The sequence below is a fragment of the Micromonospora sp. NPDC051925 genome (assembly GCF_044548625.1).
Taxonomy (GTDB): domain Bacteria; phylum Actinomycetota; class Actinomycetes; order Mycobacteriales; family Micromonosporaceae; genus Micromonospora.
This window is the reverse complement of the sequence record NZ_JBIUCH010000010.1, coordinates 115344-230686: the sequence shown is the minus strand read 5'-3', so window position 1 is coordinate 230686 and position 115343 is coordinate 115344. Positions and strand designations below refer to the sequence as shown.

At 72.5% G+C, this 115343-nt stretch carries 103 protein-coding genes and 1 pseudogene (2 of these 104 cut by a window edge); 66 read left to right on the top strand and 38 right to left on the bottom strand.

What is annotated here, in order from left to right; all coding sequences use genetic code 11:
• Window positions 1–672 carry the 3' portion of a jacalin-like lectin gene (locus ACIG87_RS16160; protein ID WP_396851282.1) on the top strand. It extends 660 nt beyond the left edge of the window, so only the last 672 of its 1332 coding nucleotides appear in the window; the start codon falls outside the window, past its left edge; its stop codon occupies window positions 670–672.
• A 10-nt stretch (window positions 673–682) separates the two neighbouring features.
• Entirely contained in the window at window positions 683–2629 is a 1947-nt protein-coding gene (gene uvrC / locus ACIG87_RS16155) for an excinuclease ABC subunit UvrC (RefSeq protein WP_396851281.1), read from the top strand.
• A 254-nt stretch (window positions 2630–2883) separates the two neighbouring features.
• Here uvrC and recQ read toward each other — a convergent pair whose 3' ends face one another.
• Together recQ and ACIG87_RS16145 are read right to left on the bottom strand one after the other, a co-directional pair.
• On the bottom strand, window positions 2884–4728 hold the full coding sequence (gene recQ / locus ACIG87_RS16150) for a DNA helicase RecQ (RefSeq protein ID WP_396851280.1): 1845 nt from the start codon (window positions 4726–4728) through the stop codon (window positions 2884–2886).
• Between the two features lie 222 nt (window positions 4729–4950).
• Entirely contained in the window at window positions 4951–5475 is a 525-nt protein-coding gene (locus tag ACIG87_RS16145) for a hypothetical protein (protein WP_396851279.1), read from the bottom strand.
• Window positions 5476–5622: 147 nt separating this feature from the next.
• On the opposite strand from ACIG87_RS16145, the gene ACIG87_RS16140 reads away from it, so the two are divergent.
• The 11 genes from ACIG87_RS16140 (at window position 5623) to ACIG87_RS16090 (ending at window position 15024) form a co-directional block, all read left to right on the top strand.
• Window positions 5623–6471 (top strand): helix-turn-helix domain-containing protein, encoded by an 849-nt coding sequence (locus tag ACIG87_RS16140; RefSeq protein WP_396851328.1) that lies wholly within the window; start codon window positions 5623–5625, stop codon window positions 6469–6471.
• Window positions 6472–6493: 22 nt separating this feature from the next.
• Complete coding sequence (locus ACIG87_RS16135; RefSeq protein WP_396851278.1) at window positions 6494–6697, top strand: DUF397 domain-containing protein; 204 nt, start codon at window positions 6494–6496, stop codon at window positions 6695–6697.
• 64 nt (window positions 6698–6761) lie between these two features.
• Window positions 6762–7661: a hypothetical protein gene (locus ACIG87_RS16130; protein WP_396851277.1), complete on the top strand. Its 900-nt coding sequence runs from the start codon at window positions 6762–6764 to the stop codon at window positions 7659–7661.
• Between the two features lie 298 nt (window positions 7662–7959).
• The gene (gene rapZ, locus ACIG87_RS16125; protein WP_396851276.1) at window positions 7960–8871 is read left to right on the top strand and encodes an RNase adapter RapZ; all 912 of its coding nucleotides are present in this window, start codon (window positions 7960–7962) and stop codon (window positions 8869–8871) included.
• Window positions 8868–9830 carry a uridine diphosphate-N-acetylglucosamine-binding protein YvcK gene (gene yvcK, locus ACIG87_RS16120; protein WP_396851275.1) on the top strand — a complete coding sequence of 321 codons (963 nt, stop codon included), beginning with the start codon at window positions 8868–8870 and terminating at the stop codon, window positions 9828–9830. Before rapZ ends, yvcK begins: the two co-directional genes overlap by 4 nt.
• Before the next feature lie 54 nt (window positions 9831–9884).
• On the top strand, window positions 9885–10865 hold the full coding sequence (whiA, locus tag ACIG87_RS16115) for a DNA-binding protein WhiA (protein WP_088999356.1): 981 nt from the start codon (window positions 9885–9887) through the stop codon (window positions 10863–10865).
• A gap of 339 nt (window positions 10866–11204) precedes the next feature.
• Window positions 11205–12209, top strand: a complete 1005-nt coding sequence (gene gap, locus ACIG87_RS16110; RefSeq protein ID WP_396851274.1) for a type I glyceraldehyde-3-phosphate dehydrogenase — start codon at window positions 11205–11207, stop codon at window positions 12207–12209.
• Window positions 12206–13405, top strand: a complete 1200-nt coding sequence (locus tag ACIG87_RS16105; protein ID WP_396851273.1) for a phosphoglycerate kinase — start codon at window positions 12206–12208, stop codon at window positions 13403–13405. Before gap ends, ACIG87_RS16105 begins: the two co-directional genes overlap by 4 nt.
• On the top strand, window positions 13405–14196 hold the full coding sequence (gene tpiA, locus ACIG87_RS16100) for a triose-phosphate isomerase (RefSeq protein ID WP_396851272.1): 792 nt from the start codon (window positions 13405–13407) through the stop codon (window positions 14194–14196). The genes ACIG87_RS16105 and tpiA overlap by 1 nt, the downstream gene beginning before the upstream one ends.
• Before the next feature lie 95 nt (window positions 14197–14291).
• On the top strand, window positions 14292–14552 hold the full coding sequence (secG, locus tag ACIG87_RS16095; protein WP_067304373.1) for a preprotein translocase subunit SecG: 261 nt from the start codon (window positions 14292–14294) through the stop codon (window positions 14550–14552).
• Window positions 14553–14679: 127 nt separating this feature from the next.
• Entirely contained in the window at window positions 14680–15024 is a 345-nt protein-coding gene (locus ACIG87_RS16090) for an RNA polymerase-binding protein RbpA (RefSeq protein ID WP_396851271.1), read from the top strand.
• 52 nt (window positions 15025–15076) lie between these two features.
• Here ACIG87_RS16090 and pgl read toward each other — a convergent pair whose 3' ends face one another.
• The 6 genes from pgl to tkt form a co-directional block, all read right to left on the bottom strand.
• Window positions 15077–15847, bottom strand: a complete 771-nt coding sequence (gene pgl, locus ACIG87_RS16085) for a 6-phosphogluconolactonase (RefSeq protein ID WP_396851270.1) — start codon at window positions 15845–15847, stop codon at window positions 15077–15079.
• 250 nt (window positions 15848–16097) lie between these two features.
• Complete coding sequence (locus tag ACIG87_RS16080; protein WP_396851269.1) at window positions 16098–17114, bottom strand: glucose-6-phosphate dehydrogenase assembly protein OpcA; 1017 nt, start codon at window positions 17112–17114, stop codon at window positions 16098–16100.
• Window positions 17115–17160: 46 nt separating this feature from the next.
• Complete coding sequence (gene zwf, locus ACIG87_RS16075) at window positions 17161–18702, bottom strand: glucose-6-phosphate dehydrogenase (RefSeq protein WP_396851327.1); 1542 nt, start codon at window positions 18700–18702, stop codon at window positions 17161–17163.
• Window positions 18703–18713: 11 nt separating this feature from the next.
• The gene (locus ACIG87_RS16070) at window positions 18714–18941 is read right to left on the bottom strand and encodes a hypothetical protein (protein ID WP_396851268.1); all 228 of its coding nucleotides are present in this window, start codon (window positions 18939–18941) and stop codon (window positions 18714–18716) included.
• A gap of 75 nt (window positions 18942–19016) precedes the next feature.
• Window positions 19017–20195, bottom strand: coding sequence for a transaldolase (gene tal, locus ACIG87_RS16065; RefSeq protein WP_396851267.1), 1179 nt, complete (start codon window positions 20193–20195; stop codon window positions 19017–19019).
• Window positions 20196–20210: 15 nt separating this feature from the next.
• Window positions 20211–22340 (bottom strand): transketolase, encoded by a 2130-nt coding sequence (tkt, locus tag ACIG87_RS16060; protein ID WP_396851266.1) that lies wholly within the window; start codon window positions 22338–22340, stop codon window positions 20211–20213.
• 263 nt (window positions 22341–22603) lie between these two features.
• Here tkt and ACIG87_RS16055 point away from each other — a divergent pair, with 263 nt between their 5' ends.
• The 3 genes from ACIG87_RS16055 (at window position 22604) to ACIG87_RS16045 (ending at window position 25109) form a co-directional block, all read left to right on the top strand.
• Window positions 22604–23563, top strand: a complete 960-nt coding sequence (locus tag ACIG87_RS16055; protein WP_396851265.1) for a heme o synthase — start codon at window positions 22604–22606, stop codon at window positions 23561–23563.
• Between the two features lie 290 nt (window positions 23564–23853).
• Entirely contained in the window at window positions 23854–24186 is a 333-nt protein-coding gene (locus tag ACIG87_RS16050) for a hypothetical protein (protein WP_396851264.1), read from the top strand.
• Window positions 24183–25109: a RimK family alpha-L-glutamate ligase gene (locus ACIG87_RS16045; protein ID WP_396851263.1), complete on the top strand. Its 927-nt coding sequence runs from the start codon at window positions 24183–24185 to the stop codon at window positions 25107–25109. Before ACIG87_RS16050 ends, ACIG87_RS16045 begins: the two co-directional genes overlap by 4 nt.
• Before the next feature lie 138 nt (window positions 25110–25247).
• Here the strand turns inward: ACIG87_RS16045 and ACIG87_RS16040 are convergent, their stop codons facing one another.
• Window positions 25248–26231, bottom strand: a complete 984-nt coding sequence (locus ACIG87_RS16040) for a heme A synthase (protein WP_396851262.1) — start codon at window positions 26229–26231, stop codon at window positions 25248–25250.
• 259 nt (window positions 26232–26490) lie between these two features.
• Here ACIG87_RS16040 and ACIG87_RS16035 point away from each other — a divergent pair, with 259 nt between their 5' ends.
• From ACIG87_RS16035 to ACIG87_RS15990, 10 genes are all read left to right on the top strand, one after another.
• Window positions 26491–27150, top strand: a complete 660-nt coding sequence (locus tag ACIG87_RS16035) for a helix-turn-helix transcriptional regulator (protein ID WP_396851326.1) — start codon at window positions 26491–26493, stop codon at window positions 27148–27150.
• A complete protein-coding gene (gene sufB, locus ACIG87_RS16030; RefSeq protein ID WP_396851261.1) occupies window positions 27147–28577 on the top strand; it encodes a Fe-S cluster assembly protein SufB in 1431 nt (476 codons plus the stop codon). The genes ACIG87_RS16035 and sufB overlap by 4 nt, the downstream gene beginning before the upstream one ends.
• Before the next feature lie 179 nt (window positions 28578–28756).
• Entirely contained in the window at window positions 28757–29917 is a 1161-nt protein-coding gene (gene sufD / locus ACIG87_RS16025) for a Fe-S cluster assembly protein SufD (protein WP_396851260.1), read from the top strand.
• 1 nt (window position 29918) lies between these two features.
• On the top strand, window positions 29919–30263 hold the full coding sequence (locus ACIG87_RS16020; protein WP_396851325.1) for a non-heme iron oxygenase ferredoxin subunit: 345 nt from the start codon (window positions 29919–29921) through the stop codon (window positions 30261–30263).
• A complete protein-coding gene (gene sufC, locus ACIG87_RS16015) occupies window positions 30263–31036 on the top strand; it encodes a Fe-S cluster assembly ATPase SufC (protein WP_396851259.1) in 774 nt (257 codons plus the stop codon). The genes ACIG87_RS16020 and sufC overlap by 1 nt, the downstream gene beginning before the upstream one ends.
• Before the next feature lie 87 nt (window positions 31037–31123).
• Window positions 31124–32428 (top strand): cysteine desulfurase, encoded by a 1305-nt coding sequence (locus tag ACIG87_RS16010; RefSeq protein ID WP_396851258.1) that lies wholly within the window; start codon window positions 31124–31126, stop codon window positions 32426–32428.
• Window positions 32428–32904, top strand: coding sequence for a Fe-S cluster assembly sulfur transfer protein SufU (gene sufU / locus ACIG87_RS16005; RefSeq protein ID WP_396851257.1), 477 nt, complete (start codon window positions 32428–32430; stop codon window positions 32902–32904). Before ACIG87_RS16010 ends, sufU begins: the two co-directional genes overlap by 1 nt.
• A gap of 104 nt (window positions 32905–33008) precedes the next feature.
• On the top strand, window positions 33009–33470 hold the full coding sequence (locus ACIG87_RS16000) for a metal-sulfur cluster assembly factor (protein ID WP_396851324.1): 462 nt from the start codon (window positions 33009–33011) through the stop codon (window positions 33468–33470).
• Between the two features lie 233 nt (window positions 33471–33703).
• Window positions 33704–34405 (top strand): acVLRF1 family peptidyl-tRNA hydrolase, encoded by a 702-nt coding sequence (locus ACIG87_RS15995; protein WP_396851256.1) that lies wholly within the window; start codon window positions 33704–33706, stop codon window positions 34403–34405.
• Between the two features lie 98 nt (window positions 34406–34503).
• The gene (locus tag ACIG87_RS15990) at window positions 34504–34872 is read left to right on the top strand and encodes a hypothetical protein (protein WP_396851255.1); all 369 of its coding nucleotides are present in this window, start codon (window positions 34504–34506) and stop codon (window positions 34870–34872) included.
• 84 nt (window positions 34873–34956) lie between these two features.
• On the opposite strand, the gene ACIG87_RS15985 is transcribed toward ACIG87_RS15990, so the two are convergent.
• Window positions 34957–35859, bottom strand: a complete 903-nt coding sequence (locus tag ACIG87_RS15985) for a neutral zinc metallopeptidase (protein WP_396851254.1) — start codon at window positions 35857–35859, stop codon at window positions 34957–34959.
• 245 nt (window positions 35860–36104) lie between these two features.
• Here ACIG87_RS15985 and ACIG87_RS15980 point away from each other — a divergent pair, with 245 nt between their 5' ends.
• Window positions 36105–37709, top strand: coding sequence for an ABC-F family ATP-binding cassette domain-containing protein (locus tag ACIG87_RS15980; protein WP_396851253.1), 1605 nt, complete (start codon window positions 36105–36107; stop codon window positions 37707–37709).
• A 45-nt stretch (window positions 37710–37754) separates the two neighbouring features.
• Here ACIG87_RS15980 and ACIG87_RS15975 read toward each other — a convergent pair whose 3' ends face one another.
• Window positions 37755–38357: a cadmium resistance transporter gene (locus tag ACIG87_RS15975; RefSeq protein WP_396851252.1), complete on the bottom strand. Its 603-nt coding sequence runs from the start codon at window positions 38355–38357 to the stop codon at window positions 37755–37757.
• 201 nt (window positions 38358–38558) lie between these two features.
• On the opposite strand from ACIG87_RS15975, the gene ACIG87_RS15970 reads away from it, so the two are divergent.
• The 3 genes from ACIG87_RS15970 (at window position 38559) to ACIG87_RS15960 (ending at window position 41692) form a co-directional block, all read left to right on the top strand.
• A complete protein-coding gene (locus ACIG87_RS15970) occupies window positions 38559–38786 on the top strand; it encodes a helix-turn-helix domain-containing protein (RefSeq protein WP_007072022.1) in 228 nt (75 codons plus the stop codon).
• A gap of 43 nt (window positions 38787–38829) precedes the next feature.
• The gene (locus ACIG87_RS15965; protein WP_396851251.1) at window positions 38830–39597 is read left to right on the top strand and encodes an enoyl-CoA hydratase/isomerase family protein; all 768 of its coding nucleotides are present in this window, start codon (window positions 38830–38832) and stop codon (window positions 39595–39597) included.
• A 112-nt stretch (window positions 39598–39709) separates the two neighbouring features.
• Entirely contained in the window at window positions 39710–41692 is a 1983-nt protein-coding gene (locus ACIG87_RS15960) for an ABC transporter ATP-binding protein (protein ID WP_396851323.1), read from the top strand.
• Here the strand turns inward: ACIG87_RS15960 and mug are convergent.
• From mug to ACIG87_RS15930, 6 genes are all read right to left on the bottom strand, one after another.
• Entirely contained in the window at window positions 41689–42312 is a 624-nt protein-coding gene (gene mug, locus ACIG87_RS15955; protein ID WP_396851250.1) for a G/U mismatch-specific DNA glycosylase, read from the bottom strand. The genes ACIG87_RS15960 and mug overlap by 4 nt on opposite strands.
• A complete protein-coding gene (locus ACIG87_RS15950; protein ID WP_396851249.1) occupies window positions 42309–43061 on the bottom strand; it encodes an SDR family oxidoreductase in 753 nt (250 codons plus the stop codon). Before ACIG87_RS15950 ends, mug begins: the two co-directional genes overlap by 4 nt.
• A 158-nt stretch (window positions 43062–43219) precedes the next feature.
• Complete coding sequence (locus ACIG87_RS15945; RefSeq protein WP_396851248.1) at window positions 43220–43741, bottom strand: hypothetical protein; 522 nt, start codon at window positions 43739–43741, stop codon at window positions 43220–43222.
• Window positions 43738–44556 carry a DUF692 domain-containing protein gene (locus ACIG87_RS15940; protein ID WP_396851247.1) on the bottom strand — a complete coding sequence of 273 codons (819 nt, stop codon included), beginning with the start codon at window positions 44554–44556 and terminating at the stop codon, window positions 43738–43740. The genes ACIG87_RS15945 and ACIG87_RS15940 overlap by 4 nt, the downstream gene beginning before the upstream one ends.
• Window positions 44553–45485 (bottom strand): TIGR04222 domain-containing membrane protein, encoded by a 933-nt coding sequence (locus ACIG87_RS15935; protein ID WP_396851246.1) that lies wholly within the window; start codon window positions 45483–45485, stop codon window positions 44553–44555. The genes ACIG87_RS15940 and ACIG87_RS15935 overlap by 4 nt, the downstream gene beginning before the upstream one ends.
• A 243-nt stretch (window positions 45486–45728) precedes the next feature.
• Window positions 45729–46301: a TetR/AcrR family transcriptional regulator gene (locus ACIG87_RS15930; RefSeq protein WP_396851245.1), complete on the bottom strand. Its 573-nt coding sequence runs from the start codon at window positions 46299–46301 to the stop codon at window positions 45729–45731.
• A gap of 229 nt (window positions 46302–46530) precedes the next feature.
• Between ACIG87_RS15930 and ACIG87_RS15925 the strand changes: the two genes are divergently transcribed.
• Both ACIG87_RS15925 and ACIG87_RS15920 read left to right on the top strand, forming a co-directional pair.
• Window positions 46531–47178 (top strand): HAD family hydrolase, encoded by a 648-nt coding sequence (locus ACIG87_RS15925; RefSeq protein ID WP_396851244.1) that lies wholly within the window; start codon window positions 46531–46533, stop codon window positions 47176–47178.
• A gap of 235 nt (window positions 47179–47413) precedes the next feature.
• Entirely contained in the window at window positions 47414–48265 is an 852-nt protein-coding gene (locus ACIG87_RS15920) for a serine protein kinase RIO (protein ID WP_396851322.1), read from the top strand.
• Window positions 48266–48312: 47 nt separating this feature from the next.
• Here ACIG87_RS15920 and ACIG87_RS15915 read toward each other — a convergent pair whose 3' ends face one another.
• Window positions 48313–48567: a DUF2630 family protein gene (locus ACIG87_RS15915; protein WP_396851321.1), complete on the bottom strand. Its 255-nt coding sequence runs from the start codon at window positions 48565–48567 to the stop codon at window positions 48313–48315.
• Between the two features lie 305 nt (window positions 48568–48872).
• On the opposite strand from ACIG87_RS15915, the gene ACIG87_RS15910 reads away from it, so the two are divergent.
• The 4 genes from ACIG87_RS15910 (at window position 48873) to ACIG87_RS15895 (ending at window position 52953) form a co-directional block, all read left to right on the top strand.
• Window positions 48873–51467, top strand: a complete 2595-nt coding sequence (locus ACIG87_RS15910) for a nitrate- and nitrite sensing domain-containing protein (protein ID WP_396851243.1) — start codon at window positions 48873–48875, stop codon at window positions 51465–51467.
• 79 nt (window positions 51468–51546) lie between these two features.
• Window positions 51547–51969, top strand: coding sequence for a roadblock/LC7 domain-containing protein (locus tag ACIG87_RS15905; RefSeq protein WP_396851242.1), 423 nt, complete (start codon window positions 51547–51549; stop codon window positions 51967–51969).
• A gap of 5 nt (window positions 51970–51974) precedes the next feature.
• Window positions 51975–52361: a DUF742 domain-containing protein gene (locus ACIG87_RS15900; protein ID WP_396851241.1), complete on the top strand. Its 387-nt coding sequence runs from the start codon at window positions 51975–51977 to the stop codon at window positions 52359–52361.
• Entirely contained in the window at window positions 52342–52953 is a 612-nt protein-coding gene (locus tag ACIG87_RS15895; protein WP_396851240.1) for a GTP-binding protein, read from the top strand. The genes ACIG87_RS15900 and ACIG87_RS15895 overlap by 20 nt, the downstream gene beginning before the upstream one ends.
• Window positions 52954–53046: 93 nt before the next feature.
• Here the strand turns inward: ACIG87_RS15895 and ACIG87_RS15890 are convergent, their stop codons facing one another.
• Window positions 53047–55926, bottom strand: coding sequence for an aconitate hydratase (locus ACIG87_RS15890; protein ID WP_396851239.1), 2880 nt, complete (start codon window positions 55924–55926; stop codon window positions 53047–53049).
• Between the two features lie 161 nt (window positions 55927–56087).
• On the opposite strand from ACIG87_RS15890, the gene ACIG87_RS15885 reads away from it, so the two are divergent.
• The 4 genes from ACIG87_RS15885 to ACIG87_RS15870 all read left to right on the top strand — a co-directional run bounded on the left by ACIG87_RS15885 (window position 56088) and on the right by ACIG87_RS15870 (window position 58320).
• The gene (locus ACIG87_RS15885) at window positions 56088–56465 is read left to right on the top strand and encodes a VOC family protein (RefSeq protein WP_396851238.1); all 378 of its coding nucleotides are present in this window, start codon (window positions 56088–56090) and stop codon (window positions 56463–56465) included.
• Between the two features lie 44 nt (window positions 56466–56509).
• Window positions 56510–56944 (top strand): VOC family protein, encoded by a 435-nt coding sequence (locus ACIG87_RS15880; RefSeq protein ID WP_396851237.1) that lies wholly within the window; start codon window positions 56510–56512, stop codon window positions 56942–56944.
• A 33-nt stretch (window positions 56945–56977) separates the two neighbouring features.
• A complete protein-coding gene (locus ACIG87_RS15875; protein WP_396851236.1) occupies window positions 56978–57475 on the top strand; it encodes a YcxB family protein in 498 nt (165 codons plus the stop codon).
• A gap of 188 nt (window positions 57476–57663) precedes the next feature.
• Complete coding sequence (locus ACIG87_RS15870) at window positions 57664–58320, top strand: DedA family protein (RefSeq protein ID WP_396851235.1); 657 nt, start codon at window positions 57664–57666, stop codon at window positions 58318–58320.
• Window positions 58321–58428: 108 nt separating this feature from the next.
• Here ACIG87_RS15870 and ACIG87_RS15865 read toward each other — a convergent pair whose 3' ends face one another.
• The 3 genes from ACIG87_RS15865 to ACIG87_RS15855 form a co-directional block, all read right to left on the bottom strand.
• Window positions 58429–59088: a C39 family peptidase gene (locus ACIG87_RS15865; protein ID WP_396851234.1), complete on the bottom strand. Its 660-nt coding sequence runs from the start codon at window positions 59086–59088 to the stop codon at window positions 58429–58431.
• A gap of 375 nt (window positions 59089–59463) precedes the next feature.
• The gene (locus tag ACIG87_RS15860; protein WP_396851233.1) at window positions 59464–60189 is read right to left on the bottom strand and encodes a dienelactone hydrolase family protein; all 726 of its coding nucleotides are present in this window, start codon (window positions 60187–60189) and stop codon (window positions 59464–59466) included.
• A gap of 171 nt (window positions 60190–60360) precedes the next feature.
• Window positions 60361–60543 (bottom strand): hypothetical protein, encoded by a 183-nt coding sequence (locus tag ACIG87_RS15855; RefSeq protein ID WP_396851330.1) that lies wholly within the window; start codon window positions 60541–60543, stop codon window positions 60361–60363.
• A 19-nt stretch (window positions 60544–60562) separates the two neighbouring features.
• On the opposite strand from ACIG87_RS15855, the gene ACIG87_RS15850 reads away from it, so the two are divergent.
• The 4 genes from ACIG87_RS15850 (at window position 60563) to pulA (ending at window position 68634) form a co-directional block, all read left to right on the top strand.
• A complete protein-coding gene (locus ACIG87_RS15850; RefSeq protein WP_396851232.1) occupies window positions 60563–61249 on the top strand; it encodes a hypothetical protein in 687 nt (228 codons plus the stop codon).
• Between the two features lie 173 nt (window positions 61250–61422).
• Window positions 61423–62145: a hypothetical protein gene (locus tag ACIG87_RS15845; protein ID WP_396851231.1), complete on the top strand. Its 723-nt coding sequence runs from the start codon at window positions 61423–61425 to the stop codon at window positions 62143–62145.
• 105 nt (window positions 62146–62250) lie between these two features.
• Window positions 62251–63009: a cellulose binding domain-containing protein gene (locus tag ACIG87_RS15840; protein WP_396851230.1), complete on the top strand. Its 759-nt coding sequence runs from the start codon at window positions 62251–62253 to the stop codon at window positions 63007–63009.
• A gap of 126 nt (window positions 63010–63135) precedes the next feature.
• Window positions 63136–68634 carry a pullulanase-type alpha-1,6-glucosidase gene (pulA, locus tag ACIG87_RS15835; RefSeq protein WP_396851229.1) on the top strand — a complete coding sequence of 1833 codons (5499 nt, stop codon included), beginning with the start codon at window positions 63136–63138 and terminating at the stop codon, window positions 68632–68634.
• 54 nt (window positions 68635–68688) lie between these two features.
• On the opposite strand, the gene ACIG87_RS15830 is transcribed toward pulA, so the two are convergent.
• The 3 genes from ACIG87_RS15830 to ACIG87_RS15820 form a co-directional block, all read right to left on the bottom strand.
• Entirely contained in the window at window positions 68689–70050 is a 1362-nt protein-coding gene (locus tag ACIG87_RS15830) for a right-handed parallel beta-helix repeat-containing protein (protein WP_396851228.1), read from the bottom strand.
• A gap of 266 nt (window positions 70051–70316) precedes the next feature.
• On the bottom strand, window positions 70317–71744 hold the full coding sequence (locus ACIG87_RS15825) for a right-handed parallel beta-helix repeat-containing protein (RefSeq protein WP_396851227.1): 1428 nt from the start codon (window positions 71742–71744) through the stop codon (window positions 70317–70319).
• Window positions 71745–72086: 342 nt separating this feature from the next.
• A complete protein-coding gene (locus ACIG87_RS15820) occupies window positions 72087–73568 on the bottom strand; it encodes an aminopeptidase P family protein (protein ID WP_396851226.1) in 1482 nt (493 codons plus the stop codon).
• Between the two features lie 163 nt (window positions 73569–73731).
• On the opposite strand from ACIG87_RS15820, the gene asnB reads away from it, so the two are divergent.
• Window positions 73732–75693 carry an asparagine synthase (glutamine-hydrolyzing) gene (asnB, locus tag ACIG87_RS15815; protein WP_396851225.1) on the top strand — a complete coding sequence of 654 codons (1962 nt, stop codon included), beginning with the start codon at window positions 73732–73734 and terminating at the stop codon, window positions 75691–75693.
• A gap of 106 nt (window positions 75694–75799) precedes the next feature.
• Here the strand turns inward: asnB and ACIG87_RS15810 are convergent, their stop codons facing one another.
• On the bottom strand, window positions 75800–76927 hold the full coding sequence (locus ACIG87_RS15810) for a lytic polysaccharide monooxygenase (RefSeq protein ID WP_396851224.1): 1128 nt from the start codon (window positions 76925–76927) through the stop codon (window positions 75800–75802).
• A 337-nt stretch (window positions 76928–77264) separates the two neighbouring features.
• Here ACIG87_RS15810 and ACIG87_RS15805 point away from each other — a divergent pair, with 337 nt between their 5' ends.
• Window positions 77265–78197, top strand: coding sequence for a PfkB family carbohydrate kinase (locus ACIG87_RS15805; RefSeq protein ID WP_396851223.1), 933 nt, complete (start codon window positions 77265–77267; stop codon window positions 78195–78197).
• A gap of 22 nt (window positions 78198–78219) precedes the next feature.
• Here ACIG87_RS15805 and ACIG87_RS15800 read toward each other — a convergent pair whose 3' ends face one another.
• Together ACIG87_RS15800 and ACIG87_RS15795 are read right to left on the bottom strand one after the other, a co-directional pair.
• Entirely contained in the window at window positions 78220–79050 is an 831-nt protein-coding gene (locus ACIG87_RS15800) for an MBL fold metallo-hydrolase (protein ID WP_396851222.1), read from the bottom strand.
• A complete protein-coding gene (locus ACIG87_RS15795) occupies window positions 79047–79451 on the bottom strand; it encodes a thioesterase family protein (protein ID WP_396851221.1) in 405 nt (134 codons plus the stop codon). Before ACIG87_RS15795 ends, ACIG87_RS15800 begins: the two co-directional genes overlap by 4 nt.
• A 155-nt stretch (window positions 79452–79606) precedes the next feature.
• Here ACIG87_RS15795 and ACIG87_RS15790 point away from each other — a divergent pair, with 155 nt between their 5' ends.
• On the top strand, window positions 79607–80647 hold the full coding sequence (locus ACIG87_RS15790) for a phosphatase PAP2 family protein (protein ID WP_396851220.1): 1041 nt from the start codon (window positions 79607–79609) through the stop codon (window positions 80645–80647).
• Window positions 80648–80715: 68 nt separating this feature from the next.
• Here ACIG87_RS15790 and ACIG87_RS15785 read toward each other — a convergent pair whose 3' ends face one another.
• Genes ACIG87_RS15785 through ACIG87_RS15775 form a run of 3 tightly spaced genes read right to left on the bottom strand, consistent with a single transcriptional unit; the run spans window position 80716 to window position 82828 of the window.
• Entirely contained in the window at window positions 80716–82086 is a 1371-nt protein-coding gene (locus tag ACIG87_RS15785; protein WP_396851219.1) for a PH domain-containing protein, read from the bottom strand.
• The gene (locus ACIG87_RS15780) at window positions 82083–82601 is read right to left on the bottom strand and encodes a PH domain-containing protein (RefSeq protein ID WP_396851218.1); all 519 of its coding nucleotides are present in this window, start codon (window positions 82599–82601) and stop codon (window positions 82083–82085) included. Before ACIG87_RS15780 ends, ACIG87_RS15785 begins: the two co-directional genes overlap by 4 nt.
• Window positions 82598–82828, bottom strand: coding sequence for a hypothetical protein (locus ACIG87_RS15775; protein ID WP_396851217.1), 231 nt, complete (start codon window positions 82826–82828; stop codon window positions 82598–82600). Before ACIG87_RS15775 ends, ACIG87_RS15780 begins: the two co-directional genes overlap by 4 nt.
• 242 nt (window positions 82829–83070) lie before the next feature.
• Here ACIG87_RS15775 and ACIG87_RS15770 point away from each other — a divergent pair, with 242 nt between their 5' ends.
• The 7 genes from ACIG87_RS15770 to ACIG87_RS15740 all read left to right on the top strand — a co-directional run bounded on the left by ACIG87_RS15770 (window position 83071) and on the right by ACIG87_RS15740 (window position 90304).
• Window positions 83071–84180, top strand: a complete 1110-nt coding sequence (locus tag ACIG87_RS15770) for an AAA family ATPase (RefSeq protein ID WP_396851216.1) — start codon at window positions 83071–83073, stop codon at window positions 84178–84180.
• The gene (locus tag ACIG87_RS15765) at window positions 84159–85166 is read left to right on the top strand and encodes a DUF58 domain-containing protein (protein WP_396851320.1); all 1008 of its coding nucleotides are present in this window, start codon (window positions 84159–84161) and stop codon (window positions 85164–85166) included. Before ACIG87_RS15770 ends, ACIG87_RS15765 begins: the two co-directional genes overlap by 22 nt.
• On the top strand, window positions 85163–86113 hold the full coding sequence (locus tag ACIG87_RS15760; RefSeq protein ID WP_396851215.1) for a VWA domain-containing protein: 951 nt from the start codon (window positions 85163–85165) through the stop codon (window positions 86111–86113). The genes ACIG87_RS15765 and ACIG87_RS15760 overlap by 4 nt, the downstream gene beginning before the upstream one ends.
• 749 nt (window positions 86114–86862) lie before the next feature.
• A complete protein-coding gene (gene fabG / locus ACIG87_RS15755) occupies window positions 86863–87567 on the top strand; it encodes a 3-oxoacyl-ACP reductase FabG (RefSeq protein ID WP_396851214.1) in 705 nt (234 codons plus the stop codon).
• A gap of 23 nt (window positions 87568–87590) precedes the next feature.
• On the top strand, window positions 87591–88358 hold the full coding sequence (fabI, locus tag ACIG87_RS15750; protein ID WP_396851213.1) for an enoyl-ACP reductase FabI: 768 nt from the start codon (window positions 87591–87593) through the stop codon (window positions 88356–88358).
• A 95-nt stretch (window positions 88359–88453) separates the two neighbouring features.
• Window positions 88454–89485: a ferrochelatase gene (locus ACIG87_RS15745; RefSeq protein WP_396851212.1), complete on the top strand. Its 1032-nt coding sequence runs from the start codon at window positions 88454–88456 to the stop codon at window positions 89483–89485.
• Window positions 89486–89524: 39 nt separating this feature from the next.
• The gene (locus ACIG87_RS15740; RefSeq protein ID WP_396851211.1) at window positions 89525–90304 is read left to right on the top strand and encodes an HAD-IIA family hydrolase; all 780 of its coding nucleotides are present in this window, start codon (window positions 89525–89527) and stop codon (window positions 90302–90304) included.
• Between the two features lie 23 nt (window positions 90305–90327).
• Here the strand turns inward: ACIG87_RS15740 and ACIG87_RS15735 are convergent, their stop codons facing one another.
• Entirely contained in the window at window positions 90328–91122 is a 795-nt protein-coding gene (locus tag ACIG87_RS15735; RefSeq protein ID WP_396851210.1) for a hypothetical protein, read from the bottom strand.
• A 301-nt stretch (window positions 91123–91423) separates the two neighbouring features.
• Here ACIG87_RS15735 and ACIG87_RS15730 point away from each other — a divergent pair, with 301 nt between their 5' ends.
• Window positions 91424–92236: a DUF3097 domain-containing protein gene (locus tag ACIG87_RS15730; RefSeq protein WP_396851209.1), complete on the top strand. Its 813-nt coding sequence runs from the start codon at window positions 91424–91426 to the stop codon at window positions 92234–92236.
• A gap of 202 nt (window positions 92237–92438) precedes the next feature.
• On the opposite strand, the gene ACIG87_RS15725 is transcribed toward ACIG87_RS15730, so the two are convergent.
• Complete coding sequence (locus ACIG87_RS15725) at window positions 92439–93752, bottom strand: serine hydrolase domain-containing protein (RefSeq protein WP_396851208.1); 1314 nt, start codon at window positions 93750–93752, stop codon at window positions 92439–92441.
• Between the two features lie 94 nt (window positions 93753–93846).
• On the opposite strand from ACIG87_RS15725, the gene ACIG87_RS15720 reads away from it, so the two are divergent.
• From ACIG87_RS15720 to ACIG87_RS15705, 4 genes are all read left to right on the top strand, one after another.
• Window positions 93847–94320 carry an NfeD family protein gene (locus ACIG87_RS15720; RefSeq protein WP_396851207.1) on the top strand — a complete coding sequence of 158 codons (474 nt, stop codon included), beginning with the start codon at window positions 93847–93849 and terminating at the stop codon, window positions 94318–94320.
• A 4-nt stretch (window positions 94321–94324) separates the two neighbouring features.
• On the top strand, window positions 94325–95431 hold the full coding sequence (locus ACIG87_RS15715) for an SPFH domain-containing protein (protein WP_396851206.1): 1107 nt from the start codon (window positions 94325–94327) through the stop codon (window positions 95429–95431).
• Window positions 95432–95583: 152 nt separating this feature from the next.
• Window positions 95584–96408, top strand: coding sequence for a hypothetical protein (locus ACIG87_RS15710; RefSeq protein ID WP_396851205.1), 825 nt, complete (start codon window positions 95584–95586; stop codon window positions 96406–96408).
• A gap of 530 nt (window positions 96409–96938) precedes the next feature.
• The gene (locus ACIG87_RS15705) at window positions 96939–99101 is read left to right on the top strand and encodes a transglycosylase domain-containing protein (RefSeq protein ID WP_396851204.1); all 2163 of its coding nucleotides are present in this window, start codon (window positions 96939–96941) and stop codon (window positions 99099–99101) included.
• Window positions 99102–99274: 173 nt separating this feature from the next.
• Here the strand turns inward: ACIG87_RS15705 and ACIG87_RS15700 are convergent, their stop codons facing one another.
• Complete coding sequence (locus ACIG87_RS15700; RefSeq protein ID WP_396851203.1) at window positions 99275–99511, bottom strand: hypothetical protein; 237 nt, start codon at window positions 99509–99511, stop codon at window positions 99275–99277.
• A gap of 141 nt (window positions 99512–99652) precedes the next feature.
• Window positions 99653–101490 (bottom strand): annotated as a pseudogene (locus ACIG87_RS15695) (thiamine pyrophosphate-requiring protein).
• Between the two features lie 234 nt (window positions 101491–101724).
• Between ACIG87_RS15695 and ACIG87_RS15690 the strand changes: the two are divergent.
• The 3 genes from ACIG87_RS15690 (at window position 101725) to ACIG87_RS15680 (ending at window position 105844) form a co-directional block, all read left to right on the top strand.
• The gene (locus ACIG87_RS15690) at window positions 101725–102555 is read left to right on the top strand and encodes a TrmH family RNA methyltransferase (protein ID WP_396851202.1); all 831 of its coding nucleotides are present in this window, start codon (window positions 101725–101727) and stop codon (window positions 102553–102555) included.
• 12 nt (window positions 102556–102567) lie between these two features.
• Window positions 102568–104019 (top strand): argininosuccinate synthase, encoded by a 1452-nt coding sequence (gene argG, locus ACIG87_RS15685; protein ID WP_396851201.1) that lies wholly within the window; start codon window positions 102568–102570, stop codon window positions 104017–104019.
• A gap of 100 nt (window positions 104020–104119) precedes the next feature.
• Window positions 104120–105844: a PucR family transcriptional regulator gene (locus ACIG87_RS15680; protein WP_396851200.1), complete on the top strand. Its 1725-nt coding sequence runs from the start codon at window positions 104120–104122 to the stop codon at window positions 105842–105844.
• Between the two features lie 113 nt (window positions 105845–105957).
• Here ACIG87_RS15680 and ACIG87_RS15675 read toward each other — a convergent pair whose 3' ends face one another.
• Window positions 105958–107307 (bottom strand): hypothetical protein, encoded by a 1350-nt coding sequence (locus tag ACIG87_RS15675; protein ID WP_396851199.1) that lies wholly within the window; start codon window positions 107305–107307, stop codon window positions 105958–105960.
• An 87-nt stretch (window positions 107308–107394) separates the two neighbouring features.
• Between ACIG87_RS15675 and murD the strand changes: the two genes are divergently transcribed.
• The 3 genes from murD (at window position 107395) to ACIG87_RS15660 (ending at window position 111792) form a co-directional block, all read left to right on the top strand.
• On the top strand, window positions 107395–108744 hold the full coding sequence (gene murD / locus ACIG87_RS15670) for a UDP-N-acetylmuramoyl-L-alanine--D-glutamate ligase (RefSeq protein WP_396851198.1): 1350 nt from the start codon (window positions 107395–107397) through the stop codon (window positions 108742–108744).
• A 163-nt stretch (window positions 108745–108907) separates the two neighbouring features.
• A complete protein-coding gene (locus tag ACIG87_RS15665; protein ID WP_396851197.1) occupies window positions 108908–110215 on the top strand; it encodes an aspartate aminotransferase family protein in 1308 nt (435 codons plus the stop codon).
• Entirely contained in the window at window positions 110212–111792 is a 1581-nt protein-coding gene (locus ACIG87_RS15660) for a CoA-acylating methylmalonate-semialdehyde dehydrogenase (protein ID WP_396851196.1), read from the top strand. Before ACIG87_RS15665 ends, ACIG87_RS15660 begins: the two co-directional genes overlap by 4 nt.
• Here the strand turns inward: ACIG87_RS15660 and ACIG87_RS15655 are convergent.
• Both ACIG87_RS15655 and ACIG87_RS15650 read right to left on the bottom strand, forming a co-directional pair.
• Entirely contained in the window at window positions 111764–113206 is a 1443-nt protein-coding gene (locus ACIG87_RS15655) for an acyltransferase family protein (RefSeq protein ID WP_396851195.1), read from the bottom strand. The two genes, ACIG87_RS15660 and ACIG87_RS15655, sit on opposite strands and share 29 nt — an antisense overlap.
• A gap of 201 nt (window positions 113207–113407) precedes the next feature.
• The gene (locus tag ACIG87_RS15650) at window positions 113408–114427 is read right to left on the bottom strand and encodes an N-acetylglucosamine kinase (RefSeq protein ID WP_396851194.1); all 1020 of its coding nucleotides are present in this window, start codon (window positions 114425–114427) and stop codon (window positions 113408–113410) included.
• 202 nt (window positions 114428–114629) lie between these two features.
• Between ACIG87_RS15650 and ACIG87_RS15645 the strand changes: the two genes are divergently transcribed.
• Window positions 114630–115343: the 5' portion of a MurR/RpiR family transcriptional regulator gene (locus ACIG87_RS15645; protein ID WP_396851193.1), read on the top strand. Its footprint extends 234 nt past the window's final position; only the first 714 of its 948 coding nucleotides appear in the window; the start codon lies at window positions 114630–114632; the stop codon falls past the right edge of the window.

The window sequence follows — 115343 nt, the reverse complement described above, 5'->3', positions numbered from 1 at the left end:
GTGCAGCAGGAGCGGGGTGGCCAGCCGCCGGCCGCCGGCGACCCGGCGCTGGTCTGCGACCCGGCGAACGTGACGGACGCCTGCGAGGTGGTCGACAAGATCCTCTACCGGGGCAACCGGCTGGTCCGACTCAGCCTGAACCGCTACCACAACGAGCACACCCGGTTCCTCACCCCGACCGGCGGGCCGCTCTCCGACCACTACCCGCACGCCGCCTGGTTCGACTGGACGCTTGACCCGACGCTGCGGGCCAGCGACACCTGGGGCGGGCCGCACGGCAACCCGTTCACCGACGCCGACCGGGTCGGCCCGGCGGTGACCCAGGTCACCCTGCGCGGTGGCTCCCGGCTCGACCAGGTCGGCGTCGACCTGGCCGACGGGACCGCGCTGCGCCACGGCGGCACCGGCGGGACCGCCGCCACCCTCACCCTGGCCCCCGGCGAACGGATCACCCAGGTCACCCTGACCCAGGGGCAGAAGGACGGCCGGACCCGGATCTTCTCGGCCCGGTTCACCACCGACCAGGGCCGGACGCTCACCGGCGGGACGCCCACCTCGGCGTCGGTCACCTTCACCGCACCGCCGGGTGGCCGGCTGGCCGGCTTCTTCGGCCGGGCCGACGCCGAGGTCGACCAGCTCGGCGTGATCTGGGCTGTCGGTCCCGCCGTCTAGGCTCGGTGGCGTGGCTGATCCCTCGACCTACCGCCCCGCGTCCGGCACGATCCCGGAATCCCCCGGGGTCTACCGCTTCCGCGACGGCACCGGCCGGGTGATCTACGTCGGCAAGGCGAAGAACCTGCGCAGCAGGCTCAACTCCTACTTCGCCGACCCGTGGGGGCTGCACGAGCGGACCCGGCAGATGGTCACCACCGCCGAGTCGGTCGACTGGATCATCTTCGGCACCGAGGTCGAGGCGCTCCAGCAGGAGTTCACCTGGATCAAGCAGTACGACCCCCGGTTCAACGTCCGGTACCGCGACGACAAGTCGTACCCGTACCTGGCGGTCACCCTCGACGAGGAGTACCCGCGGCTGCAGGTCATGCGGGGCGCGAAGCGCAAGGGCGTGCGGTACTTCGGGCCGTACTCGCACGCCTGGGCGATCCGCGAGACGCTCGACCTGCTGCTGCGGGTCTTCCCGGCCCGCACCTGCTCCGCCGGGGTGTTCAAACGGGCCGGGCAGGTGGGCCGACCCTGCCTGCTCGGCTACATCGGCAAGTGCTCGGCACCCTGCGTGGGCACCGTCTCCGCCGACGAGCACCGGGCGATCGTCGACAACTTCTGCGAGTTCATGGCCGGCCGCACCGACAGCATGGTGCGTCGCCTCGAACGGGAGATGACCGAGGCCAGCGAGCAGTTGGAGTTCGAGCGGGCGGCCCGGCTGCGCGACGACGTCGCCGCGCTGCGCCGGGCCATGGAGAAGCAGACCGTGGTGCTCGGCGACGGCACCGACGCCGACGTGGTCGCCTTCGCCGACGACCCGCTCGAAGCCGCCGTGCAGGTCTTCCACGTCCGCGACGGCCGGGTCCGCGGCCAGCGCGGCTGGGTGGTGGAGAAGACCGAGGAGCTGACCACCGGTGACCTGGTGCACCATTTCTGCACCCAGGTCTACGGCGGCGAGCAGGGCGAGGCCGACGTGCCCCGGGAGTTGCTGGTCCCCGAGCTGCCGGCCGACGCCGAAGCGCTCGCCGACTGGCTCAGCGCCCGCCGGGGCAGTCGGGTGTCGCTGCGGGTGCCCCAGCGTGGCGACAAGAAGACCCTGCTGGAGACGGTGGGCCGCAACGCGAAGGACGCCCTGGCCCGGCACAAGCTCAAACGGGCCGGCGACCTGACCACCCGCGGCAAGGCGCTCGACGAGATCAGTGAGGCGCTCGGCATGCGCACCTCACCGCTGCGCATCGAGTGTTTCGACGTCTCCCAGATCCAGGGCACCGACGTGGTGGCCAGCATGGTCGTCTTCGAGGACGGGCTGCCGCGCAAGAGCGAGTACCGCCGGTTCATCGTCCGGGGGGCCACCGACGACCTGTCGGCGATGTCCGAGGTGCTGCGCCGCCGCTTCGCCCGTTACCTCGACGCCCGCGCCGAGACCGGTGAGCTGGGCGAGGAGACCGCCTCCGACCCGGACCGGCCCGGCATCGACCCGACCACCGGCCGGCCGCGCAAGTTCGCCTACCCGCCGCAGCTGGTGGTGGTGGACGGTGGCGCCCCGCAGGTGGCGGCGGCGGCCCAGGCGCTGGCCGAGCTGGGCATCGACGACGTGGCGCTGTGTGGGCTGGCCAAGCGGCTGGAGGAGGTCTGGCTCCCCGACGACGAGTACCCGGTCATCCTGCCGCGTACCTCCGAGGGGCTCTACCTGCTGCAACGGGTCCGGGACGAGGCGCACCGGTTCGCCATCACCTTCCACCGGCAACGTCGCTCCAAGCGGATGACCGAATCGGCCCTGGACGCCGTCCCCGGGCTGGGGGAGGTCCGCCGCAAGGCGCTGCTGCAACACTTCGGCTCGCTCAAGCGGCTCTCCGCCGCCACGGTGGACGAGATCACCGAGGTTCCCGGGGTGGGACGCCGTACCGCCGAGGCGATCCTCGCCGCCCTCGACGGCGAAGCCGCCCCTAGCCCCGCCACGGCCGACTGACCTCCCGCCTCCCTGCCTGCCCGCTCCTGCCGACCTCCAGCCTGTTCGGTGGGGCCGCGTCTTCGCCCCGAGCCGCCGCCCCGTGGGGGTTCCGGGCAGCATGATCGACTCAACTGGGGCGATGTTGCGGTGTCCGACGGACGGCGATACCGCAATATCGGCCCACAGGAGTGGATCAACGGCGGCGAGGCCGCGAGCCGGGCCGGTCAGGCCCGGTCAGAGGTCGGAGTCCGGTCAGGGGTCGACGCCGGCTGTCAGGAGTGGTCGGTGAGGACGGTGAGGATCGGCTCGCCGTACTTGGCCAGCTTGTTCTCGCCGACGCCGCTGATCTTCGACAGCTCGGCCAGTGAGGCGGGGGCGTCGGTGGCGATCTGTCGCAGCGTCGCGTCGTGGAAGATCACGTACGCCGGCACGCCCTGCTCCTTGGCGGTGGCCGCCCGCCAGGCCCGCAGCCGCTCGAACAGCGACGAAGCTGCCGGGTCCAGCTCGGCGACCACGGTGGCCGCGCCACGCGGCTTGGCCGAGCGGGTCGAGGCCACCTTCTCCGGCTCCCGACGCATGGTGACCGTACGACGGCGACCCAGCACCTCGGCGCTGGCCTCGGTGAGCGCCAGCGTCCCGTAGTCGCCCTCGACGGCCAACAACCCTTCGGCGAGCAGTTGGCGGACGACCCCGCGCCACTCCGCCTCGCGCAGTTCGGTGCCGATGCCGAAGGTGCTCAGGGCGTCGTGGCCGTACTGGCTGATCTTGTCGTTCTGCTTGCCGATCAGGATGTCCACGCAGTGCCCGGCACCGAAGCGCTGGTTGCGTTCGCGATCGAGCCGGTAGACGGTGGAGAGCAGCTTCTGCGCGGCGACCGTGCCGTCCCAGGTCTCCGGTGGGGTGAGGCAGGTGTCGCAGTTGCCGCAGTTGGCCGCGCCGGACTGGCCGAAGTATTCCAGCAGCTGCACCCGGCGGCAGCGGACCGTCTCGCAGAGCGCCAGCATGGCGTCCAGGTGGGTGGCGAGGTTACGCCGGTGGGCGAGGTCGCCCTCGGACGTCTCGATCATCTTGCGCTGCTGCACCACGTCCTGGAGGCCGTAGGCGAGCCAGGCGGTCGACGGCAGCCCGTCCCGGCCGGCCCGGCCGGTCTCCTGGTAGTAGCCCTCGACCGACTTGGGCAGGTCGAGGTGGGCCACGAACCGGACGTCGGGCTTGTCGATGCCCATCCCGAAGGCGATCGTGGCGACCATGACCAGGCCGTCCTCCCGCAGGAAGCGCTGCTGGTTGGTGGCGCGGGTGGTCGCGTCCAGGCCGGCGTGGTAGGGCAGCGCGGCGACCCCGTTGGTCACCAGGAACTCGGCGGTCTTGTCCACCGAGGCGCGGGACAGGCAGTAGACGATGCCGGCATCGCCCGGGTGCTCGTCGCGCAGCAGGGCCAGCAGCTGCTTGCGTGGCTCCTTCTTGGGCACGATCCGGTACTGGATGTTGGGCCGGTCGAAGCTCGCCACGAAGTGCCGGGCCTCGATGAGCTGGAGCCGGGTGGCGATCTCGGCCCGGGTGGCGCTGGTGGCGGTCGCGGTCAACGCGATCCGGGGCACCGCCGGCCACCGCTCGTGCAGCATCGACAGGGCCAGGTAGTCGGGGCGGAAGTCGTGCCCCCACTGGGACACACAGTGCGCCTCGTCGATGGCGAACAGGCCGATCCGGCCCCGGTCGAGCAACTGCTGCACGCCCCGGGTGCCCAGCGCCTCGGGGGCGAGGTAGAGCAGATCCAGCTTGCCGTCGACGAACGCCTGCTCGACGGTGCGCCGGGCGGCGTAGTCCTGGGTGGAGTTGAGGAAGCCGGCCCGTACGCCGACCGCTGTCAACGCGTCGACCTGGTCCTGCATGAGCGCGATCAGCGGCGAGACGACCACCGCGACGCCGTCACGGACCAGGGCCGGGACCTGGTAGCACAGCGACTTGCCGCCGCCGGTGGGCATCAGCACCAGGGCGTCCCCGCCGGCCACCACGTGGTCGATGACCTCCTGCTGGAAGCCGCGGAAGGAGTCGTAGCCGAAGACCCGGCGGAGCACGTCGAGGGCGTCGGAGGCGCGCAGCTCGGTGGGGGAGGCCATCCGGGGAGTCTACGAGCCCGCGCCGACAACGACGGCTGCACACCCGCCGGACGCGTTCGCCGCAGCTCGGCCAGTTCCGGCGGCAGGGCGGCGCTGAACGTCACGCCGGCAAGTGCCCCCGAGTAGGCTCGAGGTGACTGGACCAGGGCGGTGGAGATCAGCCCGAGGGCCTGGTCGAAGTTCTCGACCAGGCCCGGCGGTACCCGGGGCCACTGCAGGCACTCACCGCCCCGCCCCGCTGTCCCCGTCGCCCCAGCACAGCCCGCCGATGCCGGCCGCGCTGTGGAAGCCGGGATGCCCGGTGACGTCCATGCAGACCTCGCCGTCGGGGCCGATTCGGCCGCAGAAGACCGGCTCGACGTGGTTCCAGGCGTCGGCCCGGGACAGCAGGGCGGCGTTCGCGGCCAGCTCGGGGCGCAGGGTCGTCAGCCCTTCCGTGTAGACGACGGCCTGATCGCGGGCCTCGCCCAGGTCGGCCGCCGGGTAGGACAGGTGCAGCGTCCAGCGGCGGTCCATCTCGTAGGCCCCGGCCGGCGGCCCGTTGCGGTCCGACCGCCGCTCGCGCTCGGTCGTATAGCGGGTGACCAGGGAGTTGGCGTACGACGAGAGGGCTTCCGGCTTCGCCAGCGCGTGCGCGATGGCGGCCCGGACCTGCTCGGACACGTCGGCCCGGTCGAGCATGGCCGCCAGGTCACGATGAAAGTCGGACTCGGACTGCCCCCACCGCGACGATCGATTGTCAGTCACCGGCCTGCACCTCTCCGTAGTGAGTGATTAGTAAGAGACTGGCCTATCGAGGAAAGAAACGCAACGTTGTACTTTTTCTGAGTGAGCCTTGATTCTCTGTTGCTCTCAGGTGAGAATCGGTTACCCATAGTGGAGGTGATGCCGGCGATGGCGCAGGTGCCAAGTCCGACGATCAGAGCCCGTCGTCTGCGGCGCGAGCTGCGTCGCCTGCGGGACCGCACCGGGCACACCGCAGAGGACGTGGCCAAGCTCCTGGGCTGGCATCGCACCAAGGTCATCCGTTTCGAACTCGGCCACTCCCGGGTGATGCCCAAGGACCTGCCGCCGCTGCTCGATCTCTACGACGCCTCCGAGGAGGAACGGGAGTCGCTGACCGCGCTGCTGCGGCAGTCGCGCCAGAAGGGCTGGTGGAGCGCGTACGGCGACGTGTTGCCGGACGACTACGTCGGCTTCGAGGCGGAGGCGACGTCGATCAGCGCGTTCGAGAGCCTGTATGTGCCCGGCCTGTTGCAGACGGAGGAGTACGTCCGCGCGATCGTGAGGGCGGGGCGCAGCACCGCCGACCAGGATGAGACAGACCGACGGGTGGCAGCCCGACTCGGCCGCAAGGTGCTGCTCTCACGAGACGTACCGCCGAGACTGTGGATGGTCCTCGACGAGGCGGCCATCCGTCGCGTCGTGGGCGGCCCGATGGTGATGCGAGCGCAACTCGCTCGTCTGATTGAGGCGTGTGAGCTGCCCACCGTCGAGATCCAGATTCTGCCCTTTGCCGCTGGTGCGCACGCAGCCATGGGCGGCCCCTTCACTCTTCTCGACTACGCCGATCCCGCTCTGGACCCCACAGTCGTCTATCTCGACAACGACTCAAGCACGCTTCTTCTTGAGGAAGAGAGGCATGTCGCCCGATATAGACTCATGTTCGACCACCTCATGGCGAAGGCGCTCGACCCTGATGAGTCGGCAGGCTTCCTGGCCCGGGTGGCTGACCAGTACTGACTCGGACAAAGGGGCCTGACCGATGACTGCTCCGGCTGTTCACGCGGCGAAGTGGCGGAAGAGCAGCCGGAGCAGCGCGAGCGGCTCGAACTGTGTCGAGGTGGCCGAGTTGTTCGGTGGGTTGGCGGTGCGGGACTCCAAGGACCCGGACGGGTCGGCGCTCCACTTCGGCCGGGACGCCTGGTCGTCGTTCCTCGGTGGTCTGCGGCACGGCCTGCGCGGCTGACTCCCCGGGAATCGGTCGCCGCCCTCATGCCGAGGGCATCGACCCCGTGCGGTTGGATGGCGGCATGGCGGTACGCATCGATATCGACGCACTCCGGGACGTGGCCGGGGTCGACGTCTGCGCAGCGGCGGACAAGCTGACGGTTGCCGGTCAACCGGCGGAGATCCTCCCGGTCGGCGGCGGGGCATCCGGGGTGATCCACGAGGCGGGAAAGCCGCCGTACGAGGTCTGGGTGGGAGTCACTGCGGACGGCTTCACCGCCGAGTGTGACTGCACCGCCGGTGCGGAGCTGTGTGCGCATGCGGTGGCGCTCACCGCTGCTGCCCTGGCCGACGGCTTCGCCTGGTCCTCGGCGGCCACCCCGCCGTCCCGCACGGCTGTCGATCCCCGGGTCGCCGAACTGGCCGAACTCGCGCGTGGCCTGCCCGTTCGCCGGCTGGTGTCGCTGGTCGCCGAGTGGGCGGCCACGGATCGGGTGTGGGAGAACAGGTTGCGGGCACAGGCCGGTCAGCTCGCGCCGCTCACCGCCGCCGAGCTGGACGACATCCGGCGGACGATCGACAACCTGGCCCACGAGGCGACCAGCGGTGACCGTTGGGACCTGCACGACGTGGAGAAGGCCGGCCGGGCGATCGTCGAGGAGGTCGAGGTGCTCGCCCAACGGCCGCCGACCCACGAGACGCTGTTGCTGGTCGAGCGGGCCGCCCGCGCGTGGGACGGTCTCGCCGGCTACCTCTGGGACGCCTGGGAGACGTACGAGGACGAGCCGGCCGAGATCGGCGGCGCGTTGCGGGCGGTGCACGTCCGGCTCTGCGAGCAGGTGCAGCCGGACCCCGACGACCTGGCCGCCCGGCTCGCCGAGATCATCGGGGCGGCCGAGGTCGACTCCTGCCTCGACGAGCCGGGGGACTACCTCGGCGTGCTCGGCCGTGACCGGGTCAAGGCGCTGCGGAGTCGCCGCTGACGCTCGCGACCGTCGAGCGGCCACACCTTTCCCGGACAGCCGTATGCCCGTCTGTCATAGATATGACGGGCGGGCATACGTATGCCCGTCGCATGATGCCCCGGCCGCGCCGGGGTGCCGGGCGGGAGGTGGCCCGCGCCGCCGGCTGACTTCGTGCCGTCGGTCGGTTCCGTGCTGCCGGGCGACCCGCCATCGGGCGTGCCGGGATCGACGCTGCCGGCCGGGATAGAGTCGTCGACTGACCCTGTGCGGCACGGGACCCATCGGGGCTCGCCGCCACGGAATCGGGAGTGGTGGGATGAGCGAGGCGCGGACAGCCGGCGGGCACGTCGAGGGCGGCACAGCCGAGTCGGACACCACGCTGGTGGTGGTCACCGGCCTGTCCGGCGGTGGCCGCAGCACGGTGGCCCGCGCCCTGGAGAACGTCGGCTACTACGTGGTGGACAACCTCCCGCAGGCGCTGATGCTGGACATGGCCGAGCTGGCGGTCAAGGCCGGCGGGGCGGCCCGGCGTACCGCGATGGTGCTGGACGTCCGCTCGCGGGCGTTCTCCACCGACCTGGCCGGGGCGATCCGGGAGCTGAAGGAGCGGGGATTCTCGCCCCGGGTGGTCTTCGTCGACGCCGACGACGAGGTGCTGATCCGCCGGTTCGAGAGCGTCCGCCGGTCGCACCCGTTGCAGGGCGAGGGGCGGCTGGCCGACGGCATCGCCGTCGAGCGCGCCCTGCTGGAGGAGGCCCGGGACCAGGCCGATGTGATCATCGACACCAGCCACCTCAACGTCAACCAGCTCCGTCGCCGGGTCGAGGAGCTGTTCGGCGGGGAGGACGCCCGCCGACTGCGGATCACCGTGCTCTCCTTCGGCTTCAAGTACGGCCTGCCGCCGGACGCCGAGTTCGTGCTCGACGCCCGGTTCCTGCCCAATCCGTACTGGGTGCCGGAGCTGCGGGAGCACACCGGGCGGGCGGCGGCGGTCAGCGCGTACGTGCTCGGCCAGGAGGGTGCGGACGCCTTCGTCGCCTCGTACGCCGACCTGGTCAACGCCACCACCGCCGGCTTCGAGCGGGAGGGCAAGCGCTACCTGACCGTGGCCGTCGGCTGCACCGGCGGCAAGCACCGCAGCGTGGCCATCGCCGAGGAACTGGCCGGCCGGCTGCGCCAGTCCGGGCTCGGCGCCAACGCGCAGCACCGGGACCTGGGGCGGGAATGACGGTGACGAAGGTGGTCGCCTTCGGCGGGGGGCACGGCCTGTCGGCCTCGTTGCGGGCGCTGCGGCACTGTGCCGGGGAGCTGGACCTGGACATCACCGCCGTGGTCACCGTCGGCGACGACGGGGGCTCCAGCGGTCGGCTGCGCGCCGAACGCGGCGGCCTGCCCCCGGGGGACCTGCGGCAGGCCCTGGTCGCGCTGGCCGGGGACCATCCGGCGACCCGGCGCAGCGCGGGGCTGTTCCAGCACCGGTTCGCCGGTGACTCGCGGGACGGGCTGGCTGGTCACGCGGTGGGCAACCTGGTGATCTGCGGCCTGATGGAGCAGCTCGGCGACCCGGTCGCCGCGCTGGAGCACGCCGGGGCGATGCTCGGCGCGGTCGGGCGGGTGCTGCCGATGTCCCCCCAGCCGGTGGGGATCGAGGCCCGGGTCCGTGGCGTCGACCCGGCCCGGCCCGACGAGGTACGCACCGTGCGGGGCCAGCACCAGGTCGCGGTGACCGCCGGCACGGTGGAGGCGGTGCGGATCACCCCGGACGCCCCGGTGGCCTGCGCGGAGGCGGTGGCCGCCGTCGGCGGCGCGGACTGGTTGATCTTCGGGCCGGGCAGCTGGTACACCAGCGTGTTGCCGCACCTGCTGGTGCCGGGGCTGGCCGAGGCGATCGTGACCAGCCCGGCCCGCCGCCTGGTCACCCTAAACCTGGCCGCCGAGCAGGAGACCCTGGGGCTCTCGGCAGCCGACCACCTGGCCGCCCTGCGCGGGTACCTTTCACGGCTCACCGTCGACTACGTGCTGGCCGACTCCAAGGCGGTGGGTGATCCCGCACCGGTGGGGCGTGCGGCAGAATCGCTTGGTGCCCGGTTGGTCCTCGCCCCGGTCGCCGTCGACGACGGCACGCCCCGTCACGATCCGGCTGCCCTGGGTGCCGCACTGGTGCCTGTCCTGGGTGCCGATCGTTAAGCACGTACGTAATCACCGGCGACACGCCGGTACCGGTCCGTGAGGGGGCGCACAATGGCGATGACGGCTGCGGTCAAGGACGAGCTGAGCCGGGTCGACGTGCCCAAGCCCTGCTGCCGGCGGGCGGAGATGGCCGCGCTGCTGCGCTTCGCCGGCGGGCTGCACATCGTCTCCGGTCGGGTGGTGGTGGAGGCGGAGCTGGACACCGGGGCGGTGGCCCGCCGGCTGCGCCGGGAGATCGCCGAGGTCTACGGCTATCCCAGCGAGATCCACGTGCTCGCCTCGGGTGGGCTGCGCAAGGGCAGCCACTTCATCGTCCGGGTGGTCAAGGACGGCGAGGCGCTGGCCCGGCAGACCGGCCTGCTCGACGTCCGGGGTCGGCCGGTACGCGGCCTGCCGCCGCACGTGGTGGCGGCCAACGTCTGCTGCGCGGTGTCGGCCTGGCGCGGAGCGTTCATGGCGCACGGCTCGCTGACCGAGCCGGGCCGCTCCAGTGCGTTGGAGATCACCTGCCCGGGGCCGGAGTCGGCCCTGGCCCTGGTCGGCGCGGCCCGCCGGATCGGCATCACCGCCAAGAACCGCGAGGTGCGCGGGGTGGACCGGGTGGTGGTCAAGGACGGCGACGCGATCGCCGCGCTGCTCACCCGGATAGGAGCCCACTCCAGCGTGCTGGCCTGGGAGGAGCGCCGGGTGCGCCGCGAGGTGCGGGCCACCGCCAACCGGCTGGCGAACTTCGACGACGCCAACCTGCGCCGCTCGGCGCGGGCGGCGGTGGCCGCCGCCGCCCGGGTCACCCGGGCGCTGGAGATCCTCGCCGAGGACGCGCCGAACCACCTCACCTCGGCCGGCCGGCTGAGGCTGGAGCACCGGCAGGCGTCGCTGGAGGAGCTGGGCGCGCTGGCCGACCCGCCGTTGACCAAGGACGCCATCGCCGGGCGGATCCGCCGGCTGCTGGCGCTGGCCGACAAGCGGGCCCGTGACCTGGGCATCCCGGATACCGAAGCGGCCGTCACGCCGGACATGCTCGTGGTCTGATAGGACGGTGAGCCGTCATCCTGCGGGCGAGTGCGTTGTGCGAGCCGGCGGGAACAGCGCGCCACGGGTCGGGTGGGTGGGGCGTGCCGTGCCGTCGACCCGACGGGGTCGCCACCCGCCGCATCGCGGCGGGGCACGCTCGGATAGGGTCGTCGGGTACGGCAAGGGGGCCGGCACAGGCACTCCTCGCCGTGCACACCGCCTCGGGCGGTCAGGTCCTCTCAGACCGTGGCGGGGTGGCCGAGACGAATCGTCAACGGCCGGCTCACCGGCCGGCGAACACACCTCCGCCGGCCCGGTTCTGACGTCGGCGGACCAGAACGCGAGGAGATGGGACCTGTGACCATCCGGGTTGGCATCAACGGCTTCGGCCGCATCGGCCGTAACTTCTTCCGGGCCGTGCTGGCGTCCGGCGCCGACATCGAGGTCGTCGCCGTGAACGACCTGACCGACAACGCGACGCTCGCCCACCTGCTCAAGTACGACAGCATCCTCGGTCGTCTGCCGCACGAGGTCAAGGCCACCGCCGACGAGATCACCGTCGGTGGCAAGACCATCAAGGCGTACGCCGAGAGGGACCCGTCGAAGCTGCCGTGGGGCGACGCCGGCGTGGACGTCGTCATCGAGTCCACCGGTTTCTTCACCGACGCCACCAAGGCCAAGGCGCACGTCGACGGCGGGGCCAAGAAGGTCATCATCTCCGCCCCGGCGAAGAACGAGGACGTCACGGTCGTCATGGGCGTCAACCACGACCAGTACGACCCGGCCAAGCACACGATCATCTCGAACGCGTCGTGCACCACGAACTGCCTGGCCCCGATGGCGAAGGTCCTCCAGGACACCTTCGGCATCGAGAAGGGCCTGATGACCACGATCCACGCGTACACCCAGGACCAGAACCTCCAGGACGCGCCGCACTCCGACCTGCGTCGGGCCCGCGCCGCCGCGCTCAACATCGTCCCCACCTCGACCGGTGCCGCCAAGGCGATCGGGCTGGTGCTGCCGGTGCTCAAGGGCAAGCTGGACGGTTACGCCCTGCGGGTGCCGATCCCGACCGGCTCGGCCACCGACCTGACCGTCGAGGTCGGCCGGGAGACCAGCGTGGACGAGGTCAACGCCGCGATCAAGGCCGCCGCCGAGGGCCCGCTCAAGGGCATCCTGGTCTACAACGAGGACCCGATCGTCTCGTCCGACATCGTCACCGACCCGGCGTCGTGCATCTTCGACGCGCCGCTGACCAAGGTCATCGGCAACCAGGTCAAGGTCGTCGGCTGGTACGACAACGAGTGGGGCTACTCCAACCGTCTCGTCGACCTGGTCAAGCTGGTGGGTTCCTCGCTGTGAGCATCCGCAACCTCGACGACCTGCTCGCCGAGGGGGTGTCAGGTCGGCGCGTGCTGGTGCGCGCCGACCTGAACGTCCCGCTCGACAAGCAGACCGGAGACATCACGGACGACGGCCGGATCCGGGCCGTCCTGCCCACCCTGGGCGCGCTCGTGCAGGCCGGGGCGAAGGTCGTGGTCTGCTCGCACCTGGGCCGCCCGAAGGGCGCACCGGACCCGCAGTACAGCCTCCGCCCGGTCGCCGGGCGGCTCGGTGAGCTGCTCGACGCGCCGGTGCACTTCGCCACCGACACCGTCGGCGACTCCGCCCGCACCACCGTGGACGCGCTGGCCAACGGCCAGGTCGCCCTGCTGGAGAACCTCCGCTTCAACAAGGGGGAGACCAGCAAGGACGACGCCGAGCGGGGCGCCTTCGCCGACCAGCTCGCCGCGTTCGGCGAGGCGTACGTGGACGACGCCTTCGGGGCCGTGCACCGCAAGCACGCCAGCGTCCACGACGTGCCGGCGCGGCTGCCGCACGTCGCCGGCCGGCTGGTGCTGCGCGAGGTGGAGGTGCTGGGTCGGCTGACCGGCGAGCCGGAGCGCCCGTACGTGGTGGTGCTCGGCGGCTCGAAGGTCTCCGACAAGCTGGCGGTGATCGAGGCGCTGCTGCCGAAGGTCGACCGGCTGCTCATCGGCGGCGGGATGTGCTTCACCTTCCTCAAGGCCCAGGGCCACGAGGTGGGCACCTCGCTGCTGGAGGAGGAGATGGTCGAGACCTGCGGCAACCTCCTGGCCCGCGCCGACGGCAAGATCCTGCTCCCGGTCGACGTGGTGGCCGCGGACGCCTTCGCCCCGGACGCCGCGCACGACACGGTGCCCGCCGACGGCATCCCGAGCCACCGGCTCGGCCTGGACATCGGCCCGGAGACGGTGGCCGGCTTCACCGCCGCGCTCGCCGGGGCGAAGACGGTCTTCTGGAACGGCCCGATGGGCGTGTTCGAGATGCCGGCGTTCGCGGGCGGCACCCGGGGTGTCGCCGAGGCGATCACCAAGACCGACGCGTTCACCGTGGTCGGCGGCGGTGACTCGGCGGCGGCCGTGCGGGCCCTCGGGCTCGACGAGTCGTCGTTCGGGCACATCTCGACCGGCGGCGGCGCCTCCCTGGAGTACCTGGAGGGCAAGACCCTCCCCGGCATCGCGGCCCTGGAGAACTGATGGCGAGCGTCACCCGCCGGCCGCTGATGGCCGGCAACTGGAAGATGAACCTCAACCACCTCGAGGCGAACCTGCTGGTGCAGAAGCTGGCCGCCAGCCTCACCGAGAAGCAGCTCACCGACGTCGAGACGGTGGTCCTGCCGCCCTTCACCGACCTGCGCACCGTGCAGACCGCGGTGGACGGCGACAAGCTGCTCATCGGCTACGGCGGGCAGGACCTGTCGCCGTACCAGTCGGGCGCGTACACCGGGGACATCTCCGGGGCGATGCTGGCCAAGCTGGGCTGCACGTACGTGACGGTCGGCCACTCGGAGCGGCGGCAGTACCACTACGAGGACGACGCGATCGTCAACGCCAAGGTGGCGGCGGCGCTGGCCAACGGGCTCACCCCGATCCTCTGCATCGGTGAGGGCCTGGAGATCCGCGAGCAGCTCAAGCAGGTTCCGCACTGCTGCGACCAGCTCGACGGGGCCCTGAAGGGGCTCACCGCCGAGCAGGTCACCAAGGTCGTGGTGGCGTACGAGCCGGTCTGGGCGATCGGCACCGGCAAGACCGCCACGCCGGAGGACGCCCAGGAGGTCTGCGGGGAGGTCCGCAAGCGGCTGGTCGAGACCTACGACCAGGGCACCGCGGACCAGGTCCGGATCCTCTACGGCGGCTCGGTCAAGTCGTCCAACGTCGCGTCGATCATGGCGCAGCCGGACGTGGACGGGGCGCTGGTGGGCGGGGCCAGCCTGGACGCCGAGGAGTTCGCGAAGATCTGCCGGTTCCCGGAGCACACGGCTCGCTGATCGGTCGCTATTCTTGACTCCGCCCGTCCACCGGTCGGTGCCGCCGTGCCCGATCTGTCCGGGCGAGGATCGTAACGAGAGGACTGACCCCAGCCATGCCGATCTGGTTCGCATACACGTTGATCGTGTTGCTGGTCATCACGAGCGTCCTGCTCACCATGCTCATCCTGCTGCACCGGGGTAAGGGCGGTGGGCTGTCGAGCATGTTCGGCGGCGGGGTCAGCTCCAGCCTGGCCGGCTCGTCGGTGGCCGAGAAGAACCTGGACCGCTACACCGTCCTGGTGAGCATCGTCTGGTTCGCCTGCATCGTCGGGCTCGGCCTCTGGCTCCGGCTCCAGCTCAACAGCGGAGCCTGAGCGACTCGATCAGGTCGTACAATCTGCGCGCGGTCCGTCACGGACCGCGCGCAGTTTTGTTTCTCCGCCACGTCGCCCGCCGCCAGCCTCAGGTGGCGGTCCCCTCCGACGACAGGAGCGAGCAGCCGTGCCCAGTGGCAACGTCATCCGTGGCTCACGAGTCGGGTCGGCGCCGCAGCGCCCCGCCGAACGGTACGAGCCGGCCCCCCGCCGCGCGGTCACCTACTGGTGCCGCAACGACCACGTCACCGAGATCCGACTGGCGTTGGACGCCCAGGAGCCGGCCGTCTGGGACTGTCCCCGGTGCGGCCTGCCCGCCGGCCAGGACCCGCAGAACCCGCCCGGACGCACCCGCCCCGAGCCCTACAAGACCCACCTGGCGTACGTGAAGGAGCGGCGTACCCCGGAGGAGGGGGAGGCGCTGCTGGCCGAGGCCCTGGCCGCACTGCGCCGCCGCCGCGGCCGGGAGTAGCCCCCGCCCCACCCACCTCGACCGGGGTTCGCCGGGATGTGGTGAGCCCCGGTCAGCGCAGGCTGCGCAGCCGGGCCGGGACGTCGGCCGCCGCCGCCCGGTCGAGCAGCCAGAGGGTACGCGAGACGCCCTGCACCCCGGCGGCCGGCAACTGCTTCGACCCGGCCCCGGCCAGCGCCATCCCGACCGCGTGGGCCTTGTCGGCGCCGCTGGCCACCAGCCAGACCTCCTCGGCGGTGTTGATCGCCGGCAGGGTGAGGGTGGTCCGTACCGGCGGCGGCTTCGGGCTGCCGCGCACCGCGCTGACCGGCCGGGTGTCGTGGTGCACCGGGTGTTCGGGGAAGACCGACGCCACGTGCCCGTCCTCGCCCACACCCAGCATCAGCACGTCGAAGTGGGGGAGTGCGGCGTGCCCGGGGCGGGCCGCCCGAGCCAGCTCCTCGGCGTACGCGGCGGCGCCGGCCTCCGGGTCGTCGCCGGTGGGGCCGTCGACGGCCGGCATCGGATGCACCCGGGCCGGGTCCAGTGGCACCAGGTCCAGCAGCGCGGCCCGCGCCTGCGTCTCGTTGCGGTCCGGGTCGCCGGCCGGTAGGAAGCGTTCGTCGCCCCACCAGACGTCCACCCGTGACCAGTCGACGGCGTCGTGGGCGGGCAGCGCGACCACCGCCCGGTGGACCGCCGCGGCGATCCGTCCGCCGGTCAGCACGATCGACGCCGCACCCCGCTCCGCCTGCGCGTCGAGCAGCTTCACCACCAGTCGGGCGGCCACCGCCTGCGCCAGCAGGTCGGCGTCGGCGTGCACGGCGACACTCGCCTCACTCATCTTGGCCTTCGTTTTCCGACCGCTCGGCGCGGTCCTGCTCGTCGTGCCGGGGACCGGTCGGCCCGGCGCGTGCCAGTGTCGCTATGGGTTCCGGCAGGCCGTGATCGGCCCGCCGGGGCAGGTGGTCGACCCCTGCGGAGGCGAGAAGGACGGCGAAGGCTGATCGGCGTCGCGCTCGCCCCGGAGCAGACCCGGCTGCCCCCGACCGGCCGGTGGGCGGCCCCCGGGAGGACCGCCCACCGACTCGCGGTCAGGATGTCGTGCTGGTGCCGGCGTGCGCGGTCAGGCCCGCCTCCGCCCGTCGCGCGGTGGCCGGGTCCTTCCAGACGTGCACCCGCTGGGGCGGACGCTGCTCCAGACCGGACAGGCCGGCGGCCGTGCCCAACGCCTCGGCGTACACCTGGTCGGCGTCGAGCCGGCGCAGCTCCTCGGCCAGCTCGTCACCGAGCGGGCGACGCACCAGCGGCAGCATCCGGTCGTCCTGGCCGGTACGCCGGAACGTCGCCATGCTGTCGTCCCGGGTCAGCGTCAGCTCGTCGCCGTTGGCGCAGCGCAGTTGCACCTGACGCATCCTCGGATGGTCGTCGGTGTGCTGCCACTGCGGGTCGATACCGAGCCGGGCCGCCAGCCAACCCCGCATCAGCGCCGCCGTCGGGTCGGTGCGCGGGGCGACCAGGGTCGCCTCGGTGACCCGCGCCTCGGTGGTGTCGAACGCCCCGGCGACCAGGGTGCGCCACGGGGTGATCCGGGTCCACGCCAGGTCGGTGTCGCCGGGGGCGTAGTCCCGGGCCCGTTCCCGCAACGCCTCGATCGGGTCGACGGCCTGCGCGCAGTCGGTGATCCGCCGGTCGGCGACCACACCGAGGAAATCGGTGGCGATCTCCGCCGGCGGTTCGCCGTGCCACCAGGTGACCACCGGCACGTCCGGCACCAGCAGCGGCATCACCACCGACTCGGCGTGCAGGGCGAGCCGGCCGTACATCCGGGTCACCACCGCCTCGCACGGGCCCAGCCGGCCGCCGACCACGATCTCCGCGTCCAGCCGGTTGCGTTCCCGCTCGACGTCGGCGCGGACGACGACGAGCAGCCGGCACGGGTGGGCGGCGGCGGCGATGGTGGCCGCCGCCTCCGCCTCCCGGACCCGCTTCTCGTCGACCACCACGATCAGGGTGAGCGCCATCCCGCTGGCCACCCCGCCCGCGCTGCGCCGCTCGGCGGCGAGTGCCTTGACCACCTCGTTGCCGGTGGTGTCCCACAGCCCGATCACTGGTGCCTCCCGGTCCGCCCGCTGTGCCTGTTACCGTCGTGCCCGTTCACGCCCGCCGCCAGGCGCGGCCCTCGCGGGCCAGCATCTCGTCGGCGGCCCGGGGGCCCCACTCGCCGGAGCGGTACGGCTCCGGTTTGGTGCCCTCCCAGGCTTCCTCCAGCGGGTCCACCACCGCCCAGCTCTGCTCCACCTCGGAGGCGTCCGGGAAGAGCGTCCGGTCGCCGATCAGCACGTCCAGCACCAGCCGCTCGTACGCCTCGGGGCTGGACTCGGTGAACGCCTCGCCGTACTGGAAGTCCATCGCGATGTCGCGGACCTCCATGGTGGTGCCGGGCACCTTCGAGCCGAACTTGAGCACCACACCCTCGTCCGGCTGCACCCGGATGACCAGCTGGTTGTTGCCCAGCGACTCCATGTCGGCGGTGTTGAACGGCAGGTGCGGGGCCTTCTTGAACATGATGGCCACCTCGGTCACCCGCCGGGGCAGTCGCTTGCCGGCCCGGATGTAGAACGGCACCCCCGCCCAGCGGCGGTTCTGGATGCCCAGCTCGACGGCGACGTACGTCTCGGTGGTGGAGTCACCCGGCACGCCGTCCTCGTCCAGATAGCCGACGGCCCGCTCGCCACCCACCCAGCCGGGCAGGTACTGGCCGCGCACGGTGCCCCGGGCGACGTCCTTCGGCAGGGTGATCGCCTTGAGCACCTTCAGCTTCTCGGCCCGGATCTCGTCGGCGTCGAAGCTGGTGGGCTCCTCCATGGCGACCAGGGCGAGCAGTTGGAGCAGGTGGTTCTGGAGCACGTCCCGCGCGGTGCCGACCGAGTCGTAGAAGCCGGCCCGGCTGCCGATGCCGACGTCCTCGGCCATGGTGATCTGCACCGAGTCGACGTACTTGGAGTTCCACAGCGGCTCGAAGAGGTTGTTGGCGAACCGCAGGGCGAGGATGTTCTGGACCGTCTCCTTGCCCAGGTAGTGGTCGATCCGGAAGACGTCCTGCCCGGTGAACACGTCGTCCACCAGGTCGTTGAGCTCCTTCGCCGACGGCAGGTCGTTGCCGAACGGCTTCTCCACCACCACCCGACGCCAGCCGCCGCACTTGTCGTTGTCGGCCATCCCGGTCCGGGCCAACTGCTTGAGCACCACGGGGAAGGCCGCCGGGGGGATGGAGAAGTAGAAGGCGGCGTTGCCGTGGATGCCGTGGCTGTCCCGGAGCTGGTCCAGGGTGGCGGCGAGCTTGTCGAAGGCGGCGTCGTCGTCGAACGAGCCGCCGACGAACTTGATGTTCCCGGCCAGCCGGGACCACACCTCTTCCCGCCACGGTGTCCGGGCGTGCTTCTTCGCCGACTCGTGGGCCAGCGCCTCGAAGTCGCCGTCGGCCCAGTCCCGGCGGGCGAAGCCCAACACCACGAAACCGGGTGGCAGCAACCCCCGGTTGGCCAGGTCGTAAACCGCCGGCAGCAGCTTCTTGCGCGCCAGGTCACCGGTCACCCCGAAGATCACCAGGGCGCACGGCTCCGGGATCCGGGGGAGCCGTCGGTCCTGCGCGTCGCGCAGCGGATTCACGCCGCCTCCTCGCTCCGTCTGGTCCATATCGTCCATCGTCACGCCCGCCATTGTCCGATCGCATCCAGCAGCCGGCCCGGCCCGGCCGGCCTGTCGGTCAGGTGCCGTCGCAGCACCGGCCGGCACCGGCCGGCGTGTGCCACCGGGCCGCCCCGCGTACGCAGGGCGGCCCGTACGCGAGCGGGCGCGGTCGATCCGACCGCCCCCGCTCCGTGTACCGCGAGACCGGCGGCGGCATCGGCCGGGCCGGTCAACAGGTCACTCACATCGCCACCCCGTGGGGGTGCCGGCGGCGTGGCGCGCCGCGGGGCCGGGCCCCGCGACGCCTCCGACGCCGTCGGTCACGCGTTGCCCCCGGCCTGCTCGGCCGCCTCGGCGTTGCCCTTGGCGGCCTCGTTCGGGGTGCCGGTGCCCTGCGCTGCGGCGGTCAGCGAATTGCGTACGCCGTCGAGCAGCTCGCTCCAGCTGGCCTCGAACTTCTCCACCCCCTCCCGCTCCAGGGTGGCGATCACCTCGGCCATGTCGATGCCGACGGCCGCCAGGTCGGCGAAGACCTGCCGGGCCGCGTCGTACGCGCCGGTGATGGTGTCGCCCCGGGTCTCGCCGTGCTCGGCGTACGCCGTGACCACCGACTCGGGCATGGTGTTGACGGTGCCCGGCGCGATCAGCTCCTCGACGTAGATCACATCGCGGTAGTCCGGGTTCTTGGTGGAGGTGGACGCCCACAGCGGGCGCTGCGGGTGGGCGCCGGCGTCGGCCAGGGCCTGCCAGCGGTCGGAGGAGAAGACCTCGGTGTAGCGCTCGTAGGCGAGCTGGGCGTTGGCGACGGCGGCCTTGCCGCGCAGCGCCCTGGCCTCCTCGGAGCCGATCTTCTCCAGCTGCTTGTCGATCTCGGAGTCGACCCGGGAGACGAAGAACGAGGCCACCGAGCCGATGGTGGACAGGTCGTGGCCGTTGGCCCTGGCCTGCTCCAGGCCGGCGAGGAACGCCTCCATCACCGCGGAGTAGCGGTCCAGCCCGAAGATCAGCGTCACGTTGACGCTGATCCCCTCGGCCAGGGTGGCGGTGATCGCCGCCAGCCCGGCCTCGGTGGCCGGGATCTTGATGAACAGGTTCGGCCGGTCCACCAGCCACCACAGCGCCTTGGCCTCGGCGACCGTCCGGTCGGTGTCGTGGGCGACCCGCGGGTCCACCTCGATGGACACCCGCCCGTCGACACCGTCGCTGCCGTCGTACGACGGCCGCATCACGTCGCACGCCCAGCGCACGTCGTAGGTGGTGAGCATCCGGACGGCCTCTTCGACCTCGATGCCACGGGTGGCGAGGTCCTTCAGCTGCCAGTTGTACTCGTCGGCGTCGCTCAACGCCTTGGCGAAGATGGTCGGGTTGGTGGTCACCCCGGCCACGTGCTTCTCGCGGCGGAGCTGGTCCAGCCCGCCGGAGCTCAGTCGTACCCGGGAAAGATCGTCGAGCCAGACCGCCACTCCGGCGGCGGTGAGTTCACCAAGTCTGTCCGTCATGCCGTCCACGCTCCCTCAGTTGCCGGTGGTGAAACCGGTGATGTCGCCCACTCGGGTCAGCGCCGCGTGCGCGGCGGCGACGATCCGGTCAGGGGTGAACCCGAACTGCTCGAACAGCACGGTGTGCGGGGCGCTGGCGCCGTAGTGCTCCAGGCTGACGCTCTCGCCGAGATCGCCGACGATGCCACGCCAGGACATCCCGATGCCCGCCTCCACGCTCACCCGGGCCTGCACCCCGCGCGGCAGCACCGACTCCCGGTACGCCTCGTCCTGCTCGTAGAACCACTCCTGGCAGGGCATCGAGACGACCCGGGTGGGGGTGCCGTCGGCCTCCAGCCGCTCCCGGGCGGTGAGGCAGAGCTGCACCTCGGAACCGGTGCCCACGATGATCACCTGCGGCTTGCCGTTGGACGCCTCGGCCAGCACGTACCCGCCCTTGGCGGTGCCCTCGGCGCCGGCATACCGCTCGCGGTCCAGGGTCGGCAGCGGCTGCCGGCTGAGCGCCAACGCGGTCGGCCGGTCGGTGTGCTCCAGCGCCTGCCGCCACGCCCAGGCGGTCTCGTTGGCGTCGGCCGGGCGGACCACGTCCAGGCCCGGGATGGCCCGCAGCGCGGTCAGGTGCTCCACCGGCTGGTGGGTCGGCCCGTCCTCGCCGAGACCGATCGAGTCGTGCGTCCAGACGTACGTCACCGGCAGCTTCATCAGGGCGGCGAGCCGCACCGAGGGGCGCATGTAGTCGCTGAACACCAGGAAGGTGCCGCCGTACGGACGGGTGCCGCCGTGCAGGGCGATGCCGTTGAGGATCGCGCCCATGGCGTGCTCACGGATGCCGAAGTGCAGCGTGCGGCCGTACTCGTGGCCGGGGAAGTCCTTGGTGGCGTGGGCGGCCGGGATGAACGACGGCTCGCCCTTCATGGTGGTGTTGTTGCTCTCCGCCAGGTCGGCCGAGCCACCCCATAGCTCCGGCAGCACCGGGGCGAGGGCCTCCAGCACCTTGCCGGAGGCGGCCCGGGTGGCCACGCCCTTGGCGTCGACGGGGAAGGTCGGCAGCGCGTCCGTCCAGCCCTGCGGGAGCACCCGACCGGCGATCCGGTCGTAGAGCGCCTTACGCTCCGGGTTGGCCTGCGCCCAGCCGTCGAACTCGCCGGTCCACGCCTGCTCGGCCTCGCCGCCCCGGTTCAGCACCCCACGGGCGTGCGTGAGCACCTCCTCGTCGACCTGGAAGCTCTGCTGCGGGTCGAAGCCGAGGATCTCCTTGGTCGCCTTCACCTCGTCGCTGCCGAGCGCCGAGCCGTGGATCTTGCCGGTGTTCTTCTTGTTCGGCGCAGGCCAGCCGATGATGGTGCGCAGCGCGATGAACGAGGGGCGGCCGGTCTCGGCCTTCGCCGCCAGCAGCGCCTGGTAGAGCGCCTCGACGTCCTCGTGGTAGTCGCCCTGGTCGGCGTCGCCGGCCCGCCAGTCGACGGTCTGCACGTGCCAGCCGTACGCCTCGTAGCGGGCGGCGACGTCCTCGCTCTTGGCGATGCGGGTGTCGTCCTCGATGGAGATCTCGTTGTCGTCGTAGATCAGCGTGAGGTTGCCCAGCTGCTGGTGCCCGGCGAGGGCGCTCGCCTCGTGGCTGATGCCCTCCTCGATGTCGCCGTCGGAGGCGATGCACCAGATGTTGTGGTCGAAGACGGAGGTGCCCGGCTCGCTCTCGGGATCGAACAGGCCGCGTTCGCGGCGGGCCGCCATCGCCATGCCCACCGCGTTGCCCAGGCCCTGCCCGAGCGGGCCGGTGGTGGTCTCGACGCCGGGGGTGTGCCCGTGCTCCGGGTGGCCCGGGGTGAGCGAGCCCCACTGTCGCAGCGACTTCAGGTCGTCCAGGCTCAGCGGGTAGCCGGAGAGGAAGAGCTGGATGTAAAGGGTCAGGCTGGAGTGCCCGGCGGACAGCACGAAGCGGTCCCGGCCGGGCCAGTTCGGGTCGGCGGGATTGTGTCGCATCACCCGGTTGAAGAGCAGGTACGCCGCGGGAGCGAGGCTCATCGCGGTGCCGGGGTGGCCGTTGCCGGATTTCTCCACGGCATCCATGGCCAGAACGCGGACGGTGTCGACAGCCCTGCGGTCGAGGTCGGTCCAGTTGAGTGCGGGTCGGTTGGCAGCCACGATGGTTGTGCTCCTCGGCAGATGGGCGGAACCCTCACTGGTGACCCTATCGAGCGGGTCTAAACGTCCGCCCGGGGATCTCAGCAGGCAGTTACGTACGGGCCGGCCGGATCGTTCGGTCACCCGTCAGGTGTGACGGCCCGCACCGTTGTCGGGTCGCCCGGGCAGCGAAAACGACGACGCGTAGTGTGTGGTGCGGTGTGCGGGCCCCGCCGGGCCCCGCCGAACCGATCTCCCCTGCCGACGCCGGAAGGTGGCATTCCGTGAGCATGATCACCGAGCGCCCCGTCAGCAACTCTGCCGGGCAGCCGCCGGTGCGCACGGTGGCCGGGGAGCCGACGACCGGCCGACGGGACGCCCGCGCGGTGGTGTCGGCGTACGTGACGCTGACCAAGCCCCGCATCGTGGAGCTGCTGCTGGTGACCACGGTGCCGGCGATGATGCTCGCCGACGGTGGCCTGCCGTCGCTGTGGCTGGTGGCCGTGGTGCTGGTCGGCGGCTCGCTCGCCGCCGGTGCGGCGAGCGTGCTCAACTGCTACATCGACCGCGACATCGACCAGTTGATGCGGCGTACCAAGCGCCGTCCGCTGCCGGCGCACACCGTCTCGCCCCGCAGCGCGCTGATCTTCGGGCTGGTGCTGGCGGCGGTCTCGATCGCCCTGATGGCGACGTTCACCAACCTGTTGGCGACGGCGCTGACGCTGGCCGCGATCGCCTACTACGACCTGGTCTACACCCTCTGGCTCAAGCGCACCACGACGGCGAACACCTTCTGGGGCGGGGCGTGCGGGGCGGCCCCGGTGCTGATCGGCTGGGCCGCGGTGACCGGGTCGCTGGCGCCGCAGGCCTGGGTGCTGTTCGCGGTGGTCTTCTTCTGGCAGATGCCGCACTTCTACCCGCTGGCGATGAAGTACAAGGACGACTATGCCCGCGCCGGCATTCCGATGCTGCCGGTGGTGGCCTCGCCCCGGCGGGTCAATGCCGAGATCCTGATCTTCGCCTGGCTCACCGTGGCGATCTCGCTCGCGCTGTGGCCGCTGGGCATGAGTGCGATCTACGGGGTGCCGACCGCGGTGGTGGGTGCCATCTTCCTGGTCGAGGCGCACAAGCTGTGCCGGCGGGTGACCCGGGGCGAGCCGGTCAAGCCGATGCGCCTGTTCCACTGGTCGACCACCTACCTGACCATCGTCTTCGCCGCGGTGGCCCTCGACGCGCTGCTCTGACCCGCCCCGCCCGGCTGACCGGGGTGGCGGACCTCGTCGGCGACGGGTGGCCGGACCCGACCCGTCGGAAGGTCGACTGGAATCGCGTCCGGATCACGAGGTTTTCTCCGCATACAGCGGTGTTACAAGCCGGGCACATGGGGGCGATCAAGGCGAGTCATTACGTCAGCATTTATCCGACATGTACGGGCAATCTCGCGACGCCTTGCCGCAAACCTGCGAGTAATTGGAATCACAAATAGTTCATCATTCTCGCGCGGACCGGAGGAAGTCTGCTTAGGCTTCGCGTCATGGCAGAAGGTTCCGATACGACGCTGACGGCTGAGCAGACCGCCGGGCAGGCCTCCAACGGGCTGGTCTCGGGCATCAGGTCCTTCGCCGCCGGACATGGCGGCGCGAAGGCGGTCATCGAGTACGTCGGCAAGCGTGGTGCGCGGATCGTCCTGGTCGGCGCCGACGGTGCGTGGGGCGACCAGTTCGCCGAGGACACCGTGACCGCCCGGGAGGCGTGCGCCCAGGCGGGAGTCACCGTCGAGAACGCCTGGGAGCGTGAACTGATGGACCAGATGCGTCCGAGCAACGACCTGTGGCGGTCGATGGCCCGGCGCACGATGGCCCGTTGACCGACCCGCCCACCGGCAACCGGTCGACCCGGCGGGCGCCCCGGGTCGCGCTCGTCACCTGCTCCCGCTTCGCCGATCTCTACTCCGACGACCAACTCGTGCTCGCCCCGCTGGCGGCGCGGGGCGTCACCGCCGAGGCCGCCGTCTGGGACGACCCCCGGGTCGACTGGGCCCGCTACGACCTGGTCGTGCTCCGCTCGCCCTGGGACTACACCCCACGCCGCGACGAGTTCGTCGCCTGGGCGCGGACCGTGCCGACCCTGGCCAACCCCGTGGACGTGGTCGAGTGGAACACCGACAAGCGCTACCTCGGCGGGCTCGCCGCCGCCGGGGTGCCCACCGTGCCGACCTCCTGGGTCGAGCCGGGAGCGCACTGGGTCCTGCCCTCGACGCCCGGCCGGTACGTGGTGAAGCCGACGGTCAGCGTCGGCAGTCAGGACACCGGCCGGTACGACCTCACCGACCCGGAGCACCGGGAGTTGGCCGTCGGGCACGTCCGCCGGCTGTCGGCGGCCGGCCGGGTCGCCATGATCCAGCCGTACCTGGCGGCGGTGGACACCGCCGGTGAGACCGCGCTGCTCTTCGTGGCCGGCCCGGACGGGCTGACCTTCAGTCACGCCATCCGCAAGGGCGCCATGCTCGACGGCCCGGACCTGGGCGTCGAGGGGATCTACCGGCCGGCGGAGATCAGTCCGCGCACCGCCACCGACGTGCAGTTGGCCGTCGCCGCGCGGGTGCTGGCCGAGGTCCCGGGCGGTCCGCAGCGGCTGCTCTACGCCCGGGTGGACCTGATCCCCGGGCCGGACGGCGCACCCGTGCTGATCGAGCTGGAGCTGACCGAGCCGTCGCTGTACCTCGGGTACGCCGACGGCGCTCCCGACCGCCTCGCCGACGCGGTGCTGACCCACCTCACCCGCCGCTGACCCCGCTCTCCCCCGCTCGCCCACCCCGTGGTGACACCGCCGGGGCCGTCGTGGCCTGAGTGCCAGGTGCCGCGCGAGTGGCGCAGGCCGTCGCGGCGCGAGTGCCGCACCGCTGTCGGTGAGCTGGCCGGGCCGGCCTCAGACGGTGGCGGGCAACCGCTCGTCGGTCGGGGCCTTCACCGGCCCGGCCGTGAGCGGGCGGCGCTGCCGGGTCGACCAGAGCACCGACAGGGTGGCCAGCAGCACCAGGCAGGAGCCGAGCATGTGCGCGGCGACCAGCACGGCGGGCAGGTGGGTGAAGTACTGCACGAAGCCGATCAGGCCCTGCCCCAGCTCCACCGCGACCAGCACCAGGGCGGCCCGCGCCGGGCCGGCCGCGCCGACCGCCCGGAACGCGAAGACCAGCGCGACGGAGAGCCCGATCAGCAGGAACACCGAGTCGGCGTGCACCTGCGAGATCGTCTCCGGGTCCAGCCCGTTGCGGGCCGCCCCGTGGTCGCCGGCGTGCGGGCCGCTGCCGGTCACCCAGGTGCCGATGACCAGGGCCGCCACGCTGACGGCGGTGGTGAGCAGGGCCAGGGTGCGCAGCGGCCGGGGCACGGTGGGCACCGTCGGCCCGTCCGGGTCGACCACCCGCCGCCAGAGGGCGTACGCCGCCGCGATCACCGCCATCGAGGCGAGGAAGTGCAGCCCGACCACCCACGGGTTGAGGTCGGTCAGCACGGTGATCCCGCCCAGGACGGCCTGTGCCGGGATGCCGAGGAACACGGCCACCGCCAGCCCCAGCAGCCCCGTGCGGCGGGGCCGGTGGGCCAGCACGGCCAGCAGGGTGGCCAGGGCGATCGCCCCGACCGCGAAGGTGAGCAGCCGGTTGCCGAACTCGATCACCCCGTGCACGCCCATCTCGGACGTGGTGGTGTACGACGCGTCGGTGCACCGGGGCCAGGTCGGGCAGCCGAGGCCGGAGCCGGTGAGCCGGACGGCCCCGCCGGTCACCACGATGGCCACGTTCGCCACGATCGAGGCGTACGCGAGGCGGCGCAGCAGCGTGGCCGAGACCGGGAACCGGTCGAGCAGGCGGGCCAACGCGGCGGGGACCGGGAACCGGACGGATCGCTTCACGGAGCGAATCCTACGCACCGTAGTTGATCCCGATCGGGTGACTCCGTCGGCCCGGTGGGCCGGATCACCGGAGTCTGGTTTGCGACCCCCCTCCGAATTACGTAACGTTGGCGTTGTGAAAAACGCGGCGGCGCTCTCCGGGCACCCGCCGACGACCGCCCCGGTCGTCGGGGGCGGCACGCGGTCGCCGCGTGCCCTCCGCCGTGCCGCGCCGGAGTCGACGCCGGCCGCGTCCACCGACCTCTCCACCCGCGACCGGGTGACCCAGCTCCTGCTGGAGCAGGGGGCGACCACCGCCGGCCAACTCGGCTCGGCGCTCGGCCTCAGCCCTGCGGCGATCCGCCGGCACCTCGACGCGATGCTCGCCGACGGCGACGTGGTCGCCCGGGAGCAGGCCGTGCGGGGCAGCCGGGGCCGGGGTCGGCCGGCAAAGGTCTTCCTGCTCACCGACGCGGCCCGGGTACGCTGCGGCACCCACCACTACGACAACATGGCCACCGCCGCGTTGCGCTGGATCGCCCGTAGCGGCGGCGCCGACGCGGTCGAGGCGTTCGCGGCCGACCAGGTCGCCGCGCTGGAGGCCCGCTGCCGGGCCGCCATGGAGGACGCCGGCGACGATCCGCTCGCCCGATCCGAGGCACTCGCGGGCGCGCTCACCGCCGAGGGCTACGCTGCCAACGCGTCCACGATCGCCTCGGGCGGGCAACTCTGCCAGCACCACTGCCCGGTGGCGCACGTGGCCGCCGAGTTCCCCCAGCTGTGCGAGGCCGAGACGGCGGTCATCTCCCGTCTGGTCGGCACCCACGTGCAGCGCCTGGCCACCATCGCGCACGGCGACGGGGTGTGCACCACGCACATTCCGGCCCAACCCCGCGCCCAGTCCGGTAACACCGTCACCACTGTGAGGACAGATAGATGACCGAGCAGATCGTCCAGCCCCTGACCCAGGAAGAGCAGCTCGCCGCCCTTGGTCGCTACGAGTACGGCTGGGCCGACTCCGACGCCGCCGGGGCCACCGCCCAGCGCGGCATCAACGAGGCGGTGGTGCGGGACATCTCGGCGAAGAAGAACGAGCCGGCCTGGATGCTCGACCTGCGGCTGAAGGGCCTGCGGCTGTTCGGCCGCAAGCCGATGCCGTCCTGGGGGGCCGACCTCACCGGGATCGACTTCGACAACATCAAGTACTTCGTGCGCTCCACCGAGAAGCAGGCCACCAGCTGGGAGGACCTGCCGGAGGACATCAAGAACACCTACGACCGGCTGGGCATCCCCGAGGCGGAGAAGCAGCGGCTGGTCGCCGGGGTCGCGGCGCAGTACGAGTCCGAGGTGGTCTACCACAAGATCCGTGAGGACCTAGAGGAGCAGGGTGTCCTCTTCCTGGACACCGACACCGCCCTCAAGGAGCACGAGGACGTCTTCAAGGAGTACTTCGGCACGGTGATCCCGGTCGGCGACAACAAGTTCGCCGCGCTGAACACCTCCGTGTGGTCCGGCGGCTCGTTCATCTACGTGCCGAAAGGCGTGCACGTGGAGATCCCGCTCCAGGCGTACTTCCGGATCAACACCGAGAACATGGGCCAGTTCGAGCGGACGCTGATCATCGTGGACGAGGGCGCGTACGTGCACTACGTCGAGGGTTGCACCGCGCCGCTCTACTCGTCCGACTCGCTGCACAGCGCGGTCGTCGAGATCATCGTCAAGAAGAACGCGCGCTGCCGCTACACGACCATCCAGAACTGGTCGAACAACGTCTACAACCTGGTCACCAAGCGCGCCGTCTGCCACGAGGGCGCGACCATGGAGTGGGTCGACGGCAACATCGGCTCCAAGGTCACCATGAAGTACCCGGCGGTCTACATGACCGGCGAGCACGCCAAGGGCGAGGTGCTCTCGGTGGCGATGGCCGGCGAGGGCCAGCACCAGGACGCCGGGGCCAAGATGGTGCACGCCGCCCCGCACACCTCCTCGACGATCATCTCCAAGTCGATCGCCCGTGGCGGCGGCCGTACCTCGTACCGGGGTCTGGTGCAGGTGCTGGAGGGTTCGCACCACAGCCGGAGCACGGTCAAGTGCGACGCGCTGCTGGTCGACACCATCTCCCGCTCGGACACCTACCCGTACGTCGACATCCGCGAGGACGACGTGTCGATGGGGCACGAGGCGACCGTCTCCAAGATCAGCGACGACCAGCTCTTCTACCTGATGAGCCGGGGCCTGAGCGAGGACGAGGCGATGGCGATGATCGTGCGCGGTTTCATCGAGCCGATCGCCAAGGAACTCCCGATGGAGTACGCCCTGGAGCTCAACCGCCTGATCGAACTCCAGATGGAGGGCGCGGTCGGCTGACGCCGACCGCCGGGCCGGACCGTATCCGGCCCGGCCCGGCGGGCCGGGTCCGCGTACCGGCCCACCCGCCGGAGTGGGTCGCCGGCCCTGCCCAGCCCGCCGGGCTGGTCGGGGTTCTGCCCGGCCCGCGACCAGCCCGACCCACCCTCCGCACACATCGCAGACAGACCAAGGAAGAGATGACTACCCAGGCTTCCGCGCCGCCCAGCACCAAGTCGCAGGCGCTCCGCTCGTACGACGTCGCCGACTTCCCGGCCCTGACCGGCCTGGAGGAGGAGTGGCGCTTCACCCCGCTCAAGCGGCTGCGCGGGCTGACCGGCGGGGCGCAGACCGCCACCGGTGAGGTCCGCCACGAGTACGCCGACCCACCGGCCGGCGTCACCGTCGGGCGGGTCGGCCGGGACGACCCCCGGGTGGGCAGCGTGCTCACCCCGGTCGACCGGATCAGCGCGCTGGCGTACGGCGGTGCCGGGCAGGCGCTGCTGGTGGAGGTCGCGGCCGACGCCGTGGTCGACGCGCCGGTGCTCCTGCGGGTGCGCGGCGACGACGCCGACGCGGTGGCCTTCGGGCACACCTTCGTCGACGTGGGCCGGTTCGCCGAGGTGGTGCTGGTGCTGGAGCACGTCGGTTCGGCGACGCTTGCCGACAACGTCGAGGTGGCGGTGGCCGACGGGGCGAAGCTGACCCTGGTCACGGTGGCCGACTGGGACGCCGACGCGGTGCAGGCCCAGCACCTGAAGGTCCGGCTCGGCCGGGACGCCAAGGTGTCGCACGTCCAGGTCAGCCTGGGCGGTGACCTGGTCCGCCAGTACACCACGGTCGAGTACACCGGCCGGGGTGGCGAGGCCGAGCTGTACGGCGTCTACTTCGCCGACGGTGGCCAGCACCTGGAGCACCGCCAGCTCGTCGACCACAACGTGCCGGACTGCCGCTCCTACGTCGGCTACCGGGGCGCGTTGCAGGGCGACGAGGCGCACACCGTCTGGGTGGGCGACGTGCTGATCCGGGCCGAGGCGACCGGCACCGACACGTACGAGATCAACCGGAACCTGTTGCTCTCCGACGGCGCGCGGGCCGACTCCGTACCCAATCTGGAGATCGAGACCGGCGAGATCGCCGGCGCCGGTCATGCCAGCGCGACCGGCCGGTTCGACGACGAGCAGCTGTTCTACCTGATGGCCCGGGGTATTCCGGAGGGTGAGGCCCGCCGTCTGGTGGTCCGGGGCTTCTTCGCCGAGGTGATCAACAAGATCCCGGTCGAGTCGTTGCGCGAGCGCCTGAGCGACGCGATCGAGGCCCGGCTGACGAGCGGGGACTCCGCCGCGAAGGCCGGTGCCTGACATGATCCGGATCTGCTCGACCGAGGACGTGCCGAAGGGCACCGTGATCAGCGCCGACGTGGACGGCATCCAGATCGCCGTCGTGCACGGCGAGGACGGCAGGTTCTACGCCGTCCACGACGAGTGCTCGCACGCCTCGGTCGCTCTCTCCGAGGGCGAGGTCGAGGGATGCACGCTGGAATGTTGGCTGCACGGTTCCCGTTTCGACCTGAGGACGGGTGAGCCCAGCGGGCTGCCCGCCACCGAACCCGTTCCCGTCTATCCCGTCGACGTACGCGACGGCGACATCTACCTTCCCGTGGGCGCCGACGGCCGCCCGATGCCGAGCAATGGAGTGACCCGATAATGAGCACCCTGGAGATCCGCGACCTGAAGGTGTCGGTCAAGCTGCCCGAGGGTGAGCTCAAGCCGATCCTGTCCGGCGTCGACCTGACCGTACGGTCGGGGGAGACCCACGCGATCATGGGCCCGAACGGTTCCGGCAAGTCGACCCTGGCGTACTCGATCGCCGGCCACCCCAAGTACGAGATCACCGGCGGCTCGGTGACCCTCGACGGCGTCGACGTGCTGGAGATGACCGTCGACGAGCGGGCCCGCGCCGGCCTCTTCCTGGCCATGCAGTACCCGGTCGAGGTGCCCGGCGTCTCGGTGGCGAACTTCCTGCGGACCGCCAAGACCGCCATCGACGGCGAGGCCCCGAAGCTGCGCACCTGGGGCGGCGAGCTGCGCGGCGCGATGGAAAAGCTCCAGATGGACCCGGCGTTCGCCCAGCGCAACGTCAACGAGGGCTTCTCCGGCGGCGAGAAGAAGCGGCACGAGATCGTGCAGCTGGAGCTGCTCAAGCCGAAGATCGCCATCCTCGACGAGACCGACTCCGGCCTCGACGTGGACGCGCTGCGGGTGGTCAGCGAGGGGGTCAACCGGGTCCGGGACACCGGCGACACCGGTCTGCTGCTGATCACCCACTACACCCGCATCCTGCGCTACATCAAGCCCGACTTCGTGCACGTCTTCGTGGCCGGCCGGATCGTCGAGCAGGGCGGCCCGGAGCTGGCCGACAAGCTCGAGGAAGAGGGCTACGAGCGGTACGCCGCCGGAGCCGGCGCGGCGCGGGCCTGAGACGACGATGAGCGAGCGTCAGCGAGCGAACCAGCGGATCAGCCCGGCTGCGCCCCAGGGCGGCACGGAGCGCAGCGGAGTGCCGGCATGAGCTCCCTGACGATCCCGGCGGGCATGCCGCAGTACGACGAGGTGCCCCGCTTCGACGTGGCCGCGGTGCGTGCCGACTTCCCGATCCTCGACCGGGAGGTCAACGGGCACCCGCTCGTCTATCTCGACAGCGCCAACACCTCGCACAAGCCGCGACAGGTGCTCGACGTGCTCACCGGGCACTACGCGAGGCACAACGCCAACGTGTCCCGCTCGGTGCACACCCTGGGCACCGAGGCGACCGAGGCGTACGAGGGGGCGCGGGCGAAGATCGCCGCGTTCGTCAACGCGCCGAGCGTGGACGAGGTGGTGTTCACCAAGAACTCCACCGAGGCGATCAACATCGTGGCGTACGCCTTCTCCAACGCCTCGCTGCGCCCCGACGGTGACCCCCGGTTCCGGCTGGGCCCCGGCGACGAGATCGTGATCTCCGAGATGGAGCACCACTCGAACATCGTCCCGTGGCAGTTGCTGGCCGAGCGGACCGGCGCGACCCTGCGCTGGTTCCCGGTCACCGACCACGGCCGGCTGGACGAGTCGGGGCTGGACGAGCTGGTCACCGAGCGGACGAAGATCGTCTCGCTGGTGCACACCTCCAACATCCTCGGCACGGTCAACGCCACCGCCCGGATCACCGAGCGGGTCCGCCAGGTGGGTGCGCTGCTGCTGCTCGACTGCTCGCAGTCGGTGCCGCACCTGCCGGTGGACGTGGTCGACCTGGACGCCGACTTCGTCGTCTTCACCGGGCACAAGATGTGCGGTCCGACCGGCATCGGCGTGCTCTGGGGCCGGGGCGAGCTGCTCGCCGCGATGCCCCCGGTGATGGGCGGCGGGTCGATGATCGAGACGGTGTCGATGGCCCGCTCCACGTTCGCCGCGCCGCCGGCCCGGTTCGAGGCGGGCACCCCGCCGATCGCCGAGGCGGTCGCGCTCGGCGCGGCGGTCGACTACCTCACCGGCATCGGGATGAGGGCGATCCAGTGGCACGAGAAGGAGTTGACCGCGTACGCGCTGGACGCCCTCGCGACGGTGCCGGGGCTGCGGATCTTCGGTCCGACGGTGCCGGTCGGCCGGGGTGGCACCATCTCGTTCGCGCTCGGCGACGTGCACCCGCACGACGTCGGCCAGGTCCTCGACTCGCTCGGCGTGCAGGTGCGGGTGGGCCACCACTGCGCCAAGCCGGTCTGCACCAGGTTCGGGGTGCCGGCGATGACCCGGGCCTCGTTCTACCTGTACACCACCACGGAGGAGATCGACGCCCTGGTGGCGGGTCTCGAACAGGTGCGGAGGATCTTCGACTGATGCAGCTGGACCAGCTCTACCAGGAGATCATCCTCGATCACTACAAGCGCCCGCAGGGGCGTGGTCTGCGCGACGCCGAGAACCCGGACGCCCAGGTCGCCGAGGCGCACCACGTCAACCCGACCTGTGGTGACGAGGTGACCGTGCGGGTGGCCGCCGTCGACGACATCGTGGTGGACATTTCGTACGACGGTGCCGGCTGTTCGATCAGCCAGGCGTCGGCCAGCGTGTTGTACGACCGGCTGGCCGGTCGGCCCGCGGCCGAGATCGCCGCCGTGCACGCGGGGTTCGTGGAGTTGATGTCCGGCCGTGGCCAGGTCACGCCGGACGAGGAACTACTCGGTGACGGGGTGGCGTTCGCGGGTGTCGCCCGCTACCCGGCCCGGGTCAAGTGCGCGCTGCTGCCGTGGATGGCGTTCAAGGACGCCGCGGCACGCGCGGGGGTGGGCGTGAGCCCGACGGAGGTTGAGGCATGAGCGAGAACACCGCTACCGAGGCGACGCCGCAGACCGGCGACGCCAGCACCACGCCGTCCGGTGCGGTGCCGCCGCCGGCTGCCGACGGGGCTGTCGCCAACGGGGTGACCGGCACCGCCGAGACGGCGGGTGTCGACGCGTCGCCCGGCGTCGCCGCTACCCCGGCCGGCGACGCGACGGCGGACGTCGCCGCGACCCCGGCCGCCGACGGGACGGCGGACGTCGCCGGGTCGGCCGGCGGCAGGGCGGCCCTCGCCGACATCGAGGAGGCGATGAAGGACGTCGTCGACCCCGAGCTGGGCATCAACGTGGTCGACCTCGGCCTGGTGTACGGCGTGCACGTGGACGACCAGAACATCGCCACCCTGGACATGACGCTGACCTCGGCGGCCTGCCCGCTCACCGACGTGATCGAGGACCAGGCCCGGCAGGCGCTGACCACCGGCCCCGGCGGCGGACTGGTCGACGACATTCGGATCAACTGGGTCTGGCTCCCGCCGTGGGGTCCGGACAAGATCACCGACGAGGGGCGCGACCAGCTCCGCTCCCTCGGCTTCAACGTCTGACCGCTCCGGTCCTCGCGAGCGCGGCACCCCACTGCGGGGGCCGCGCTCGCTCGTCTGTGCGGGCGGTGCAGCCCCGCCCCTCCCCACCAGCGGACCCTGCCCGGTGCCCGCCCCGGTGGGTCGCCGGCAGTCGTGACCGCCGCCTTTCTGGCCGGGCTGGTGGCCGGCTACGGCGTCGCCGTCCCGGTCGGGGCCGGTGGGGAGGATCGGCCGTCGTGCCGTACGGTCGGGTGATGAGCAGCCGACCCGCAGCCGGTGGCGGCCGATGGGTCGAGGTCGACCCGGCCCGCGTCGCCCGCTGGGTCGAAGGCTTCACCGACCGGCACGGTCCGCCCGTCGTTTCCACCGAGGGGTACGGTCTGCTGCTCACCGCCCCCGACGGCGTGACCGCCGAGCTGCATCTGCCGCCGGGCGCACCGGCCGGCCACGGCGCGTCGGGAGACGTCGCCGGAGCGGCGACGCGGATCGACGGCCTGCCGGGGTTCGTCAGCGCCGCCGTCGCGCCCCGCCGGATCGGTCTGCTGCTCGCCCGCAAGGGCGCGGTGGCGGTCGGTGTGGCGGTCGGCGAGGAACTGCTGGTCTCCAAGGTGGACACCCGTTACGTGCAGGGTCGTACGGCCGCCGGGGGCTGGTCCCAGCAGCGGTTCGCCCGGCGGCGGGACAACCAGGCGAAGGCGGCCCTGGGCGATGCCGCCGAACTGGCCGTACGGCTGCTGCTGCCGGAGGCGGCGACGCTGGCGGCGCTGGTCTGCGGCGGCGACCGGCGGGCCGTCGACACGGTCCTGGCCGATCGTCGGCTGGCCCCGCTCGCCGCGCGGCGAGCCGACCGGCTGCTCGACGTGCCCGAACCGCGGCACGCGGTGCTGGTCGGCGCGATCGCCGCCGCCCGCGCGGTCCACATCCTGCTCCGCGACCCCGGACCCGAATCCCCCTGAGCGTCGTCGCCCACCGCTGGTGCACCGAAAGGGACGGTCCACCGCCCCACCGTCGCCGCTGCGGCCCGAGGTCCTCCTTCCCTGGGCGGGGGAGCGGAATGACTGACCCAACAAAGATCGACTGTCCTGAGGAGCACCAGGATCCCAAGGGGGCGGCCGGCCCGTACGACTGCCAGTCCTTCAAGTGGGACCCGTCAGGTACGCGCACGGTGGAGCCGCGGGCCGGCAAGATCAACAGCAGGTTGTACGCCTGGACGCGGGTGACCGATGCGCAGCCGGGCGACAAGTTCTGGATCGAGATGAAGAAGAAGGCCGGCGAGACGGGGCCCTGCTACCCGGTGGAGTTCAAGCCCGGCGGCCGGAACTGCACCGAGGCCATCCCGGTGGAAGCCGGTGCGCAGTGCCGGGCCGGGTGCGCCGTCAAGGGCGTGGCGAAATACACGGCCTGGAGTTCCTGCCAGAAGTAGTCGTAGCCGTCGCCGGTGCGTCGAGCGGCGGCCGGTGGGCGTGCGCCCAGCCGACCGCCGTGACGGTGCCGCTGCGGTGCCCGGTCAGAGGCTGCCGCCGAAGGTGTCGCAGGTCTTCGGGTCGCCGGTGGTGTAGCCCTTGGTGAACCACTGCTTGCGCTGCTCGGAGGAGCCGTGGGTGAACTCCTCGGGGTTCACCGGGCGGTTGGCCCGCTTCGAGATGGCGTCGTCGCCGATCTTCTCGGCGGTGTCGATCGCCTGGGCGATGTCCTGCTCGGTGATGCTCTTGAAGATCTTCTGGCCCTGTTCGTCGGCGGTGCCGGTGGCGTTCTTGGCCCAGGCGCCGGCGTAGCAGTCGGCCTGGAGTTCCAGCTTGACCGAGAGCGCGTTGGCGCTGTCCGGATCCCGTTGCTGCTGGCGGCGCATCTGCGCCTCGGTGCCGAGCAGGTCCTGCACGTGGTGGCCGTACTCGTGGGCCAGCACGTACGGCTGGGCGAACTCGCCCTCGGCGCCGAGCTGGTCGGCCAGGGTCTGGTAGAAGGTGAGGTCGATGTAGACCAGGTCGTCGGCCGGGCAGTAGAACGGCCCGACGCCGGAGTCGGCCTGGCCGCAGCCGGTGTTGACGCCCTGGCTGAAGAAGACCGTCCTGGACGGCTGGTACTGCTCGCCGAACCGCTCCGGCAACGCGGTGCGCCAGTACGCCTGGATCGAGTTGACGTAGAGCGTGTTGCGGCAGTCCAGCTGCTTCAACGCGTCGTCGGCGGAGCACTTCTGCGTAAGCGACGTGTTGTCGCCCGACTCCGCGCCGCCGCCGTTCATCGCGTTCAGTCCGAAACCGCCGCCCACCAGGGCCACCAGCACGGCGATGACGATGCCGACGATGCCGCCGCCGCCCGGGATCGGGATGCCCAGCCCGCCGCCCCCGCCGGATCCTCGCCGGTCGTCCACCTGGCTGGTGTCGACCTGCGCGTTCTCGTTCAGCTCCATGTTGACCCCGATCGCCGATTCGTCACGTTTGTGGGCTGTGGTACCGGACCGGGTCCGGACGGCGTTTTCGGTACCCGATGATCTTGTGTGGTAATCCGGACGGTGCGCGTCGAGCCGCCCGGTACACTTGTCGGGTGCTGCGCTGCGAAGGCTGAATCGCCCCGCGCCGACGGGAACCACCGATCCGCCGGCGCTTTCGCGTGCCCTGAGTCAGCCCTTCCAGACCCCCGAGAGCGAGTACGGAAATGATCAGTGTCACCGGCCTGGAGCTGCGCGCCGGTTCCCGGATCCTACTGTCCGACACCACCCTGCGGGTACAGCCCGGTGACCGGATCGGACTGGTCGGCCGCAACGGCGCGGGCAAGACCACCACCCTCAAGGTGCTCGCCGGCGAGGGGCAGCCGTACGGCGGGCAGATCGACCGGCGCAGCGCCATCGGTTACCTGCCCCAGGACCCGCGTACCGGCGACCTGGAGGTCACCGGCCGGGACCGGGTGCTCTCCGCCCGTGGGCTGGACGTGCTGATGGCCCAGATGAAGGAGATCGAGCAGCAGCTCGCCGACGGCGTGGACGACAAGTTGGTCCGCCGCTACGGCGCGCTGGAGGACCAGTTCGCCTCCCTGGGTGGGTACGCCGCCGAGGCCGAGGCCGCCCGGATCTGCGCCAACCTGGGACTGCCCGACCGGGCGCTGGCCCAGACCATCGGCACCCTCTCCGGCGGTCAGCGACGCCGCATCGAGCTGGCCCGCATCCTGTTCCGCGACGCCGGGGAGAACGGCGGCGGCATCCTGCTGCTCGACGAGCCCACCAACCACCTCGACGCCGACTCGATCACCTGGCTGCGCGGTTTCCTCGCCAACCACAAGGGCGGGCTGATCGTGATCTCCCACGACGGCTCGCTGCTGGAGTCGGTGGTCAACAAGGTCTGGTTCCTGGACGCCACCCGTTCCGTGGTCGACGTCTACAACCTGGGCTGGAAGGCGTACCAGGAGGCCCGGGAGACCGACGAGCGGCGGCGTCGCCGGGAGCGGGCCAACGCCGAGAAGAAGGCCGGCGCGTTGATGGCGCAGGCCGACAAGATGCGGGCCAAGGCCACCAAGACCGTCGCGGCGCAGAACATGGCCCGGCGTGCCGAGAAGCTGATCTCGGGACTGGAGGAGGTGCGCCAGTCCGACAAGGTGGCCAAGGTGCGCTTCCCGAACCCTTCACCGTGCGGCAAGACACCGCTGACCGCGTCCGGGTTGTCGAAGTCGTACGGGTCGCTGGAGATCTTCGCCGACGTGGACGTGGCGGTGGACCGGGGTTCCCGGGTGGCCATCCTGGGGCTCAACGGTGCCGGCAAGACCACGCTGCTGCGGATGCTCGGCGGCCTGCTCACGCCGGACACCGGCGAGGTGCGGGCCGGGCACGGGCTGCGGTTGGGCTACTACGCGCAGGAGCACGAGACGCTGGACGTGGACCGCACGGTGCTGGAACACATGCGCAGCGCCGCGTTCGAGCAGTCCGACACCGATCTGCGCAAGATCCTCGGCGCGTTCCTCTTCTCCGGCGAGGACGTGGACAAGCCGGCCGGGGTGCTTTCCGGCGGGGAGAAGACCCGGCTGGCCCTGGCCACCCTGGTCTGTTCCGGCGCCAACGTGCTGTTGCTCGACGAGCCGACGAACAACCTGGACCCGGTCAGCCGTGAGCAGGTGCTCGACGCCATCGCCCGCTATCCCGGTGCGATCGTCCTGGTCACCCACGACCCGGGCGCGGTGCTCGCCCTCAAGCCCGACCGGGCGATCCTGCTCCCCGACGGCGACGAGGACGCCTGGAGCGACGACCTCCTCGAACTGGTCGAACTGGCCTGATCCGCTCCGGTCGGGGCGGTAGCCCTGACCGGGCCGGTCCGGTGGTCAGCCGGCGTGCTCGGCCAGCCGGCCGAGCACGCCCGAGCCGATCAGGATCACCAGGCCGATGGCGATGAAGATCGCCGGGACCAGCCAGTGGCCGGCCCGCCCGACCAGGCGGACCACCCGGGGGTGCCCGCCGAGCAGGGCGGCGGCCCCGCACCAGACGGCGACCAGGGCGGCGAAGACCAGCAGGTAGACCAGCCCGGTGCCCGGGTCGAGGGACCGGAACACCGGGACGTAGACGGCGATGTTGTCGGCGCCGTTGGCGATCGTCACCCCGGCGACCCCGAGCAGGCCACCGACCACGGCCGGCGGGGCGCCGTCGTCGGTGCTGGTGAGCAGCGCCCGGACGCCGAGCGCGATCGGCAGCAGCCCGAGCAGGCCGGTCCACGGGTCGGGGACCACCAGCAGGCCGGCGGCGACCACCACGCCCGCCGCGACGAGGGCGGCGATGCCCAGGTACTGCCCGGTCACGATCTGCCACGGGCGGGGTCGACCGGTGCCGCGGGCGGCCACGAAGAGTACGGTCAGCACTACGATGTCGTCGAGATTGGTGGCGGCGAAGACGGCCGCCGCTGCGCTCGCGCTGCCCAGCAGTTCGGTCACGCCCGGCAGGTTACGGGCCGCTCACCCGGCCCGATGCGGGGCGGTCCCGCCGAGGATCGTTCGGAGGGTCACTCTATCGGGTTGGCGACACTGCATAGCGTGTCGGTTGGCGAAGAGTTGATATCTGGCGCATGATCGTTCGAGACGGTCTAATAGGTGGGACCGTATCGAACCGCACAGTCTGGGACGTGAGGAATCAGCATGGCAGCCACTGGCACAGCCACCAGCACTGAGAAGGGTCGCCGGATCGTCGGAGCCGAGCGTCAGACGCTCGCCAAGGACCTGGTAAAGCGGTACACCGGCGGTGAGAGCATCCGTGCGCTTGCCGCTTCGACCGGGCGATCCTACGGGTTCATCCACCGCGTGCTCACCGAGTCCGGTGTGCAGCTGCGACAGCGCGGCGGCGCCCGGCGTCGTAAGAAGGCGTGACCCGCCCACCAGCGTCGTCCGTCAGCACGCCCCGGGTGGTCCGGTGACCGCCGAGACGACCGGGGTGCGACTGCACTGCGACGGGCCGGTTGCGACGGTCACGTTGTGCCGGCCCGACGTGCTCAATGCCCAGACCCCGGCGATGTGGCGCGCGATGAGCGACTTCTCCCGGGACCTGCCCGGCGACGTGCGCGTCGTGGTGGTACGCGGCGAGGGTCGGTCGTTCTCCGCCGGCCTCGACCTGTCGGTGGCCGGTGCCCAGGGGCCGGGTTCCTTCGCCGAGCTGTCCACCCTGCCCGAGCAGGAGTGCGCCGACCTGATCGCCGGGTACCAGCAGGGTTTCACCTGGCTGCACCGCCCGGACGTGATCTCGGTGGTGGCCGTGCAGGGCCACGCCATCGGCGCGGGCTTCCAGCTCGCCCTCGCCTGCGACCTGCGGGTGCTCGCCGAGGACGCCCGGTTCTCGATGGCCGAGGTGACCCTCGGCCTGGTCCCCGACCTGGCCGGCACGAAGCGGCTTGTCGAGTTGGTCGGCTATGCGCGGGCCCTGGAGCTGTGCGCCACCGGCCGGCGGATGGACGCCGCCGAGGCCGACCGGATCGGGCTGGCCAACCTGGTGGTGCCGAACACCGAGTTGGACGGCGCGGTACGGGATCTCACCGCCGGCCTGCTCGCCGGTGACCGGGACGCGGTGGTGGAGATCAAGGCGCTGCTCGCCGGTGCCGCCGGCCGCTCCCACCCCGAGCAGCAGCGGGCCGAGCGCGAGGCACAGACCCGCCGGCTGCGCGACCTCGCGGGCCGGGGCGAATAGTAAGGACTGTTCGGGAAGAGCCGGGTTACCGCCGAGGTTGTCGTAGTCGTCGGGAGAATCGACCCGACGACGTGTGCTGCCCACCACCCGGAGGTGACCGATGTCCAACCCGATGGCGGGCGGCAACATGGCCGGATGGAGCATGCTCCGGTCGATCCGCCACCGCGACGAGGTCTCCGCGCACCGGCTCACGCGCGGCACCGCCGACCGGATCATGGCCTTCGCGCAGCCCTACCGGCGGGACATCGTCGTCTTCCTGGTGACCGTGGTGATCGCCGCCGTGATCGGGGTGGCCACCCCGGTGCTCGCCGGTCACGTGATCAATGCGATCAGCGGGGGCGGCCCGGAGGCCGGTGCCACGGTCGTCCGGCTCGCCCTGGTCATCGGCGTGCTGGCCGTCGCCGACGCGCTCTTCTCCCTCGCCCAGCGGTGGTACTCGGCCCGGATCGGTGAGGGCATCATCCTCGACCTGCGCACCCGGGTCTACGACCACGTGCAGCGGATGCCGCTGCAGTTCTTCACCCGGACCCAGACCGGCGCCCTGGTCAGCCGGCTCAACAACGACGTGATGGGTGCCCAGCGGGCGTTCACCTCCACCCTGTCCGGGGTGGTCAGCAACGTCATCCAACTGGTGCTCACCGCCGGGGTGATGTTCACCCTCTCCTGGCAGATCACCACGCTCTCGCTGGTCCTGCTGCCGATCTTCGTGATCCCCGCCCGGCGGGTCGGCAAGCGGCTGGCCGAGATCACCCGGGAGTCGTACAACCTCGACGCCAAGATGAACGCCACGATGACCGAGCGGTTCGGGGTGTCCGGGGCGCTGCTGGTCAAGCTGTTCGGCGCACCAGAGGTGGAAGCGGGCCGGTTCGCCGCGCGGGCCGAGCGGGTACGCGACATCGGCATCCAGTCGGCGATGTACTCGCGGACCTTCTTCGTGGCGATGCTGCTGGTCGCCTCGCTGGCCCAGGCGCTCACCTACGGGCTCGGCGGCTGGCTGGCGGTCACCGGCGCGGTCAGCGCCGGCACCGTGGTCACCCTCGCCCTGCTGCTCACCCGTCTCTACGGCCCGCTGACCGCGCTGTCCAACGTCCGGGTCGACGTGATGAGCGCGCTGGTCTCCTTCGACCGGGTCTTCGAGGTGCTCGACCTGCGCCCCGGTATCGAGGAGAAGCCCGACGCGGTGCCGGTGCCCCGGGACGCCGGGCGGGTCGAGTTCCGCGACGTCCGGTTCCGCTACCCGGCCGCCGCCGACGTCTCGCTGGCCTCGCTGGAGGAGGTCGCCACCCTCGACCGGACGGCCAACGAGCCGGTGCTCAAGGGCGTCTCGTTCAGCGTCGAACCGGGGCAGATGGTGGCCCTGGTCGGACCGTCCGGCGCCGGCAAGTCCACCCTGTCCATGTTGATCTCCCGGATCTACGACGTCACCGACGGCGAGGTACGGGTCGGTGGGGTCGACGTCCGGGACGCCACCTTCGCCTCGCTGCGCGACGAGATCGGCGTGGTCACCCAGGACTCCCACCTGTTCCACGAGACGATCGCCGAGAACCTGCGGTACGCCAAGCCGGACGCCACCGACGACGAGATCTGGGCGGCCCTGGCCGGTGCCCAGGTGGCCGACCTGGTGCGTGCCCTGCCCGACGGGCTGGAGACGACGGTCGGCGAGCGCGGTTACCGCTTCTCCGGCGGCGAGAAGCAACGCATCGCCATCGCCCGGCTGCTGCTCAAGGCCCCGTCGATCGTGATCCTCGACGAGGCCACCGCCCACCTCGACTCGGAGAGCGAGGCGGCGGTGCAGCGGGCCCTGTCCGTGGCGCTGACCGGTCGTACCGCCCTGGTGATCGCGCACCGGCTCTCCACCGTCCGCGACGCCGACCAGATCCTCGTCCTCGACGGTGGCCGGATCGTCGAGCGGGGCCGGCACGACGAACTCGTCGCGGTCGGTGGGCTCTACGCCGAGCTGTACCGCACCCAGTTCGCGGTCGCCGACTCGCCCGCCCCGTACGCCGAGGCGGACCAGCCCGAGCCGATCATCACCACCGTGCCGATGGGCACCTACGTCGCCCAGGAGGCGCTGCCCCCGGCGGTCGCCAACTAGCCCGGGAGGGCGGCGGCCCGCAGCTCGCCGAAGGCGGCCCCCAGTGTCTGCGCAGTGAAGTGGGCGTTCAGTCCGCTGGGGTTGGGCAGCACCCAGAGCCGGGCACCGGCCAGCGGCTCCGGCTGCGGGCCGAAACCGGCCTTCGGCCGGGCGAAACCGATCCGGTACGCGGTCACCCCGACCACCGCCACCCAGGTCGGCCGGTACCGGGCCACCTTGTCGGTAAGCGTCCGCGCGCCCGCCACCAGCTCCGCCGGGGTCAGCTCGTCCGCCCGCGCGCTGGCCCGCGGCACCATGTTGGTGATGCCCAGCCCGTACCCGGGCAACGTGTCCTGCTCGCTCGGGTGCAGTTGGCGGGGGGTGAAGCCGCCCCGGTGCAGGGCCGGCCAGAAGCGGTTGCCGGGCCGGGCGAAGTGCCACCCGGTGGCCGCCGACCAGAGACCGGGGTTGATCCCGACGAAGAGCACCGCCAGATCGGGGCCGATCACATCCGGGATGGTCCGGTCCGCTGCCGCGGCCAACTCCGCCCGACCCGGTCGCCGCCCGACCGGATCGCGGGAGCACCGGGCCGGTTCGGGGGCGCGTCCGGCGGGGCCGGGGGAGCGGCGGGGCGGGGTCACAGGCTGCGCAGGGCGCCGCCGTCGACGGGCACGGTCACCCCGGTGACGTAGCCGGCGGCGGGGGAGAGCAGGAAGGCGGCCACCCGCCCGAATTCGGCCGGGTCGCCGATGCGGCGCAGCGGGATGTCGGCCGCCACCCGGGACCGGGCCGCTTCGTCGTCGCCGAGCAGCTCCCGGTTGCGGTCGGTCAGCATCCGTCCGGGCAGCAGGCCCAGCACCCGTACGCCGCGCGGGCCGTACTCGTCGGCCAGGTCCTTGGCCACCCCGGCCAGGCCGGGACGTAGGCCGTTGGAGATGCCGAGGCCGGTGATCGGCGTGCGGGCGGAGGTGGACAGCACCATGCCGATCGCCCCGCCGTCGGTGAGCGTGGCGGCCACCGTCCGGGCCGTCCGCACGGTACCCAGGAAGATCGTCTCGAACGACTCCCGCCACTGGGCGTCGCTGACCTGCGCGGCGGTGCCCGGGGGTGGCCCGCCGACCGAGACGAGCGCCCCGTCGAGCCGGCCGAAGTGTTCGCGGGCGGCGACCACCAGCCGCTCGGGGACGCCCGGGTCGGCCAGGTCGGCGACGATCCCGATCGCGTGGTCGGGCCCACCCAGCCGGTCGACCGCAGCGGCGACCCGCTCCGGCGTCCGGGCGGACAGGACCACCCGCGCCCCGTCGGCGACCAGGCACTGCGCGGTCGCGAAGCCGAGCCCTCGGGACGCGCCGGTCAACACGTACACCCGATCGGTGAGTCCGAGATCCATGCCACCGATCCTGCCGTACCCGGTGGCGGTGGGCGCAGGGGGTCGGCCGCCGCCAGCGACGTGCGCCAGCAGGCCGTGCCCGGTGCTGGGCGGCGCGCAGAGGTGGGAGGCGTCACCCACCTCCGGTGGCGGACGAGGTCCCCGTGGGTCGGTGGGGGTCAGCGGCGGGCCGGGCGCAACAGGCGTACCCGACCGGCGACCTGGAGGGCGACGGCGCCGCCGGTGCGGGCGAGCGCCGGCAGCCGGCGGTGGCGTGGCGGCTGCCGCCCGTCGTAGTGGTCGGCAGCCTCCCGGATGGCCAACTCCTCCGCGCCGAGCGGCGGGAGCGCCCCCCGCTTCCGCAGGTCGCGGGCGAGGTCCCAGCCGTCGCGCAGCGACCCGGCGGTGGGTCGGCCGGCAGCCCAGTCGCGGAAGGTGCGCCACCAGGCGTCGCCGAGGCCGGTGGCGAGCAGTGGCCAGTGTCGGGCGACCTCCCCGGCCCGCTTGCGCAGCAGGGCCAGCCTGGCGGCGTCGACCCGGTCGGCGGCGAAGCCGGCGGGCATCGGCGCCCCCGCGACCAGGGTCGCGACCAGCGCGGCCTGTCGGGCGGCCAACCCGTCCGGTGGGGCCAGCCGTGCCCGTGGGATCCGGTCGGCCGGCGGGACGGCATCGGCCGGTGGGGTGGGGTCGGCCGGGTTCATGTGACGACCGGGTGGCCGGCGGCGACGGCGAGGGCGTCCAGTTCGGCCCGTAGCTCGGCGGCGGGCGGGTAGTGGCCGTCGCGTTCCAGCAGCAGCGCGGGCGGACTGCGTCGGGCGCAGAGCGCGCCGACCAGCTCCAGCACCTCGGCGGGCACCGGGTCGGTGTGCGTGTCGTGGTAGAGCCCGCCGTGTTCGGACCCGCCGGCCACGTGCACGTAGGAGATCCGGTCCAGCGGCAGCCGGTCCAGCAGGGCCTGTGGGTCCTCGCCCCGGTTGCGGGCGTTGGCGTACACGTTGGCCACGTCGAGCAGCAGCCCCGCCCCGGTGGCGTCGAGGATCTCGGTGAGGAAGTCCGCCTCGTCCAGCTCGTCGTCGGGCCAGTCGAACAGCGCGGCGATGGGCTCCAACGCGAGCGGCACCGGCAGCTCCGCCTGCGTACGCCGGACGTTCGCCACCACCGCCGCGACCGCCTCCCGGCTACGCGGCAGCGGCAGCAGGTGGCCCGCCTCCAGGCCACCGGCCCGGACGAACGCGATGTGCTCGCTGACCAGCGGCGCGTCGACCAGCTCGGCCACCCGGGCCAGGTGCGTCACCCGGGCCGGGTCGACCGGTTCCGCGCCGCCCAGGGAGAGCCGCACTCCGTGTGGTACGACGGTGACCCCGGCCTCCCGCAGCGTGGCCAGGCCGGGTGGGAGCGGCCTGCCCGGGGCGAGCGACTCCGCCACCACCTCGACGAAACGCAACCCCGGCAGCTCGGCGACGAACCCGGCGATCTCCGGTCGCCAGCCGATGCCCACCCCGCTCGGCCCGGTCACCCGCCGCACCCCCCGCCGCCGCAGGAGCTGCCACCGCCGCAGGAGGACGAGCTGCCGCCCCCGCAGGAGGACGAGCTGCCGCCGCACGAGGTGCCCGTCGACGACGAGTAGCCGCTGCCGCTGCTGGCGTTCAGCGCCTGCCGCTGGATCTCCGCCTGCTCGGCGAAGCCGGGGTCGAGCGCCCAGAGCGAGATGGTGCCGTACAGCGCCACGCCCATCGCCGCGCCGGCCGCACCGTACGTCGCGTACGCCGGGGCGGAGCCGGGGGAGAGGTGGATGTTGCTGCGGCGCAGGCCGCGCAGCGCCACGTTGGCCGCCCTGGTCCGGCGGGGCGTACGGGCGACCAGGGCGAACGTCACGCCGACCCCGAGCAGGGCGAGCAGCAGCCAACCGACGGGTCGTCCGTTGACCAGGCCGGCGACCAGTCGCACCACGCCCACGGCCAGCAGCGCCAGCAGCAGGTTCCGCCCTCGACGCAGCGCCCGGATGCCGTCGGCGTCGATCAGCAGGCCACGCTGCTCCAACCCCTGCCGCAGCTGCTCCAGGGCGCGGGCCACTCCGGAGTGGCGACGCAGTTCCCGGGCGGCGATCGGCTGGCGGGCGGCGTACCGGATGGCGTGGTCCAGCGGGGTGGCGCCGGCCGGGGTCGGGCCGGCGGCGATCAACCGGCGGTCCGGTTGGACGTCGATCGCGCCGGCCCCGCGCAGGCCGCCCAGCGCCGCCCAGACGGCGAGCTGATCGCCACCGTTGAGGTAGGCCACCTGCTGCGGCCCGAGCTGGTCGGCGCCGACTGAGTCGGGGCCGGCGGTCAGCCGGCGGCGGTGCAGCACCGTGGCGACCACGGCGACGACGGCCACCAACAGGTAGAGCTTGAGGAAGAGCGGTCCGGGGATGCCCCAGGTGTCGCCCGATGCGGCGAGGGTGTTCATGGGCTGCTCCTGTCGCGCGAGGGGAATCGCGGCCTCATTGTGGAGCAGCCCCGCCACGTCGGCAGCGGTGCGGGGGGTGAGTTACCGAGCCGAGACGCGCCCTGCCGCCGGCCGTCCGACGGGTGCCGCGGCACGACGGCGGGGTGTCAGGTCGTCGGTGGTCGGGACGACAGCGGGGTGTCAGGTCGTCGGTGGTCGGGACGACAGCGGGGCGTCGGGTCAGCGGGCATCGGCACGGTGGGGTCAGCGTCGGCGGACGGCCTCCTCGACCAGGTCCAGCACCGGCCCGAGGTCGCCGGCGGGCCGCCCCATCGCCAGGTGCAGCACCAGCCCGTCGTACGCGAGTTCCAGGAACTGGGCCAGTACGTCGATGCCGACGTCCTCGCGGAGCACACCGGCCTCGCGCTGTCGGACGAGCCGGTCCCGGGTCGCCTCGGCGATGGCGGCGGACCGTTCGGCCCAGCGTTGGGCGAAGGCCGGGTCGGTACGCAGCCGGCGGGACACCTCCAGTTGGCTGCCCAGCCAGCCGGTGGTGTCCGGGGAGACCGCGCGGGCCAGGAGGTCCCGCATCACCTGGACCAGGCCGTTGCGGGCCACCGTCTCGACCATCACGGCGGCGTCGTCCTCGGCGACGGCGAGGAAGAGCGAGTCCTTGTCCCGGAAGTGGTGGAAGATGGCGCCCCGGGACAGCCCGGTCGCCTCCTCCAGCCGGCGTACGGTGGCTCCCTCGTAGCCGTGTCGGGCGAAACAGGCCCGAGCCGCGCCGAGGATCTCCTGGCGGCGAGCATCGAGCTGATCCTGACTTACTCTGGGCACGGGTCGATCGTCGCAGGTGACCCTCCGCAAGGCAAACCGTACGTACGGCTTGCTATTGCCCGTCGCCTCCGCCTGCCGGACGCCCGTCCGGTTAGGATCGGTTGTGCCGACAGCCCCGGTCACCTCCCCGTACCCGCCCGTTGTGCCCGCCCGACGTCGGCTGCCCGACGGTCGCCGGCCGGCGGCTCGACCCTGTCGGCGGCGGACCTCTCTCCCGTAAGGTGCCTCAGTGCCGTTGCTCCTGCTCGACCTGGACAACACCCTGCTCGATCGGGCCGGGCCGTTCCGCGCCTGGGCCGAGGGTTTCCTGGCCGAGATCGGCGCACCGCACACCGACATCGACTGGCTGCTCTCCATCGACGCCGACGGGCTGACCGACCGGTGGGACATCGCCGATGCCATCCGGGACCGGTACGCGCTGCGGATCCCCTCCATCGACCTGGTCGAGGAGCTGCACGACGGGGTGGTCGGGTACACCCGGTTGGATCCGTTGGTCGCCTGCGCGCTGCGGATCGCCGACGACGCCGGCTGGCTGCCGGTGGTGGTCACCAACGGCTCGGTCCGGCTGGAGGACGCCAAGATCCGGCAGACCGGCCTGGACCGCTACATCGCCGACTGGGTGATCTCCGAGGAGGCCGGGGTCAGCAAGCCGAATCCCCGGATCTTCGCGCTGGCCGCCCAGCGGGCCCGGATGCCGCTGCGTGGCGCGTGGGTGGTGGGCGACAGCCCGGAGGCGGACATCGGCGGGGCCGCCGCGGTCGGCCTGCCCAGCGTCTGGCTGCACCGGGGCCGGACCTGGACCGACGACCGGTTCGCCCCCACCCGTACCGTCGACTCGTTGATCGCGGCGGTCTCGGTGGTGCTCGCCGGCGGGTAATTCGGTTGCGCCCCGCTCGGGGCGTCGGCCAGCATGGGCCCGCGCAGGCACGCGCAGCCGGGCGGGGCCCGGTCGAGGAGAGGAGGTCGGTCATGGCCGTATTCGCAGGGTCACACCACCTGCCCTCACCAGCCTCGACCAAGGGATCACCAGCACCGTGCGCGAACACGACCTCCCGGCGCCGCAGCGCCGTGGCCGCGGCAAGAGCCGCTTCGACGACGACGAGACCCCCTTCCTGACGTACGGCCGGCCGCCGCAGCCGGCCCGCGCCGAGCCCGACGACGCACCCGACCCCGAGGACCGCTGGTCCTCCTGGGACGAGGCCGTGCACGGGCCCGAACCACACCCGGAGTGGCTGGTCACCGAGCTGGCCGCCCGGGACACCGAACTCGGTGTGCTCAAGACCGGCAAGGAGGCGGACGTCCACCTCGTCCGCCGCGCGGTGCCCGACACCGACCGGTCCTGCCTGCTGGCCGTCAAGCGGTACCGGGACGCCCAGCACCGGCTCTTCCACCGCGACGCCGGCTACCTGGAGGGACGCCGGGTGCGCCGGTCCCGGGAGAACCGGGCGATGGCCGGACGCACGGCGTTCGGCCGGCAGATGATCGCCGGTCAGTGGGCCGCGGCCGAGTTCGCCGCGCTGTCCCGGCTCTGGGAGATCGGCGTCGAGTCCGGGCGGATCGCCGTGCCGTACCCGGTGCAGCTGCTCGGCACCGAGTTGATGTTGGAGTTCGTCGGTGACCCCGACGAGGGGACCGCCGCGCCCCGGCTGGCCCAGGTACGCCCCGACCCGGCGCAGCTGCGCTCACTCTGGGAGCAGTTGGTGGACGCCCTGGTGGTGCTGGCGCGGGCCGGCTACGCCCACGGCGACCTGTCGCCGTACAACCTGCTGGTGCATGCCGGGCGGCTCGTCATGATCGATCTCCCGCAGGTGGTCGACGTGGTGGCCAACCCGCAGGGGCCGGAGTTCCTGGCCCGCGACGTCCAGGTGGTGGCCACCTGGTTCACCGCCCGGGGGCTGCCCGCCGCCGACACCGAACCGGCCGAACTCACCGGGATGCTGCTGCGCGAGGCGGGGGTGCGCTGAACCGGCGACGCCCCGGACGGCCGCCGGCCGTCCGGGGCGTCGGGTGTTCACTGGAGGTAGCGCTCGACCTCCGACACCGGTCGGGCACCCTGTGCCTCCGGGTCGCCGTGGGCCTCGCGGGCCGCCCGGCGGCGACGCAGCAGATCCCAGCACTGGTCCAGCGACTCCTCCAGCGCGCGCAGTCGTTCCTTGGCCTCGTCGTCGGTGCCGGATTCGTGGGCCTGGGCCGTCGAGCGGAGTCGGTGCTCCTCGTCGACCAGTTCCGAGATCCGGTGCAGGATGGTCTTGTCGTCCATGCCCATGAGCCTGGCACAGCGGGATGCCGCGCGCCCGCGTTCGGGGTCGGCCGGCCCCTCGGCCGGTGGGTCGCCCACCCGTGCCCCGCACCCTGCCGGGCCGTCGCCGGGCCGACGGACCGGCCGGCTCGTCGTCGCGCCGGTACGATCCATGATGGCCACAATCGCCCCTGGACCTGCGGCACCGGCCCCGTCGTCATGATCAGCAAAGCTTGAGCGATGGTGGTGCCGACTGCTAGCGTGCGCCGGGTTCAGGTGTGTCGTGACGCGTCCCGCGTCCGGCGGCCACGGTCCGGCCCGGGGGCGGTGTGATGGGTTCCGGCAGCACGCGTCTGCGTACCAAAATCGTCGCCCTGCTCACCTCGCTCGTCGCGCTCTGGTCCTTCGCGGCCTGGGTGACCGTTCGGGACGGCTTCAACCTGCTCTGGGTCCAGACCCTCAACAGCCGGGTCGCCGACCCGGGGGAGTCGCTGCTCACCGCCCTGCAGGACGAGCGTCGGCTCGCCAACGCCTACCTGGGTGAGCGTGGCCAGCGGCAACTCGACGCGTTGGCCACCCAGTGGCAGCGCACCGACCAGGTGGCGGATGCCTTCGGCACCTCGGTGGGCAGTTGGCAGGCCGAACTGGCCACCGGGGACGACACCCGCCGCCGGGTGGACGAGGTGCTGACCGGCCTGAGTGGTCTGACCGGCGTCCGTGAGTCGGTGCGCGACGCCGGGTTCAACCGGGCCGAGGCGTCCGCCGCGTACACCTCGATCCTCGCCGCGGTGCTGCGGATGTACGGCTCGCTCGGCCAGCTCGACGACGTGCGGATCGCCGCGGAGGGCGAGACCCTGGTCGACCTCTACCAGGTACGGGAGTTGATCTCCCAGCAGGACGCCCTGATCACCGGCGTGCTCGCAGCGGGCCGGATGACCGGCGACGAGTACGCCCGCTTCACCCAGTTGGTCGGCGCCCAGCGCTACCAGACCGCGGAGGCGGTCGCCGAGCTGTCGCCGACCGACCGGGTCCGGTACGACCAGCTCGCCGGCTCGGATGCGGTGGCCCGGTTCCGGGTGCTGGAGGACCGGGTGATCCAGCAGTCCCGGTCGGGGACCGCTCTGCCGTTGACCGCCGAGGAGTGGCAGTCGACCGTCGGGCCGGCGTTGCAGGCCCAGGTGGACTTCGCGGTGACCGTCGGCGACGGGCTCATCGACCGGGCCACCCCGGTCGCGGTGGGGGTCATCGTCCGGATGGTGCTCGCCGCCGGCCTCGGTCTGATCGCCGTGGTCGCCTCGATCGTGATGTCGATCAGCACCGCCCGGCACCTGGTCCGCCAGTTGGCGCGGCTGCGTGACGCCGCGCTGCGGCTGGCGCACGAGCGGCTGCCCGGCGTGGTGGACCGGCTCGGCCACGGCGAGAACGTCGACGTGGCCCGCGAGGCCCCACCGCTGGACTTCGGCGACGACGAGATCGGCCAGCTGGGGCGGGCCTTCAACGCCGTACAGGAGACCGCCGTGCGGACCGCGGTGGAACAGGCCGAGCTGCGCCGCAACGTGCGCGGGGTCTTCCTCAGCCTGGCCCGGCGTACCCAGGCGCTGGTGCACCGCCAGCTCACCCTGCTCGACGCGATGGAGCGGCGGGAACACGACGCCGAGGAGCTGGAGGACCTGTTCCGGGTCGACCACCTGGCCACCCGGATGCGTCGTAACGCGGAGAACCTGATCGTGCTCTCCGGCGCCACCCCCGGCCGGGCCTGGCGGCGCAACGTGCCCATGGTGGACGTGGTCCGCGGCGCGGTCGCCGAGGTCGAGGACTACACCCGGGTGGACGTGCTGCCGCTCGGGCCGGTCGCGCTCGCCGGCCGGGCGGTCGGCGACGTGATCCACCTGCTCGCCGAGCTGATCGAGAACGGACTGTCCTTTTCGCCGCCGCACACCACGGTCGAGGTGCGGGGCCAGTTGGTGTCCGCCGGGTTCGCCATCGAGATCGAGGACCGTGGTCTGGGCCTGACCGGGGAGGAACTGGTCGCGGCCAACCGCCGCATCGTGGACCGGTCCGAGCTGAACCTGGCCGACGCCGCCCGGCTCGGGCTGTACGTGGTGAGCCGGCTGACCGAGCGGCACGGGGTGAAGGTACAGCTCAAGGAGTCCGCCTACGGCGGGACGACCGCCGTGGTGCTGATCCCGTCGGAGCTGGTCGTACCGGGCGACCCGAGCCAGTCCGGCGCGCTGCCGGTCATCGCCGACGTCCCGGCCGCCCCCGGTGACGCTCCGCCGGTGACCGGCGAAGCGCCACCCGTGGCCCCGGTGGCCGCACCGTCGTCGGGCGTCGTGACCCCGGCCGGTCTGCCGACCCGGTCCCGTAAGCGACCCTCGCCGCAGGACGCCCTGACCGCGCCGACCGTCCCGACCGGTCTGCCGGTGACCGGCCGCCGGCCGTCCACCTCGGAGCGGCCGGCGGCGGACCGGTCGGTCACCGGCCCACCGCACACCGACGGGCGGCAGGCGAACGAACCGGTCAGCGGCGGGCCGACCACCGGCGGACCGGTCAGCGGCCCGGCGGTCACCGCCGGGCCCGGGTCGGACCGGTCGGGCGGGCCGGACCCGGTTGCCCCGGCGGCCCGGGGCGGGTGGACGGTGGACGACGGTGGCGGCTCGTCGTCGCCTACTGTGGAGGGGCCGGTGACCGACGCCGGCCTGCCGGTGCGGGTTCGACAGGCGAACCTGGCACCCGAACTGCGGGCCTCCCCGACCGGTGGGGAGACCGGGGCCGGTGGTGCGGGGCGACGCGCGCCCGACCAGGTGCGCCAGATGATGAGCGCCTACCAGTCGGGTACCCGACGCGGCCGGACCGACGCGGCCCGTCTGCTGGACGGCACCCGCACCGGTGACCGGTCGGACGACGGAAACAGCCCGGCAACCTGACGACGTCGCGACGGATGCGACGCCGACGACGGGGAACGGCAACCGAGCACGGCGGAACCGCCGGGGAAGAGGACGACGAGTGGGGCAGACGACGGCATCCGGTGCCGACCTGACGTGGTTGCTGGACGATCTGGTCGGCCGGGTGAAGCAGGCCGAGCACGCCGTCGCGCTCTCCACCGACGGCCTGCTGATGGCCGCGTCCCAGGGGATGGGCCGGGACGACGGGGAACACCTCGCCGCGATGGCCGCCGGCATCCAGAGCCTGGCCCGGGGCGCCGGCAAACGATTCGGTGGTGGGCAGGTCCAGCAGACCATCATCGAGATGGAGTCGTCGTTCCTGTTCGTCACCGCGGCCGGGCCGAACGCGTGCCTGGCCGTGCTGGCCGGCACGGACGCCGACGTCGGCCTGATCGCGTACGAGATGGCGATGCTTGTCGCCCGGGTGGGCAAGTACGTGGCGTCACCGGTTCGGGGTGTCGACCAGCCGTCCGGCGGGAGCTGACCGCGATGGCCGGTGAGGGCGACGGCGCCTCGGAGGAGCGGTGGGTCGACGACCACGCGGGCCCCGTGGTGCGCCCGTACGCGGTCACCCGGGGCCGGGCCCGCCCGGTGGGCTCGTTCGACCTGATCTCGCTGGTCACGGCGACCCGGACGAACGCCGTCGAGGAAGGCGGGCTGGGGCCCGAGCACGTGGCGATAGTGGCGCTGACCCAGAGTATGCAGTCGGTGGCCGAGATCGCCGCCCGACTGGACCTGCCGGTGGGCACCGTACGGGTGCTCCTCGGTGACCTGGTGGAGCGGGACCTGGTCCGGGTACAGGAACCCCGGGAGCCGGCCGGCGTGAAAGACGAGAGCATCTACGAGGCGGTGATCAATGGACTACGGGCACTCTGAACGTCCGGCGGGGGCGCGGGTGCTGCCCACCGCGCTCAAGGTTCTGGTGGCGGGCGGTTTCGGGGCGGGCAAGACGACGCTGGTCGGGGCGGTGAGCGAGAGCCGTCCGCTGCGCACCGAGGAGGTGCTGACCGAGACGGGCATCGGGGTCGACGACCTGTCCGGAGTGGAACGCAAGAGCACCACCACGGTGGCGATGGACTTCGGCCGGATCACCATCAGCGGGGATCTGGTGCTCTACGTCTTCGGCACCCCCGGGCAGGACCGCTTCTGGTTCCTCTGGGACGAGTTGGCGGTGGGTGCGCTCGGCGCGGTGGTGCTGGCCGACACCCGGCGGCTGGCCGACTGCTTCCCCTCCATCGACTACTTCGAGGGGCGGGGCACCCCGTTCGTGGTGGCGGTGAACTGCTTCGAGGGTGCCCGACGTTTCGGCCTCGACGAGGTGCGCGTGGCGCTCGACCTGGACCCGGAGGTGCCGCTGCTGCTCTGCGACGCCCGGCGGCGGGAGTCCGGCCGGGACGTGCTCATCACCCTGCTGGAACACGCCATGAAGACCCGGCACTCCCGGCGACGTGCGGCCGGCGGCCACTGACCGGACCCGCGTGGGCCGCGCGGTGTGCCCGGTGACCCCGCCATGACGAACGGGCCCCTTCCGTCCGGAAGGGGCCCGTTCGCACTCCGCAGGTCAGCTGGCGATCATGCGGCGCAGCACGTACTGCAGGATGCCGCCGTGGCGGTAGTAGTCCGCCTCACCGGGGGTGTCGATCCGGACCACCGCGTCGAACTCCACGCCGGTGTCGGTGGTGACCCGCACCGTACGCGGGGTCTCGCCGTCGTTGAGCGCGGTCACCCCGGTGATGGAGAAGGTCTCCGTGCCGGTGAGCCCGAGCGACTCGGCGGTGGTGTCCACCGGGAACTGCAACGGCAGCACGCCCATGCCGATCAGGTTCGACCGGTGGATCCGCTCGTACGACTCGGCGATGACCGCCCGGACGCCGAGCAGCATGGTGCCCTTGGCCGCCCAGTCCCGCGACGAACCGGAGCCGTACTCCTTGCCGGCCAGGATGACCAGCGGGACGCCGGCGGCCTGGTAGGCGGTGGAGGCGTCGTAGATGGTGGTCTGCTCGCCGGTCAGGTGGTTGACCGTGAAACCGCCTTCAGGGAGCGCAGCTCCCGCATCGGAACCGACGCCCGGGATCCGCAACTGGTTACGCAGCCGGATGTTGGCGAAGGTGCCCCGGATCATCACCTCGTGGTTGCCCCGGCGGGAGCCGTACGAGTTGAACTCGTGGCGCGGCACGCCGTGCTCGGCGAGGTACGTGCCGGCGGGGGAGTCGGCCTTGATCGCGCCGGCCGGGGAGATGTGGTCGGTGGTCACCGAGTCGCCCAGCTTGGCCAGCACCCGGGCGTCGCTGATGTCGACGACCGCGCTCGGCTCCTGCTGCATGCCCTCGAAGTACGGGGGCTTGCGGACGTAGGTGGACTCGTCCGCCCAGGCGAAGGTGTCGCCGGTCGGGGTGGGCAGCGACTGCCAGCGTTCGTCACCGGCGAACACGTCGGCGTACGCGGCGCTGAACCCGGTCGCGCCGATCGCCTGGGCGATGACGTCCTGGATCTCGGCGCTGTTCGGCCAGATGTCGCGCAGGTAGACCGGCTCCCCCTGGGCGTCCTCGCCGAGCGGCTCGTTGGCCAGGTCGATGTCCATCGTGCCGGCGAGCGCGTACGCGACCACCAGCGGCGGGGACGCCAGGTAGTTCATCTTGACGTCCGGGTTGATCCGGCCCTCGAAGTTCCGGTTGCCGGAGAGCACCGACACGACGGCCAGGTCGCCCTCGTTCACCGCGGCGGAGACCTCCTCCGGCAGCGGGCCGGAGTTGCCGATGCAGGTGGTGCAGCCGTAGCCGACCAGGTTGAAGCCGAGCTTGTCCAGGTAGGGCGTCAGGCCGGCGCGCTCGTAGTAGTCCATGACGACCTTGGAGCCGGGCGCCAGGGTGGTCTTGACCCACGGCTTGCGGGACAGGCCCTTGTCGACGGCGTTGCGGGCCAGCAGCGCGGCGCCGATCATCACCTGCGGGTTGGAGGTGTTGGTGCAGGAGGTGATCGCCGCGATCACCACGGCCCCGTGGTCCAGCTCGTACTCGACGCCGTCGGTGCCGGTCACCCGGATCGGGTTGCTGGCCCGGCCACCGGCGCCCACCGCGGCGGTCTCGAGGTCGCGCGGCTCGTCGGCCGGGTCGCTGGAGTCGTTGGCCGGCGGGTCGCTGGCCGGGAACGACTCGGCGCTGGCCTCGTCGGCCGGGCCGTTGGTGCCCCGGGGCAGCTGCTCACGGGCGACGCCGGGCTTCAGGTCGCGCTCACCGGAGTCGTCGGCGACGTAGTCGGTCAGCGCCGAGCGGAACAGCGTCTTGGCGGCCCCCAGCGGCACCCGGTCCTGCGGGCGCTTCGGCCCGGCCAGGGACGGCTCGATGGTGCCCAGGTCCAGCTCCAGCCGCTCGGAGTACTCCGGCTCGTGGTCCGGGTCGTGCCAGAGGCCCTGCTCCTTGGCGTACGCCTCGACGAGCGCGACCTGGGACGCGTCGCGGCCGGTCAGCTCCAGGTAGCGGACGGTCTCGGCGTCGATCGGGAAGATCGCGACGGTGGAGCCGTACTCGGGGGACATGTTGCCGATGGTGGCCCGGTTGGCCAGCGGCACGGCGCTGACGCCGGGGCCGTAGAACTCGACGAACTTGCCGACCACGCCGTGCTTGCGCAGCATCTCGGTGATGGTGAGCACCAGGTCGGTGGCGGTGGTGCCGGCCGGCATCTCGCCGTGCAGCTTGAAGCCGACGACCCGGGGGATCAGCATGCTGACCGGCTGGCCGAGCATCGCGGCCTCGGCCTCGATGCCGCCGACGCCCCAGCCCAGCACGCCCAGGCCGTTGACCATCGTGGTGTGCGAGTCGGTGCCGACCACGGTGTCCGGGTACGCTTGCCCGTTGCGCTCCATGATCGTCCGGGCCAGGTACTCGATGTTGACCTGGTGCACGATGCCGGTGCCCGGGGGGACGACCTTGAACTCGTTGAACGCGGTCTGGCCCCAGCGCAGGAACTGGTAGCGCTCCTTGTTGCGCTCGTACTCCAGCTCGACGTTGCGGGCGAAGGCGTCCTCGCGGCCGAACAGGTCGGCGATGACGGAGTGGTCGATGACCAGCTCGGCCGGGGCCAGCGGGTTGACCTTGCTGGGGTCGCCGCCGAGGTCACGGACGGCTTCGCGCATGGTGGCCAGGTCGACCACGCAGGGTACGCCGGTGAAGTCCTGCATCAGCACCCGCGCCGGGGTGAACTGGATCTCCACGCTCGGGTCCGCGTCGGGGTCCCACGCGCCGAGCTGCGCGATGTGGTCGGCGGTGATGTTCGCGCCGTCCTCGGTCCGCAGCAGGTTCTCCAGCAGGATCTTCAAGCTGTAGGGCAGTCGGTCGTGCCCCGCCACCTGGCCGATCCTGAAAATCTCGTAGCTCGCGTCTCCGACGCGTAGCTGGGTCTTCGCACCGAAGGTGTCGAGGCTCGCCACGTCGTACTCCTTCACACCAGCGACCGTGAGTAGTCCTGAGCAGTCTGTCGCACCGGGCGGAACGCTGCCCAGGTTAGGTGACACTTACTGCCGATTCGTCGTCATCAACAAAACCGTACGTCCGTCTTGCTATCGACGCAACCTCGTGCCAGGGTTCGGGACGAGGAGGTGTCACCATGATCCACCATGTGCTGCTCGCCTGCCCACCCGGCACCGAGGAGTCCTCCCGGGCCTTCTACGTCGGCATCCTCGGCCTGACCGAGAAGCCCAAACCACCGGCACTCGCCGCTCGCGGCGGTTGCTGGTTCACCGGGTACGAGGCCGAACTGCACCTCGGCGTCGAGGACGACTTCCGGCCGGCCCGCAAGGCGCACCCGGCCCTGCTCCGCCCCGACCTCGACGCGCTCGCCGACCGACTCACCGGCGCGGGGTATCCGGTCACCTGGGGTGACCACGAACTACCCGGGATGCGCCGCTTCCACACCGCCGACCCGCACGGCAACCGGCTGGAGTTCGTCGCCCCGCTGGAGTCCGTCGCCCCGCCGGGCGGCTGAGCGGTTCGGGCGTCGGTGTCGGACCTGACCTCTATGGTGGTCCGATGGCATCGGTCAGGGAGTTCCAGGTCACCTTCGACTGCGCGGAGCCCGAGCGGGTCGCCCGGTTCTGGTGCGAGGTGCTGGGGTACGTCGTGCCGCCGCCACCGGAGGGCTTGGCCGACTGGGGTGAGTTCGACCGCGCGCTGCCGCCCGAGCGGCAGGGTTCCGCGTTCGCCTGCGTCGATCCCTCGGGGGTGGGTCCGCGGCTGTTCTTCCAGCGGGTACCCGAAGGCAAGGTCGTCAAGAACCGGCTGCATCTCGACGTACGGGTCGGCACCGGGCTGGCGGGTGACGAGCGGGTGGCCGTGCTCGAGGCCGAAGGTGCGCGACTGGTCGCGCTCGGCGCGACCCGGGTACGACTGCTGAACGCCGACGGGTACGACGAGTCGTGCCTGGTGATGCAGGACGTCGAGGGCAACGAGTTCTGCCTCGACTGAGCGTCCGGCGGCGCGCCACACTATCGTTCTGGCGTGCACATCCGTTTCGACGTCCCGGCCGATCCCGCCTACCCGGGCCGGGTGGCCGCAGTGCTCAGCAGCGTGCGGCTGCGCAGATTCGGTGCCATCGGCGCGGTGCTGGCGGCGGTCGGGGCGGTCGGGGCCGCCGTCTCGTGGGGCTTCTCCTGGGGTGACCGGATCTCGTCGCTGTGGCTGGTGCTGCTCGTGGGTGGCCTGCTGTCGATGCTGTACGCGCCGTGGGTGCGGTGGCGGGCCCGACGCCGCTCCAGCGGCTACGCGGTCGAGGGTGGCTACGACATCACCGACGACAACATCATGATGCGCAGCGGCTCGGAGTCCGGCGGCATCGCCTGGGACGGGGTCGCCCAGGTGCGGGACACCCCCGAGTTCTGGATCGTGTACGTCGGCCGGATGCCGGCGACCGTGATCCCCCGCCGGTTGATGTCCGCCGAGGACGCCGAGACGTTGCGCGCCTTCATGGCCGAACGTGGCCTGCTCCAGGCTCGCTGAGCTGAGTTGGTCCGCAACCGGGCAGGCCAGGGCAGGGCGACGAGGTCGGGATCAGCGCTTGCCGCTGCCATCACGTCGGCCGGCAGGGGACCGCACCGGGATCACCGTCGGTCGGTGCCGCGACGAGTGCCCCACCCCGGCGGGCCGGCGCGGGTAGGGTTCGAGGTCGGGTCGGAAGGGGTGCCGCGGTGGTCGACGTTCAGCACTGGCTCTCCGCGCTTCCCCCGGTCGCGATCTACCTGATCGTCGCCGGGGTGATCGGCGTCGAGAGCATGGGTGTCCCGTTGCCCGGTGAGATCGTGCTGGTCAGCTCCGCGCTGCTGGCCGCCACCGGCGTGGTCGAGCCGCACTGGGTGGCCTCGGCGGCGGCCTTCGGCGCGATCGTCGGCGACTCGGTCGGTTACGCGGTCGGTCGGCGCGGCGGTCGTCCGCTGCTGGCCCGGTTGGGCCGGCGCTTCCCGAAGCACCTGGGCCCGGCACAACTCGCCCGCGCCGAGCAGAGCTTCGCCCGGCACGGTGTCTGGGCGGTCTTCTTCGGCCGGTTCGTCGCCCTGTTGCGCATCCTGGCCGGGCCGCTGGCCGGCGCGTTGCACGTGCCGTACCGCCGCTTCCTGGTGGCCAACGCGGCCGGCGGGCTGGTCTGGGCCTTCGGCACGACCTACCTGCTCTACAGCCTCGGCCGGGTGGCCGAGCACTGGCTCAAGGACATCTCCTGGGCCGGTCTGGCCCTGGCGGTCCTCGCCGGTCTGGGCAGCACCTGGTGGCTGCGCCGCCGCGCCCACCGGCTGGAGTCGACGACGGCCACCGACGAGGCCGAGCCGGTCGGGGCCGGCACCGACCGCTGAACCGCCACGGCCGGCGGCCGGGCCTGCGGAGCGGGCCGACGGGGGAGCCGGCCGTGCCGACGACGATCGGGCCGACCCCCGGGTGGGGGTCGGCCCGATGTGTGCTGGTCAGGACGAGTAGCCGCGGGTCGCGATCCAGTCCGCGAGGTTGTCCACGCTGATCCGGTAGGACGCGGTGTTCGGGTTGGCCGAGTCGGCGATCGTCACGGTCTTTCCACCGTCGCGGTAGCCGACCACGCTGATGTAGTGGCCACCCTCGAAGGAGTGGGCGTTGCCGTCGGTGTCCACCGCGGTGCCGGCGATGTTGGCCACCACGGCCCGGCCGTCGTCGACGGTGCGCACGATGTCGGCACGCAGTTCGTCGGTCTGCTTCCCGTCGGCCTTGGCGCTGCGGATCTCGGTGCTCTCGTACGCCTTCCGGCCGGTCTCCTTGTTCAGCACCGGGGTGATGTCGTTGATGCTGTCGGTGCCGTCCTCGGTGGTGCCCATCACCTTGGCCATGCCGTCCACGTCGATGACCTTGCCCTGCACGGACAGGGCGTTGCGGGTGGCGGCCGGGCCGCAGTAGTAGAAGTTGGGCTGCGCCTCGTAGTCGACCTTCAGCTCACGCTCGCCGGACGGCCTGCGGTCGGCCTGCACCGACGCGGCGGGCGTGCCGGTCCGGGCCTCTGCGGCGTGGGCGGCGGTCAACGGGCCGGCGATCGCGCCGGTGGTGAAGGCGAGGCCGGCAGCGGTCAGGGCGGTCTTACGCAGGATGTCGGTACGCATGGTGGCGTGCTCCTCTGCGTCGGGGGTGCGGCGGGCGCCCGGAAGGGGGTGGGCGTCGCCGAGGGAAGGGGGAAGGTCAGCGGGATCGTCCGGCGATCGGGGGGACCTGCTCGGGCGTCCGGCGGGGGTGTAACCAACCCGGTGGCGGCCGCATTCCACGGCCGGTGTTCCGGGGCCCTCCCGAGTGGGGGAGTGGCGGTGGTATGCCATGTACAACGCCCCGGCCCCGGCGGCGATTCCGCCGTGGGGGTGGCCCCGGTCACCCGACACCGGGCGCGAACGGGACATGGCGGTCGCCACCGACCAGCGCGCCGTGGGATGAACCGGACATAAGTGCACTCGCCCGGACCCGGTGCGAGTCGCGGCGTACCGGCGTCAGGTGGCGCGGAGCAGGTCCACTACCGCATCCCGGGCCGTCTGGACGGCCTCCCGGGACTGCGCGGTGTGGTCCAGGATGTCGAAGGCGTGCTGGCCGTCCGGTACGTCCACCACCCGCACCGCCCGACCCGTCCGGGCCGCGGCGTCGAGGAAGTCGGCGATGCCGGTCAGCACCTGCGGGATCTTGTCCCGCCCGGCCCGGGTCAGCACCACCGGAGTCGTTCCGCCGCCGTCGAGCGCGCCGACCGGCAGGAAACGCGGGTCGACCTCCCCACCGGGCAGCGGGACGAGCAGCGGATAGGTCAACGCGATCCCGCGCAGCCACGGCGGTGCCGCACGCAGCCAGTCCGCCGCGAGCAGGCTCCCGCCGGAGAAGAACCAGAGCACCACCCGCTCCGCGTCGACCCGGGGATCGGCCCGGACCAGTTCGACCAGGGCGGCGATGTCGTCGGCGGTGGCCGGCAGTTCGGCCAGGTCGGTCACCTGGTAGCTGAGCGCGGCGGCGACCAGGCCCTGCTCGGCGAGGAGCGCCCCGTAGCCTTGGTAGAGCAGCCAGTCGCGGGGATCGGCCGTGCCCGGCGGAAGCGGTGCGCCGTGCACCAGCACCACGGCGGGGTGGGAGCCGTCGCCGGCCGGCAGGTGCAGGTCGACCCGGCCGTGCCGCTCGACCGGTGCACTGGGCGGGGACAGGACGAAGGGCTGCTCCGCGATGGTGCCGTTCATGCCCGGAGCCTACTTACCCACAGGCCGGTTCAGCTGTCCCCAGGCACCCCGGTGGACAGCACCACGGCAGGCCACGCCGGAGTCCGCGGCGGTGGGCCCGCAGCGTCGCCGCGCGCGGGGACACCCACCCCGGGCAGCCCGGGAGGCCGGCCCGGGGCGTCCCCGGGCGGATCAGGCCGGCCGGTCGCCGGGCTTCGTGGCCTGGGCGTGCCGCTCGCGCAACCGGTCCCGGATCTCCTCCGGGGTGTACGCGCGACGACGCCGCTCGGCGCGGGCGACGACCACCCCGGTCGCGGCGACACCCGCGAGACCGGCCAACCCGAGGACCTTCCACCACTGCATCCGTTGCCGCATCGGCCTAGGGTAGACGCTCATGAGCATCAGCCTGGACGAGGCCGTCGACCTGACCCGCACCGGTGACGTCTGGGTGTTCCGTGGCCGCAGCGTGCCGGACCGGGCCATCCAGTTCACCACGAACAGTCCCGTCAACCACGTCGGCATGGCGGTGGTGCTGGACGACATGCCCCCGCTGATGTGGCACGCCGAATTGGGACGGTCGCTGCGGGACATGTGGACCGGCAGTCACCAGCGCGGTGTGCAGCTGCACGACCTGCGTGACGCGGTCTGCGTCTGGGCCAACCGGTACGGCCAGCGGGCCTGGCTGCGCCAGCTCGAACCGTCGGCCGATCCGGCGATGGAGCAGGCGGTGCTGCAGACCGTGGCCCGGCTCGACGGCACTCCGTTCCCCTCCACCGCCCAGTTGGCCTGGCGGTGGGCCCGGGGGCGGGTACCCCGGGTGCGGCTGCCGCTGCCGGGTCGGCGGGACCGGGACGACGCGCCGGTCGACGAGCGGTCCGGGCTGCCGACGGGGGACCGCGCGTTGGAGACCGCGTACTGCGCCGAGGTGGTGGCGGTGACGTACGAGGCGATGGGGTTGCTGTCGCCCGGCCGCCGGCCGAACTGGTACGACCCGGGCCGGTTCTGGAGCGGCGACGACCTCGACCTGACCGGTGACGCGCGGCTCGGCGCGGAGATCGAGGTGCGCATCCCGCCCCGATGAGGTCTTCCGACGACCGGTGAGGGCGACTGGTGACGCCGTGACCGGCAGCGGAGCCCTCGACCGGCGTCCGGCCCCCTGTGACCATCTGTACTGGACGGTCGCTAATCTCTGCGTACGGGGGTCGACCGAGGAGGATCATGCCGGGGACGCGCTGGACACGGTGGACGTCTCGGGTGCCTCACGCGGTCGCCGCGATGCCCTGGATGCTCGCCTCGATCGGGGTGCTCGTGCTGCTCTTCCTGCTGGTCAAGGCATTGGTGGCGGTGATCGGCCACGACCCCTACACCGAGCACGGCGCCGGTTCGCGCAGCGAGGCCGTCATGGTGCCGGGGGTGCCGGTGGCGACCGCGTCGGTCCTGCCGTCTCCGTCTCCGTCGCCCACCCGGACCCGGCGGGAGTCCGGTGGGTGGCCCGGCACCGCGCCGTCCCCGGCCGGGCGGACGCCCACCGCGTCCCGGTCGGCGACGCCATCGGCGTCCGTGACGTCGTCGGCCGCCGCACCCTCGCCGACGCCGAGCACGCTGCTCAACGACGACGCCCCGGGCATCACCTACCGGGGTCGGTGGGCGGTCTCCCGGGACCGGCCGTTCGGCGACCACCACAACGACGTGCACTACACCATCCACGACGGGGATGCCTTCGGCTTCACGTTCACCGGCACCGGGCTGGACTACATCACCTCGCGGGACCCCGACTACGGTGACGCCGACGTGTGGATCGTCGACGCCGGTGGCCGGCCGGTGAAACAGCAGCGGGTGAGCGCGCGGGCGGACCGGTACAAACCGCAGCAGACGGTCTTCAGCGTCAAGGATCTGCCCCGTGGGAAGTACACCATCTGGGCGGTCAAGCGTAACGGCATCTACTTCCAGGTGGACGCGCTGCGGGTGCGGGGCTGACCGGGCCGGCGATCTGTCCGGTTAGGACAATCTCCGGACGTCGGGCACTTTCCGACAATCGCCTGAATCGTTACTCTTCTCGGACGGGGCCGACCAGGGAGGGTCATGTCCGGCATGCGTCGCGCGCAGCCGCGAGCACACGGAGCGGGTGCGCTGGCGTCGTCGCCATGGGTCGTGGTCGCCACCGGTGTGCTGGTGATGGTGGTGCTCCTGATCGTCGCCCTGGCGTCGTACCGGGGCCGTGGTCCGGCCTTCGACGCCCGGCCGGTCGACCCCGCGCCGACCTACTCGCTGCCCGAGCTGGGCACGACCAATCCGGCGCGGGTGGCCGCGAACCTGCCTGAACCCGTCGTCCCCGGGCTGACGCCCCGCCGCACCGATCCACCCCTGGTCGAGTTGCCCGCCGACGTCGTACCGGATGAGCCGGCGGCCGGGGGCGACGCGCTTCCCCCGCCTGCCGGTGGGGTCGTCCCGCCGCCCGCCGACGGGGGTGCGGCGCAGCCCCGGCCGACCACGCCGCCGCCACCGCCGCCGTCCTCGCCGATGAGCGGTCGGTTCAGCGTGCTGGACAGTTGGAACAACGAGGCGTTCATCGGCGAGGTGCTGCTGCGCAACGGTGACCGGGTGTCCCGGCCCTGGACGGTCCGGCTGGTCCCGCCGGCCGGCAGTCGGCTGGTCACCTCGTGGGTGGAGGGCGCTCCGCAGGGCAGCCCCCGGATGTCCGGCGGGGTGTTCACGTACACCAGTGGGGTGGACGTCGGGCCGGGTGCCACGGTGCCGTTCCGGTTCCACTTCGAGAACACCGGTGGCAGCATCCGACCCTCGCGCTGCACGGTCGACGGCACGGCCTGCTCCGGCCTCTGATCCGTGCGCCGAGAGCGTGCTCTCTGCAAGGTTGCTGCTTTGTTGCGACTTGGTTTGCAAGGTATTGCAGAACCTTTCGGCAAGGGCTAGCGTGCGGGCGAATCAGCGACCATAGGAAGGCCGTCGATGAAACCCCCGCCGCTGCCGCGCAAGGCGCTGCTCGCCCTGGTCTCCACCCTCACCCTTGCTCTCGTCGGTGCCCCGGTCGTCGTCCACCAACTCGGCGCCGAAGCCACCGACCGACCGTCCACCGTCGACGCCCTCGCGGCGGCCGGCGCCGCCCAGTGGGGTGCCGAACCCTCCACCGAGGCCCTGCTCTCCGCCGGCACCGGCAAGTGCCGCGCCGAACAGTTCTACTTCGTCCTGCCGGACCGGTTCGCCAACGGCGACCGCCGCAACGACACCGGCGGCCTGACCGGTGACCGGCTCCGCACCGGTCTCGACCCGACGGACAAGGGCTTCTACCACGGTGGCGACCTCAAGGGCGTCATCGACAGGCTCGACTACATCCAGGGCCTCGGCACCACCGCCATCTGGCTGGCCCCGATCTTCAAGAACCGTCCCGTCCAGGGCACCGGCGCGGACGTCTCCGCCGGTTACCACGGCTACTGGATCACCGACTTCACCCAGGTCGACCCGCACTTCGGCACCAACGAGGAGATGAAGCGGCTGGTCAAGCTGGCACACGAGCGCGGCATCAAGGTCTACCTCGACGTCATCGTCAACCACACCGCCGACGTCATCAGGTACGCCGAGGACAGGTACGCCTACGTCGACAAGAAGACCACGCCGTACACCGACGCGCAGGGGCGGGAGTTCGAGGACCGCAACTACGCCGACGGCACCCGGGCCTTCCCGAAGGTGACCACCGACGCCGGCCCGTACACGCCGACCTTCGCCACCGGAGCCGACGCGAGCGTCAAGGTGCCGGCCTGGTTGAACGACCCGACGATGTACCACAACCGGGGCGACTCCACCTTCGCCGGGGAGAACAGCGAGTACGGCGACTTCTACGGCCTGGACGACCTGTGGACCGAGCGTCCCGAGGTGGTCGAGGGGCTGACCAAGGCGTACGGCGACTGGATCGCCAGCACCGACGTCGACGGCTTCCGGCTGGACACCGTCAAGCACGTCAACCTCGACTTCTGGCCGCAGTTCAGCCAGGGCATCAAGCGGGCGGCCGACCGGGCGGGGAAGAAGGACTTCTTCATGTTCGGTGAGGTCTACAGCGCGGACCAGGAGGTCACCTCCACCTATGTGCGACGCGGCGGCCTGCCGGCCACCCTGGACTTCTCCTTCCAGGAGGCGGCGCGCGGCTACACCACCGCCGACGGTTCGGCGAAGGCGCTCGCCGACGTGTACGCCAAGGACCCGCTGTACGCCGCGCGGGACACCGACGCCACCCGGCTGACCACCTTCCTCGGCAACCACGACATGGGCCGGATCGGCTCGTTCGTCGCCGCCGCCGGTGGGGACGACGCCAGCCAGCTCAACCGGGACCAGCTCGCCCACCAGCTGATGTTCCTCACCCGGGGCCAGCCGGTCGTCTACTCCGGCGACGAGCAGGGCTTCACCGGCCCCGGCGGGGACAAGGACGCCCGGCAGGACATGTTCGCCACCCGGACGGCGGACTACCTCGACGACGACCTGATCGGCACCACCCGCACCCACGCCAGCGACCAGTTCGACACCACCCACCCGCTGTACCGCACCATCGCCGAGCTGGGTCGGCTACGGGCCGCGCACACCGGACTGCGCGACGGGGTCCAGGTCACCCGGTACGCCGCCGACGGGGCGGGTGTCTTCGCCTTCTCCCGGATCGCCCCGGCCGACCGCACCGAGTACCTGGTGGCGGTGAACAACGCCGGCACCGCGCAGACTGTCCCGGTGGACACCTGGTCGCCCGGCACCACCTTCACCGGCATCTACGGCGGCGCGGCCACCGCGGACACCGGTGCCGACGGGAAGCTGAGCCTGACCGTGCCGGCCATGTCGGCCGTGGTGCTCAAGGCCGGCCGGGCCGTTCCGCAGCCCGCCGCGAAGCCGGCGGTGACCCTCACCCAGCCGGGTGCCGACCCGGTCGCCACCCGGGCCGCCGTCACCGCCCAGGTGACCGGTGACCCGCTGGCCACCGTCACCTTCGCCGCCCGGGTCGCGGGTGGGAAGTGGACCCTGCTGGGCAGCGCGCACGCCGCGCCGTACACCGTGCACCACGACCTGACCGGGCTGGCCGGGGGCACCAGGGTCGAGTACAAGGCGGTCGTGCGCGACGGCAAGGGACGTACTGCCGCCACCCGGTCGACCGGTGTGGTCGGCACCCCGGCGCAGGGCGCGTCGCGGGACTGGGCGGTGGTGCACTACCAGCGTCCGGCCGGTGGCTACGACGACTGGGGGCTCTACGCCTGGGGTGACCTCGACCCGGCGTACGTCACCGAGTGGCCCGCCGGGCAGCCGTTCGCCGGGGAGGACTCGTACGGCCGGTTCGCCTGGGTCAAGCTCAAGCCCGGCGCGAAGTCGGTCGGCTTCCTGGTGGTCGACAAGGCCGGCAACAAGGACGTCGCCACCGACCGCACCATCGACGTGACATCCACCGGCGAGGTCTGGGTCAAGCAGGGCGACCCCGCGCTCTACCCGACCCGGCAGGCCGCCACCGGCGAACCCGACCCGGCCGTCGACCCGGGCACCGCGATCATCCACTGGCGCAGGGCCGACAACGACTACACCGGGTGGGGCCTGCACCTGTGGGACGGCGCGGCCAACCCGACCGACTGGTCGACGCCGCTCGAGCCGGAGCGGATCGACTCCTTCGGCGCGCTGTTCCGGGTGCCGCTGGCGGCCGGCGCGACCGGGCTGAACTACATCATCCACCGGGGCGACGCCAAGGATCAGCCCGACGACCAGCGACTCGACCTCGTCGGCGTCGGGCCCGAGGTCTGGCTGCTCGGCGGGGTGCCCGGCCGGCTGCTGCCGGCGTCGACCGCCGGCCCGACGAAGGACGTCGACATCGCCAAACAGAAAGCACAGTGGATCGACCGATCCACCGTCGTCTGGGCGACCGGCCCGACCGACGGCAGGACGTACGTCCTGGTGGTCGCCCCGACCGGTGGTGTGCGGGTGGTCGACGGGGAGCTGTCCGGGACGTACACCTCGCTGCCGCTGCGGGCGCAGCGCAACGGGCTCACCGAGACCCAGCGCGCGGCCTTCCCGCACCTGTGGGCCCACCAGGCGTTCCGTCTCGACCGGGCCGACCTGGCCAGGGTGCCGGCGGCGCTGCGCGGGCAGCTCGTGGTCACCGAACGCGACGCCGGGGGCGCGCTGCTGGGCGCGACCGGGGTGCAGATCCCGGGCGTGCTCGACGACGTCTACCGGGCCGCCACCGACGCGCAGCTCGGCGTCACCTTCGCCGGCAGGGTGCCGACCCTCGCGGTCTGGGCGCCCACCGCCCGGACGGTCTCGCTCCAGCTCTTCGACACGCCGTCGGCGCAGCCGCGCACGGTGCCGATGCGCCGCGACGACCGCACCGGTGTGTGGTCGGTGCGCGGCAGTCGCGACTGGGCCGGCAGGTACTACCGGTACCAGGTGCAGGCCTGGCAGCCGGCCACCCAGCAGGTGGTCACCGCGTCGGTCACCGACCCCTACTCGGTGGCGCTCGCGCCGGACTCGACGCACAGTCAGATCGTCGACCTGGCCGATCCGGCGCTCGCCCCGGCCGGCTGGTCCAGGCTGCGCAAGCCGCCCCCGGTCCCCGCGTCGAAGGCGCAGATCTCCGAGCTGTCGGTGCGGGACTTCTCCATCGCCGACAGCACGGTGCCGGCCGGGCAGCGTGGCACCTACCTGGCCTTCACCGACCCGGACACGGCCGGGATGAAGCACCTGAAGGCGCTCGGCGACGCCGGGGTCAACTACCTGCACCTGCTCCCGGCGTTCGACTTCGCCACCATTCCGGAGAAGCGGGCCGACCAGAAACAGCCCGACTGCGACCTGGCGAAACTGCCGCCGGACTCCGACCGGCAGCAGGCGTGCGTCGCGGCGGTCGCCGACACCGACGGCTACAACTGGGGGTACGACCCGCTGCACTACACCGTGCCGGAGGGCGGGTACGCCGTCGACCCGAGCGGGGCGAAGCGGACCACCGAGTTCCGGCGGATGGTCGCCGGGGTCAACGGGGCCGGCTTGCGGGTGGTGATGGACGTGGTCTACAACCACACCTCGGCCGCCGGCACCGACGGGAAGTCGGTCCTGGACCAGGTGGTGCCCGGCTACTACCACCGGCTGCTGGACGACGGCACGGTCGCCAACTCGACCTGCTGCGCCAACACCGCGCCCGAGCACGCCATGATGGGCAAGTTGGTGGTCGACTCGCTGGTCGTCTGGGCCAGGCAGTACAAGGTGGACGGCTTCCGGTTCGACCTGATGGGTCACCACCCGAAGGCGAACATCCTGGCGGTGCGGGCCGCGCTCGACAGGCTGACCCCGGCCCGGGACGGGGTGGACGGCCGGAAGATCCTGCTCTACGGCGAGGGCTGGAACTTCGGCGAGGTCGCCGACGACGCCCGGTTCGTCCAGGCCACCCAGGCCAACATGGCCGGCACCGGGATCGGCACCTTCAACGACCGGCTCCGCGACGCGGTGCGCGGCGGCGGCCCGTTCGACGGCAACCCGCGCGTGCAGGGCTTCGCCTCGGGCCTCTACACCGACCCCAACGGTGACCCGGTCAACGGCACCGCCGCCGAGCAGAAGGCCCGGCTGCTGCACTCCCAGGACCTGATCAAGGTGGGGCTGACCGGCAACCTGCGCGGCTACCGGTTCACCGACTCCGCCGGCCGGCGGGTCACCGGGGCGCAGGTGGACTACAACGGTTCGCCGGCCGGCTACACCGCCGCGCCCGGTGAGGCGGTCACCTATGTCGACGCGCACGACAACGAGATCCTGTACGACGCGTTGGCGTACAAGCTGCCGACCGGCACCTCGGCGGCGGACCGGGCCCGGATGCAGGTGCTGGCCCTGGCCACCACCGCCCTCGGGCAGGGGACCGGTTTCGTGGCGACCGGCTCCGAGCGGCTGCGCTCGAAGTCGCTGGACCGCAACTCGTACAACTCCGGCGACTGGTTCAACCAGATCCGCTGGGACTGCGCCCAGGGCAACGGGTTCGGCGCCGGTCTCCCACCGGCGCCGGACAACCAGGACAAGTGGTCGTACGCGAAGCCGCTGCTGGCCGATCCGTCGCTGGTGCCGGACTGCGCCGCGATCGGCCTGGCCGACGCCCGGTACGTGGAGCTGCTGAAGATCCGGCAGTCCTCGCCGGTGTTCGGGCTGTCCACCGCCGCGCAGGTGCAGCAGCGGGTCGGCTTCCCGCTGTCCGGTGCGAAGGAGACCCCTGGGGTGCTCACCATGACCCTGGACGCCCGGGGGCTGGGCGGCCGGTGGAAGTCGGTGACCGTGGTCTTCAACGCCACCCCGACGGCGGCGAGGCAGACGGTGACCGGGCTGCGGGGCACGGACACCACCCTGCACCCGGTGCTGGCCGGATCGGCCGATCCGGTGCTGCGGACCGCCTCGTTCGACCGGGCGGGTGGCACCTTCACCGTGCCGGCGCGCAGCGTGGCGGTCTTCGTCCAGCGCTGACCCGACGGCGAGGGGCCCCTCCCGCCGGGAGGGGCCCCTCATCAGTGGGTCGGGTCAGCCGAAGCAGTTCGCAATCGGCGTCGGCCCGCAGTTGGTCGGCCGGTTGGCCACCACTGTCGAGTCCGGGTTGATCGTCACCGTGCCGAGGACGTTGCGGATGCCACCGATGCCACCCGCTGTCAGGGCCGTGTTGTCGACGACCTTGCTCCTGCTCAGGACGACCGTGCCGGCCGCGTTGTCGATGCCGCCGCCGTTGGCCGCCTGGTTGCCGACGACCTCGCTCTCCCGCAGGACGAGCTGGCTGCCGAGGCTGTTGCTGATGCCCCCGCCGACCCCGCCGGTGGTGTTGCGCGCCACCTTGCTCTTCTCCACCACCGTGTTGCTGCCGGCGGTGGCGGCCAGGCCGCCACCGCCGAGCAGGCCGGCGGTGTTGCGGGCCAGGGTGACGTCACGCAGGGCGAGCTGGGTCGCCGCCACCCCGATGCCGCCACCCGCGCCGCCGGCGACGTTGTCGGCGACCTCGACGTGGGTGAGGCTGATGATGCCGCCGGTGCTGCCGATCCCGGCGCCGCCGAGGATCGCCCGGTTGTTGGTGACGGCGCTCTTCCAGATCTGGACCGATCCGGCGACGGTGTTGATCCCGCCGCCGCCCGCGCCGGCGTTGTTGTACGTGATCCGTGAGTCGCCGATCTCCAGCCGGCCCCCGCTGTGCACGGCGCCACCGGTCAGCCCGGCGTTGTTGCGCTCGACCGAGCTGTTGTGCAGGCTCACGGTGCCCTCGTTCTGGATGGCGCCGCCGGTGGTCTGGGCGGTGTTGTTCACCAACGTGCTGTCGACGATCTCCGCCCGCCCGCCGCCGCGTACCCAGAGGGCGCCGCCGTAGTTGGCCTGGCCCCCCTTGAGGGTGACGTCGCGCAGCGTGAGTTCGCCGCCGTTGTCCACCTCGAAGAACCGGAACGACGCCGCGTTCGCGGCCCGGACCAGGGTGGAGTGCTCACCCACGATCTCGATCGGCTGGGTGATCGGCGGTAGGCCGTTCGGGCCGCTGAAGGCGGTCAGGGTGTAGGTGCAGTCGCGGGCGAGTTTGAGTGTCCCGCCGTGCTCGGCGTTCGCCCGGGTGATGGCGGCGATCAGCCGGTTGGGGTCGCAGGGCACCTCCTTGGCGCGTGGGTAGCGGTCCTCCCGCTCGTCGGGGGCGGGTCCGCCCCGGTCGTCGCGTCGGTGTCCGTCCCCTGACTGGTGGGCCGAAGAGCCGTCCAGGCCGGGGAACCGGTGGAGTCCGGCAGCTCCGGCGCTGGTGCCGGCCGCGGCCAGGCTGATGACGCCGGTCAGTCCGGCGACCCCGAGCAGCCACCGGCGTCGGCGGCGGCCCGCCGATCCGGTGGGGTCCGGGGCAGGTGAAAGATTTCTGGACATCAGATGCCTGTCCTCTACTCACGTCAGACAGGGACACTCCGCGTGGCGGCGCGACCCTGGCTACAAATCGGTTGTAGCTACCTGTAAGCGAATGTAGGTGCGCATCTCTCATGTTTCTCCTGAACGCGAGCCAAGCCCACGTATGGGTAAGAAAGCGTGGAAGTCCCCTTGGCCGGGATATTCCGGTCTTGCGGACCCTCCGCTGCGGACAGCCGGGCCCCCTGCCGTCCGGATGACGGCAGGGGGCCCGGCTGTCGCACCGCAGGTCAGCCGAAGCAGTTGGGCACCGGGCCCACGCAGTTGTTCGGCCGGTTGGCCACGATGACCGACTTGGGGTCGACCGTGATCGCGATGGTGGTGAAGATGCCGCCGGCGTTGACGGTGGCGAGGTTGTTGAGGACGTCCGTCCGGGTCAGGCTCACCGTGCCGCCGTTGTTGTAGAGCCCGCCGCCGGTGTTGGCCTGGTTGGCCACCAGCTTGCTCTCCCGGAGCGCCAGGATGGTGCCCGCGTCGGAGTAGATGCCGCCGCCGAGGCCAGGGGTGGTGTTCCCCTTGAACTCGCTCTTCTCCACGGTGGCGCTGCCGCCGCCGAGGAAGAGACCGCCGCCGTTGCCGCCTGCGGCGTTGTGGGCCACGGTGACGTTCTGCAGGGTCAGCTGCGCCGCGCCGAGGGTGTTGATGCCGCCGCCTTCGGCGGAGGCGGTGTTGTCGTTGACCGTCGTCGAGCGCAGCAGCACGGTGCCGCCGTTGGTGGAGATGCCGCCACCCTGTCCGAGGGCCCTGTTGTTGTCGATGCTGCTCTTGTTGACCAGCACGGTGCCGAGCGTGTTCGCGATCCCGGCGCCGGATCCGGCCACCGAGTTGTAGGCGATCTTCGACTCGTTGACCTTGAGGACACCGGAGTTGCCGATGCCGGCAGCCGCGTTCTGCACCACCGCGCTGTGGTCCAGCGTCGTGATGCCGAGGTTGTCGATGGCGCCGGCGGGCACCGTGGCCGTGTTCCGGGTGACCTTGGTCTTCTCCAGGTGGGCCGTGCCGCCGGCCTGTACCAGCAGCCCCGGTCCGCTGGTCGACTGGCCGCCCGTGACCGTGAGGTCCTTGAGGGTCAGCGTGCCGCCGGAACCCACCGTGAAGATCCGGAACGCCACGGCGTTGGCGGCCCTGGTGATGGTCGAGCCGTTCCCCTTGATCACGACCGGCTGCGTGATCGTGGGCAGCCCGGTGCCGCCGCCGTTGGCCGTCAGGGAGTAGGTGCAGTTCTTGGCCAACTCCAGGACCGCGCCGTGTCCGGCGTTGGCCCGGGTGAGGGCGGCGATGAGACGGTTGGGGTCACAGGAGACCGATTCGCCCCGCTCCTCGCGTTCGCCGCCCGGCCGGCCCTTGTCGTCGCGGCCCTTGTCGTCCTTGTCGTCCCGGCCACTCCAGTCGTCGCCCTCGCCCTTCTCGTCCTCGGCCCGGCCGTGGTCCTTGGCCGGGCCGCCGTCGCCGAGGTTCTGCTCCACGGCAGAGGCGCGGGCGTCCGAGATCAGGTTCGTTGCGGACCTGTCGTCACGGGCGGTGAAACCGCCGAGGGCGGCCAGCCCGACGACGCCGGTCAAGCCGGCGACACCGGTGGCGACCCAGAGGGTTCGCCGCCTCTTTCCCAGTGCGGCCGTGGTCGGCCCACTGTCGGAAGTCGTCACATTGTTGGACATCGGAGCACTCTGTCCCTTCCTGCTATCAGACGAGACCGCACCGCTCATACGGGTGCGACCAGCTACAAATCGGTTGCAGCCTCTGATCACCACCGTATAAGAGGTTTCCTCGCAAGATGGACAAAACCGAAGAACACCCGCATTAGGGCTGGGTGGCTCAGGCGGCGCAGATGCTCACGGACGGGGTCCTTCCCGCCCCGGACCGCAGTTGCCGGACAGCGCGACCGGGAGACGACGAATCCGCCGGATGGCCGCCGAACGGCGCAGGGCGACGTCGGCACGCGACAAGGCCCCGCACCCGGGCACCGGGGCGAGGCCTTGTCGAGCGGTCGTACGCGCAGGTCAGCCGGGCAGGCGCGGGCCCGCCTCGCGCTGCTCGCCCAGCCAGGTCTCCACCTCGTCGCTGCGGCGGGGCAACCCCGCCGACAGGTTCACCGCGCCGGTCGCGGTGACCAGGATGTCGTCCTCGATCCGGACGCCGATGCCGCGTAGCTCCTCGGGGACCAGCTCGTCCTCCGGCTGGAAGTACAGCCCCGGCTCGACGGTGAGCACGTAGCCCTCGCCGAGCTGGCCGTCGCGGTACTTCTCCTTGCGGGCGTGGGCGCAGTCGTGCACGTCGATGCCGAGCATGTGGCTGGTGCCGTGCAGGGTCCATCGCCGGTAGACCGTGGAGGCCGGGTCCATCGCCTCGTCGACGCTCACCGGCAGCAGGCCGAGATCCTTCAGCGCCTCGGCGAGCACCCGCATCGAGGTCAGGTGCACGTCGCGGAACCCCACGCCCGGCCTGATCGCGTCGATGCCGGCCTGCTGGGCGGCGTACACCGCGTCGTAGACCTGGCGCTGCAACGGGGTGAACCGGCCGTCGACCGGCAGCACCCGGGTCACGTCGGCGGTGTAGAGGTTGCGGTTCTCCACGCCCATGTCCATCAACAGCAGCTCACCCGGGCGGGCCGTGCCGTGGTTGTGCACCCAGTGCAGGATCGTCGCGTGCTCGCCGCCCCCGACGATCGAGTTGTAGCCGACGTCGTTGCCGTCGTGCCGGGCCCGCAGCGCGAAGATCCCCTCCAGCAGCCGCTCGGAGACCGCCCGGTCGGCCGGCAGCACCCGGGCCACGTCCTCGAAGCCGCGTACGGTGGCGTCGACCGCGTCCTGGAGTTGGGCGACCTCCCACTCGTCCTTGACCAGCTTCAGCTCGGCGATCGCGATCGCCAGCTCCCGGTCGCGGGCCGGCTGGCCCTCCTCCCGGGGGCCGTCCCACGGCCGCACCGCCGCGTCCACCCGGTGGTCGAAACCGCGCAACACCCGGGTACGCCCCGGCGCCATCCGCGCCAACGCCCCGTCCAGCGCGGTCAGGTCCTCCGTGGGTAGGCCCAGCTCGGTGGACTTCTCGGCCAGGGTGTGCCGCCGGCCCACCCACAGCTCACCGTGCCGGCTGCGGAAGAACTCGTCGGTCTCCCGTGAGGAGCGGGGACGCATGTAGAGCGTCGCGTCGTGCCCCGAGCCGTTGGGGCGCAGCACCAGGACGCTGTCCGGGTCGTGGTCGCCGGTGAGGTACGCGAAGTCGCTGCCCGGCCGGAACGGGTGGTCGGTGTCGTTGGCCCGTACCTTCTCGGTGCCGGTGGGGATGACCAGCGTCTCGCCCGGGAAGGCCGCGGAGAGCGCGGCCCGTCGCTTGGCGTGGTGGGGGACCTCCGGCCGGGGACCGACCGGCAGGCTGGTGTCCCGCCAGCCCTGCCGCATGAAGGACAGGAACGCCTCCGGGAAGTCCGGGTCGTGCGATTCGGTGCCGTCCGCCGGCTTGCCGTCCGTCCGTTCCTCGGCCATGTCGGCTCCCTTCGCCTCGTCGCTGTTCCAGACGGTACCCCGGGTCCGGCCGGGCGGAGTGCCTGCGGTGCCGCGACGGCCGCTTCGCGCGCGGGGAAATAGGGCAGGGGCAGAGCCAGCGGTGCCGCGCGGTCGGAATGTGCCGCGTGGAAAGATGGCCACCATGTGCGGACTCCTGGCCTTCTTCAGCGCGAACGGCAACGCCGCCGCCCACCGCGACAACATCGCGGGGGCGTTGGAATGCCTGCACCACCGCGGACCGGACGAGACAGGGGTCGAGGTGGTCGGCGACGCTACCGGCCACTACGCGGACGGGGTGTTCGCGCACAAGCGGCTGGCCATCATCGACGTCGCGTCCAGCCACGAGCCACTGCCCTACGCCGGCGGTCGCTACCTGCTCACCTTCAACGGCGAGATCTACAACTACATCGAGCTGCGGGAGGAACTGGTCCGCACCTTCGGGGCCCAGTTCGCCACCGCCGGTGACGGTGAGGTGATCGTCGCCGGTTACCACTACTGGGGTGAGCAGGTGCTCACCCGGCTGCGCGGCATGTTCGCCTTCGTCATCTGGGACCGGCAGGAACGCAGGGCGTTCGGCGCGCGGGACTACTTCGGCATCAAGCCGCTGCACTACCTGGAGACCGCCGACGGCCTCTACCTCGCCTCGGAGAAGAAGGCGCTGCTCCCTTTCGCGCACTCCTACTACCAGGGTGACGCCGGGATCGACACCGCCAACCTCAGCCACTACCTGACCCTCCAGTACGTCCCCGAGCCCGGCACCCTGCACCAGGGCATCAGCCGGATCGGCTCCGGCGAGTACCTGAGCTGGTCCCCGGGCGGTCGGCTCGACGTGCGGCGCTGGTACCGGCCGGTGTTCCGGCCCGCCCCGGTCTCCGACGAGCAGCGGCTCTACCACGAGATCCGGGAGACGCTGCGGGAGAGCGTCCGGATGCACATGCGTTCGGACGTGCCGGTCGGCTCGTTCCTGTCCAGCGGCATCGACTCCACCGCCGTGGTGGCCTTGGCGCGCGAGTTCAACCCCAACATCCTCACCTTCACCGTCGGCTACGACGTGCCCGGCTACTCCGAGATCGACGTGGCCCAGGACTCGGCCCGGCACCTCGACGTGACCACCATCGCGACCAAGATCGGGCCGCAGGACATGATCGACGCGCTGCCGAAGATCATCTGGCACCTGGACGACCCAGTGGCCGACCCGGCGCTGGTCCCGCTCTACTTCGTCGCCAAGAAGGCCGCCGAGCACGTCACGGTGGTGCTCTCCGGCGAGGGTGCCGACGAGTTCTTCGGCGGTTACACCATCTACCGGGAGCCGCTCTCCCTCGGCAGCGTCAACGGCCTGCCGGGCGGGGTGCAGAAGGGCCTGCGCGCGGTCTCCAAGGCGATCCCGCAGGGGGTCAAGGGCAAGAGCTTCCTGGAGCGCGGCACCACCCCGATCGAGCAGCGCTACTACGGCAACGCCCGGATGTTCACCGAGGAGGAGAAGCAGCACCTGCTGCGCCGCTACGACCCCTCGGTGCGCTACACCGACGTCACCGCCCCGATCTACGCCGAGTGCACCGAGCTGGACGACGTCACCAAGATGCAGTACGTCGACCTCTACACCTGGCTGCGCGGCGACATCCTGGTCAAGGCGGACCGGATCTCGATGTCCCACTCGCTGGAGGTCCGGGTGCCGTTCCTGGACCGGGCGGTCTTCGACGTGGCGGCCACCATCCCGGTCGAGCTGAAGCTGCCGCCCCGCTCCGACGCCACCAAGTACGCCATGCGCCAGGCGTTGCAGGGGGTCGTGCCGCCGGCCATCGTCAACCGCAGGAAGCTGGGCTTCCCGACCCCGACCCGGGTCTGGCTGCGTGGCGAGATGTACGAGTGGGCCCGGCACGTGCTGTCCACCTCCGGCGCGGGCGACCTGATCGACCTGTCGTACGCGATGCGGCTGCTGGAGGAGCACAAGCGGGAGGAGGCGGACAACTCCCGCAAGGTGTGGACGGTGCTGATCTTCTGCATCTGGCACGCCATCTTCGTGGCCAAGACCCTCGACCCGGGCATCCAGCGCAACCAGTCGGCCCTGCTCACCAAGCCGGTGGTCGGCAGCATGGTGCGCTGACACCGGCCCGCTCCCGCCGTCGCCCCGACCGGCGTCCGCCGGTCCCCGGACGACCCGGAGGTCCCCGCCCGACGGGCGGGGACCTCCGGTCCTTCTCAGCGCTGCGTCACCGGCCGGAGCAGGTGACCGTGGGTATCCCGTTCGTCCCGGTGCTGCTGGCCGTGAAGCCGAACGTGGTGGTCTTCTCCGGCGCGACGGAGCCGTTGTACGAGGCGTTGGTGACGGTCACCGTCGACCCACTGGTGCTCAGCGTGCCGTTCCAGACCTGCGAGATCTGCTGGCCGTTGGGCCAGCTCCAGCTCGCCGTCCAGCCCCCGTACGTCCGGGTGCTGTGGTTCATGATGGTGACCTCGCCCTGGAAACCGCCGTTCCAGGCGCTGACCACCCGGTAGACCGCCATGCAGTCACTGCTGCCCGGCGGCGGGGTGGTCGGGCTCGGCGGGGGAGTGGTCGGGCTCGGCGGCGGGGTCGTCGGGCTCGGCGGCGGGGTCGTCGGGTTGGGCGGCGGGGTGGTCGGGTTGGGGTTGTCGTTGCCGACCCCGGTCACCTCGCCGTTGCCGCCGTCGAAGGTGACGTCCGAGCAGCCGAAGAAGTTCTCCTGGCTGTCCGAGCGCACCCAGCGGGAGTAGATGATGTGCCGCCCGGACTTGCCCGACGGCAGGTTCCCGCTGAAGTAGTAGTGCCCGTCGTTGGTGCCCGACGCGCCCCGCTGGGGCGGGTTGGTCACCGTGAGGAACGGCTCCTCCAGGTCGCTCCACGCCAGCGGCCGGGTCGGGCTCCAGCTGTCCTTCGTCACGTAGAAGTAGAAGGTGCCCGGGTGGTGGGCCCAGTTGCTGTACTTGAAGTCCAGCCGCGCGCCGGACGTCAGGTGGGTCAGCGGCCAGTCGGTGCGGGCCAGGTCGTACCCGGCGAAACCGGTGTTGCCGCCGCTGCACAGCTTGCCGTCGGGGATGAAGCCGACGGTGCGCCCGTTGGCGTCCGAGCGGAGCACGCTGAACCAGTTGTAGAGGGAGTTGGTGCCGCTCTGGGCGACGGCGGCGGAACAGGCCGGGTTGATCGGCTTGATCTCGCCGGTGCTGGTCAGGCCGTCCTGCCAGCACAGGTAGGTCCGGCTGCCCGGAACGATCGGCGTGCCGTGCGCGGCGGCCGGTTCGGGCTGCACCGTCAGGGCGACGGCCCCGAAAGCGAGGGTGGCGGCCGCGGTGAACAACGCGGCCGTACGAGAACGAAGCACGAGCTTCTCCTGATCCGCGGGGTGGCGCGAGCGCCCGCCCCGCACAAGGTGGGGATGCGTCGATGGCGGCTCGGGCCGGCGGTCCCGCAGGGCCGACGGGCGCGTGCCGTCAACGGTCCGTGCCCACGGACCGGTGCCTCTCGCGTCTGACCCCAGCTGATCGCCGAGCGGGTGCGGCAGCCCTCCGCGCCGGCCCGGCACAGCAATACCATCACGTCCGGACGAACCACGCAATAGGCGTTGCTCGATGGGTCGGGTCCGAGTGCCCGGCCGGCCCCGATCGGCGTGGGCCGTTGTGCCAGCCTGGTACCCGGACGACGACGCGCTGGGAGGCGACGTGGGATACGCGGTGGTGCTCGGTGAGGCGCTGATCGACCTGCTGGACGCCGAGTGCGAGGGCCGGCCGGTGTTCCGCCAGGCGATCGGCGGTGGCCCGCTCAACGTCGCCGTCGGGGTGTCCCGGCTCGGCGGCACGGCCCAGTTCGTCGGCTCTCTCGGCGACGACGTGCTCGCCGGTCGGATCCGCGACTTCCTGGCCGCCGCCGGGGTCGGGCTGGCCGGGGCGGTCACCGTGCCGGCGCCCACCACGCTGGCGGTGACCACGCACACCGACGCCGAGCCCGACTTCCGGTTCTACGGTGACCCGCCGTCGTACGGCCTGCTCACCGCCGACGACCTGGACGTGGCGCTGGTCGAGGGTGCGGACGTGCTCTACTGCGGCTCGATCGTGCTGCTGAGCCCGCCGACGCTCGCCGCCGCCCGACGGGCCTGGTCGCTCGCGCCCGGACTGCGGGTCTTCGACCCCAACGTCCGGCCCCGCCTGCTGACCGGGCCGGGGGAGCTGGCCGGCCTGCGGCAGGTGGTGGTGGAGTTCGCCGCCGGGGCGCACCTGGTGAAGCTCAGCGGCGCCGACGCCGCGCTGCTCTGGCCCGACGAGCCGGTCGCGGGCGTCGCGGCGTACCTGCGGGAGCTGGGCGCGGGCACGGTGGTGGTGACCCTCGGCGCGGACGGCGCCCTGGTCGCCGCCGGCCCCGACCCGGTCCGGGTGCCCGCGCCGACGGTACGCGCGGTGGACGCCACCGGGGCGGGCGACTCGGTGATGGCCGCGCTCGTGGCCGACCTGCTGGTCGACGGCGAACCGACCGAGCCGGCCGACTGGCACCGGCGGGTGGCGTTCGCGCTGCGGGTCGCCGGCCTGGTCTGTGAGTCGCCCGGTGGGGCGGTCGCCATGCCGACCCGGGACGAGGTGCGCCGCCGCTTCGCCGACTGACCGCACCCCGACCGGGGCCCGGTCAGGGGGTGCCGTCGAGTTCGAGGTAACCGCGGCGGGCGGCGACGAGGCCGGGGCGGGCGCCGAACGGGGAGTCGGCGGCCACCCGCTCCGGCGGGGCGCCGGCCGTGTGCGCGGCCCGGATCAGCCAGGCCAGCTCGACCAGCCGGGCATGCTGCGCCCGGACGAACTCCGGGTCCACCGGATCGCCGTGGCCCGGCACCACCACCGTCGCGGGCGTGGTCATCCGCAGCAGGTCGGCCACCGCGTCCGGCCACTGCAACGGGTACGACTCCTCGAAGGCCGGTGGCCCGGACTGCTCCACCAGATCCCCCACGACCAGCACGTCGGCGTCCGGCACGTGCACCACCAGATCCGCGTCGGTGTGCCCGTGACCCGGGTGGCGCAGCACCACCCGGCGGCCCCCGACGTCCAGCACCGTCTCGGTGTGCACGGTGTGCGTCGGGGCCAGCAGGGTCGTCTCGGCCAGCTCGGCGGCGAGCCCGGGATGCGCCACCCGCATCTCCTCGTACGCCGCCCGACGCAGCCGCTCCGGCCGCTCCCGCAGCGCGGCGGCGGCCACCTCGTGCGCGTACACCGGGTGGGGTGGGTCGGCGGCGAGCGTCGCGTTGCCGAAGCAGTGGTCGAAGTGGTGGTGGGTGTTGACAAGCGTCCACGGGTGCGGGGTGACCGCCCGAGCCGCCGTGGCCAGCTCGGCGGCCTGCCCGGCGGTGGACAGGGTGTCCACCAGCAACGCCGCGCCGTCGCCGACCACCAGCGTGACGTTCACGTCGAGCAGCGGCTCCCGCAGCACGTGGACCCGGTCGGCGACCGGCACGAACCGGAACGTCATGACGCCCGCGCCGCCCGCTCGACGAAGCGCTGCCGGTCGACCAGCGCCCGTTCCACCCGGCCCGACGCCACCGTCGTGTCGCCGTCGGTCACCGTCACCTCGAACAGCAGCCGTCGGCCGTCGGCCTCGGCCAGCCGGGCGCGGGCCACCACCGTCCGCCCGACCGGGGTGGCGGCCAGGTGCGCCAGCTCGACCCGCACCCCGACCGTGGTCCGGCCGGCGGGCATCAGGGGTGCCGTCGCGGCCACCGTGGCCGCCTCGGCGAGGGCGAGCACCCGGGGTGTGCCCAGCACCGGCACGTCACCGGAGCCGACGGCCTGCGCGGTGTCGGCATCGGTGACGGTCAGCTCGACCTGGGCGGTCAGCCCCGGCGGGAACGGGTCGTCCGGCTGCTCCTGCATGCGATCAGCCTAGTGGGCGGGCCACCGGCGTCGGCCGGGTGACCGGTCGACCGGTCACCCGGCCCACCCGGACGCCGGGCGGCCCCCGCTTCCGGCGCCACCCGACGGGTGGTCGGCGGTGGTCGATGCGTTGCCCGCCGTTAACCTTGACCGCGATGGCCGCTGTGACTGAGCCCCCGCCCCCCGTCCCGACCGACACCGCCGGCGCGTCCGCCGGCGGACGACGCCGTGTGATCGCGATGTCGGTCTGGGGCGTCGCCTTCGTCGTGACCTGGCTGGCCATCGGCCTGCCGACCGATCCGGCGTACGCCTTCCTCTGGATCTGGGCCGGCACCATCGCCTGGAACTGGGGTCGGCCGTGGCGCAGCCACCTGCGCTTCGCCCGGGACTGGATCCCGGTGGTGCTGCTGCTCGCCGTCTACAACCTCTCCCGGGGGTTCGCCGACAACGGTCGTACCCCGCACGCCTACGAGTTGATCGTCGCCGACCGGGTGATGTTCGGCTGGGCCACCGGGGGAGAGGTGCCGACGGTCTGGCTCCAGCAGCACCTCTACCGTCCCGAGGTGCACTGGTGGGACGTGCTGGTCAGCTGGGTCTACTTCTCCCACTTCGTGGTGACGCTGGCCGCCGCCGCCGTGCTCTGGCTGCGCAGCCGCGAGCGCTGGGGGGCGTACATGCGGCGCTGGGGGTTCCTCTGCGCGGCCGGTCTGGTCACCTACTTCGTCTACCCGGCCGCCCCGCCGTGGTGGGCGGCGCAGAACGGCCTGCTCACCGAGGTCGCCCGGATCTCCACCCGGGGCTGGAAGGAGTTCGGCATGCACGGCGCGGGCAACCTGCTCAACGCCGGGCAGATCGCCGCCAACCCGGTCGCCGCGATGCCCTCGCTGCACACCGCCTGGGCCCTGTTCGTGGTGTTGTTCTTCCTGCGGGCGACCCGCAAGCGGTGGTGGCCACTGCTGCTGTCCTACCCGCTGGCGATGACCTTCACCCTGGTCTACAGCGGTGAGCACTACGTCATCGACGTGCTGGTCGGCTGGGCGTACGTGGGGATGACGTTCCTGGTCGTCGGCCTCGCCGAACGGGCCTGGCGGGCCCGGCGCGCCGCGCCCGGTGGAGACCCGCCATCCGTCGCTGCCGCGGCCGACGACCCGCCGGTGCCCGTCGCCGTCGTTCGGACGGAGACCGCCCGGCACTGAACCGGGGCTGCTCCGGCACTGCTCCGCCGATCGTGACGGTCGTCAGGGTCGTCCGGGGACGGTGCGGGTCAGCGGGCGCGGCGAACGGCGTGTACCCGCGCGGTCAGCTCCGCGGCGAGCGCCCACGCCTCCGCCAGGTCGCGGTGGTACGCGGCGGCACCCGACCCACCGGCGGTGTCGACGTGCACCGTGGCCAGCCGCAGCCGGCGCTGTGTCGGCCCCTGCACCACCCGCACGCTCTGGATCCGGGCGTACGGCACCAGCGCCAACTGCCGGGTGAGCAGGCCGGACCGGACGGCGAAGACCCGCTCGTGCAGCCCGGCGCCGAGCATCCGGGCGCTGAGCGGTCGCAGCCAGCGGGCCCGGCTCGGCGGCGGGGTCAACGGCAGCGCGGTCAGCCGCACCCCGGGCAGCACCTCGTCGACGATCATCGCGCCGACGGTCGGGTCACCGACGGGGAGCAGCCGGTCGGGGCGGGTGCGGTCGTCCGCCTCGCCGCTGGAGTAGCCGGCGACCTCCAGCCGCAGCCGCAGCCAGCCCTTCATCCGCCAGAGCAGCGGCCAGGTCACCCCGACGGTCTGCACCCGCTCCAGCGGCACGGTCTGCACCCGGGTCTCCAGCAGGCCGTTGTGGATGCGCAGCCGGCCGGGCTCGCGGGCCAGCCGGAAGTTCCAGTCGTCGAGGACCCGCCGGACCGGTTGCAGCAGCACGCCGGCCATCGCGGTGAGGGTGCTGGCGACCGCGATGAACGACCAGGAGCCCTCGGAGAGGAACTGCGCCACCACGAAGGCCACCCCGAACGGGAGCAGGAACGCCTGCGGGGTGAGCAACTGGCTGACCAGCAGGTCGGTGTTCGTCACCGCGTGCAGGGGCCGGCCCGCCGGTTCCCGGTCGGCCGAGGTGGCCGTCGCGGCGGCGGCTCCCACCTCCGCGACGCCGTTCGGCTGCGGCGTCGCGCCCACGGTCTCCTGGTCGGGCATGCCGGCGGCGACGGTGAGCAGCCGCTGCCGCAGCCGCGCTGCGTCGGCGACCGAGAGGTACGCCAGCGGCGCCTCGGTCTTGCCGCCGCCGACCACCTCCAGGCGCAGCTCGGCCAGGCCGGTGAGCTGCGCCAACAGGGGGCGGACCACCTCCACGGCCTGCAGCCGTTCCAGCGGGATCGCCCGGGTGCGCCGCCACAACAGCCCCTCGTGCACCCGTAGTTCCCGCCCGACGAGGTGGTAGCCGGTGTTGTACCAGCTGACCACCGCCAGCACGGTCGCGCCCAGGGCGAGCACCGCCACCAGCACGGCGAACCAGCCGAAGCCGACCCGGGACAGCGTCGACCAGGAGAGGCCGGCGATCACCACGACCAGGGACTTCGCCCCCTGCAACACCGGGCTCAGCGGGTGCAGCCGCTGCCGTGGCTCGACACCACCCGATAGCGCCGGAGTGGTCACAGCCCCTCCGCCCGGTCCTCACCGAGGGCGGTGAGCCGGTCGCGCAGTCGGGACGCCTCGGCCGGCCGCAGGCCGGGCACCCGGGCGTCGGTGGCCGCCGCGGCGGTGTGCAGTTGCACGGTGGCCAGGTCGAAGGCGCGTTCCAGCGGGCCGGCGCTGACGTCGACGAACTGCATCCGCGAGTACGGCACGATGGACAGCCGGCGGACCAGCAGTCCGTGCCGGACCAGCAGGTCGTCGGCGCGTTCGGCGTACCCCCAGGCGTGGACGGCCCGGACGATCGTCACCGCCCGCCACCCGCCGCCGAGCAGCACCACGGCGCAGCCCACGCCGAACAGCCAGTGCCCGTGCAACGCCCAGCCCAGCGCCAGCCCGACCAGCAGCACCGCCAGGCCCAGCGCCAGGCGCAGCAGCTCCACCCAGATCAGCTCGGCCGAGATCGGCTGCCAGCGGACGGTGTCCGGCCAGGGCTCCAGGGCGCTCACCGGGGACTGGGGTGGCTCGGCAGCGTTCACGCTTCGAGGGTATGTGATCCGGGGAGCGCGGCGACCTCCCGGAGGAACCCGCGAGCGTCGAGAAATTCGCCGAGGCTGCGCCGGTGGGCCGGGCAGGCGAGCCAGGTCTTGCGCCGGTCGGGGTCGTGCAGGCGGGGATTGTTCCAGCGCAGCGCCCAGACGGCGGGCATGCGGCACCCCCGGGACGAACAGACGGGAGCCTCGTCGGCGGGGGTGGGATTGGTCACCAGGGGAGTGTAGGCACTCCCGGGACCGATGATGTGAGCGCCGGGCGGCCACGGGGGGAGCCGCCCGGCGACGGGGTGAATCGTACACGTGGCAGACCCCTCCGTGTCCACCCTCGTTCAGCGATTCGGCGATCCGGACGGCGGGCCGGAAATCGGGTTCTCCCCACCTCGGCTCTCAGCCGGGCATGCGAGTCTTGTTACCGCACCACGCCACGACGACCCGATCATGCTGTGGAGGACCGGTGGCCCAGCCGACCACGCCCGACGCCCCGACCCCGAACGGGACGGCCCCCGAGACACCCATGGCGGTGACCACCCCCGCCCAGGACGCCACCCTGCTGGAGCGGGCGCTGTTCGAGATCAAAAGGGTGATCGTCGGGCAGGACCGGATGGTGGAGCGGATGTTCGTGGCGCTCCTGGCCCGGGGGCACTGCCTGCTGGAGGGCGTACCGGGGGTGGCCAAGACCCTCGCGGTGGAGACCCTGGCCCGGGTGGTGGGCGGCGAGTTCGCCCGGGTGCAGTTCACCCCGGACCTGGTGCCGGCCGACATCATGGGCACCCGGATCTACCGGCAGTCGAGTGAGAAGTTCGACGTCGAGCTGGGTCCGGTGTTCGTCAACTTCCTGCTCGCCGACGAGATCAACCGGGCCCCGGCCAAGGTGCAGTCGGCGCTGCTGGAGGTGATGAGCGAACGGCAGGTCTCCATCGGCGGCCAGACCCACCGGGTGCCCGAGCCGTTCCTGGTGATGGCCACCCAGAACCCGATCGAGCAGGAGGGCGTCTACCCGTTGCCGGAGGCGCAGCGGGACCGTTTCCTGATGAAGATCGTCGTCGGCTACCCCACCGACGCGGAGGAGCGGGAGATCGTCTACCGGATGGGGGTCGCCGCGCCCGAGCCGGCGCAGGTCTTCACCGCCACCGACCTGCTCGCCCTGCAACGCAAGGCCGACCAGGTCTTCGTGCACAACGCCCTGGTCGACTACGCCGTCCGGCTGGTGCTGGCCACCCGCAGCCCCGCCGAGCACGGCATGCCGGACGTGGCCCGGCTGATCCAGTACGGCGCCAGCCCGCGCGCCTCACTCGGCCTGATCCGGGCCACCCGGGCGCTGGCCCTGCTGCGGGGCCGGGACTACGCGCTGCCGCAGGACGTCCAGGACGTCGCGCCGGACATCCTGCGCCACCGGCTGGTGCTGAGCTATGACGCGCTCGCCGACGACGTGCCCGCCGACCACGTGGTGCACCGGGTGATGTCGACCATTCCACTGCCGTCGGTGGCACCCCGGCAGCAGGCGTCCGCGCCGCCGCCGGTCAGCGGACCGCCGGCCGCCGGCTGGCCCGGGCAGCACCCGTGACCACACCGGTACGCCCGGCCGAGGCCGGTGGGGAGCGGACCGAGGCGGTGCTGTCCCGGCTGCAACTACTGGTCACCCGCAAACTCGACGGGCTGCTCCAGGGCGACTACGCGGGACTGTTGCCCGGCCCTGGCAGTGAGGCGGGCGAGTCCCGGGAGTACCGCCCCGGCGACGACGTACGCCGGATGGACTGGCCGGTCACCGCCCGTACCACCACGCCGCACGTGCGGCGTACGGTGGCCGACCGGGAGCTGGAGACCTGGCTGGCGGTGGACCTCTCGGCGAGCCTGGACTTCGGCACCGGCCGGTGGCTCAAGCGGGACGTGGTGGTCGCCGCGACCGCCGCGCTGACCCACCTGACCGTGCGCGGGGGCAACCGGATCGGCGCGGTGATCGGCACCGGGGCGGCACCGCCGCCCGCGCCCGCCCGGCGGTGGCGGTCCGCGCCGCCACCGCCGAGCGGGCCGGGGGTGCTGACCCGGGTGCCGGCCCGCTCCGGCCGGCGGGAGGCGCAGGCGCTGCTGCGCGCGGTGGCGCACACCCCGTTGCGACCCGGTCGCGGCGACCTGGGCGCGCTGGTGGACCTGCTCAACCGGCCGCCGCGCCGGCGTGGCCTGGCCGTGGTCATCTCGGACTTCCTCGCACCGCCCGAGCAGTGGGGCCGTCCGCTGCGTAAGCTGCGGGTCCGACACGACGTGCTGGCGATCGAGGTGGTCGACCCGCGCGAGCTGGAGCTGCCCGACGTGGGGGTGCTGCCGGTGGTGGACCCGGAGACCGGGGAACTGCACGAGGTGCAGACCGCCGACCCGCGCCTGCGCCGCCGGTACGCCGAGGCGGCTGCCGCCCAGCGCGGCGCGATCGCCGCCGAGCTGCGCGCCGCCGGTGCCGGGCATCTGCTGTTGCGAACCGACCGAGACTGGCTGCTGGACATGGTGCGATTCGTGGCCGCGCAGCGGCACGCCCGCACCCGGGGGACGACGCGATGATCCGTTTCATGCAACCGTGGTGGCTGCTGACTCTGCTGCCGGTGCTCGCCCTGGCCGCGTTCTACGTCTGGCGGCAACGCCACCGCCGGGCGTACGCGATGCGGTTCACCAACGTGGACCTGCTGCGTACCCTCGCGCCGAAGGGGCTGGGCTGGCGGCGGCATGCGGCGGCGACCGCGCTCCTGTTGGCGATGGTGGCGCTCGCCACCGGGATGGCCCGTCCGGCGATCGACACGAAGGAGCCGTTGGAGCGGGCCACCGTGATGCTCGCCATCGACGTGTCGTTGTCGATGCAGGCCGACGACGTGTCACCGAACCGGTTGGAGGCCGCGCAGGAGGCGGCGAAGCAGTTCGTCGGTGAGCTGCCGGCCAGCTACAACCTGGGGTTGGTCTCCTTCGCCAAGGCGGCGAACGTGCTGGTGGCCCCCACCAAGGACCGGGCTGCGGTGACCGCCGCGATCGACGGGCTGACCCTGGCCGAGTCGACCGCCACCGGCGAGGCGGTCTTCACCTGCCTGGAGGCGGTCCGGTCGGTGCCGTCGGACGGCGCGGCCGGCATTCCACCGGCCCGGATCGTGCTGCTCTCCGACGGGTTCCGCACCTCGGGCCGGTCGGTGGAGGAGGCCGCGGCGGCGGCGCAGGCGGCGAACGTGCCGGTCTCCACCATCGCGTTCGGCACCGACTCCGGGCAGGTGGACATCGGCGGTCAGTTGCAGCGGGTGCCGGTGGACCGGTTGGCGCTGGCCCAGCTCGCCGAGACCACCGAGGGTCACTTCTACGAGGCGGCCTCGGTCGCCGAGCTGAAGCAGGTCTACCAGGACATGGGCTCGTCGATCGGGTTCCGCACCGAGCCGCGCGAGATCACCCAGTGGTACGCGGGGGTAGCGCTGCTGCTGGCGCTCTGTGCGGGCGGGCTGAGCCTGCTGTGGACGTCCCGGATGCTGTGACGCGGGCCGGGCGCTCTGGTGGCGCGTCCGGCCGGTGCGGATCGGCGTCCGGTCTGGTGGCCGTGGACCGGCCGGCGGGCCGGACGCCGTGGGGCTGGTGGCCGGGTGGTGGGCCGGTGGTGGTCAGTGACCGCCGCCGGCCAGCACGAACACGACGGCCACCCAGACGGCGGCGAGGGTGAAGCTCAGTGGGGCGACGTAGCGGCTCATGAACGGCTCCGGTGGCGACTGGACGGTCCGCAGGGCGGGCCGCAGGGGTTGGTCAGGGCGCGCACACGAAGTCGTGACCGGGCGGCTCCACCGCGGGGCGTCCCGGCGCGGGACGGCATCCGCCGATCTCCCCAGCCGGTGGGCCGAGGGTGGACGGTGCGGGGAGCGGGAGCTGGGTCAGCTCAACCGACTGAGTCGTGGCTCAGCGGGGCTGACGGAGGGCCCGGCCACGACTGGGAGGATCGCTATCTCGCACAGCGATCACCTCCTGCGGTCGGCGGGGCCCGGAAACGCGAGTCGCCTTCGGCTCGCGGACGACGTTGATCGTACAACGAGGACGGCGGGGAGGCGTACTCGGCCGGCCGGTCCCGCGTCTGTCGGATGGTCGGCCCTGCGGGGCGTCATCCCGCGGCGGTTGTCACCAGCAGGTGCGGATGCCGCCCCGTCGCGACGGGGCGTCGGTGGCGGGCCGTTAGCGGTTACCTGCTGGTAACGCCTAGGCTCCGACCGGAATGATCAGCGGAACCGAAGGGGGACCCGTGGCCCGTACCGTGCTGGTGACCGGCGGCAACCGGGGGATCGGACTGGCCATCGCGCAGGCCTTCGCCAAACAGGGCGACCGGGTGGCGGTCACCCACCGCAGCGGTGACGCGCCCGACGGGCTGTTCGGGGTCCGGTGCGACGTCACCGACGCCGCCTCCGTCGACGCCGCCTTCGCCGCGGTCGAGGCCGAGCTGGGGGCGGTCGAGGTGCTGGTCGCCAACGCCGGCATCACCGACGACACGCTGCTGATGCGGATGTCCGAGGAGCAGTTCACCGGGGTGCTCGACACCAACCTGACCGGCGCTTTCCGCTGCGCCAAGCGGGCCTCGTCCAAGATGCTCCGGGCCAAGTGGGGTCGGATGATCTTCATCTCCTCGGTGATCGGGCTCTACGGCGGCGTCGGCCAGGTCAACTACGCCGCCAGCAAGGCCGGCCTGGTCGGGGTGGCCCGCTCGATCACCCGCGAGCTGGGCAGCCGCAACATCACCGCGAACGTGGTCGCCCCGGGCTTCATCGACACCGAGATGACGGCCAAGCTGCCCGAGGAGCGCCGCACCGAGTACCGCAAGGTCATCCCCGCCGGCCGGTTCGCCGCACCGGACGAGGTCGCCGGGGTGGTCACCTGGCTCGCCTCGGACGCCTCCGGATACATCTCCGGCGCTGTCATCCCGGTCGACGGCGGCCTCGGCATGGGCCACTGAGAACGTACGGAGGAAGCCAACACATGTCAGGACTGCTCGCCGGTAAGCGGCTGCTGGTCACCGGCGTCATCACCGACGCCTCGATCGCCTTCTCGGTGGCGAAGCTCGCCCAGGAGAACGGCGCCCAGGTCGTGCTCACCGGCTACGGCCGGCTCTCACTGGTCGAGCGGATCGCCCGGCGGCTGCCCCAGCCGGCCCCGATCATCGAACTGGACGTGACCAGCCCGGAGCAACTCGCCGGCCTGGCCGACCAGGTCCGTGAGCACGTCGACGGCCTCGACGGCGTGGTCCACTCGATCGGCTTCGCCCCGCAGAGCTGCCTCGGTGGCGGCTTCCTCGACGCCCCCTGGGAGGACGTGGCGACCGCGTTGCAGGTCTCCACGTTCTCCTACAAGTCGCTGGCCATGGCCGCGCTGCCGCTGATGTCGCCGGGTGGCTCGGTGGTCGGGCTCACCTTCGACGCCACCAAGGCCTGGCCGGTCTACGACTGGATGGGCGTGGCCAAGGCCGGCCTGGAGTCCGCCTCCCGCTACCTCGCGCTGCACCTGGGCAAGCAGGGCATCCGCAGCAACCTGGTGGCGGCCGGGCCCCTGCGCACCATGGCCGCGAAGTCCATCCCCGGCTTCGAGCAGTTCGAGACGGCGTGGGCGGAGCGGGCCCCGCTCGGCTGGAACCTCACCGACCAGGAGCCGGCGGCCCGCGCCTGCCTCGCGCTGATGTCGGACTGGTTCCCGGCCACCACCGGCGAGATCGTCCACGTCGACGGCGGCTACCACGCCCTCGGCGCCTGAGCCGCGCGAAGGGGCCCCACGTCGGGGCCCCTTCGTCACGCCCGGGACCAGGGGGCGTCGTCGGACCGTCCCTACGCGCGGGGGAGAATGACCCCATGGCGTACGACGCATTGGTGCTGGTCTCCTTCGGCGGCCCGGAGCGGCCCGAGGACGTGCTGCCCTTCCTCCAGAACGTGACCCGGGGGCGGGGGGTGCCGCCCGAGCGGCTGGCCGAGGTCGCCGAGCACTACCTGCACTTCGGCGGGGTCTCCCCGATCAACCAGCAGTGCCGTGAGCTGCTCGCCGCGATCCGGGCGGACTTCGCCGCCCACGGCGTCGACCTGCCGGTCTACTGGGGCAACCGGAACTGGGATCCGATGCTCGCCGACACCGTGGCCCAACTGCGCGACGACGGGGTACGGCGGGCCCTGGCCTTCGTCACCAGCGCGTACGGCGGCTACTCGTCCTGCCGGCAGTACCAGGAGGACATCGCCGCCGCCCGGTCCGCCGTCGGCCCGGACGCCCCGGTGATCGAGAAACTGCGGCAGTTCTGGGACCATCCCGGCTTCGTCGAGCCGCACGCCGACGCGGTGCGTTCGGCGCTGGCCCAGCTCGACCCGGCGCGGCGGAACACCACCCGGCTGGTCTTCACCGCGCACTCCATCCCCACCTCGGCGGCGGCCACCGCCGGCCCGCACGGCGGCCGGTACACCGCGCAGCTGGCGGAGACGGCCCGCCTGGTGCACGCCGCCGCCGCACCCGACCTGCCGTACGACCTGGTCTGGCAGAGCCGCTCCGGCCCGCCGCAGGTGCCGTGGCTGGAGCCAGACGTCAACGACCACCTGACCGCCCTCGCCGGGCAGGGCGTGACCGGTGTGGTGGTCAGCCCGATCGGGTTCGTCTCCGACCACCTGGAGGTGGTCTGGGACCTCGACACCGAGGCGTCGGCGACGGCCAAGCAGCTCGGCCTGGACTTCGTCCGGGCCGGCACCCCCGGCACCGACCCGAGGTTCGTGACCATGGTGCGTGAACTGGTGGCCGAGCGCACCACGCCCGACGGGGAGCGGCTCCGCCGTCGCCTCGGCGCGCTGCCGATGTGGGACACCTGCCCCACCCCGTGCTGCGTACCGGCCGCCCGCCGCCCCTGATGACGACCCGCCCGCTCCGACACCTCCTGGGGACGACACATGCTTGACCGCAAACCCGTGCAGAGCTGGCTGACCGACATGGACGGCGTGCTGGTGCACGAGGGCCAGCCGGTCCCTGGAGCACCGGAGTTCATCAACCGGCTCCGGTCGTCCGGCAAGCCCTTCCTGGTGCTGACCAACAACTCGATCTACACCCCGCGCGACCTCCAGGCCCGGCTCACCCGGATGGGTTTCGAGGTGCCCGAGACCGCGATCTGGACGGCGGCGCTGGCCACCGCACAGTTCCTCGCCGACCAGCGGCCGGGTGGCACCGCGTACGTGATCGGGGAGGCGGGGCTGACCACCGCGTTGCACGCGGTCGGCTACGTGCTGACCGACTTCGCCCCGGACTACGTGGTGCTGGGGGAGACCCGCACCTACAGCTTCGAGGCGATCACCAAGGCGGTCCGGCTGATCAACGACGGGGCCCGGTTCATCTGCACCAACCCGGACGTCACCGGCCCGTCCGTGGAGGGCGCGTTACCCGCCGCAGGCTCGGTCGCCGCGATGATCTCCAAGGCGACCGGGGTGGAGCCGTACTTCGTCGGCAAGCCGAACCCGATGATGATGCGCTCGGCGCTGAACACCATCAACGCGCACTCGGAGAGCACCGCGATGATCGGTGACCGAATGGACACCGACATCCTGTGCGGCCTGGAGGCGGGGTTGGAGACCATTCTGGTGCTCACCGGGATCAGCACCCGGGCCGAGACGGAGCGCTACCCGTACCGGCCGTCCCGCATCGTCGACTCGGTGCTCGACCTGATCGACGAGATCTGAGCCCCCGCCCGGGGCGGGGCGGCTCAGGGGCGTAGCGGCGCGTTGCAGGCGGCGACCAACGCCTGCCGGCAGGCGTTGGTGAGCGGACGCAGGGCGGCGTCGCGCTGTTGGGCCTCGTGGTTGTTGATCGCGCCGCCGGGCGCGCTCTCCCCGGCCAGCGCGAGCACCCGGTCGAGCACGGCGGCGCGGGCGAAGAGCCGCCGGGCGCGCGGGTCGAACCCGGGGGGCAGGTCGGTGGCGCCGTCCGGGCGACGCAACGCGGCGAGCGCCCCGGCCAGCTCGGGCCGCCACTGGGCCACGTCGAGGCGGGTCAACGCGGCGGTGGACTCGGCCAGCGCGGTGGCCAGCTCGGCTTCCGCCTCGGCCGCTCCCGGCGCGGTCAGCGACGCCTTCGGCGCGTCGGCCGGCAGCGGGTAGACCCGCCACAGCACCGTCTCCCAGGTCATCCCGGAGCCGGAGGTGTGGGTGCGTACCTCGGGGATCAACCCGAGCCCGCCGGCCACCACGGCCTCCCCGGTGAGCAGCGCGGCGCCGGCGAAGTCGCCCGGACCGGGCAGCCCGCGCGGGTCGCCCGGGGCCGGCAGCACCAGCCGGATCTCGTCGGGAGAGAGCTTGGCCAGCGCCGGCAGGGCGTCCCGCAGCGGTACGTCCCGCCAGGTGCCCGGTGCGTCGGCGACCAGGTGCTCCTCGTCGCCGGCGACCGACTCGGCGACCTCGTCGAAGGGCACCAGGCCGGCTCGCCAGGCGCGTACCCAGGCCACGAAACGGCTCGACCGGCGCGCAGCCAGGGTGGCCGCGCCCGTTGCGGGGGAGGACATGCCGAAAGGGTACGTGCTCCCCGCCGCCCCTGTCTCGACTGCCGCGTCGTCGGTCACGGGAGGGCGGGTCGGGCCGCTCCCGACCGGGTCGGGAAGGCTCCCCTGCCACCTCGGGACTGACGACCTGCCACCTCGGGATCTGCCGACGAGGGGCCTTCCCTGCCATGGCGCGGAACCCGGAACGGGCGGCGAACCCTGCACGGGCGCGGAGCCGGAAGGGGCGGGGAACCTGAACGGGCGCGGCGGGCGGGACGGGCGCGTCGGGCGGCGGTGCGGCGCGGGTGGCGTTAGCGTGCTCGACATGGCGGGGCGATACGGCGAGGACGTGCTGGCGGGCGACTGGCGGCGACGGAAGGTCACCCCCGAGGTCGACGCCGAGGTGGATCTCGTGGTGGAGGACGTCGACTCGGGGTTCTGCGGTGCGGTGGTCGGCTTCGAGTCGGGCGCGGTGGTGCTGGAGGACCGGCACGGCCGGCGACGCGTCTTCCCCCTGCTGCCGGCCGCGTTCCTGCTCGACGGGGAGCCGGTGACCCTGCGCCGGCCGGTACGCGCCCCGGTGCCCGCCGCCCGCCGACGTACCGCCTCCGGGTCGATCGCCCTGGACGACGTCCGGGCACGGGTGGCGAAGGCCAGCCGGATCTGGGTCGAGGGCGTGCACGACGCCGCCCTGGTGGAGCGGATCTGGGGCGACGACCTGCGGGTCGAGGGGGTGGTGGTGGAGCCGCTGGACGGCATCGACGCCCTCGACGCCGAGGTGCGCGCCTTCGCGCCGGGCCCCGGCCGCCGGCTCGGGGTGCTCGTCGACCACCTGGTCACCGGCTCCAAGGAGAGCCGGATCGTGGCCCGGGTGAACTCCCCGCACGTGCTGGTCACCGGCCATCCGTACGTCGACGTGTGGCAGGCGGTCAGGCCGGCCGCGCTGGGCATCCGGGCCTGGCCGGTGGTACCGCCGGGCCGGCCGTGGAAGGAGGGCGTCTGCGCGGCCCTCGGGGTGGCCGAGCCGGCCGACATGTGGCGGCGCATCCTGTCCCGGGTGGACAGCTTCGCCGACGTCGAGACCCCGCTGATCAACGCGATGGAACGGTTGATCGACTTCGTCACCGAACCCGACTGACCCGCCCTGACAGGCCCCGCCCCGACGGACAGCGCCCCGACAGGGACCGCCCCGCCCCGACAGGGACCGCCCCGACTGACCTCGCGCCGACCGAGCCCGCCAGGTCGCCGCGGCGGCCCGTCCGGCGCGCCGGTTCGGCCGCCCCGCCCGCCGGGCCGGGCTGCGCCACCGGCCCGCCAGGCCGGGCGGTGGCCCGGCCGGGTCAGGGTTCCTGGTCGGGGGTGCGGGTGAAGACGAAGGTGCCGATGTCCAGCCCCACCGCCCGGCCGGCCGGGTCGCGGAGCACGGCGAGGATCTCGCTGTCCTGCCCCTCGGAGCGGCCCCGCCAGCGGTCCGGGCCCTCGGGGGTGAACCGCAGCGTCGGGTCACCGGGGCGGCCGGCCCACAGCTCGCCGGCCGGGTCGGCCCGGACCTCGTACTCGATGCCCATCCACCACCAGCGGCCGGTCAGCTCGGCCAGGTCGGCCGGGGGCGTGGCGGTGGCCGGACGCCAGGGCTCGACCGGTGCCGGTTCGGCGTCCAGGACCAGGGTGAGCAGTTGCCGGGCCAGCCCGCCGAGGTGGCCGGTGCGGAAGCCGTACGAGTTGGCGTAGCCGACCACGGCGGTCCGGGTGGGGCGGTGCACGACCAGGGTGGCCACGTAGCCGGGCATCGATCCGCCGTGGCCCACATACACCCGGTCGCCCTCGCGGTACAGCTCCAACCCCAGGCCGTGCCCGCCGCGCCAGGAGTCCAGGTCGTTGAGCATCACCGGGGTGCACATCTCGGTGAGGGTGTCGGCCGCCAGCACCTCGGGATCGGGGTCGGCGAGGAAGCTCGCCCAGCGGGCGAGGTCGGTCACCGTCGACCAGAGTTGCCCGGCGGGGGCCATCGCCCCGGTGTCGGTGCGCGGCTCCTCCCGCAGGGTGTCGTGCCACGGGTGCACCACGTAGCCCCGCGCGTACGGCTCGGTGGGCTGGTAGGTGGTCCGCCGCATCTCCAGCGGGTCGAGGACCCGTTCGGTCAGCAGCCGCGCCCAGGGTGCCCCGGTGATCCGTTCCAACACCCCGCCGAGCAGCCCGTACGCCAGGTTGGAGTAGTGGTAGCCGCGCAGCGCCGGCTGGCCGATCTTGTCCGGGGTCAGGCCGGCGACCAGGGTGGCCAGGTCGGTGCCCTCGGTCCGCTCCCACCACGGGCCGTCGGGCTCGCGTTGCAGGCCGCTGGCGTGGCCGAGGAGTTGGCGCAGGGTGAGCCCGCCGACTGCGGTGCCCGGCAGATGCCGTTCCAGCGGGTCGTCGAGGGCGAGCCGGCCGGCGTCGCGTTCCCGCAGGATCAGCGTCGCGGTCATCGTCTTGGTGATCGAACCCAGCCGGTACTGGAGGTCGGTGTCGGGGCGGGGGTGCTCACCGGCGGTGGCCAGGTGGGCCAGCGTCCCGTCGCGCACGATCCCCAGCGCCAACGACGGCGTACGCCCGTTGGCCTGGGCCTGTGCCACGACGGTGTCGATCCGGCGGACGGTTTCGGACAGCAGGGTCACCATCGTCTCCTTTGCGGCGGTCGGTACGGGTCCGACCTGAGCCTACTGATCATCAGAAGTGGGTGGATTCGCGTGGACGTGTCACGATCGGGGGGTGGACGCCGTGGTGTGGATCGTGCTGGGTGTGGTGTTGGCCGTCGCCGAGATCTTCACGACGACGCTGTTCCTGATCATGTTCGCGGCCGGCGCGTTCGCCGCCGCCGGCGCTGCCGCGTTGGGTGCGCCCGTCGCGGTGCAGGCGGTGGTCTTCGCCGTGGTGTCGGCGCTGACGGTGGCGCTCGCCCGGCCGACCATCCGCCGGCACATGCGGTCGGCGGTGGACAGCGGTGAGCAGCCGTTCGGGGTGGAGGCGCTGGAGGGCGCCACCGCGCTGGTGATCGAGCAGGTCGATGCCGAGCGGGGCATGGTGAAGATCGACGGCGAGTTGTGGACGGCGCGTCCGTACGACGCGACGCAGACTTTCGAGCCCGGTGTGCGGGTGCAGGTGATAAAGGTCCGGGGCGCCACCGCCCTGGTGTGGCAGGACGACATTTCCTCCCCCGGCGAGCTGCCGGAAGCGAAAAGGTGACGGTATGGAATTTCTAGCGGTCCTGTTGGTGGCCGTGGCGTTGATCATTGTGGTGACGCTGATGAAGGCGGTACGTATCGTGCCGCAGCAGCGTCAGGACGTGGTGGAGCGGCTCGGCAAGTACAAGCGCACCCTGAACCCGGGCCTGAACCTGCTGGTCCCGTTCGTCGACGCGGTGCGCACCAAGGTCGACATGCGGGAGCAGGTGGTCAGCTTCCCGCCGCAGCCGGTGATCACCTCCGACAACCTGGTGGTGTCGATCGACACTGTTCTCTACTACAAGGTGGTCGACGCGGTCCGGGCCACCTACGAGATCGCCAACTTCATCCAGGCGATCGAGCAGTTGACCGTCACCACCCTGCGTAACGTGATCGGCTCGCTCGACCTGGAGCGGGCGCTGACCAGCCGGGAGGAGATCAACCGGCACCTCTCCGGCGTGCTCGACGAGACCACCGGCCGCTGGGGCATCAAGGTCACCCGGGTGGAGATCAAGGCGATCGAGCCGCCGGCGAGCATCCGCGACTCGATGGAGAAGCAGATGCGCGCCGAGCGGGACCGCCGGGCGGCGATCCTGACCGCCGAGGGGCACAAGCAGTCGCAGATCCTCACCGCCGAGGGCGAGAAGCAGTCCGCGGTGCTGCGCGCCGACGGTGACCGGCAGGCCCGGATCCTCCAGGCCGAGGGCCAGGCCAAGGCGATCCGTACCGTCTTCGACGCGATCCACACCGCGAACCCGAGCCAGAAGGTGCTGGCCTACCAGTACCTCCAGGCGCTGCCGCAGATCGCCCAGGGCACGGCCAACAAGGTCTGGATCGTCCCGGCCGAGCTGACCAAGGCCCTGGAGGGCATGGGAGGCGCGCTGGGCGGGCTGAGCCGGATGGTCGGCGACGAGCCGGCCCCGGAGGCGAAGCACAGCGCCAGCGAGGTCGAGCGGGAGGCCGCGGAGGCGGCCCGCGCGGCGGCCACCGCCGCCCAGCAGATCCACGACGAGGTACGCGTCGCCGAGGCGCAGGCCACCGGCGGCAAGGTGCCGCAGGGGCTGCCGGCCCCCGAGCCGGTCTCCCCGGCCAGCCTGGTCAACGACCCGGCGGACCAGCGCGAACGGGGCTGATCCCGGCCGTCGCCCACCCCGGGCGGCAAATGCGAGAAACGCTCATGCAGCGCCCCGGTGCCTGCCACGATCGGTCCTGAGGACGGGTGGTGGTCAGGGACCGGGGCGCCGGGTGCGTTCCGCGCCGCCCGTCGGAGCGGACCAGGTGAGGCATGAAGGACCCGGCGCAGCGGTTGTTCTCCCGTACCCCCGTTCCCGGCGCGCACGACCCGGCCGGCCCGCTGGGCAGCCGGCGGACCGGTGGCGGGTTCGGGGTGCTGCCCTTCGTCGGCGACCCCGTTGCGGCCGCGCCGGCCACCGACGCCAGTTGGGCCTGGTCGCTGCGCCGGTTCGCCCGCGCCGCGGTGTGGCTGCTGCCCGCGTACGCGGTGCTCTACGGCGCGGTGGCGATGGCCAGCGACGGCGGGGTGGGCAACGACCCGTACCCGGCCGACGGTCGGCCGCTCTACCTGCTCGGCTGGGTGGCCGCGGTCTGGCTCGGCCTGCTCGCCCTGCTCGCGCTGACCGGCCTGCTGGCAGCCACCCGCAGCCGGCGGGGCGCGGTGGCCGGCCTGCTGGTGAGCATCGGCGGCACGGTGCTGATGCTGCCCTTCGCCGGCCTGGCCGAGCAGACCCCGGTCTTCGGCACCACCGCCCGGATGCTGGTGCTGGCCGGGGCCACCTGCTACAGCGCGGGGTGGCTGTTCACCGGCTGGGCGGTGGCCCGCTCCGGCGCTTTCGCCATGGGCGACGGGGCGATGCTGATGATCGCCGCCCCGCTACTCGGCCTCGGTGGCGCGCTGATCGGCTCGTTGCAGACCTTCGGCGCGATCTTCGTGCTGATCGCCGGCATCGGCATCGGCTACCGCTCCGGCCGCCTCGTCCCGGCCGCGATCGCCCGCGACGCCGCCACCGCCAGCGTCACCACCCCCACCCCCACCCCCACCCCCACCCCCTCCCCGCCCACCGGCCCCCAGGGCCCCCTCCCCGCCGCCTGACCCTCCCCACCCCCTCCCTCCCACCCCTCCCGCCCTGGGGCCGCCCCCTCCCCTCCCCTCCTCTCCCACCCCGCCCTGGGGCCCCCGGTCTCGCCAACGGTCTTTCCGGGGGGCCCGGTCTCACCAACGCTGCTTCCGGCGATCTTGGAGTTGTGGTGGCCGGTTTGTGGGCATTAGACAGGCTTTGTTCCCACCACGACTCCATGATCGGCCCGGGGTCGCTCCTCCTTTTCGGTGATCATGAAGGGGGTTTGGGTCAGGTGTCGGTGCGGAAGGGCGTGAACCTCTTGGTCACCGCGGGAGGGCAGTGGGGACGCGGGGGAGGGGAGGGTTGGGAGGGTGGGGAGGGAACGTGGGGGACGGTGGGGGATGGGGCGGATGGTGGGGGATGTGGGGGATGTGGGGGATGGCGGGGACGGGAGGGACGGGAGGGCGGTGGGGTGGGGAAGTTGCTGGCAGATTACGGTGAGTTACCTGACAATCCGCAGGTGGGGTGGCCCGACGGGCGTCGCGGTGGCAATCCTGGGGCCATGTCCTCACCCCGGACGCCGCTGACGCGGCTGCTCACCGTGCTGCTCGCCGGCCTGCTTGCCGGCCTGGTTCTCGCGGTCGCCGCGCTGCCGGGCAACCTGCTCGCCGGAGCCGTCACCAAGGCGGCGCTCGGGGCGTTCGACGACCTGCCGGCGGCGCTGCGTACCCCGGTCACCCCGCAGCGCTCCTACCTCTACGCCAATGACGGCAAGACGCTGCTCACCACGTTCTACGACGTCAATCGCACCGACGTGCCATTGGCCGAGATCGCCCCGGAGCTACGGCAGGCGATCGTCGCCGCCGAGGACCGGCGCTTCTACTCCCACGGCGGTGCCGACCTGCGGGGCATGGCCCGCGCCCTGGTCGCCAACGTCACCGGTGGCGGCACCGCCCAGGGCGGCTCCACGCTGACCATGCAGTACGTGCGCAACGTGCTCAAGACCGACCCCACCCGCACCGCCGAGGAGCGGCAGGCGGCCACCGAGCAGACCGTCGGGCGCAAGCTCCAGGAGATCCGGTACGCCACCGAGCTGGAGAAGACCCTCAGCAAGGACGAGATCCTCAACCGCTACCTCAACATCGCCTACTTCGGCTCCGGCGCGTACGGGGTCGCCGCCGCCAGCCAGCGCTACTTCGGCAAGGCACCGGCCGACCTGACCCTCGCCGAGTCGGCCCTGCTCGCCGGCCTGGTCCAGTCGCCCGACGAGTACAGCCCGATCGACGGCGACCAGGAGGCGGCCCTGCAGCGGCGCGGGTACGTGCTCGACTCGATGGTCGCCACCGGCGCGATCACCGCTGCGCAGGCCGACCAGGCCAAAGCCGAGAAGCTGACCCTGCATCCCACCACCCAGCCCAACGGCTGCACCGCCACGGTCACCGCCGACGCCGGCTTCTTCTGCGACTACCTGCGCCGTTGGTGGCTGGAGCAGCACGCCTTCGGCGCGACCGAGCAGGAGCGGGAGCAGGCGCTGCGCCGGGGCGGCTACACGGTGGTCACCTCGCTCGACCCCGACGTGCAGGCCACCGCCGCCGCCCAGGCCCGCCAGGTCTACGCCGCCGACGACGAACGGGCCCTGCCGATCGCCGCGGTCGAGCCCGGCACCGGCCGGGTCCTCGCCCTGGCCGTCAACCGTGAGTACGGGATCGGCGAGGGGCAGACCGTCAACCCGCTGGTCTCCGGCGGCGGCAGCATCGAGGGCTACCAGGCCGGCTCGACGTTCAAGCTGTTCACCATGCTGGCCGCGCTGGAGAACGGGCGCACCCTGTCCACCGGGTTCGACTCGCCGAGCCGGCTGACCACCCGGTTCCCCGCCGAGGGCGAGGCCGCCTGTGACGGCAAGTGGTGCCCGGCCAACGCCAACCCGGCACGGATGGACGGCTACCGGATGATGTGGGACGGCTTCGGCCGTTCGGTGAACACCTACTTCGTCTGGCTGGAGGAGCAGGTCGGCCCGGCCAAGGTGGTCGAGATGGCACAGCGCCTCGGAATCACCTTCCGCGCCGAGGCCGACGCCGACTTCGCCACGAACAACGCCGACAACTGGGGCGCGTTCACCCTCGGGGTGGCCGCCACCACCCCGCTCGACCTGGCCAACGCGTACGCCACGGTTGCCGCCGAGGGGATGTACTGCACCCCGACGCCGGTGGTCTCGGTGACCGCTGCGGACGGCACGACGGTGCCGGTCGGTGATCCGTCCTGCAAGCGGGTGCTGTCGCCGGACGTGGCGCGGGCCGCCACCGATGCGGCCCGCTGCCCGGTCGGTCAGCAGTCGGCGTACGGGCAGTGCAACGGGAGCACCGCAGGCGGGGTGGACCGGATCGTCGGCCGCCCGGTGGCCGGCAAGACCGGCAGCTCGGAGCAGAACGCCACCGAGACCTTCGTCGGCTTCACCCCGCAGGTGGCGGTCGCCGGCATCGCCGCCAACCCCGACGACCCGAGCGACGCGGTCGGCGCGGCGGTGCAGAGCGAGGTGATCACCGCGGTCGCCCGGACCATCCGTACCGCCGTCGACGGCCAGCCGGTCCGCGACTTCACCGCCCCCAGCCGGGAGCTGGCCGGCGAGCCGCAGCGTCCGAAGCCGCAGCCGTCCCCCAGCGCCCCACAACAGGACCAGGGCCTCGCGTCCGACCTGCTGCGCTGGTTGCAGAACCGCCGGGGCTGATCCGGCGTTGGCCGTGCTGTTGCGGATCTGCCGGGGTTGAGCTGGCGTCGTCCGTGCTGTGGCGGAACAGTCGGCGTTGTCCGTGCTGTGGGAAACTGCCAGGGTCGGTCCGGCGTGTCCGTGCTGTGGGCGGAACATTGCCTCGGCCGACCCGGCGGTTCTGCCGGCGACGCCTACCGTCTGCCGGCTACCCCGGCGACCGCCCGGTCCAGGGCGGCGGACACCGTCGCCGGGTCGGCGTCGCCGTCGACCGCCACGAAGCTGGCGAACTCGGGCAGTGCCCGGTAGCCGGCGTCCAGTGCCGTGAGGTGCGCCAACTCCTCGGTGTCGATGCCCCGGGCCAGCACCCGTCGTTGGGCCAGCTCCGGGGTGACCGCCAGGAAGCAGACCAGGTCCGGTCGGGGGAACACCGCCTCCCCACCCCTCCCCACCCACCACGCGCGCCGGGTCCACCACGCGGTGATCAAGAGGTTTACGTCACGACATGCGTCCGGAATGACGTAAACCTCTTGATCACCGCGACCAGAGGTGGGGGTGGGGGTGGGGGTGGGTCAGGGGTTTTTGCGGCGGGGGCGGTAGGTGGTGAGGGTGGCGGGTAGGGCGCGGCGGATGATGCCGGTGCGGTCGGTGTCGCCGCGGAGGAGGGCTGCCGCCGTCTTGCGTGCCTGATCGGCGGTGAAGTGTGGGGGCAGCATCAGCTCGGCCGGGTCGACCATCGCGTTGACCACCATCGGGCGGTCGGCGGTCAGCGCCCGCCGCCACAGCCCGGCGACCTGGTCGGGGGAGTCCACCAGCTCGCCGTCGAGGCCCAGCACCTCGGCCCACCGGTGATACGCCACGTCCGGCAGGTCCTGGCTGGCCGGATAGCGCGGGGTGCCCTCGGTGGAGCGCTGCTCCCAACTGACGAACGCCAGATCCCGGTTGTTGAGCACCAGCACCACGAAACGCGGGTCGGCCCAGCTCCGCCAGTTCTTCGCCACGGTGATCAACTCGTTGACCCCGTTCATCTGCATCGCCCCGTCACCGATCAGCATCACCACCGGCCGGTCCGGGTGGGCGAACTTCGCCGCCAGGGCGTACGGCATCGCCCCGCCCATCGACAGCAGGGTGCCGGAGAGGCTGGCCAGCATGCCGGGGCGGACCTGGAGGTGGCGGGCGTACCAGGCGGTGGCGGTGCCGCAGTCCACCGCGATCATCGCGTCGTCGGCAGCGCGTCGTTGAGGGTGTGGAAGAGCAGTTGCGGGTTCACCGGGTCGGCGGACTGCCCGGCCAGGTCCGCCTGGGCGCGTCGCCAGGCCGAGGTGGCGTCGGCGACGGTCGCCCGCCAGGCCGTCGGGGCGGGGCCGTCGCCCAGCTCGCGCAGCAGCGCCCGCAGGGTCGGGCCGGCGTCGCCGGTCAGGTTCACCTCGGTCGGGTAGCGCAGCCCCATCCGGGTGCCGTCCAGGTCGATCTGCACCGCGCGGGCCTGCCCCTGCGGCGGATAGAACTCCGAGTACGGCATGTTGCTGCCGACGATCAGCAGCCGGTCGCACTGCTGCATCAGCTGCCAGCTCGGTCGGGTGCCGAGCAGGCCGATCGCCCCGGTCACCCAGGGCTCGCGATGATCCACGGCGGTGAAGCCGAGCAGGGCGGTGGCCACCCCGGCACCCAACCGGTCGGCGATCAGGCCTACCTCCTCCTCGGCGCCGAGCGCGCCCTGCCCGACCAGCATCGCCACCTTCTCGCCGCCGCGGAGCACCTCGGCGGCCCGGCGCAGCTCCGCCTCCGGCGGCACCGTCGGCGTACTGCTGGGCACCGCGCTGGTGTGGTAGTAGCCGTGCGCGTGCGGCGGGTCCGGCACCGCCGGTTCGTCCTGCACGTCCAGGGGGAGCACCAGCGCGGTCACCGTCCGGCGGGACAGCGCCGTCCGGCAGGCCCGGTCCACCAGGTGCCGCACCTGGGACGGGTCGTCGAGCTGGGCCAGGAAGCCCGAGGCCACGTCCTTGTAGAGGGCGAGCAGGTCGACCTCCTGGTAGTAGCCGCCGCCCTCGGCGGTCAGCGCGGTGTTCCCGACCAGGGCCACCACCGGCTGGTGGTCGAGCTTGGCGTCGTAGAGGCCGTTGAGCAGGTGGATCGCGCCGGGGCCACTGGTCGCCAGGGCGCAGCCCAGCGGGCCGCCGCCGTACTTGACGTGCGCGCTGGCGGCGAAGCCGGCGGTCTCCTCGTGGCGTACCTGGATGAACTCGACCCGGTCACCCGCGCGTTGCAGGGCGGAGGTCATGCCGTTGATGCCGTCGCCCGGATAGCCGAAGTAGCGGCGTACCCCCCACTCGGCGAGTCGGGCCACGATGTGGTCGGCGACCGTGGCGTTCCTCGGCAACCGGCCGTCGGTGGTGCCCGTTGCGCTCATCGTGGTCGTCCCTCCGGTCGTGTCCGCTTCCCGCCCCCCTTCCCCCGGTACGCCCCCGGAAACCCGGCACACGCCGTTTCCCCGGTCCGGCCGTTCCCCGGAGCCGCCCGGGAACGCCCGCTGTTCCCCGGAGCCGGCCGGGAACGCCCGCTGTTCCCTTGAGCCGTCGCCGTTCCGTTCGCCGGGGGCTGCCCGTCCGATGGTGCACCCGGGGGCACCCGGCAGAATCGGGCGGTGCCCGTTGACCAGATCACCGATCCCGACGACCCGCGGATCGCCGACTACCGCGCGTTGACCGACGTCGAGCTGCGTACCCGCTGGGAACCCCCGCACGGGCTGTTCATCGCCGAGGGGGAGCTGGTGCTGCGCCGGGCGTTGCGCGCCGGCTATCCGGCCCGGTCGTACCTGGTCGACGCGAAGCGGGTCGACCAGCTCGCCGACCTGGACACCGGGGACGCGCCCGTCTACGCGGCCACCCCCGACGTGCTGGAGAAGGCGACCGGCTTCCACGTCCACCGGGGGGTGCTCGCCTCGTTCCACCGCAAGCCGCTGCCGGAGGCCGCCGAGGTGCTGGCTGCCGCCCGTCGGGTGGTGATCCTGGAGGACATCAACAACCACACCAACCTCGGCGCGATCTTCCGGGGCGCGGCGGCGTTGGGTATCGACGCGGTGCTGCTCTCGCCGTCCTGCGCCGATCCGCTCTACCGGCGCAGCGTGCGGGTCAGCATGGGGGAGGTCTTCGCGGTGCCGTACGCCAAGCTGGAGCGCTGGCCGGCGGGGTTGGACCAGGTGCGGGAGGCGGGCTTCACCGTGCTCGCGATGACGCCCGCGTCGGACGCCGTACCGATGCAGCGGTTGACGTCGGCGCAGCGTGAGCGGGCGGCGCTGCTGTTGGGGGCCGAGGGGCCCGGTCTCACCGGGGCGGCCCAGTCCGCCAGTGACGTGCGGGTGGTGATTCCGATGCGGCGTGGGGTGGACTCGCTGAACGTGGCCGCCGCTGCGGCGGTGGCGTTCTGGGAGTTGGGACGCGGCGATTCCGATTTGCATGACCATGCGTTCTGCTGAATAATCTTCCCCGTGTCCAAGGTTCTCACCTCCCTGCCCATCGGCGAACGTGTCGGCATCGCCTTCTCCGGCGGCCTCGACACCTCGGTCGCGGTCGCGTGGATGCGCGACAAGGGCGCTGTTCCCTGCGCCTACACCGCCGACATCGGCCAGTACGACGAGCCCGACATCGACTCGGTGCCCGGTCGTGCGCTCAGCTACGGCGCCGAGGTCGCCCGCCTGGTCGACTGCCGCGCCGCCCTGGTCGAGGAGGGCCTCGCGGCGTTGACCTGCGGTGCCTTCCACATCCGCTCCGGCGGTCGGGCGTACTTCAACACCACCCCGCTGGGGCGGGCCGTCACCGGAACCCTGCTGGTCCGGGCGATGATCTCCGACGACGTCCAGATCTGGGGCGACGGCTCGACCTTCAAGGGCAACGACATCGAGCGGTTCTACCGGTACGGCCTGTTGGCCAACCCGCAGCTGCGCATCTACAAGCCGTGGCTCGACACCGACTTCGTCACCGAACTGGGTGGGCGTAAGGAGATGTCGGAGTGGCTGCTCGAGCGCGGGCTGCCGTACCGGGACAGCACCGAGAAGGCGTACTCCACCGACGCCAACATCTGGGGCGCCACGCACGAGGCGAAGACCCTGGAGCACCTCGACACCGGCATCGAGACGGTCAACCCGATCATGGGAGTCCGGTTCTGGGATTTGGCGGTGGAGATCCCCACCGAGGACGTCACGATCGGCTTCGACCAGGGTCGCCCGGTGACGATCAACGGCAAGGAGTTCGGCAGCCCCGTCGACCTGGTGCTGGAGGCCAACGCCATCGGCGGCCGGCACGGTCTGGGGATGTCCGACCAGATCGAGAACCGGATCATCGAGGCCAAGAGCCGCGGCATCTACGAGGCGCCGGGCATGGCGCTGCTGCACGCCGCGTACGAGCGGCTGGTCAACGCCATCCACAACGAGGACACCCTGGCGAACTACCACACCGAGGGCCGCCGCCTCGGCCGGCTGATGTACGAGGGCCGTTGGCTGGACCCGCAGGCGCTGATGCTGCGCGAGTCGTTGCAGCGCTGGGTCGGCACGGCGGTCACCGGCGAGGTGACCCTGCGCCTGCGCCGGGGCGAGGACTACTCGATCCTGGACACCACCGGCCCGGCGTTCAGCTACCACCCCGACAAGCTGTCGATGGAGCGTACCGAGGACTCGGCGTTCGGCCCGTCCGACCGGATCGGTCAGCTCACCATGCGCAACCTGGACATCGCCGACTCGCGGGCCAAGCTGGAGCAGTACGCCACCCTCGGCCTGGTCGGCGGCGTGACTCCCCAACGGGCGGTCGGCGCCGCGCAGGCGGCCTCGACCGGGCTGATCGGGGCGATGCCGCAGGGCGGCGCGGAAGCCATCGCCTCCCGGGGCGTCGCCACCGCCGACGACGAGGCGCTCGACCGCGCCGCGATGGAGTTCGGCGTCGACTGACCGGCCCTGGATCCCCGCCTCGTCCCGGTGCTCGCCGGGCGGGCCGGGGATCCGGCACGGCGGTGGTGGGCGGTTCGGCGCAGGGGTCACGGAGGGTAGCGTGTCGCCCGTGTTCCCTACCGTCCGTGAGGTGCTCGCGCTGGACCCGGTCCGTCGGGGTGCGCCGCGACTGGCGGCCGGGGAGGCCGGTCTGGACCGGCCGGTGCGTTGGGTGCACGTGGCGGAGGTGCCCGACATCGCCACCCTCCTCGGCGGGGGTGAACTGGTGCTCACCACCGGCATCGGGCTGCCGGCCGACGACGCCGGACTCCGCGCCTTCGTCGGCGACCTCGCCGGGGTGGGCGTCTCCGGTCTCGTGGTCGAGCTGGGTCGCCGCTACCCCACCGAGGTGCCCCGGGTGATGGCCGTGGCCGCCGAGCGGCGCGGGCTGCCCCTGGTCGAGCTGCGCCGGGCCACCCCGTTCGTCCGGATCACCGAGGCGGTGCAGGCCCTGATCGTCGACGCCCAACTGCACGAGCTGCGGGCCACCGAGGAGATCCACCAGCGGTTCACCGACCTGTCCGTCGAGGGCGCCGGGGCGGCCGAGGTGGTCCGGCAGGCCGCCGAGCTGGCCGGCTGCCCGGTGGTGCTGGAGAACCTGTCCCGGCAGGTGCTCGCCTACGACCCGGCGGGGGAGAACGCCGGACTGCTGCTGGACGGCTGGGAGCAGCACTCCCGGCGGATTCGTCCCGCCGGCCGGACGGCGTACGACGTGGACAGCGGTTGGCTGGTGACGACCGTCGGCGCGCGGGGCCAGGACTGGGGTCGGCTGCTGCTGCGCTGGCCGGCCGGGGCGGGCCTCGGCGACGGTCGGCCCGTCGGCACCCCGCCCACCCGGCTGACCATCCTGGTGGAGCGGGCGGCCTCGACCCTGGCGTTGGGCCGGCTGATCCGGCGTGACGCCGAGGGGCTGGAACGACAACTGCACCGCACCCTGCTCACCGCCCTGCTCGATCATTCCCGCCCGGTGGACGAGATCGCGTTGCGGGCGCGGGCGTTGGGGGTGCCCCTGGAACGCCGGCACCTGATCGGCGTCATGGTCCGGCACCGCCGCGCCACCTCGGCGGAGCACGCCGGGCCGGGCGAGGGCGGACCGCCGGTCGACGTCGCCGCCGAGGCCGGCCCCGCCCGGCTGCGCGATCTCGCCGAGGCGGTCGGCCAGGCGCTGCGGGAGGCGAAGCTGACCGGGCTCACCAGCCCCGTCGACGACCAGGCGGTGGGGGTCCTGCTCGCCCTGCCGGAGGCCGCCGCCGAGGAGCGTGCGCTCGCCGCCTTCGCCGCCGCGCTGCGCCGTCGCCACCCCGACCAGCCGGTGTCGGGCGGGGGTGGCCACCGGTTGACGGTGCTCATCGCCGCCGGCTCCGGGGTGGCGAGCCTGCGGGAGGTACGCCGCTCGCTGGTCGAGGCCCGTCAGGTCGCCGAGGCCGCCCGCCGGGACAGCCGCGACCTGCCGGTCTTCCGGCTGCCACACGTCGGGCTGGCCGGCCTGCTGCATCTGCTGCGCGACGAGCCCCGGTTGCAGACCTTCGTCGAACGGGAACTCGGCGCGCTGCTGGCCCATGACGCCGAGCATCCTCGGGAGCAGCTGCTCGGCACCCTGCGGGCGTACCTGGAGCAGGGCCGCAACAAGTCGGCCGGCGCGGCTGCCGCGCACCTGTCCCGGCCGGCCTTCTACGAGCGGCTGGCCCGCATCGGCCGGATTCTCGGCGTCGACCTCGACTCGGTGGAGGCCTGCCTCTCCCTGCACGTCGCCCTGCTTGCCCTGGACGCCGTCCGCACCCCCTGAGCGTCCCGCTGGCCCACCCTGTCGATGTTGACCAGGAGGTATGCGTCGGCGGAGGGCCGAATGGTGACGCAAACCTCTTGATCAACCGGGCCGGGCCGGGTGGGGTGGGGTGGTCAGGTGAGGGTGTCCAGGGCCTTGGCGTACGCGGCGGGGACGAAGTTCGGGCCGCCGGGGGTGAAGACGTCCGAGCCGGCGGCGGTGGACCAGGCGGTCGGCGGGACCGCGTCGACCAGGGCGCGGACCACCGGGGCGTCGCGCCACTGGTCCTGCTCGGCGAGCAGGCTCAACGCCACCACCGACTCCTCGACCTCGCCGACACACTCGAACGGCTTGTGGCCGTCCACGCCGAGCAGCTCCCGGTAGCCGGGGACCTGGGTGGGGTCGGCCAGCAGGTCGCCGCCGAAGATGCCGACCACCCGCTCGCGGGGCATGAACGGAGCCATCGCCAGGAAGACGAACCGGCACTTCGGGCAGTCGCGGCACCAGCGGGCGCTGGCGTCGCGCAGCTTGAACGCGGCGTTGCAGCTGGTCACCACCGTGTCGTAGCGGTCGATGCCGGCGAAGAGCCGGGCGATGTGCAGCTCCGACAGCGACCGCAGCAGCGAGAAGTACGGCTCGGTGAGCCCGGCGTGTTCGGTCAGCGCCGCCCGCAGCAGCCCTTCGGCCTCGACCCCCTTGGACCACTGGTGGTTGACCTCGTGACCGTTCCACACCAGGTTCGGGTCGGACGCGGACCGCTCGTTGGACATCACCACCGGCCCGAGCCCGTGCAGCACGGCGGTGGCGACCGCGATCAGCGAGTTGATCGCGGTGACCGGGATGTGCCCGTTGCGGGCGCCGGCCGCGTTCAGCTCGAACAGCACCGGGTCGAGCCGCCGCCGGGCGGCCAGCGCGGGCAGCCCGGACGCCTCGTTCACCGAGACGATCACATGGTTCGGGTTGACCGAGAAGGGCACCGGGTCGAGGCCGGCCCGGCGCAGCGCCTCCAGGCTGACGATGGAGTCCTTGCCCCCGCCGACGGCCGACAGCGGACGACGGTCGGAGTCGTCGTACACCCGGGGTGGTGACACCTCGCCGGCCGGGGCCTGCGGGCGCAGCTCCAGCACGTGCGGCAGTTGGTTGCGGTAGGCGTACTCGGCCAGGCCCTTCGTGTAGACGGCGGTGACCAGTTCGGTGGCGGCGACGCCCAGCGGCGCCGGCAGCACCAGCCTCGGCGGCGCGGCGGCCTTGTAGTAGCTGACCCCGGCGACCACGTGCAGCAGCTCCAGCACCCGGCCCAGGGTGGCCACCGTCTCGTCCGACGGCGGTTCGGCCGGCAACGGCAGCGTGATCACCTCGGTGAATCGCTGCTCACCGTCGGGGCCGGTCAGGGCGTAGTCGAACAACGCCTCGCCGGTGGCGAGATCAATCGAGTACGACGGGAAGGTGAAGGCGTCCATCCGCCGGAGCTGCTCGTTGGGCACACGCCATACTAGGCCCTGGTTCGTCCGGCCGTGTCCGCTGCGCCGGACCGGGCCCGTGCATCGCCGTCGACACCTCAAGGAGAGTCCGTGCGCCTGTCCGATCTGCGCGGCCGTACCGTCGCCGTCTGGGGGGCCGGCCGGGAGGGCCGGGCCGCCGTGACCGCCATCGCCGCGCACGGCCCGGCCGACCTGGTCGTCGTCGACGACAGCGCCAACTTCCTCAGCGTGCCCTGGGAGGGCCCGCTCGCCGAGGCCGCGCCGCTGGTCATCGGCGAGGAGGCGTTCGCCCGGCTGGCCGCCGCCGAGATCGTCGTCCGCTCCCCGGGGGTGCCCAACACCCATCCGTGGCTGGTCGAGCTGCGCGGGCGCGGGGCCACCGTCACCCAGGGCACCGCACTGTGGATGGCCGACCACGCCGACCGGACCATCGGGGTCACCGGCAGCAAGGGCAAGTCGACCACGGCCAGCCTGATCAGCCACCTGCTCACGGCGGTGGACCGGCCCAACGTGCTGGGCGGCAACATCGGCGTGCCCACCCTCGACCTGCCGGAGGCCGAGCGGTACGTGCTGGAGCTGTCCAGCTACCAGTGCAGCGACCTGACCGAGTCACCCCGGGTGGCGGTGGTCACCGCCCTGTTCCCCGAGCACCTGGACGCGCACGGCGGCGAGGCCGAGTACTACCGGGACAAGCTCAACCTGATCGCGTACGGCCCCCGCACGGTGGTGGTCAACGGCGTCGATCCCCGCCTCGCGCTGGAGCTGGGCGACCGGGCGGTGGTGCGCGCCGGCCTGCCGGACAGCGCCCACGTCGCCGCCGGCCCGGATGGCACGGACTGGTTCCACCTCGGCGACCAGCCGCTCTTCCCGCGTGGGGTGCTGCCGCTGGTCGGCCGGCACAACGCGGGCAACCTCTGCGTGGCCCTCGCGGTGCTCGACGCGTACGGCATCGACGTGGTCACCCGCAAGGACACCCTGGCGGTGGCGGTCGCCGGGTTCCACGGGCTGGCCCACCGGCTCACCGAGATCGTCGACCCGTCCGGGCTGACCTTCGTCGACGACACCCTCGCCACCAGCCCGTACGCGGCGATGCACGCGATCGACGCGTACGACGGGCGGCCGTTGACGGTGATCGTCGGTGGCACGGACCGGGGGTTGGACTACACGCCGCTGGCCGAGCACCTGGCCGAGCGGGAACTCACCGTCATCGGGATTCCGGACAGTGGACCGCGGATCGTCGCGGCGCTGGCCGGGCTGCCGAAGGTGCGTACCGAGGTGGTGGACGACCTGGTGGACGCGGTCCGGTTGTCCCGGGTGGTGACCCCGGCCGACGGGGTGGTGCTGCTGTCCCCGGCGGCGCCCAGCTACGGCCGGTTCCGCAACTTCGAGCACCGCTCCGAGGTCTTCGCCGAGGCGATCAGGGACACCGCCGCCGGCTGAGCCCGATCCGGGTCGGGTGGTCACCGCCCCGGTGTTCGCCGGGTAGGTGTGACGCGGTGTCAGGCGCGGCCGGCTGTCGGGCTACACACTGCCAGTTGTCCGCGCCCGGTCGGGGTGGCAGCGTGCGAGGGACGCGAAACCGCCGCCGTCGAAGGGTGTGCCGATGACCGCCGACGACCTGCTGGCCCGACACCGGGCCGTGCTCCCGTCCTGGATGCCGCTCTACTACGCCGAACCGATCGAGCTGGTCGCCGGGTCCGGTCGCCGGGTCACCGACGCCCAGGGGCGTAGCTACCTGGACTTCTTCGGTGGCGTGTTGACCAACATGATCGGCTACGACATCCCGGAGATCCGCGAGGCGGTCGAGCGCCAACTACGGACCGGCATCGTGCACACCTCCACCCTCTACCTCATCCGTCAGCAGGTGGAACTGGCCGAGAAGGTGACCCGGCTCGCCGGCATCCCGGACGCCCGGGTCTTCTTCACCAACTCCGGCACCGAGGCGAACGAGGCGGCGCTGCTGGTCGCCACCAACCACCGCCGCTCGCACCAGATCCTCGCCGTCCGCAACAGCTACCACGGCCGGTCGTACGCGGCGATGGGGGTCACCGGCAACCGGAGCTGGGCGGCCAGCGCGCACAATCCGCTCCAGGTGGCCTGGCTGCACTCCGGTGAACGGCTGCGCGGACTGCTCGCCCGGCTGCCCGAGGCGGACCGGATCGACGCCGCGGTGGAGGACCTGCGTGAGGTCCTCGCCACCGAGACCAGCGGCGACGTGGCGTGCCTGATCGCCGAGCCGATCCAGGGCGTCGGCGGTTTCGTCGCCCCGCCCGACGGGCTGTTCGCCGGCTGGCGGAAGGTGCTCGACGAACACGGCATCCTGCTCATCTCCGACGAGGTGCAGACCGGTTGGGGCCGTACCGGTGAGCACTTCTGGGGTTACCAGGCGCACGGGGTCACCCCGGACCTGCTCACCTTCGCCAAGGGGATCGGCAACGGCTTCGCCCTGGCCGGGGTGGTCGGCCGGGCCGAGGTCATGGAGTCGATGCCGGCGGTCAGCTTCTCCACCTTCGGCGGCAACCCGGTCTCCACCGCCGCCGGCAACGCCGTCCTGGACTACCTGCGTGACCACGACCTCCAGGCCAACGCGGCCCGGGTCGGCGCGATCCTCGTCGACGGCCTGCGCGCCGCGGTCGCCGACCTCGACGGCGTCGCCGAGGTGCGCGGCCGGGGGCTGATGCTCGCCGTGGAGTTCGTCCGGCCCGGTGGCGTGGAGCCCGATCCGGAGCTGACCACCCGGGTCTTCGAGGCGTGCCGGGCCGGTGGTCTGCTGGTCGGCAAGGGCGGCCTGTACGGCAACGTGGTGCGGATGGGCCCGCCGCTGACCCTCACCGAGGACGAGGCCCGCGAGGGGCTGGCCATCCTGGTCGAGGCGATCCGCTCCACCGTCGCGGCCGAGGCGTCCCGATGAGCGAGCGGAGCGGGCCGGACCCGGGAACCGCCGGGTCGGGGCCGGAAGCCCCACAGCCGGGGCCGGAAGCTGCTCCGGCGGGCGGGGAGATCCGCATCGGGCACTTCGTGGACGGCGAGCGGGTCGACGGCACGTCCGGCCGGTGCGGGGACGTCTTCGACCCGGCCATCGGCCGGCGCACCGGCCGGGTGGCGCTGGCCTGCGCGGCGGACGTGGCGGTCGCCGTGGCGGCGGCCGAGCGGGCCGCCCGGAGTTGGCGGGACGCCTCGCTGGCCCGGCGGACGGCGGTGCTGTTCGCCTTCCGGGAACTGGTGCACGCCCGGCGGGACCGACTCGCCGAGGTGATCACCGCCGAGCACGGCAAGGTGCTCGCCGACGCCGCCGGCGAGGTGCAGCGCGGCCTCGAGGTGATCGAGTACGCCTGCGGCGTCGCCTCGGCGCTGCGCGGGAGCTTCAGCGAGAACGTCTCCACCGAGGTCGACTCGTACAGCCTGCGGCAGCCGCTCGGGGTGGTGGCGGTGATCTCGCCGTTCAACTTCCCGGTGATGGTGCCGCTGTGGTTCGTGCCGGTGGCGGTGGCCTGCGGCAACGCGGTGGTGCTCAAGCCGAGCGAGAAGGACCCCAGCGCGGCGCTGCTGCTGGCGCAGTGGTTCGCCGAGGCCGGCCTGCCCGCCGGGGTGTTCAACGTGGTCAACGGTGACGCCGAAGCGGTGGACGCGCTGCTGGACCACCCGGGGGTGAAGGCGGTGTCGTTCGTCGGCTCCACCCCGGTCGCCCGGTACGTGCACCAGCGCGGCACCCTGGCCGGCAAGCGGGTGCAGGCCCTCGGCGGGGCGAAGAACCACCTGGTCGTCCTGCCCGACGCCGACCTGGACCTGGCGGCCGACGCGGCGGTCAACGCCGGGTTCGGCTCGGCGGGGGAGCGGTGCATGGCGATCTCGGCGCTGGTCGCCGTGGAGCCGATCGGCGACGCCCTGGTCGCCCGGATCGCCGAACGGATGGCCAGGCTGCGCACCGGCGACGGTCGGCGCGGCGGCGACCTGGGACCACTGGTGACCGCTGTGCACGCCGAGCGGGTGCGTGGGTACGTCGAGGCCGGGGTGGCAGCCGGCGCGGTGCCGGTGGTGGACGGTCGGGACGTCGTGCCGGACGGCGAGCCGGGCGGCTTCTGGCTCGGCCCGACCCTGTTCGACCACGTCACCCCCAACATGTCGATCTACACCGACGAGATCTTCGGCCCGGTGCTCGGCGTCGTCCGGGTCGGCTCGTACGACGAGGCGGTGGAACTGGTCAACGCCAATCCGTACGGCAACGGCACGGCGATCTTCACCAACGACGGTGGTGCGGCCCGGCGCTTCCAGCACGAGGTGGAGGTCGGCATGGTCGGGATCAACGTGCCGATCCCGGTGCCGATGGCCTACTACTCGTTCGGCGGTTGGAAGGCGTCCCTCTTCGGCGACCTGCACGCGCACGGCGAGGACGGGGTGCGGTTCTACACCCGGGGCAAGGTGGTCACCAGTCGTTGGCTCGACCCGCGCCACGGCGGGCTCAACCTCGGCTTCCCCACCCAGACCTGAGCAGCCGCAGCACACCCGCCCCGGCCAGGTACGCCAGCAGCGCCGCCACCGGGGTGCCGAGCGGTTCCGGGGCGTGCGCGGCGGTGACGCTGTTGCCGAGCAGCCCGGCGACGACTGCCGCGTAGCCGGCGACGGTCAGCGCGGTGCGGGCCGGGCTGCTTCGCCCGGCCCGGCGGCCGGTGCGGTGCCGGGCGCTGCGCGCCTCCACCGGCCCGAAGGCGGCCACCAGGACGGTGAGCACCCCGGCGAGCAGCACCAGCCACGGCACCCGCCAACCCCACCAGGCCGCAGTGCCGATCGGTGGGGTGGGCAGCACCCCGATCGCGTCGAGGAACCCGACCAGCAGGATCGTGGCGGTCAGGTGCCAGAGGAAGACGGTGAGCACCACCAGGTTGACGGCGATCACCAGCTGCCAGGGGCCGGCCCGGCGCAGCCAGCGCTCCGCCGGGTCGCGCAGCAGCAGGATCAGCCCGAGCTGGCCGGCGGCGACGGCGAGCAGGGCCAGGCTGGGCGGGGCGGCGTTGTCCAGCCGCTCGCCGGGCACGTGCAGCATCGCCACCGGCCACGGCCCGACGACGGTGAGCAGCACCGACGCGGTCAGCCCACCGGTCAGGAAGCACAGCGCGGCCCGCCGCGAGGTGGGCAGCCGCCTGCGACGCACCCGCACCCGTCCCGGGGCACGGTGCTCCGGCGTCGGCCGATCCCCGGCAGGGTGCCCCGGTGCTGCCCGGCCCGGGGTGGAGGGGGCGGGCGGGGCCGGGGAACGGGCGTCGTACCAGGCGAAGCCGAGCTGGTGCACGGCGAGCCAGCCGAACAGGTAGTTCCCCCGGGCCAGCCCGGCGGGGCCGACGAGCCGCCCGAGGTCACCCAGGCCGACCAGGGCCACCAGGAGCAGCGCGACGAGCAGCCCGTACCGGCGGTGCAGGGCGTGCATCGGCGGGGTGAGCACCACGACGACCAGGTAGGCGACCAGGAACCACAGGGGGATGGTGGCGAACCAGACCACCGTGCGGATCTCGGCCGGCGCCACGCCGCGCAGCCGGGCCAGTGTCGCCGCGACGGTGAGCGTCAGCAGCAGCGCGCTGGTCGGGCGGACCAGCCGGGCGCTGCGGTCCAGCAGCCAGCCGGTGGCGTCGCCGCCACGGGCCCGCCGGTTGGTCAGTGACGCCGCGTTGGCGTACCCGCCGACCAGGAAGAAGACCGGCATGACCTGGGCCAGCCAGGTCAGCGGGTACGCCCAGGGCAGGTCGCCGAGCGCGGAGTGCCCGGTGGGTCGGCCGGCGGCGTCCCGGCCGATCACGGTCACCGTCCAGTGCCCGATGACGACCATGGTGATCGCCAGCGCGCGGAGCAGGTCGACGTACCGCTCCCGCCCGGCCGGCGTCCGCTCGGCGAGCTGCCGCAGGCGGCGCATGGACCCACGCTAGGCCAGACCGGCGCGGCCGGGGGCGGTATCGGTCAACGCCGGGCGGCCCCGAAGCCTGCCGCGTGCGAGGCAACTGCTGCGCGGGCACCGACGGTACCGCTCCGGCCGGGACGGCCCCGTGGATCATCATGATCTTCTGAAGGTGAGCGACACGACACGCCGTGGCGTGTGCCGCTGAGCCGTAGACGATCATGATGATCCTCCCGGCGTGGCCGCCGCTGGGCGGGGCCCGGGGAACAGCAGCGCGTGCAGGGCGACCGGGTCGGTGACCTCGGGCAGGGCGCGGGCGGCCAGCCAGGCCGCTGCGACCGCGCCGTCCCCGGCCGAGCGGACCGGGGCGTCCGGCCAGCGCCGGCCCGCTTCGACCCGGACCGCCGCGCCGAGCGGGGTGTCCCCGGTGAGCAGCCCGCCGCCGAGCACCAGCGGCGTGGTCGCGTCGTCCGGGCGGATCCGGCCGACGCTGGTGACCAGGTGCGCGGCGGCGCGGTGGATCAGCTTGGCCGCCACCGGCTCCCCGTCGACGGCGGCGCTGACCACCAGCGGGGCGAGTCGGGCCAGCTGCACCGGCGGCCGGCGGGTGACCGCTTGGACCACCGCGTCCACGGTGTCCCGGGGGCGCTCGGCGACCTGATCGGCACCCAGCAGTGCACCGAGGACCCGGCGGCTCAACGGCCCCGGGATCCGATCCGCGTCCAGGTCGGCCAGCAGTCGACGGACCGCCTCCCGGCCCAGCCAGAACCCGGAGCCGGCGTCACCGAGCAGCCAGCCGTGCCCGTCCGCGACCCGGTCGAGCCGCAGGTCGCGTACCTGGGCGGCGATCGCGCCGGTACCCGCGATCAGGATCGTGCCGTCGGGCGCGGCGGTGCCGGAGGCGTACCCGACGAGCGCGTCGCCGTGCACCGCGTACGGGCAGCGCAGGCCGGCGTCCGACCAGGCCCGGTCGAAGGCCGCCCGGCCGGCCGGATCGGCACGCAGTCGACCGAACCCGGCCAGCCCGATGACGCCGGCGCGGACCCGGGCCGGGTCGACCTCGCGCAGCGTCTCCCGCAGCGCGGTGAGCAGTTCGGCGGCGGCCCGTTCGGCCCCGTGGCTGGTGGGGTTTCCGCCGTCGGCCCGGCCGGTGCCGAGACGTTCGCCGGTCAGCGTCAGGGCGGTCGCCCGGGTGGACGTACCCCCGATGTCGAGGCCGACCACGACGGTGTCGGACATCCTCTCGGGCCTCCCCGGGCGCGGCGGTGCGGGCGGTGTCCATGCTGGTCGGCGCGGTGCCCGAGGGCAAGATCGATGGGCGACGAAGACCCGGTGCGGGAGGTAACAGTTTGAAAACTTCGCCCACGGTCTTGACAGGAAGGGCCCTTCAGTAAGAACTTTTACCACTAACAGTTAACACTCTTTTCCGAAAGGCGTGTCGATGGCCGAGCGCGAGGGGGACACCGCTGCGGTAACCGCGGTGGTCGACGCCGACCCGGTCGACCGGCGGAGCGCGGACGGGGTGCTGGCCAGGGTCCGGGCCGGTGCGGGGGAGTTGACGGGAGCGTTGCGCCGGGTCGCCGAGCAGGTGCTCAGCGATCCGGAGGCAGCGGCCCGCGCCACCATCGTCGAGCTGGCCGAGCGCAGCGGCACCTCACCGGCCACCATCACCCGGTTCTGCCGGGCGATGGGCTTCGACGGCTACGCCGACCTGCGCCTGGGCATCGCCTCCGAGACCGGTCGGGCCCGGTCGGCCGGCTGGACCGTCGACATCGGACGGGAGATCCAGCCCGGCGACCCGCTGGAACGGGTGCTCGACCAGATCATGGCCGCCGACACCCGGGCCATGCACGACACCGCCACCCTGCTCGACCTCGCCGAGGTGGAACGGGCCGCCGTGGCCATCGCCGGCGCCGCCCGGGTCAACATCTTCGGTGCCAGCGGCAGCGCGTTGGTCGGCGAGGAGATGCAGTTCAGCCTGCACCGCATCGGGGTGCCGGCGTGGGCGTGGAGCGACGTGCACGAGGGGCTGGCCAGCGCCGCGCTGCTCAGCCCCGGCGACGTGGCCCTGGGCATCTCGCACACCGGGCAGACCCGGGAGACCATCGAGATGCTGGCCGAGGCCGGCAGCCGGGGCGCCGCCACCGTGGCGTTG

Coding starts and splice junctions, on each gene's coding strand:
- ACIG87_RS15885 (WP_396851238.1), top strand. CDS start 56,088: ATGATCCACCATGTGCTGCTCGCCTGCCCACCCGGCACCGAGGAGTCC.
- ACIG87_RS15995 (WP_396851256.1), top strand. CDS start 33,704: ATGAGCAGCCGACCCGCAGCCGGTGGCGGCCGATGGGTCGAGGTCGAC.
- ACIG87_RS15650 (WP_396851194.1), bottom strand. CDS start 114,427: ATGTCCGACACCGTCGTGGTCGGCCTCGACATCGGGGGTACGTCCACC.
- rapZ (WP_396851276.1), top strand. CDS start 7,960: ATGAGCGAGGCGCGGACAGCCGGCGGGCACGTCGAGGGCGGCACAGCC.
- sufD (WP_396851260.1), top strand. CDS start 28,757: ATGACTACCCAGGCTTCCGCGCCGCCCAGCACCAAGTCGCAGGCGCTC.
- tal (WP_396851267.1), bottom strand. CDS start 20,195: ATGACGGACAGACTTGGTGAACTCACCGCCGCCGGAGTGGCGGTCTGG.
- ACIG87_RS15790 (WP_396851220.1), top strand. CDS start 79,607: ATGGCCGCTGTGACTGAGCCCCCGCCCCCCGTCCCGACCGACACCGCC.
- ACIG87_RS15990 (WP_396851255.1), top strand. CDS start 34,504: ATGACTGACCCAACAAAGATCGACTGTCCTGAGGAGCACCAGGATCCC.
- pgl (WP_396851270.1), bottom strand. CDS start 15,847: ATGAGTGAGGCGAGTGTCGCCGTGCACGCCGACGCCGACCTGCTGGCG.
- ACIG87_RS16130 (WP_396851277.1), top strand. CDS start 6,762: ATGGCGGTACGCATCGATATCGACGCACTCCGGGACGTGGCCGGGGTC.
- yvcK (WP_396851275.1), top strand. CDS start 8,868: ATGACGGTGACGAAGGTGGTCGCCTTCGGCGGGGGGCACGGCCTGTCG.
- ACIG87_RS15970 (WP_007072022.1), top strand. CDS start 38,559: ATGGCAGCCACTGGCACAGCCACCAGCACTGAGAAGGGTCGCCGGATC.
- ACIG87_RS15840 (WP_396851230.1), top strand. CDS start 62,251: ATGTCCGGCATGCGTCGCGCGCAGCCGCGAGCACACGGAGCGGGTGCG.
- ACIG87_RS15715 (WP_396851206.1), top strand. CDS start 94,325: ATGGAATTTCTAGCGGTCCTGTTGGTGGCCGTGGCGTTGATCATTGTG.
- ACIG87_RS15660 (WP_396851196.1), top strand. CDS start 110,212: ATGAGCGAGCGGAGCGGGCCGGACCCGGGAACCGCCGGGTCGGGGCCG.
- ACIG87_RS15705 (WP_396851204.1), top strand. CDS start 96,939: ATGTCCTCACCCCGGACGCCGCTGACGCGGCTGCTCACCGTGCTGCTC.
- fabI (WP_396851213.1), top strand. CDS start 87,591: ATGTCAGGACTGCTCGCCGGTAAGCGGCTGCTGGTCACCGGCGTCATC.
- ACIG87_RS15830 (WP_396851228.1), bottom strand. CDS start 70,050: ATGTCCAGAAATCTTTCACCTGCCCCGGACCCCACCGGATCGGCGGGC.
- ACIG87_RS15800 (WP_396851222.1), bottom strand. CDS start 79,050: ATGACGTTCCGGTTCGTGCCGGTCGCCGACCGGGTCCACGTGCTGCGG.
- zwf (WP_396851327.1), bottom strand. CDS start 18,702: ATGGACCAGACGGAGCGAGGAGGCGGCGTGAATCCGCTGCGCGACGCG.
- ACIG87_RS15915 (WP_396851321.1), bottom strand. CDS start 48,567: ATGGGCATGGACGACAAGACCATCCTGCACCGGATCTCGGAACTGGTC.
- ACIG87_RS15710 (WP_396851205.1), top strand. CDS start 95,584: ATGAAGGACCCGGCGCAGCGGTTGTTCTCCCGTACCCCCGTTCCCGGC.
- ACIG87_RS15665 (WP_396851197.1), top strand. CDS start 108,908: ATGACCGCCGACGACCTGCTGGCCCGACACCGGGCCGTGCTCCCGTCC.
- ACIG87_RS16010 (WP_396851258.1), top strand. CDS start 31,124: ATGAGCTCCCTGACGATCCCGGCGGGCATGCCGCAGTACGACGAGGTG.
- sufB (WP_396851261.1), top strand. CDS start 27,147: ATGACCGAGCAGATCGTCCAGCCCCTGACCCAGGAAGAGCAGCTCGCC.
- ACIG87_RS15850 (WP_396851232.1), top strand. CDS start 60,563: ATGAGCATCAGCCTGGACGAGGCCGTCGACCTGACCCGCACCGGTGAC.
- ACIG87_RS15860 (WP_396851233.1), bottom strand. CDS start 60,189: ATGAACGGCACCATCGCGGAGCAGCCCTTCGTCCTGTCCCCGCCCAGT.
- ACIG87_RS16135 (WP_396851278.1), top strand. CDS start 6,494: ATGACTGCTCCGGCTGTTCACGCGGCGAAGTGGCGGAAGAGCAGCCGG.
- ACIG87_RS16140 (WP_396851328.1), top strand. CDS start 5,623: ATGGCGCAGGTGCCAAGTCCGACGATCAGAGCCCGTCGTCTGCGGCGC.
- ACIG87_RS15950 (WP_396851249.1), bottom strand. CDS start 43,061: ATGGATCTCGGACTCACCGATCGGGTGTACGTGTTGACCGGCGCGTCC.
- sufU (WP_396851257.1), top strand. CDS start 32,428: ATGCAGCTGGACCAGCTCTACCAGGAGATCATCCTCGATCACTACAAG.
- ACIG87_RS15945 (WP_396851248.1), bottom strand. CDS start 43,741: ATGAACCCGGCCGACCCCACCCCACCGGCCGATGCCGTCCCGCCGGCC.
- recQ (WP_396851280.1), bottom strand. CDS start 4,728: ATGGCCTCCCCCACCGAGCTGCGCGCCTCCGACGCCCTCGACGTGCTC.
- ACIG87_RS15910 (WP_396851243.1), top strand. CDS start 48,873: ATGGGTTCCGGCAGCACGCGTCTGCGTACCAAAATCGTCGCCCTGCTC.
- ACIG87_RS16020 (WP_396851325.1), top strand. CDS start 29,919: ATGATCCGGATCTGCTCGACCGAGGACGTGCCGAAGGGCACCGTGATC.
- ACIG87_RS15855 (WP_396851330.1), bottom strand. CDS start 60,543: ATGCGGCAACGGATGCAGTGGTGGAAGGTCCTCGGGTTGGCCGGTCTC.
- ACIG87_RS15980 (WP_396851253.1), top strand. CDS start 36,105: ATGATCAGTGTCACCGGCCTGGAGCTGCGCGCCGGTTCCCGGATCCTA.
- secG (WP_067304373.1), top strand. CDS start 14,292: ATGCCGATCTGGTTCGCATACACGTTGATCGTGTTGCTGGTCATCACG.
- tpiA (WP_396851272.1), top strand. CDS start 13,405: ATGGCGAGCGTCACCCGCCGGCCGCTGATGGCCGGCAACTGGAAGATG.
- ACIG87_RS15935 (WP_396851246.1), bottom strand. CDS start 45,485: ATGAACACCCTCGCCGCATCGGGCGACACCTGGGGCATCCCCGGACCG.
- ACIG87_RS15825 (WP_396851227.1), bottom strand. CDS start 71,744: ATGTCCAACAATGTGACGACTTCCGACAGTGGGCCGACCACGGCCGCA.
- ACIG87_RS15735 (WP_396851210.1), bottom strand. CDS start 91,122: ATGTCCTCCCCCGCAACGGGCGCGGCCACCCTGGCTGCGCGCCGGTCG.
- ACIG87_RS15880 (WP_396851237.1), top strand. CDS start 56,510: ATGGCATCGGTCAGGGAGTTCCAGGTCACCTTCGACTGCGCGGAGCCC.
- ACIG87_RS15760 (WP_396851215.1), top strand. CDS start 85,163: ATGATCCGTTTCATGCAACCGTGGTGGCTGCTGACTCTGCTGCCGGTG.
- ACIG87_RS15745 (WP_396851212.1), top strand. CDS start 88,454: ATGGCGTACGACGCATTGGTGCTGGTCTCCTTCGGCGGCCCGGAGCGG.
- ACIG87_RS16050 (WP_396851264.1), top strand. CDS start 23,854: ATGGCAGAAGGTTCCGATACGACGCTGACGGCTGAGCAGACCGCCGGG.
- ACIG87_RS15740 (WP_396851211.1), top strand. CDS start 89,525: ATGCTTGACCGCAAACCCGTGCAGAGCTGGCTGACCGACATGGACGGC.
- ACIG87_RS15900 (WP_396851241.1), top strand. CDS start 51,975: ATGGCCGGTGAGGGCGACGGCGCCTCGGAGGAGCGGTGGGTCGACGAC.
- ACIG87_RS15730 (WP_396851209.1), top strand. CDS start 91,424: ATGGCGGGGCGATACGGCGAGGACGTGCTGGCGGGCGACTGGCGGCGA.
- sufC (WP_396851259.1), top strand. CDS start 30,263: ATGAGCACCCTGGAGATCCGCGACCTGAAGGTGTCGGTCAAGCTGCCC.
- ACIG87_RS15985 (WP_396851254.1), bottom strand. CDS start 35,859: ATGGAGCTGAACGAGAACGCGCAGGTCGACACCAGCCAGGTGGACGAC.
- ACIG87_RS15865 (WP_396851234.1), bottom strand. CDS start 59,088: ATGCGTACCGACATCCTGCGTAAGACCGCCCTGACCGCTGCCGGCCTC.
- ACIG87_RS15655 (WP_396851195.1), bottom strand. CDS start 113,206: ATGCGCCGCCTGCGGCAGCTCGCCGAGCGGACGCCGGCCGGGCGGGAG.
- ACIG87_RS15820 (WP_396851226.1), bottom strand. CDS start 73,568: ATGGCCGAGGAACGGACGGACGGCAAGCCGGCGGACGGCACCGAATCG.
- asnB (WP_396851225.1), top strand. CDS start 73,732: ATGTGCGGACTCCTGGCCTTCTTCAGCGCGAACGGCAACGCCGCCGCC.
- ACIG87_RS15895 (WP_396851240.1), top strand. CDS start 52,342: ATGGACTACGGGCACTCTGAACGTCCGGCGGGGGCGCGGGTGCTGCCC.
- ACIG87_RS15960 (WP_396851323.1), top strand. CDS start 39,710: ATGGCGGGCGGCAACATGGCCGGATGGAGCATGCTCCGGTCGATCCGC.
- ACIG87_RS15795 (WP_396851221.1), bottom strand. CDS start 79,451: ATGCAGGAGCAGCCGGACGACCCGTTCCCGCCGGGGCTGACCGCCCAG.
- whiA (WP_088999356.1), top strand. CDS start 9,885: ATGGCGATGACGGCTGCGGTCAAGGACGAGCTGAGCCGGGTCGACGTG.
- pulA (WP_396851229.1), top strand. CDS start 63,136: ATGAAACCCCCGCCGCTGCCGCGCAAGGCGCTGCTCGCCCTGGTCTCC.